The sequence below is a fragment of the Pseudomonas sp. FH1 genome (assembly GCF_000510895.2).
Lineage (GTDB): Bacteria > Pseudomonadota > Gammaproteobacteria > Pseudomonadales > Pseudomonadaceae > Aquipseudomonas > Aquipseudomonas azotoformans_A.
Genome location: NZ_AOHM01000043.1, coordinates 55,803 through 164,268, shown reverse-complemented (window position 1 = coordinate 164,268; position 108,466 = coordinate 55,803). Strand labels below are relative to the sequence as shown.

Genomic DNA, 108,466 nt, shown 5'->3' with positions numbered 1-108,466 from the left:
GCACCTTACCGGAGGGTGAGGTGTTGCACTCAGTTTTTGCGGCCGCCTCCTTATAAACCACATGCAACGTGCTGGCGTCGGGGCGTTTTACAACCAGATCCTTGAGTTTGCGATCTTTGAACTGCATCATCCCCCCAACGGGGGGGAGCCCGAGAGTGCTGAACCGCTCACCTGTTAGCAGAGTAAGTTTGCCACTATCAACATCAAATTCGGTATTACTCAAACTCCAACTCCTCCCAACGAATGAGGAATTGGGCGACATTAGGGAAAATGACAAAACAATGTCTTTTCTCGACTCCAATGCGCCCTGCGGATAAAGTGTCACTAAGTGAATACGGAAGTTGTAATGACCTGTTCGAGAGTCAACATGACCTTGAAAATAGCGATCAACGTTAAAAGCCTGAGAATGCAGTTCCATAGAGCACCCTATTGAATCTCTGGATTATCTGTATCAGCCCACCCACATAATCTAGGCATCTTGAAAGTTTACGGTTTGGCCTTTATCCGGGGATGCGATTCGAAGCCTAATTAAATTCCCAAAATTATCGAGTCCAAGCCAAGTGCCTTGACAGGGTGAATGACCGTTCTGGACTACTCGATGAATGATCCTTATGGCACGCATATTAGTGCGCACCTGACCGAACCTTACCAGCAAACTAGGCGATACTACTGTTGTATTCCAAATATCAGAAACTCGAATCTCCGTAAACGAATCATCCTTCCCAGTAAGCGTTCCCACTCGATTGTGAAAAGGTGCTCCGGAGCTACCAAATATACATGATGTATGAAAAGGATGGGGTGCTTCAGTTTCACCCACTCCTAGTTCAAGACCCAAATTACTGAAAACCCTTAAACCTTGCGGCGGAGTCAAGTAATACACAGCAACATCAAAGCTCTCACTGTGGTGTGCATCATAGTCTGCATTAAGAGTTAACTGACTCGCCAACACTCGATAGGGCACAACGGGCGTGACGTAAATACCCGAATCGCACTCACTTGATACGATAGTTTCACTACCGATATTTAATTGAGCCATTAATCGATGAGGCTCTATGCTCGCTCGCTCATCTGCAGATATATAATAATCAAATAGCTCAACACCTAGAGGTGGAGAAACTGGATCGGCCTGATCTTCCAACTGTGGAACTCCATCACCCGTCCAGCGCCCAGTATCATAATCATTCTTATATCTATAATAGTTAAATCCGCGCGGCATCGCAGACGTTGGCGGCCCATACGTGCGGACATGAAGGTATGCGTAAAGCACCTCACTCAAAAGCACCTGCGTCCAGGTTAAGTCACGCTCTTGTTTTTCCAAGATCAACTCTATAACGACCTTGAGTTGATGCTTGCCATTTCTATAAAGCAAATTAGTTGATGACCCACCGCCTGGAAGAACCAACCGAAAGTGTGCAGCCCTGTATATTTCCGCGCGCGCATCGGATGTTTTACAATTCTCCAGAGACCTATCAACGCTTTTATTCACGGCCATTTCTACGCACCTCCAACCTTATGTTATCGAGATAACATTTAAGAGGAAAAACACGTAAAGTGTTAACTGTCAGATTTGACAGTTAACAAGAGCCATTCGAAATAAACTTTCAATTTTTTAACGCCAATAGGGCTTTAAAAGCCTTCAAGATTCCAGCGTTTCTCTGCTGCCTGATCACTGTCGCGCCCCTCCACCCAACGCGGCCCCGCACTGGTATTTTCTTTCTTCCAAAACGGCGCCCGCGTCTTCAGGTAGTCCATCACAAATGCACACGCATCAAACGCTGCCTGCCGATGGGCGCTCGCTGCCGCCACAAACACAATCGGCGCCCCTGGCTCCAGGGCGCCAATGCGGTGCAGCACTTCCAGCTTGAGTAACGGCCAGCGCTGCTCGGCTTCCACGGCGATCTTGGCCAGGGCTTTTTCGGTCATGCCGGGGTAGTGTTCCAGGAACATGCCTGCCACATCCAGGCCATCGTTGAAGTCGCGTACATACCCGACAAAACTCACCACCGCACCCACACCCACGTTGGCCGCGTGCATGGCATTCACCTCAAAACCCGGATCAAACGCCTGGGCCTGCACTCGAATGGCCATGATCAGCCTCCGGTCACGGGTGGGAAGAATGCGACTTCGTCACCTGCCTGCACCGGCTCATCAAGGCCGCACAACTCTTCGTTGCGCGCACACATCAGGCTGGTCTCGTTGAGTACGGCAAACTCCGGGTCACTGGCCAACGCCAGGCGTACAGCGTCGACAGTGGCGAAATCGCCCTCCATCTCCAGCGAGTCAAACCCCACCGCCTCGGCGTAACGCGCAAAAAACAATACGTTGATGCTCATGCCTGCTCCGCCTTGAAGTGCCCGCTCTTGCCGCCCAGCTTTTCCAGCAGGCGAATGCTTTCGATGGTCATACCGCGATCCACGGCCTTGCACATGTCGTAGATCGTCAGGGCCGCAACGCTGGCGGCGGTGAGGGCTTCCATCTCCACGCCGGTCTGGCCGGAGAGTTTGCAGCGCGCCAGGATATGCACCGAGTCTGCGCCATCGGCGCTCAGTTCGACCTTGACGCCCGTCAACATCAACGGGTGGCACAGGGGGATCAGATCACTGGTTTTTTTCGCCGCTTGAATCCCGGCGATGCGGGCCACGGCAAACACGTCACCCTTGGGATGGGCGCCGTCGACAATCATTTTCAGGGTCTCGGGCAACATGCGCACCCGGGCTTCGGCCACCGCTTCACGGAACGTCACGGACTTGTCGGTGACGTCGACCATGTGGGCGCGACCTTGGGAATCGAGATGAGTCAGCACAGGGATACTCCTGATCAGGAGCACCGATTGTAAACCTTACACACAATAAATGTGGGAGCTGGCTTGCCAGCTCCCACCGTGGCAGTGGTTACAGATGGGATTCGGCGTATTCAGCCAGGATCGAACGTGGAACCCCTTGCAGCGCAATGTGCACGCCGTTCGGGAAGTCTTTGAAGCGTTCCGTCAGGTAGGTCAGCCCGGAGCTGGTCGCGGACAGGTAAGGGGTGTCGATCTGTGCCAGGTTGCCCAGGCACACCACTTTGGAACCGGCGCCGGCACGGGTGATGATGGTTTTCATCTGGTGCGGGGTAAGGTTCTGGCATTCATCGATCAAAATCAGGCTCTGCTGGAAGCTGCGACCTCGGATGTAGTTGAGGGATTTGAACTGCAACGGCACTTTGCTGAGGATGTAGTCGACGCTGCCATGGGTGTTTTCATCATCCATGTGCAAGGCTTCGAGGTTGTCGGTGATCGCCCCCAGCCACGGTTCCATTTTTTCCGCTTCGGTGCCGGGCAGGAAGCCGATTTCCTGGTCCAGGCCCTGCACGCTGCGGGTGGCGATGATGCGGCGATAGCGCTTGGTCACCATGGTCTGCTCGATGGCGGCAGCCAGGGCGAGGATGGTCTTGCCGGAACCGGCGGCACCGGTCAGGTTGACCAGGTGGATGTCCGGGTCGAGCAGCGCGTACAGCGCCAGGCTCTGGTAGATGTCACGCGGTTTCAGGCCCCAGGCTTCCTGGTGCAACAGGGGTTCCTGATGCAGGTCGAGGATCAGCAGCTTGTCGACCTGGATCTCTTTGATCCAGCCCACGAAGCCCTGTTCGTCGACGATGAATTCATTGATATGCACGGCGGGCAGATTTTCGATCAGCTGCACCTGGTGCCAGGTACGGCCATGGTCCTGGCGGGTTTCGACCTTGCTGACGCGATCCCAGAACGAGCCAGTGATCATGTGATAACCACGGGACAGCATCGACACGTCGTCGACCAGTTGGTCGGTGCTGTAGTCCTCGGCCGCGATCCCACACGCTCGGGCCTTGAGGCGCATATTGATGTCTTTGGTCACCAGCACTACGCGCAGGTCCTTGTCGCGGGCGTGCAGGTCGATCAATTGGTTGATGATTTTGTTGTCGTTCAGATTTTCCGGCAGCAGGCTGTTGGGCTCGCTGCGCTTGCTCATCAGAATCGACAGCAAGCCCTTGGGCCCGCCTTTGCCGCGCTGGATCGGTACGCCGACTTCGACGTCCTCCGGCGACGCTTCGCCCAATGTCTTGTCGATCAGGCGGATGGCCTGGCGACATTCGGCGGCAACGCTGTGGTGCCCGCTTTTGAGTTTGTCGAGTTCCTCAAGCACGATCATCGGGATGGCGACGTGGTGTTCTTCGAAGTTGAGCAGTGCGTTTGGATCGTGGATCAATACGTTGGTATCAAGCACATAAAGGATTGGCTGGTCGGAAGAAGGGTTACGTCCATGATCATCCATACTCGGTCACCTTTTGTGGGAGCCAGTCGACGCAATACCTGGGCGGTGCTGCGCCTCGATTCGACCACCGACTGCACCTTAAGTGACGTCAAGCGCAGTGCCCACCTGAGGAGTCTTGGAAGACGCCACCTGTGCTGCAGGGTTCGGCGATCTGACTTCGTAATACCGCAAAACGTGTGACAGAAAAAAGCACTTTGACGCTTTTTTGAAGTTTATTTTTCAGGATGACGAATAGCACTAGCCGAGCACCCCGTACCCCGCTAAAGTCGGAAGTCCGCCTGCTTCGAAATGTCGCAAAAAATCACCCCGGAAACGCCTCATCCCCAACAGGGCCGGGCACTTCATCGAAACGCCTCCCGGCAGTCCTGCCAACCCAGACCACTCTGCGCCGTCGCCTGCAACAGCATGGGTAAAGCCACCCGCGCCTTGTCCTGGGTGTCGTGAAACACAATCACGCCTTTGCGCCACAGCAGCATCAAGGTCAGCACCCGTTGCGCCGATTCATCGGCCTTGAGCTTGCCCGGTTCGTCCTGGGAATCGATGTCCCATAGTGCCACCTGCAAGCCCTGGGCTTGAAAGAAGCCCTGGCTGTCCGCACGACGTTGACCATAGGGCGGACGGAACAGCGGCACGTAGTTTTCCGGCATCAGGTTTTGCGCCAGTGACGCACTGCGGGTGATGGAACTCTGCCAGTCCACCCAATGGCTGTGTGAGCGGTATTGCCAGCCCTGGGTGCCGACGCACTGGCCCTGGTACAACGCCTGCACATCGGCCACCGAACTGCGCTCGACACGGGTTTGCAGGCTGCTGCCGAGGGCGAAGAACGTGGCGTTCATCTTTTGCTTGCGCAGGTAGTCGGTGAGCCAGTCGGTATTGCCGCTGACGGGCGCGGGGCCGCCGTCAAAGGTAAGCAGGAACAGGCGATCGTTGAATTCATCGCCATTGCGCTCATGGTCGCCGAAGCGCGCGACTTCGCTGCTGATCTGCGGGAACAGCGCGGCCTTGCGCAGTAGCTCGTCCAGGTAACGCTCATGGAACACATGGCTGGGGTTGGCCCAGCCTATATAGAAGGAGTCTTCACTTACCTCGAACTTGCCGGCCTGCTCGCGCAGGTCGTCCATGTTCTCTACCAGATAGCAGAACGAGGCGTCGACTTCGCAGCTCTGCTGGGCATACGTGTAGTTCTCCAGCAACCGCTGCCAGAGCTGGCGACGCAGGTCGTCGATGGCGGACAGGTTGATGATCTTCAGGCCCAGGCGCTGCTTGAGCGCGGCTTCATCCTGGTTCTCGCTGGCCAGCAGGCTGTGGGCGAACATGAGGATTTCGGCGCGTGAGGCCACGTCGAACAGCGCCGGGCTGCCGAGTTTTTCAGGCCAGGTGCCACGGTCCAGGCTGGCCACATCCACGGGCGCCGCCTGGGCGTTCAGGCATAGCAGACATGCCGATAAGAAAAGTGCTATTCGCACACGGGGTCTCCCTCTCCAGAGTCGTCAGCCATCATAGCCGATCACATTAGCCAGGATGGCGATGGGCCGGGGTTTGAGGAGAGTGCCCCGCCTCTGGAAAAAGACAGAAAAATCCGACATCCATTACACCCGTACTGGTAAGAGGTCTCTGGATTCCCTCCAAGCTATTGTAGGGCTTGCTTACCGCTTCCTAAGATCGCGTCCACCCACATGGATGGGCCGCGCTAGCCGCGTCGATAGAAGAGGAAGCCCCATGCCCCGTCAAAGCGACCTGCGTTACACCTTCGAACCGCTGCGGGGCGATCCCTTCGAAGTGGTCTCGTTCACCCTTGAAGAGGGCCTTTCCCAGCCCTTCAAATTGGAGCTGGAACTGGTCAGCCATCATCCGGCTATTGATTTCTACCGAGTACTCGACCTGGCGGGGCTGTTCACAATCTGGCGCGATGGCACCCCGGTACGTTACGTCCACGGATTAGTCAGCCTTTTCCAACAGGGCGACACCGGCTTTCGCCGCACCCGCTACACCGCCGTGATCGAACCGACTCTAAAACGCTTCGACCTGCGCTCCAACTGGCGCATCTTCCAGGCCCAGACCGTACCCGACATCATCACCAGCGTGTTAACCGAGCAAAAGCTGACCGACATCCGCAGCGAAATCTGCTTCGAGCACCAACCCCGCGAATACTGCGTGCAGGCCGGCGAAACCGACCTAGACTTCATCGCCCGCCTCGCCGCCGAGGAAGGCCTGCTCTACACCTTCGAACACCACGCCGACGGCCACACCCTGGTCCTCACCGACCGCGTCGGCGGTTTGGGCACCATCGGCACCCACACCGATTGCCCGGTGATCTACCAACCGATGGGCGGCGGCGATGCCATGGAACCGGCGTTGAACCGCTTCCACTACACCGAGCAAGTGCGCACCGCCGTGCAGGTACAGCGCGACTACACCTTCACCCACCCGCGCTACAACCAGCAGCACACCGCCACTGGCGATCAGGACCTGAACAACCAGCACAAGGACTACGAACGCTACGACTACCCCGGCCGTTACAAGCGCGATATCGCCGGCAAGCCCTTTACCAAAACGCGCCTGGCGGCGCTGCGCAACGACGCCAAGTTGGCACACCTGGAAGGCGACGATGAGCGCCTGCAACCGGGGTTGGCGTTCGACCTCAACGATCATCCGCGTGAGGACTTCAATGATCGCTGGCGCACCATCGCCATCAAGCACGAAGGCAAGCAGCACACCAGTTTGCAGGAAGAATCGTTTGGCAGCGGCCTCGGCACCTCTTACACGTTAAAGGCCAGCGCCATCCGCTGGACCTCGGACTGGAAAGCTCCACTGCGCAATAAACCCTGCATCGACGGCCCGCAGATCGCCACGGTGGTCGGGCCACCGGGTGAAGAGATTTATTGCGATGAATGGGGACGAGTGAAAGTGCAGTTCCCGTGGGATCGTTCGGACAAGAATAACGACCAGAGTTCGTGCTGGATCCGTGTCGCCCAAGGCTGGGCAGGCGCGACGTGGGGTGCCATGGCCGTGCCGCGCGTGAATCAGGAACTGATCATCAGCTTCCTGGATGGTGATCCTGACCAACCTATCGCCACGGGCCGCACCTACCGCCAAACCAATCTGCCGCCGTATGAGCTGCCCAAACACAAGACGCGGATGACCATCAAAAGCCGAACCCACAAGGGCCCTGGCTTCAATGAGCTGCGATTTGAGGATGAGCTGGGCCACCAGGAAGTCTTTATCCACGCCGAAAAAGACAAGAACGTCCACATAAAAAACAACAACGGCATTTTCGTTGGCAATGATCGTCAGGAACGGGTCGAGCACGATGAAAAGATAGAGATTGGCCATGACCGCACAGAGCATGTCAGCAACAACGAAACCGTGAGTATTGGAAAGGATCAACGCCATACCGTCGCTCGGGATCGATTTCACCACATCGGAAACAACCACGAAATTTCCACCGACAACAACCGTATTGAATGTGTTGGCAATGAACGCCACGACAAAACGGGGACTAATCATCACATCCAAACCGGCGGCAATGTCGATCACAAAGTGCAAAGTCATTTTCGACTGGCCGCTGGCAAGGCTATTGAACAAAAGACTGCTTACTATGAAGTTAAAGCAGGGCAGCGGATTGTCTTCAAATCCCCTGGAGGGACCCTCATTCTCGACGAGAGTGGAATCACACTTGACGGCATATTGATCACTATCAAAGGTCAGGTTGATATGTCCAGTGGAGCTAAAACCAATGACGGTTGGAGGGGCGAAGGCAGCCCTGCAATGGGCAACTTACAAGAATTTTTTATCCTGCGCGACGCCAATACCGGGAATCCGGTAGCTGATCGGCCTTATGAAATATTACGCGGCAGTGGCCATACCTTACGCGAAAGAACAGACGCCGAAGGCAAAACCAAAGTCGTCAATTCAAGCGATGCAGAACCCTTGGAAATCCAAGTATTAGCCAACGAGAAAAATCTCGTGAAGCTCAGTGCCGGATACTGGGACGACTTTGGCGTGATGGACATCGACTTTTCTTCCAACCCTGCTTCGGAGGAGAACTAAGTCATGAATGAGCCATTAAAACCGCGAACTGCAAGCCGTGCCCCAGACGGTAAAACCCGCAGCGTCACCAAACCCCATAACAGCGGCATGGTATTGCCCGTTACCGACCCGCTCGATTTGTGGTATCTGTGTGAAAAAGCCTCCTACGCCAAAGCCATCCCATATAAGCGCGCGAAAGACGGCTACCCGATGTATCAGCGCACTGTATCGCAGTTAGTACGGTGTGATAACGAAGCGTTTAGGTATCACTTTCCTTACTGCGGCGAAGTCGGGTTTGATATGAGTAAAAGCCCGCCACAACCCATCATGAGTAAACGCGAACCCCATCGCCCAAGTAACTTTCCACTTTCACAATACGAGCAGTTGCGCAATCGCCATTTTGAACAGCTGACAAGCATGCGCATTGAAACCGACCTGCTGAGTAAAACTGATCTTGAAGAAATATTGTCGCCCACGTCATTAACTAGCGACGGCGCACTCGGGATTGACAGACAAAAAAATCCTCGTGGACTCCTTCGTATTCCCGATGTTCTGCGGCTGAGAGCATTCGGCAACCCAAGTAAGTCGCAATATAGTCAAAGTAATTTGACATCGGTGATTGAGATGAAATTTCCAGGGGATAGGCTAGCTCGTGATCAACAAATAGCATACGAGGATATTGCGGGGGATTATCAGAAGCTGAGGCTCCTTGAGACCAAAAATTGCGACTCCAGTGACAAGCAGAAATGGCGCGAGTGGGTTCGCTCCTCGGTAAGCGAGCCAGTGTACAGACCCGTCGAACAAGTCGTTAGCCTGGCGTCCCGCGCCGCTGCAGCCAGACACAAACTGTTGGTGGGCCGAATAGATGCTGAACATGCAGCGGCGCGACTCAAACTGGAAACTCAGTTCGTAGCGCCTGGCACGCCGGTGATGACAGCCACACCGGATCAGCGAGCGATACAGGCACAAAACCAACGAGCAGTTGCGGGCATTGAAATGACGCTGGCGGCGCCCTTTGTCGCTATTGGCGCCGCGATGGTGTCTATGGCGGCCGCACCTGCTACTGCTACTGCTACTGCTACTGCTACTGCTACTGCTACTGCAGAAGCCACTGCTCTGGTCGCCAATGCAGGCGGGCATTCAATCCGTTTCAAGCCTTTTATCACAGCTGCCAAGCGAGTTTTGGCCGGAGGCATTACTGGGGCTGGAACCGCCATGCCCGCCTTTGCCCACGCCAACACAATGCCGTCAGCCCCATCCTTATTCGCCGACGATCAGGATACTCAGGCCCGCTGGGCCGAATGGAACGAACGCCAACAGCACCAACAGACCACCCTCCAGAACTATGTATTTTGGGAGGATGTACCGGAGGCAAACCATGAATGAAGAGCAGTTTTTCCAAGACTTCGATGCCCATCGCTGGGACTTCACCATCGTCGATGAAGAAGATGAAGAGCAGCCGGTCCTACTCGTTGGGTTAGTAGCCACTTTTTATCTGGTAGATGCGTACCTTCCAGCGCGTAGAAAACATATTGCTGAAGCCTTTGAACTCTATTGCAAACACTTTGGTGAAAAATTGACATGGGGTTATACAGGGGGTGAACACATGATTGAGCGACAGTTCAGCCCGCAAGCCATGCGAGATTGTATTTCCTATATACAATCGGACGGCTTTGTAGAGTCAGCTGCACTTATGTGGTCATCCCACAACGGATTTCAGAATATTGGCACTTACATGTTCGATGCTTTCTCTCCTGCTGGGTGGTACGAAAAAGTTCATAGCTCAATGACGACCGTGAGAATCTATCTTCCTGTAGATGAACTTAAAGGCCAGGGTAAAGAAAAGTTCGACAGGTTAATTTTCGAACTGTGCAATATTTTGCGACCCCTGCACGGCGCGGCAGGATTGGGCATTCAACACAGTTATGAATGGGAAAATTATCAGCATATTGAATATCAACTCATTCAAGAATATCGGGGTGCAGACCTTTGCATTCCTACCGGCAGTAAGAAATGGCGCACTGGCTACAGCAACCTCAACTGGTACACCTATCTTGCCCACCATTGGGTAAGCAAACTAGGAACAACCGAGGACTTGCTCGAGCAGCTCAACGACGTACGCATAGGCATCTTGCCTTACGAATGGGGCACGATTTTTCGTGCTGGGGACTGGCCTGCCCTGGGCAAAGCCAATGTTGACCCTCGCCCTGAGTTATATGTGATGGTCAATGAAGTACTAAAGCCGTTGCGGGTGAGCAACATTGGCTCACTGCATTACGGCTCGATAGCCGGCGAAGTGCGCCTCAATGAGCGCACTAGCAACCAATGGCTGCGCCGCTTCGACCTCCCCAAAGGCAGCCCAAAGCATGAGCCTTCGCCGCTGTACCGCCGCATATCAGCAGCGGAGCAACAACGATTAAACGCTAGCAAGCAGATGTTTGATGAGTTTCTGAACAAAGCCCCCGACGGCAACCCCAAAATTTAACGGCTTACGCAAGTCAGGTGAATTTACAGAGTTCGGATCGCAACTCTTGGCGATCAGGAAATCATTAAATGAATGAGTACCTACCCAGCAAAAACGCGTCGACAGCGGGCGAAAGTGACCCGCTCTTCGACTATTCGCAACAGGACACCAACAGCAATACAAGCGACTTCGCGGAGAAGACGGCCAAGCCCAAACCCCCGGTACTGCTCGCAGACCTCGAATTCGACATGCGCGGCCTGGCGTGGAACCCGTTATGCGATGCGGCTACGCCCCTGATCGGCTTGGTGATCCGCCTGCGCCGTCTAGACCAGCACGATGACGTACCGGCGCTGTACCAAAGCGTCAGCAACCAGATCACCACGATCATGGAAGAAGTCAGCCAGTTCGACTACGACGCCGGCATGCTCAAGGCCTACTCCTACAGCCTGTGCCTGCTGCTGGACGAGGTGGTCATGAGCACCACCTGGGGCAGGCTCTCCACTTGGAGTGAACGCTCATTGCTCAGCCAGTTCCATGGGGAAACCCGAGGCGGTGAGCGATTCTTCACCGTCATGAACAACATGATCCCCGAAGCGGCCCGGTACCAGCATGTACTGGAGTTCATGTACCAGTGCCTGATCTCCGGCCTCAAAGGCAAATACGGCGCCCATGCCAAGGGCGATGACGAAATACAGAAGATCATCAACCAACTGCACGGTCTGTTGCGCCCGCTACGCGGCGAGACGCCCAAACGGCTGACCGATCCGCTGAAAAACGTCGCGCCGCGCAACTACCGGATCAAACGCGCCTGGCCATTGTGGACCCCGTGGGCCATGGCCGCCGTCGTGCTGACGGCCGCCTACACGATCTACTCAATCCGCCTGAACGCCATCACCCAGCAAGTGCTGGTGTCGCTGGAGCGGATTCTCAAGCTCTAATCCGTTTCCAGGATGCTCATTCTGCTGGCCCATGCCCCGAGACATGATGGTCATATAGCCAACACTCATAGGTACCTATCGCCATCATAGGTGGAGTCAAAACGCCCCAGCCCCTAGAATCCCTCCCACGATTACAGGAGACGACTTCATGCTGATGGTGATTTCACCCGCCAAGACCCTCGATTTCGAGACCGCACCTGCGACCCAGCGCTTTACCCAGCCGCAGTACCTGGACCATTCCCAGGAGCTGATCGAGCAACTGCGTGAGTTCAGCCCGGCGCAAATCAGCGAATTGATGCACGTATCCGACAAGATCGGCGGCCTCAACGCCGCTCGTTTCGGCAGCTGGACACCTGCGTTCACGCAGGAAAACGCCAAGCAGTCGCTGCTGGCGTTCAAAGGCGACGTGTACACCGGCCTGAATGCCGAGACCTTCAGCGATGCCGACTTCACCTACGCGCAGGACCACCTGCGCATGCTCTCGGGCCTCTACGGCCTGCTGCGCCCGCTGGACCTGATGATGCCGTATCGCCTGGAAATGGGCACCAAACTGCCCAACGCCCGTGGCAAGGACCTGTACGCCTTCTGGGGTACCCGCATCAGCGAATGGCTTAACGAAGCACTGGCTGAACAAGGCGATGACGTCCTGCTGAACCTGGCCTCCAACGAATACTTCTCGGCGGTCAAGCGCACAGCCCTGAACGCGCGGATCATCAACACCGAGTTCAAGAACCTGAAGAACGGTCAGTACAAGATCATCAGCTTCTACGCCAAGAAAGCCCGGGGCATGATGAGCCGCTTTGTGATCGAAGAACGTATCAACGACCCGGCCAAGCTGAAGGAATTCGACGTGCAGGGCTATCGCTTCAATGCGGAGCAGTCGAAGCCGGATAACTTGGTGTTCCTGCGCGATCACGCACCGGAATAAAGCCGAACCCGCCTCTTAAGGCAATGAGATCCAAATGTGGGAGCGGCGGTGCGACGATTCGACTTGCTCGCGAATGCGGCGTGTCAGTCGATAGATTCTTCTCTGATCCACCGCATTCGCGAGCAAGCCCGCTCCCACAGTTTTGATTGCATTTCAACTTCCGAATCGCCATTTTTTTGGCGTCAAAAAACATCCTGACGCATCTCTAACAATTCTTTCACTCGACATCCGTCGTTTTTTTTCGTAGTGGCACCACTTTTTTTAAACACTAGTGGCACAAAACTATCCCCTTCTCCCAACTCCCCACAACTACTGGCCCAAATAGCAAGTGCTATCAATATAATACCAGTGCCATCTTTCCTAATATTTCAAGAAATTTCCGGAAACAGGATGAGCGGCCCGGAACTTCGTCAAAACGCACGGCTCATACCACCGGTAACGAAATTCTCTGTTTCTGTAAGAGATGACTTACATAACGACCCAAGGAAGTAGCGAAGTTGCCCCATCAACTTTGACTCATGGGTCATATCATCAACTGATATGAGTTGAGGGCGGCGATAAGGATGAATTGCTATCCCCTATAGGCCAAGGCAGCGCTTACCTAAATGTGTCAGTGATGACACCCAAGGTGCTGATAAATAAAGGCTTTAAGCCTCTATCTGCACCCTGCGGCACTGGCGTCGGCACCTTCCCCTAGGAAGGCCGGCTGCATTTCAGGGCAAGCCCCAATAACAAGGCCAAGTTGCGCACAACTTGAGTGCAATAGTTAGTCACTCACTAATTAACATGCCTGTACACGGTAAGTCGGCGTCTATTCGCCCAACTTTCGTGGCATCAGTGACGCTTGCAAACATGAACTCCGGCCAATTATTGGCATGATTAACACAGAGGTAAATGCGATGCGCATCAGCATATTTGGTTTGGGTTACGTTGGCGCAGTGTGTGCCGGTTGCCTGTCTGCCCGTGGCCACGAAGTGGTGGGCGTAGACATCTCCAAGGACAAGATTGACCTGATCAATGCGGGCAAATCGCCAATCGTTGAACCCGGTCTGGGCGAGCTGTTGAGCCAGGGTATTCAGAACGGCCGGCTGCGCGGTACTACCAACTTCGCCGAAGCCATCCGCGACACCGACCTGTCGATGATCTGCGTCGGCACGCCAAGCAAGAAAAACGGCGATCTGGAACTGGATTACATCGAAGCGGTATGCCGCGAAATCGGCCTGGTCCTGCGTGACAAAACCACCCGCCACACCGTGGTCGTGCGCAGCACTGTGCTGCCTGGCACTGTGGCTAACGTGGTGATCCCGATCCTCGAAGACTGCTCGGGCAAAAAAGCCGGCGTCGACTTCGGTGTCGCGGTCAACCCGGAATTCCTGCGTGAATCCACCGCCATTGCCGACTACGACCTGCCACCGATGACCGTCATCGGTGAATTCGACAAAGCCTCCGGCGATGTCCTGCAGTCGCTGTACGAAGAGCTCGACGCACCGATCATCCGCAAGGACATCGCCGTTGCCGAGATGATCAAGTACACCTGCAACGTATGGCACGCCACCAAGGTGACCTTCGCCAACGAGATCGGCAACATCGCCAAGGCCGTCGGCGTCGACGGTCGCGAAGTGATGGAAGTGGTTTGCCAGGACAAGACCCTCAACCTGTCCCAGTACTACATGCGCCCAGGCTTCGCCTTCGGTGGTTCGTGCCTGCCAAAAGACGTGCGCGCCCTCACCTACCGCGCCGGCTCCCTGGACGTGGAAGCGCCGCTGCTCAACTCGTTGATGCGCAGCAACGAGTCCCAGGTGCAGAACGCCTTCGACATCGTCTCCAGCCACGACAAGCGCAAAGTCGCTCTGCTGGGCCTGAGCTTCAAGGCCGGTACCGATGACCTGCGCGAAAGCCCATTGGTCGAGCTGGCCGAAATGCTGATCGGCAAGGGCTACGACCTGAGCATCTACGACAGCAACGTCGAGTACGCCCGTGTTCACGGCGCGAACAAAGACTACATCGAAGGCAAGATCCCGCACGTGTCGTCCCTGCTCAACTCGGACTTCGACGACGTGATCAACAACTCCGACGTGATCATCCTGGGCAACCGCGATGAGAAATTCCGTGCCCTGGCGCAGAACGCACCGCACGGCAAGCAAGTGATCGACCTGGTGGGCTTCATGTCCAAGGCCACCAGCACGAGCGGTCGTACCGAAGGCATTTGCTGGTAACAGCAACGGCCAGTTCCAAGCTGCCAGCGTACTAATCCCCAGCGCTGGCAGCCTGGAGCCTTCTTCACCTTCGGATGACGCTTATGTCCAAGTTAAAACACATATTGCTCCAATCCGCCGGCTGGCTGTTCTTCCTCAGCCTGCTGATGGGACTCGCCCTGCTGCTGCCGGCGAGTACGTTCGACTCCGAGTCGAAGAATTTTATTTTCCTGATTGGCGCCGTCGGTATCTGGCGTTACTCGATGGGTGCTACGCATTTCTTTCGCGGCATGCTGTTCCTGTACGTGGTCTACCCGCACCTGCGCCGCAAAGTGCGCAAGCTGGGCAAGGCTGCCGACCCGTCCCACGTGTTCCTGATGGTCACCAGTTTCCGGATCGATGCGCTGACCACCGCGCAGGTCTACAGCTCGGTGATCCGTGAAGCCATCGAATGCGGCTTCCCGACCACCGTGGTCTGCTCGCTGGTGGAAATGTCCGATGAGCTGCTGGTGAAAAGCCTGTGGGAACGCATGAACCCGCCGGAACACGTGAAGCTCGACTTCGTGCGTATCGCCGGTACCGGCAAGCGCGACGGCCTGGCCTTTGGTTTCCGCGCCATCTCCCGCCACCTGCCGGATGACCGCGCAGTCGTTGCGGTGATCGACGGCGACACCGTGCTCGCCGAAGGCGTGGTACGCAAGACCGTGCCGTGGTTCCAATTGTTCGGCAATGTCGGCGGCCTCACCACCAACGAATTCTGTGAAGTACGCGGCGGCTACATCATGAGCGAGTGGCACAAACTGCGCTTCGCCCAACGCCACATCAACATGTGCTCCATGGCCCTGTCCAAGCGCGTACTGACCATGACCGGTCGTATGTCGGTGTTCCGTGCCAGCGTGGTCACCGACCCCGGCTTTATCGCCGACGTGGAAAGCGACTCGCTGCAACACTGGCGCCTGGGCCGCTTCAAGTTCCTCACCGGTGATGACAAGTCCAGCTGGTTCAGCCTGATGCGCCTGGGCTACGACACGTTCTACGTGCCGGACGCGGCGATCCATACCGTGGAACACCCGCCGGAAAAGAGCTTCATCAAGGCCAGCCGCAAGCTGATGTTCCGCTGGTACGGCAACAACCTGCGCCAGAACTCCCGCGCCTTGGGCCTGGGTGTACGCCGCCTGGGTCTGTTCACCAGCGTGGTGTTGTTCGACCAACGCGTGTCGATGTGGACCTCCCTGCTCGGCCTGACCGTGGCAATCATCGCCACCTTCAAGTACGGCGGCGCGTTCATCCTCGCGTACCTGCTGTGGATCGGCATTACCCGCTTGATTCTCACCCTGTTGCTGTCGTGCTCCGGCCACACCATCGGTCCGGCTTACCCGGCGATTCTCTATTACAACCAGATCATGGGCGCACTGGTGAAGATCTACGTGTTCTTCCGCCTTGATCAACAGTCCTGGACCCGCCAGGACACCAAACTGACCCGCGATTTGGCCAGCTTTCAACGTTGGTTCAACACCTGGTCGTCTCGGACCATGACCTTCTCCGCCGGCAGCATTTTCGTCGCCGTGTTGCTGATGATGGTCTGACCCTGCCAAGCCTGAATTAACTTAAGGAATGCCCTGATGAACAGCCAAGTAAACGCCAATGTTGTCCACGAATCCGAAGCCCAGCGCCAACATGCCCGCGTGAAAATCCCGGCCAAGCTGCGCTTCTTCAACACTGACCGCACGCCGACCGAAGCCCGGGTGATCGACCTGTCCGCCGGCGGCCTGGCCTTCACCTCGACCCAGCCGTTGACCGTCGGCGAAGTGCACAAGGGCCGCCTGCAATTCGTGATCGATAACCTGGGCCTGGCGATGGACGTGGAGCTTCAGATCCGCTCCTACGACCGCCAGAGCGGCCGTACCGGCTGCCAGTTCCAGAACCTCGACGCCCAGGATATTTCCACCCTGCGCCACCTGATCACCTCGCACTTGTCCGGTGACATCGTGACCATGGGCGACGTGCTGGCGACCCTGCAACGCGACAACTTCACCAAGGCGCGCAAGGTTAAGGACGGCGGCAGCAACATGACCGCCGCCGGCCGTCTACGCGCCGTGGTGTTCAGCGCAGGCATCTTCATCGTCGGCCTGGCCGCCTTCGGATTCATCTTCAAATCGGTGTACGGCATGTACTTCGTCAGCCACGCCCAGGCCGGCCTGGTCAGCGTACCCGGCATGAACGTGACCATGCCGCGCGATGGTACGGTGCAAAGCCTGCTCAAAGGTGACGGGATCGCCGCCAAAGGCGCGCCGCTCGCCACTTTCAGCACCAGCATGCTCGACGTGCTCAAGGGCCATTTGGATGAAGACCAACTGCAACCGGCCAAAGTCGAAGAGCTGTTCGGCAAGCAAATGACCGGCACCCTGACCTCGCCTTGTGATTGCGTGGTAGCCCAGCAAATGGTCGCCGACGGTCAGTACGCCAACAAAGGCGACGTGATCTTCCAACTGGTGCCACGCGGCAGCCTGGCCAATGTGGAAGCGCGCTTCACTTATCGCCAGTTCGCCGATGTTCGCCCAGGCACGCCGGTGAGCTTCCAAGTGGCCGATGAAGAACAGATCCGCACCGGCACCATCGTCAGCAGCACCAGCCTGAACAGCGCCGACCTGTCCTCCGACATCCGCGTGCAGATCAAGCCTGACGCACCGCTGGACAGCACCTACGCCGGTCGCCCGGTAGAAGTGACCAGCGACCGTGGCCCCTCGCTGAACTGGCTGATCGATAAAGCCATGGCTGCGGGTCTTTAATCATGAGCGCCCTTCGAAACCTGCCGGTGCCCCTGGCGCTGGCCATCGCCCTCGCCGGTTGCGCCGGCCTGCCCGACCAACGCTTGGCTAACGAAGCTTTGAAACGTGGCGACACCGTCACCGCGCAGCAGAATTACCAGCAACTGGCAGACCTGGGCTACAGCGAGGCCCAGGTGGGCCTGGCTGATATCCAGGTAGGCACCCGCGATCCGGCGCAAATCAAACAGGCCGAAGCCACCTACCGCGCAGCGGCAGATACCTCGCCCCGCGCCCAGGCCCGCCTCGGTCGCCTGCTGGTGGCCAAGCCTGGCAGCACCGAAGCCGAACACCATGAAGCCGAAGGCCTGCTGAAAAAAGCCTTTGCCAATGGCGAAGGCAACACCCTGATTCCGCTGGCGATGCTGTACCTGCAATACCCGCACAGCTTCCCGAACGTGAATGCGCAGCAGCAGATCAGCAAATGGCAGGCAGCCGGTTATCCGGAAGCCGGCCTGGCCCAGGTCCTGCTGTATCGCACCCAAGACACCTACGACCAGCATCTGGATGACGTAGAGCGCATCTGCAAGGCCGCGCTCAACACCACCGATATCTGCTACGTCGAGCTGGCTACGGTCTACCAGAAAAAAGCCGAACCTGAGAAGCAGGCCGAGCTGCTCAAACAGATGGAAGCCGGTTACAGCCGTGGCACCGTCACTGCACAACGCGTCGACAGTGTTGCCCGAGTACTCGGCGACGCCACCCTCGGCCAGCCGGACGAAAAAACCGCCCAGGCCCTGCTGGAAAAAATCGCCCCTGGCTACCCGGCTTCGTGGGTCAGCCTGGCGCAACTGCTCTACGACTTCCCGGAACTGGGTGACGTCGACCAGATGATGAAGTACCTGGACAACGGCCGCGCCGCCGACCAACCGCGCGCCGAACTGTTGCTGGGCAAGCTCTACTACGAAGGCAAGTGGGTGCCGGCTGACGCCAAGGCCGCCGAAGCGCACTTCGAAAAAGCCGTAGGCAAGGAAGTGGCCGCCGATTACTACCTCGGCCAGATCTATCGCCGTGGCTACCTGGGCAAGGTCTACCCGCAAAAAGCCCTGGACCATTTGCTGACCGCTGCGCGCAACGGCCAGAACAGCGCCGATTTCGCCATCGCCCAATTGTTTTCCCAAGGCAAGGGCACCAAGCCCGACCCATTGAATGCCTATGTCTTCAGCCAGTTGGCCAAAGCCCAGGACACGCCAGAAGCCAATGACTTGGCCACGCAGCTGGAAACCCCGCTGACGCCTGAGCAACGCGCCCAAGGCCAGCGCCTGGTGCAACAGGAACTGGCCGCCCGCGGCACCCTGGCCCAGAGCACGCTGCAACTGCACGCCCTGGATGAAGAAGACGACGGCGAGGAATCCCTATGAAGCTCAATCCATTCGTCAAGGCCGGTATCGGCCTGACCTTCGCCCTGCTGTGGTCGTGCCCGACCCTGGCTGCGCTGACCGAAGCCAAGAACTTCGGCCTGGAAGTCAAAGCCACCGCGCAGTCCGAAGACGACCGCGACCTGGGCACGCAGAAAGGCGGCGACGTCAACGGCGTCGGCCTCGACCTGCGCCCGTGGATCTACGGCGAAAGCGGCGCGTGGAGCGCCTACGCCATGGGCCAGGCCGTGGTCTCCAGCGACATCATCGAGACCGACCCGCTGCAACAGTCGGCCGATGACGAAAACCAGCAGACCACCAACAACGACCGCAAGACCAAGAAAAATTACTTGGCCATGCGTGAGTTCTGGGTCGGCTACAGCGGCTTCACGCCCTACCCTGGCGAGATCCTCAAGCTGGGTCGCCAACGCCTGCGCAACGACGACGGCCAATGGCGCGACACCAACATCGAAGCGCTGAACTGGACCTTTGACACCACCCTGCTCAAGGCCAATGTCGGCGTTGCCGAACGCTTCAGCGAATACCGCACCGACCTCAAGGAACTGTCGCCCAAGGACAAGGACCGCCAGCACCTGTACGCCGACGCCGCCTACCAGTGGACGCCCGGCCAGTGGATCGGCCTGCGCGGCCATCACACCCATGACAACGGCAAGCTCGACTACCCCGAACCCGGCGTGCCGACCGATTCGTTGGACAAGCGTGAGAACGGCGACCTGAGCTGGCTCGGCATCGAAGCCAACAGCGACGCCTACAACTGGCGCAACACCAACACGGTCAACTACTGGGCCAGCGTCACCGGCATGCGTGGCGACCGCGACACCGTCAATGCCCTGAACGCCGACGGCACCCGCCCGACCAATGCCAAGCGCAGCGATGACGTGAGCGGCTGGGCCACCGACCTCGGCGTGCGTCTGCGCCTTGATCCGCAGTGGCAAGTCGGTGCGGCCTACTCCCGCGCCAGCGCCGAGTACGAGCAGAACGGCCTGCAGAGCAACCGTTCGAACTGGACCGGTACCCAGTCCCGCGTGCACCGCTTCGGCGAAGCCTTCCGCGGCGAGATGAACAACATGCAGTCCATGAGCCTGTTCGGTTCCTGGCAGCTGCGCGAGGACTATGACGCAAGCCTCGTCTACCACAAGTTCTGGCGTGTCGACGGCAACAAGCCGGTCGGCAGCAACGGCATCGATGCGGTGCAGAACAACACTGACGACGTGACCGGCGCGATCCTGTCCAGCACGTCCCTGCCGCTTGAAGACGGCAAGAAAGACCTGGGCCAAGAGATGGACCTGGTCGTCACCAAGTACTTCAAGACCGGCCTGTTGCCGGCTGCGCTGAGCCAGTCGATCGACGAGCCGTCGGCCCTGGTGCGTTTCCGTGCCGGTGTGTTCAAGCCAGGTGACGCCTATGGCAGCCAGGTCGATTCGTACATGCATCGCGCCTTTGTCGACGTGATCTGGAAGTTCTGATGGGAGCCTGCGCAATGAACCCTCAAGCCCTCAAAGGCTCGGCCATGTTGGCGGCAGCGATGCTGCTGGCAAGCGGTGCTGCCATGGCCGATGTCGCGCCGCAGGCGAAAGCGCCGACCATCGCCAAAGAGCTGCAACAGGCCAAGACCTACACCATCTCCAGCCCGCCGACCGCGCCGCTGGAAATGGCCAAGCCGGCCCTGCCGGATCTGTCGGGCTACACCGATGCGGCGATGGAAAAGAAAATCGTCAGAAGCAAGCCGGGCAAAATCAGCATCCGCCGCATGATGCAAGAGGACGCCCTCAAGGACTTCATCGGCGGTGACAACAAGATGGCCGAGTGGGTGGTGCGCCAGCACGGCATTCCCCAGGCGATTTTTGTCGACGACGGCTACATGAACCTCAAGGACCTGCTGGGCAAGGTGCCCAAGCAGTACCTCAGCGAGACCTCGCCGGGTGTGATCGTGGCCAGGCTGCCGATCGTGGTGGGCCGCAAGGGCATCCTGGAAATCGACAAGAAGACTCAGGAACTGCGCCTGTCCCAGGAAGCCGGTTCGTTCCTGATCAACGACGGCCAGCTGTTTGTGCGTGACACCAAAGTCACCGGCTGGAGCGAAAAGGCCAACGGCCCGGCGCTGTTCAAGTCGCCCAAGGAATTCCGCCCGTTCCTGCTGGCCTGGGGTGGCACCGAGACGTATATCTCCAACACCAAGATGGCCAGTTTCGGTTACGCCAACAGTAAGTCGTACGGGGTGAGTATTTCCCAGTACACACCGAACATGGCCAAGGTGCTCAAGCGTCCGGAGCCGACCGGCTGGATCATCAACTCCGAGTTCTCGGACATGTGGTACGGCTTCTACTGCTACGAGACCACGAACTTCGTGATCAAGGGCAATACCTACAAGGACAACATCGTCTACGGCATTGACCCCCACGACCGTTCCCATGGCCTGATCATCGCGGACAACACCGTCTACGGCACCAAGAAGAAGCACGGCATCATCATTTCCCGGGAAGTGAACGACAGCTTCATCTTCAACAACCGCAGCTACGACAACAAGCTCTCGGGCCTGGTACTCGACCGTAACAGCGTCAACAACATCGTGGCCGACAACGAGTTCTACCGTAACCACACCGACGGCATCACCCTCTATGAGAGCGGTGACAACCTGCTGTGGGGCAACAAGGTGATCGCCAACCGTCGCCACGGTATCCGTGTGCGTAACAGCGTGAATATCAAGCTGTACGAAAACACCTCGATGGCCAACGGCTTGACCGGCCTCTACGGCCACATCAAGGACTTGACCGACACTGACCGTGACATCGCCCTCGACCCATTCGACGCCAAGGTCTCGCTGATCGTGGTCGGCGGTGAACTGGCGGGTAACGGCAGCGGACCGCTGTCCATTGACTCACCGTTGAGCGTGGAGCTGTACCGCGTGTCGATGCTGGCGCCGACCAAATCCAGCGGTATCAGCTTCAACGGCGTGCTGGGCGATCGCCAGGAAGAGATTCTCGACCTGCTGGTGCGCCAGCAGAAAGCCGTGCTGATCGACCCTGTCGAACGCCAGACCGAATTGCAGGACTGAGGATGACCCTTATGCACCCACACATGATCAAACTGCTGAGCCTCTCGGGTCTGACCCTCGGCCTGCTCGCGGCCAGCCAGGGCGTGCGCGCCGACGAAATCAAGGCGCCGACCTTCACCGCCGAGCCGTGCTGCAGCCTGTGCCCGGCCGCCCACGATGCGCGCAACTACACCACGCGCTACCAGCAGAACTTCACCACCCTGGTGCAAGCCCAGGGCGACTGGCTGTTCCGGACCCAGGAAGACTTGCGTACCGAATTCGACACATCGCCTGCCGGCTACAAACGCATGCAACAACTGCACGATGCGTTCAAGGCCAAGGGCGTGGAACTGGTGGTGGTCTACCAGCCGACCCGTGGCCTGGTGAACCGCAACAAGCTCAACCCAGAAGAGAAAGCCAAGTTCGATTTCGACAAGGCACTGGGTAACTACAAAACCATGCTCGGGCGTTTCGCCAAGATGGGCTACGTGGTGCCGGACCTGTCGCCGTTGACCAATGAGCAGTTGCCGGACGAGTTGCCGGCCCACGATTTCTACTTCCGTGGCGACCAACACTGGACTCCGTATGGCGCCCAGCGCACCGCGAAAATCGTCGGCGCCAAAGTGCGTGCAATGCCTGAATTTGCCGGCATCCCACAGCGTGAATTCGAGACCAAACGCTCAGGACGCATGGGCAAGACCGGCACCCTGCACAACATGGCCGGGCAACTCTGCGGCACCAGCTACGCGATCCAGTACATGGACCAGTTCACCACCGAGCCCAAGGGCGAAGCGGGCGACGGCGACCTGTTCGGCGATTCGGGTAACCCGCAGATCACCCTGGTGGGCACCAGCCACAGCGGCAAAAACTACAACTTCGCCGGCTTCCTGGAACAGGAAATCGGCGCCGACATCCTCAACGTCGCCTTCCCCGGCGGTGGTCTTGAAGGCTCGATGATCCAGTACCTGGGCAGCGACGAATTCCAGAAGACCCCGCCAAAAATCCTCATCTGGGAATTTTCGCCGCTGTACCGCCTGGACCAGGAGACCATCTACCGCCAGATGATGTCGCTGCTGGACAACGGCTGCGAAGGCAAGCCGGCACAGATGACCGCCAGCACTTCGTTGAAGCCGGGCAAGAACGAATTGATGGTGAACAGTTCGAACAAAGACCTGCGTAATGCCAATCACCAGGTTGATATCCGCTTCGCCGACCCGTCGATGAAAACCCTGCAAGCCACCCTCTGGTACATGAACGGGCGCCACGAGGACATCAAGATCGAGAAACCCGAAACATCCGATACAGACGGGCGTTTCGCCTTCGAACTGCGTACCGATGAAGACTGGGCCTCGCAGAACTTGCTGGCCGTGGAAGTCCAAGGCCCGGAAGCGGGCCAGGCTGCGCAGAAGGTTGAAGCGAAAATTTGCACACGCAACGTATTCCCAGCGGGCGGTCAACAGACCGCTTCAACTGGGCAATGAGGTTACCTATGCAGAAGTTATTGATTCCAACGCTGCTGGGCCTGGCGATGTTCGCCGGTTCAGTCAACGCCGCCGCGCCACTGCGTCCACCCCAGGGCTATTTCGCCCCAGTGGAAGCGTTCAAGACCGGCGACTTCAAGAATGACTGCGACGCCATGCCGGCGCCGTACACCGGCTCGCTGCAATTTCGCAGCAAGTACGAAGGTTCGGACAAAGCCCGCGCCACCTTGAACACCCAGTCCGAAAAAGCCTTTCGCGACAGCACCGCCGACATCACCAAGCTGGAAAAAGACACCAGCAAGCGCGTGATGCAGTTCATGCGTGACGGTCGCCCGGAGCAGCTGGAATGTACGCTCAACTGGCTCACGAGCTGGGCCAAGGCGGATGCGTTGATGTCCAAGGACTTCAACCACACCGGCAAGTCGATGCGCAAATGGGCGTTGGGCAGCATGGCCTCGGCCTATGTGCGCCTGAAGTTCTCCGACTCGCACCCGCTGGCCAACCACCAGCAGGAATCGCAGCTGATCGAAGCCTGGTTCAACAAACTGGCCGATCAGGTGGTCAGCGACTGGGACAACCTGCCGCTGGAAAAAACCAACAACCACTCCTATTGGGCCGCCTGGTCGGTGATGGCAACGTCCGTCGCCGTCAACCGTCGCGACCTGTTTGATTGGGCGGTGAAGGAATACAAGGTCGGCGTGAACCAGGTCGACGACCAAGGCTTCCTGCCCAACGAATTGAAGCGCCAGCAACGCGCGTTGTCGTACCACAACTACGCGCTGCCGCCGCTGTCGATGATCGCCAGTTTTGCCCTGGTCAACGGTGTCGACCTGCGTCAGGAAAACAACGGCGCACTCAAACGCCTGGGCGACCAGGTGCTGGCCGGGGTGAAAGACCCGGAAATCTTCGAACAGAAGAACGGCAAAGAGCAGGACATGAAGGACTTGAAGCAGGACATGAAATTCGCCTGGCTCGAACCCTTCTGCACCCTCTACACCTGTGCGCCGGATGTGCTCGAGCGCAAGCACGGGATGCAGCCGTTCAAGACGTTCCGCCTCGGGGGCGACCTGACCAAGGTCTACGACCCGACGCATGAAAAAGGCAACAAAGGCAGCTGATTGAACGCAATACAACCTCCCCCGAAATCGTGGGGGGGTTTGGGGGGGCTGTAGCCCTTGACTGTTGGTTAAACATGGAGAGATCGGGATGGTTTTCTCGTCCAATGTGTTCCTGTTTCTGTTCTTGCCGATCTTTCTCGGCTTGTACTATTTGAGCGGGCAACGCTATCGCAACCTGCTGCTACTGTTGGCCAGCTACGTGTTCTACGCCTGGTGGCGAGTGGACTTCCTGGCACTGTTCGCCGCCGTGACGCTGTGGAACTACTGGATCGGCCTCAAGGTCGGTGCAGCCGGCGTGCGCACCAAGCCGGCCCAACGCTGGCTGCTGCTCGGCGTGGTGGTTGACCTGTGCATCCTCGGCTACTTCAAGTACGCCAACTTCGGCGTCGACAGCATCAACGTCATGATGAAGTCGGCCGGCCTGGAGCCGTTCATCCTGACCCACGTGCTGCTGCCGATCGGGATCTCGTTCTACATCTTCGAGTCCATCAGCTACATCATCGACGTGTATCGCGGCGACACACCGGCGACCCGCAACCTGATCGACTTTGCGGCATTCGTGGCGATCTTCCCGCACTTGATTGCCGGCCCGGTGTTGCGCTTTCGCGACCTGGCCGACCAGTTCAACAACCGCACCCACACCCTCGACAAGTTCTCCGAGGGCTGCACGCGGTTCATGCAGGGTTTCATCAAGAAGGTGTTCATTGCCGACACCCTGGCAGTGGTGGCCGACCATTGCTTCGCCCTGCAAAACCCGACCACGGGCGATGCCTGGCTCGGCGCGCTGGCCTACACCGCGCAGCTGTACTTCGACTTCTCCGGCTACAGCGACATGGCCATCGGCCTGGGCTTGATGATGGGCTTCCGCTTCATGGAAAACTTCAAGCAGCCGTACATCAGCCAGTCGATCACCGAGTTCTGGCGGCGCTGGCACATCAGCCTGTCCACCTGGCTGCGTGACTACCTGTACATCACTCTGGGCGGCAACCGTAAAGGCACGCTGACCACTTACCGCAACCTGTTCCTGACCATGCTGCTCGGTGGCCTGTGGCACGGTGCGAACATCACCTACATCGTCTGGGGTGCGTGGCACGGCATGTGGCTGGCGATTGAAAAAGCCATCGGCCTCAACACTTCGCCGCGCAGCTTCAACCCGGTGCGTTGGGCCTTCACCTTCCTGCTGGTGGTGATGGGCTGGGTGATCTTCCGCGCCGAGAACCTGCACGTCGCCGGCCGTATGTACGGTGCGATGTTCAGCTTTGGCGAGTGGTCGCTGTCGGAACTCAACCGCGCCAACCTCACCGGCCTGCAAGTGGCAACCCTGGTGGTGGCGTACGTAACCCTGGCGTTCTTTGGCCTGCGCGACTTCTACACCAACCGCCCAGCCGAGAAGACCGAGAAAACCAAGCCAGCCGATCCGAGCCTGATCAAGGCCGTACCGGGCGACAACCCAGGCAGCATCCACGAACCCGGCTTCACCGTGGGCCAGGATGCCGCCGTGCAACCGGCCTACTGGACCGCTGACTGGCCACGCTACGCCATGCGCGCTGCGGTGCTGCTGCTGTTCGTGGCGTCGATTCTCAAACTGTCGGCGCAGAGTTTCTCGCCGTTCCTTTACTTCCAATTCTGAGGGAGCCGACCATGACCCGTTCATTACGCGTCCTCTATATCGGCCTGTTCCTGGTGGTGCTGCTGGCCCTGGGCGCCTGGTCGCTGCGCAGTTTCTTCGGCTTCAGCACCAACGCCGACGCCACCGTGCTCAATGGTCGCTGGACCAAAGCCGTCGAGACCCACTACGACGACGAGTTCCCGATCAAGCGCATCGGCACCAACCTGTGGGCGGCGCTGGACTACAAGCTGTTCAATGAAGGCCGCCCTGGCGTGGTGCTGGGCCGCGATCACTGGTTGTACAGCGACGAGGAATTCAACCCCGCCGTCAACGAAGACCAGAACCTGCAAGGCAACTACGCGCTGGTCGAAGGCGTGCGTCAGAAACTGAAGGCCCAAGGCATTCAACTGGTGATGGCGATTGTGCCAGCCAAGGTGCGCCTGTACCCGGAACACCTGGGTGAAGTGAAACCGGCCAGCATCCACGCCAACCTGTATGACGACTTCCACGCCCGTGTCGCGGCCGACAAGATCATCGCCCCGGACCTGCTCGGCCCGCTGCAACAGGCCAAGCTGGGCGGCAAGCAAGTGTTCTTGCGCACTGACACCCACTGGACCCCGGACGGTGCCGAAATCGCCGCCAAGCAATTGGCCAAGACCATCGCCGACAAGACCCCGCTGAGCGGCGAGCCACAACGTTTCGTCACCGAGGCCGAGCACACCGCGCCGCACAAAGGCGACCTGCGTCTGTTCCTGCCGCTGGACCCGCTGTTTGAAAACCTGATGCCGCCGAAAGAGCCGTTGGAAAAACGCGTGACGCACCTGGCCGAAACCAAAGGTGACGACGCCCTGTTCAGCGACAGCGAAACCCCAGTGGCCCTGGTGGGCACCAGCTACAGCGCCAACCCCAACTGGAACTTCGTCGGCGCCCTCAAGCAAGCCCTGGGTAGCGACGTGGTCAGCTACGCCGAAGACGGCCACGGCCCGATCCTGCCGATGCTCAGCTACCTGAAAAGCGATGACTTCAAGAACAGCCCGCCCCAGGTGCTGATCTGGGAGTTTCCTGAACGTTATCTGCCCGTGAACAACGAAATCGGTGATGCCGACCCAGCGTGGGTTGCGCAGCTTAAACAAGCCGGTTCGCGCCAACAGAACATGGCTATCAACACTAAATCCGAGACGCCCGACCGGGCGCAAAACTGAAAGAGAGGTAACTCACATGACTTTCACTACAACTCCTCGTCGTCTCGCTAAAACCCTGGCTATCGCGGCCGGCCTGAGCTTCGTATCGATGTCCGCCTTCGCCGGTGGCGACGCCGCTCTCTACGGCCCTACCGCGCCAAAAGGCTCGAGCTTCGTGCGGATCTACAACGCCAGCAACCAGGAAGTCAGCGCCACCGTCGGCGCCACCAACCTGAGCGACGTTGCGCCACTGGCCAGCAGCGACTTCAGCTTCATGCCCGGCGGTGACTACAGCGCCAAGGTCGGCAGCCAGACCGTGCCGGTCAAACTCGCCCCGGACCACTACTACACCCTGGTCAACAGCGGCAGCGGCCAGCCACAACTGATCGAAGAGCCACCGTTCAAAAACAAGCAGAAGTCCCTGGTGCGCGTGCAGAACCTCAGCGACAAGGCCCTGACCTTGAAGACGGCTGACGGCAAGACCGATGTGGTCAAGGCAGTCGCTGCCAAAGGCCGTGGCGAGCGTGAAATCAACCCGGTGAAAGTGAGCCTGGCGTTGTATGACGGTGACAAGAAAGTTGGCGATGTGAAGCCCGTGGCCCTGGAGCGTGGTGAGGCAGCGGTGCTGTACGTCACCGGCTCCGGTTCGAGCCTGTCGCCAGTCTGGGTGAAACGCCCCGTGTCGACCCGCTAAACCATTTTCCGGGTTGGTTAAGACCAACCCGGACCGAGACAAAAACAAGAGTGAAACGACAAACCTTCGTAGCTCTGACCCAAATCGATTCAAGGAGAAACACCCATGATCCCAGTAATCCTTTCCGGTGGTAGCGGCTCACGTCTTTGGCCGCTTTCCCGTAAACAGTTCCCTAAACAATTCCTGGCCCTGACCGGCGAGCACACGCTGTTCCAGCAAACCCTGGAACGCCTGGTGTTCGAAGGCATGGACACCCCGATCGTGGTCTGCAACAAGGACCACCGCTTTATCGTCAACGAGCAACTGGCCGCGCGTAAGCTGGAAAGCCAGCGCATCCTGATGGAGCCGTTCGGCCGCAACACTGCGCCGGCCGTGGCCCTCACCGCGATGATGCTGGTCAATGAAGGCCGCGACGAGTTGATGCTGGTGCTGCCCGCCGACCACGTGATCGACGACCAGAAAGCCCTGCAACGCGCCCTGGCCCTGGCCACCGTGGCCGCCGAGCGCGGCGAGATGGTGCTGTTCGGCGTACCGGCCACCCGTCCGGAAACCGGTTATGGCTACATCAAGTCCACCGCTGATTCGCTGCTGCCCGAGGGCGTGAGCCGCGTGCAACAGTTCGTGGAAAAACCTGACGAAAAACGCGCCATCGAGTTCGTCAAAAGCGGCGGTTACTTCTGGAACAGCGGCATGTTCCTGTTCCGCGCCAGCCGTTTCCTCGAAGAACTGAAAAAGCACGACCCGGACATCTACGACACCTGCCTGCTGACCCTGGAGCGCAGCGAGCAAGATGCTGACACCGTGTCCTTCGACGAAGCCACCTTCGCCTGCTGCCCGGACAATTCCATCGACTACGCCGTGATGGAAAAAACCCAGCGCGCCTGCGTGGTGCCGTTGAGTGCCGGTTGGAGCGACGTGGGTTGCTGGGCGTCGCTGTGGGCCGTCAACGACAAAGACGTGCACGGCAACGTGAGCAAAGGCGACGTGGTGATCCAGGACAGCCGCAACTGCATGATCCACGGCAACGGCAAGTTGGTGTCGGTGATCGGCCTGGACAATATCGTGGTGGTGGAAACCAAGGACGCGATGATGATTGCCCACAAGGACAAGGTCCAGGGCGTCAAGCAGATGGTCTCGACCCTCAACGACCAGGGCCGCAGCGAAACCCAGAACCACTGCGAAGTCTATCGTCCGTGGGGCTCCTACGACTCGGTGGACATGGGCGGGCGTTTCCAGGTCAAGCACATCTCGGTCAAACCGGGCGCGTGCCTGTCGCTACAGATGCACCACCACCGCGCCGAACACTGGATCGTGGTCAGCGGCACCGCCGAAGTGACCTGTGACGAGAACGTGTTCCTGCTCACCGAGAACCAGTCCACCTACATCCCGATCGCCTCGGTGCATCGCCTGCGCAACCCGGGCAAGATCCCGTTGGAGATCATCGAAGTGCAATCGGGCAGCTACCTGGGCGAAGACGACATCGAGCGCTTTGAAGATATCTACGGTCGCTCGACGCCGGTTGAACGTGGCGTTTCAGTGAAAACTATCGCGCAGTAAAACAGTCCTAAAAGAAGCCCCCGTCCAGCCGGCTGCGTCCCCTATCCGCAGCCGGTTGGGCGGGGGCTTTTTTAGTTCACAGGCCGTCTAAGCCTATGCGCGACCGCCCCAGTTATTGGGGTCATAGGCGTTGTAATTCCCTGTATTGTTAGTGCTGTCATTCGCGCTGCCATATTTATCCTTGCCATACTCCTCAACCGCCCTGCCCCCCCAGACCATCGCCCCGCCGACAACCTTCGCCGCTGCGCCACCACTGTTCGCAACTTTCGCTCCAACCCCCTGCATTGCCGCGCCAGCCACCGTTATGGCTGCCCCCTTTGTCTCATCACTAACATGCATCGCCGTTGAAAAGTGCGAATTGACGTGGTTGCTGATGCCTCGCATAACCGTTTGGCGAAGGTTCGTCAGCCCCATATTTTGCATACGGGGTAAATGCGTGCCGACTTCTTCCTTCAGCGTTTGAGGAATTGCTCCCGGCGCAGCGGATGCGGGCGCGGGTGCAGGGGGGACAAAAGGAGTGAGTACAGCTGCAAGGGTATTTGATACGGTCATAGAACATCTCACTTCGTAAGACTACGGTTGGTTTCCTTCATGGCTTACCGTGCATTTCCGTGCTCAAACTAAGTGTAAAAATGTTCCAGACCAGTTCCTCGGATAAAGCGCTACGTGCTGTATAGGCCGTTACGCTCTTGCAGCGCCGGCGAATTTGTCGGCACCGACCTCCTGGGCAACCTTACCCCCCACGATCATCGCGGCGCCCAAGACTTTGGACAACGTACCACCGTTGTTGGCCATCTTTTGTCCCGCCTCTTGGGCTGCCATGCCGCCCACTGCAATACCGAACCCTTTGGCGTGCTTGACGTTCATGCCGCTGTTGCGTAGTTCCGTTGAAGGTGCTTGCAGCAGGGTTTGCCCCAAGCTTGTAAGCTTCTGGTTCTGCATACGACCAGACGGGAGTGAGCCCAGCTCTTTATTCACTGGCTTGGACGCTCCAGCAGCGTCCGCCGTGGGCGCTCGCTGGGCTGTAATAAGAGAGGTCACTACCGAAGCAAGGGCAGTGGTGACGGCCGGTACAAGAATGGCTGAAGCAATCATAGTGAGTCTCGCTTGATCAGACTGTGGTTAACATCGTCCTGGATAATCTGGAATTTCCCTATGCTGGTTTTGTGGAACAGATCCGTTGGCAGGTTCCCTCAAAAACGAAAACTGATACTGCGATAGGCGTCGGGCCCACCCCGCAGGTAGGATGTTTTATCCGCATATGAGGTTGTCACCATGTTCTTCGGCGTCCTACTGATCATCACCTGGCTGGTCCTGCTGCTGCGCTACCCAGCCAAAGCCTTGCCGGTGTCGTTGGCCGCCGCCGTCGGCCTGGGGTTCGTGGCAATCTGGGTGGTCTGGCTGGACAACCGCGAAGCCTCCCAACTGGCCCGCCTGGAGCTGCGCATCATCTACGCCGCCGACGAATGCCCCGCCGACCGACCGCTCAAACTGACGCTGAACAACGGCAACGACGTGCCGCTTACCGAACTACGCTGGCGCGTCGCCGCGTATGCGCCGGGCGATACGGTGAACCTCGCGGACAACGTCTATGCTGCCCCACGCTATCGCGGCCCCGGTGAGTTGCAAGCCGGCGCCACCTGGGAAGACTGCCTGCCCACTCCGCCCTTGCGCCCCGGCTACCGCGCGCAAACCCTGGAATTTCGCGCCGAGCACCTGCAAGGCAGTTTCTCGGACTGATTAAGGATCGATCCATGCCCAACGTACTCATCACCGGTTGTTCCAGCGGCATCGGCCGCGCCCTGGCGGACGCATTCAAAGCCGCCGGCTACACGGTATGGGCCAGCGCCCGCCGCCCAGAAGACGTCGCCGCCCTCGCTGCGGCGGGCTTTAATGCCGTCGAACTGGACGTCAACGACAGCGCTGCCCTACGGCGCCTGGCCGAGCAATTGGGCGAATTGGATGTGCTGATCAACAACGCCGGTTATGGCGCCATGGGTCCGTTGCTCGACGGCGGCACCGAAGCGATGCAACGTCAATTCGAAACCAACGTGTTCTCCATCGTCGGCGTGACCCAGGCGTTGTTCCCGGCCCTGCGCCGCAGCCAGGGATTGGTAGTGAATATCGGCAGTGTTTCCGGTGTGTTGGTAACGCCATTTGCGGGCGCCTACTGCGCATCGAAAGCGGCCGTGCACGCCTTGAGCGATGCGCTGCGCATGGAACTGGCACCGTTTGGCGTGCAGGTGATGGAGGTGCAGCCAGGGGCCATTGATACGAGCTTCGCCAAAAACGCCGGGGCCCAGGCTGAATTGCTGATCAACGAACAGTCCCCCTGGTGGCCGCTGCGCGAAGGCATCCGCGCCCGCTCCCAGGCTTCGCAAGACAACCCTACCCCGGCCCACCGGTTTGCCGCGCAAGTGCTCAAGGGCGTACAGCACCCCGTGCCACCGCGTTTGCTGCGCGCCGGAAATGGCAGCCGAGCGTTACCGTTGATGGCCGCGTTACTGCCCAAAGGTTTATTGGAGCGCGTTTTGAAGAAACGCTTTGGATTGGAACGGAGTTTGTAATGATCGACTACAGCGACTTTTTTGAAGAAGTGATCCAGACGCACGTCGAGATCGAGCAATGGTTTGCCGGGGTTGCACCCGAGGGCACCTTGCAAAACCTGCTCGCCCGTTTCTCCCCGGAATTCAGCATGGTCGCCCCGGCCACTGGCGCTCGGGTCAACGCGGCCGGGGTCAATGCCCTGTTTACACGGTTGGGCGGCATGCGCCCGGGGTTGAAGATCACCTTGAGCGAGATGGCCGGTATCGATCGCCATGCACGTGGCGCCACGGTGACCTATCGCGAACATCAGGTGGATGCCAGCGGCACCCAGACAGATCGCCGTGCCACGGTGGTGTTCGAGAAGCAGGCCAGTGGCGCGTTGCTGTGGCGCCATTTGCATGAAACGTTTATCAAGGCTTAACGCCGTTTCAGTTTTGTGTCTGATCGACGATGACGGTGCAAGTAATCCCCGCCGCCAACAACACCCCTTCCGGCACTTCGTCGATATGAATCCGCACCGGCACCCGCTGGGCCAGGCGCACCCAGTTGAAGGTCGGGTTCACATCGGCGATCAGCTCGCGGCTTTCGGGGTTGTCGCGGTCGTAGATGCCACGCGAGATGCTTTCCACATGGCCCTTCAAGGTCTCGCCGCTCATCAATTGCATATCGGCTTTATCGCCGACCTTGACGTGGGGCAGCTTGGTTTCTTCGAAGAAGCCATACACCCAGAACGAGTTCATATCCACCACGGCCATCTTGGCTTCGCCGATGCGGGCGTAGTCGCCGCGATGCACATTGAGGTTGGTGACGTAACCATCGACGGCCGCCACCACTTGGGTGCGTTTCAAATTGAGTTCGGCGGCTTCCAGTTGCGCCTGCGCGTGCTGGTAATCGGCCAGCGCCGAGTCGGCGATGTTGCTGGCGTCGTCGCGGTTTTCCTTGGAGATCACCAGCGCATCGAGGTCGGCGCGGCGATGGGCATTGACCTTGCGCATTTCCCAGGTGGCTTTGCGCGACGCCACCAGTGACTGCGCCTGCTTGACCGCAATGCGGTAGTGCTCGGGGTCGATCTGCATCAGCAGGTCACCCTTTTTCACCAGTTGGTTGTCACGCACCGGTACGTCGACCACCTCACCGGTAACGTCGGCGGCGACGTTGATGACATCGGCACGCACACGGCCGTCACGGGTCCACGGGGTTTGCATGTAGTGCACCCACAACGTGCGGCCAATCCAGATGGCCAAGGCCAATACCAGCAAGGTCGCGAGCAGGCTGAAAAACTTTTTCATCGGGGCATTCTCAACGGTAGACGGTCAGCGCCAGGGCGCCGAACAGGCAAACGAACAGGCTCAGGCGCAGCAACGCCGGGTGCCAGAAAAAACGGTACAGGTCGAAGCCGGCCAGGAAGCGATCAAGCGCCCAGGCCAATACGGCTGCGATCAGGAACATCAGGGTCATGGTCGGCATGTACACGCCGTGGAACGCGATTTCACGGGGCATGCGAGGATCCTTTTAGAGCGGCCAGCGGCGATTGCGGGTCCAGCAGCGAGGTGCGGATAAAGTGCAGGTAGCTTTTCACCCGGCGCAGGGCCGAGGTGTCGAAGTGCGGGGCGAAGGGTTCGTCGGTGGCCTGCACGCGGCTGATCGCATGGTCGACCGCGATCAGGCCACGCTCCAGGTTGCTCGCGCTCGGTTGCAGGAACAGCCGCACCAGCGAGCGGCCCATCACGCGGATCGCCTGGCGCCACGGCTGGGATTCGGCGTACGCCGGATGCACCGGCAGAATCGCCTGTTCCTTGCGCAACTCGATGATCGCGTGGCCGACTTCCAGCACCACGAACATCCAGCGCAGCAGGTCGCGCTGTACTTGCGGCTGGCCGACGGCAAGACCGTAGGCCTGGTGCAGCAAATCGCGAGTGCGGCTTTCGAAACTCGACGCCAAGCCCTTGAGCTTGCCGCTGATTGCATACACCACTTGCTCGCGCAGGTCCTGCTCCAACCGCCGCCACAGCCAGCGGCTGTTGGGCGGCAGGATGATCGCCCCCGCCGCCGCGCACACCAGCATGCCGATGACCATGGCGATGTAGTCGTTGATGAAGGTGTAGGGGTTGTAGACCGTCAGGTTATCCGGCACCGAGCCGGTGCTGAAGAAAATCAGCAGCCCCACGCCGACACCCGCGTATTGCGGGCGCGAAGCGAGGAACGCGCCAAAGATGATCACCGGGGCAAGCATCACGCACAGCAGTGGGAAACCGTCGATCCAGGGGAACACGAAGAACATTTCGACAAAGCCCACCAGGGCCCCGATCAAGGTTCCGCACGCCATCTGGAACGCCATGCGTTTCGGGTTCGGCGTGGCGGCGGACAAGCCCACCGTGGCGGCAGCGATCAGGGTCATGGTCGCGCCGCTAGGCCAGGCGGTGGCCACCCAATAGCTGCCCAAGACGATGAGGATGAATGACGCGCGAATCCCCGAGGCGGCGCAGGCCAGCCAGTTGGTCTTGGGAATGAAGGTTTCGTCCCACTGCTCGCGCTCATGGCTGTGGTCAGCCAGGGACGCGTGGGTTTGCGCGTAGTTGTGCAAATCATCTACGAAGCGATAAAGCAGCTCGTAGGCGGTGTGGAAATCCAGCTGTTCGGCTTCACTGGGATTCTCTTCCTGGAAAGCCGCACGCAGGCTGCGGACCTTGGCGGGCAGGCCGTCCTTGTAGGCGCTCAGTTGGTTGACCAAGCGTGCCGCGTCCGGGCTGGTAAGCGCACGGCCGGAGAAGCCATCGAGCAGTTCGGCAAGATCCTGCAGGCCGGGTTTGATGGCCGCGACCACATGGTCCGCCTCATCCGTGCGCAAGCGCTCCAGCAACTGATGCAAGGCATTGAAGCGTGTGGTGATGCTCATGAACTCGCTGTTGAGGCGACTGAGCCGGCCGTTGCGCCGACGCATGTGCGGGTCTTCAAACACCGTGATGCTGCGCAGCCCTTCCAGGCCCACGGCTTCGGCGATAAAACGCACGTTGCTGGCCTCGAAACCCTCACGCTGGCTGCGCCCACGCAGGCCGTCGGTGACGAACAGCGCAAACACGCCGAAGCGCTGGTACAAGGCGTTGCGCATGGCGGCACTGCTGGTTTGCGGCAGGATCGCGGCACTCACCAGGGTGGAACACAGAATCCCCAGGGAGATTTCCAGCACCCGCCACACCGCCGCCATGAAGGCGCCGTCCGGATGCGCCAGGGCCGGCAGCCCGACCATCGCCGCCGTATAACCGGCCAGCACAAAACCATAGGCGCGAAAGTTGCGATTGCGCGTGGCACCGGCGGTGCAGATGCCCACCCAGATCGCCAAGGCGCCGAGGAACAACTCGGTGTTCTGCGCAAACAAGGCAATCAACAACACCATCACCGCCGACCCCGCCAAGGTGCCAAGGAAGCGATAAAAACTCTTGGCAAACACCTGGCCGCTTTGCGGCTGCATGACGATAAATACGGTGATCATCGCTGTGCGCGGTTGCGGCAGTTCCAGGCGCATGGCCAGCCACAGAGTCAGGAACGCGGCGACCAGTACCTTGAAGATATACACCCAGGTCACGCCATCGCTGCGTGCCCAGTCGAAAAAACCACGGCGCCACTCAAGGGCATGCAGCCAGCGCAGCGGTGCAGGCAAGGGAGTCATCGCATCCTACTCAGTGATCAAATACGGCCAGCGCCGCTGGGGTCTTGCTCGGAAGGGTCTTGGCGTCTTGCGGCACATCGTTGCCAGCGCCGAGGCCGCCGCCCAGGGCCGTCACCAGTTCGGCGTGGGCGCTCAGGCGAGCGGCTTGCACCTGTTGCTCGATCTGTTGCTGATGAAACAGCAAGGTCTGCGCATTCAGCACATTCAGGTAATCGGTGAGGCCACGTTGATAGGCGATCATCGCGATGTCGTAGGTCTTCTGCGCCGAGGCCACCGACTGCGCGGCGAAGGCGGCTTGCTTGTCCATCGATTCGCGGCGGATCAACTGGTCGCTGATGCCCTTGAGCGCATTGACCAGGGTCTGGTTGTACTGGGCGACAGCGATGTCATAACCGGCGCTGGCTTCGCCCAGTTCCGCACGCAGGCGGCCACCGTCGAAGATCGGCAAAGTGATCGCAGGTCCCACGTTGTAGTTGAATTTCTTGCCCGCCAGGAATTCCAGCATGCCGCCACCGGTGGCCATGTAGCCGAGGCTGCCGACCAGGTCGACGTTGGGGTAGAAACCGGCGTGGGCCACATCGATGCCACGGGCCTGGGCCGCAACTTGCCAGCGGCGGGCAACCACGTCCGGGCGTTGGCCAAGCAATTGCGCGGGCAGGCTCGACGGTAATTTCAACGGTGCGGCCAGGGACAGGCTCGGGCGTTGCAACTGCGCGCCTTCCCCCGGGCCTTTGCCCGCCAGGGCCGCCAGTTGGTTACGGCTCAGGGCGATCTCTTCGTCGAGGGCGTCCAGTTGGCGATGGGTTTCCGGCAACGGGGTTTCGGCCTGGCTGACGTCGAAGTGGGTGCCGATCCCGGCATTCAAGCGCTTGTTGGCCAGGTCGAGGATCTGCTGCTGTTGCGCCAGGGTCGCCGCGACGATATCGCGGTTGGCGTAATGCAACGACAACTGGATATAGGCGCGCACCACGTTGTTCTGCAATTCGAGCTGGGCCTGGCGCGCTTCGGCGGCGCTCATGTGCGCCAGGTCGACCGCACGTTCGGTGGCATTGCTTTCGCGGCCCCACAGGTCGAGGGCGTAACTCAGGCCCAGGGACGCATTGTTATCCCAGGTGTTGGCACCGCTCAGCTCGCCGGGACCATAGAACTGATCCTTCGGCCAGTTGTGGCGCTTGAGGGTGGTGTCGCTGTTGATCTGCAGCGACTCGGCTGACTCGGCAACTCCGGCCATGGCCCGCGCCTCACGCACTCGCGCGGCGGCCATGGCCAGGCTCGGGCTGTGTTGCGTGGCCAGGTCGACCCAGCGGCTCAGTTGCGGGTCGCCGTAGGCTTGCCACCATTGCCCGGTGGGCCAGCGGGCGTCCTGGGCGGCGCTCTGGATGGCTTCGTCGGTGGCCAGGTGGTTGGCGTCGAGAGATTGGCCTTGTGGGGCGATTCCTCCGGTTCCGATGCAGCCGCTGATTGCTAACGATAAAGCCCAGACACTGAGAGTCTTCAGCTCTCTGTTGATGCGACGCGGCACGGCAGGCGACTTCCTGAGGTGGTGGTGCGGGGTAGGTGGCGCAATTCTAGGGGGCGGCATGAAGGACGATAAGCTGGTATTCCTGTGAATCTTTGTTACCGTTCAGGCGATAATCCGTTGGTAGGGATCACTGGACGGCGTAACTTTCTGTCACAATTTGTTATCTCCCCTGAGAACACTCCATGGACACTTTGCAAAACATGCGCGCCTTCAGTTGCGTGGCCGAAGCTGGCAGCTTCACCGCCGCCGCCGTGCAACTGGATACCACCACGGCCAATGTGTCGCGCGCGGTCTCCAACCTTGAGGCCCATCTGCAAACCCGCTTGCTCAATCGCACCACCCGCCGCATCGCGCTGACCGAGGCCGGCAAACGTTATCTGCTGCGCTGCGAACAGATCCTGGCCTACGTCGAGGAAGCCGAGGCCGAAGCCAGCGACGCCCACGCGCGCCCCGCCGGGCAGTTGAAAGTGCACACCATGACCGGTATCGGCCAGCACTTCGTCATTGATGCGATTGCGCGCTATCGCCGTACTCACCCGGACGTGACCTTCGACCTGACCCTGGCCAACCGTGTGCCGGACCTGCTCGATGAGGGCTACGACGTCTCCATCGTGCTGGCCAGCGAGTTGCCGGACTCGGGTTTTGTCTCCCAGCGCCTGGGCATTACTTACAGCATCGCGTGTGCCTCGCCGGATTACGTCAAGGCCAAAGGTTGTGCGCAGCGCCCACAGGACTTGCTCAACCACGCCTGCCTGCGCCTGGTGAGCCCAGTGATCCAATTGGATAAATGGACCTTCAACGGCCCCGAAGGCCAGGAAAGCGTGGCGATCAACACCTCGCCGTTCCTGGTGAACTCCGCCGATGCGATGAAAACCGCGATCACCAGCGGCATGGGCGTCGGCCTGTTGCCCGTGTACGCGGCCATCGAAGGCCTGCGCAACGGCACCCTGGTGCGGGTGATGCCCAACTACCGTTCCCAGGAACTGAACCTGTACGCCATCTATCCGTCGCGCCAATACCTGGATGCGAAGATCAAGACCTGGGTGGAATACTTGCGCGGTTCGCTGCCGGAAATTCTGGCGGCGCACCAGGCGGAACTGGTGGCGTATGAGTTGAGTGGCAGCCTCAGCGGCGTGCGGATGGCGAACTGACAATCCGCAACAGGAATGTTAGCGTGCTTGGCATTCTTCCGTAGTCGATGAGCCCGCCTGCAATGAAAAAGACTGTCCTCGCCTTCAGCCGCGTCACCCCGGAAATGATCGAACGCCTGCAACAGGATTTCGAGGTGATCGCGCCCAACCCCAAGCTGGGCGACCTCAACGCTCAATTCAATGAAGCCCTGCCCCACGCCCACGGCCTGATCGGCGTGGGCCGCAAGCTGGGGCGTGAACAGTTGCAGGGCGCGAGCAAGCTGGAAGTGGTGTCCAGCGTGTCGGTGGGCTACGACAACTACGATGTGGCGTACTTCAACGAACGCGGGATCATGCTCACCAACACCCCCGACGTGCTCACCGAAAGCACCGCCGACCTGGCCTTCGCCCTGCTCATGAGCAGCGCCCGCCGAGTGGCCGAGTTGGACGCCTGGACCAAGGCCGGCCAGTGGAAAGCCAGCGTCGGCGCGCCGTTATTCGGTTGCGACGTGCATGGCAAAACGCTGGGCATCGTCGGCATGGGCAACATCGGTGCGGCCGTGGCGCGGCGTGGGCGCCTGGGTTTCAACATGCCGATCCTGTACAGCGGCAACAGCCGCAAGCCAGCCCTGGAGCAGGAACTGGGCGCACAGTTTCGCAGCCTCGATCAGTTGCTGGCCGAGGCGGATTTCGTCTGCCTGGTGGTGCCGTTGAGCGACAAGACCCGTCACCTGATCAGCACCCGCGAGCTGGGCTTGATGAAGTCCAGCGCGATCCTGATCAACATCTCCCGTGGCCCGGTAGTCGACGAGCCGGCGCTGATCGAAGCCCTGCAAAACCAGCGCATCCGTGGCGCCGGGCTGGATGTGTATGAGCAGGAGCCTCTGGCAGAGTCGCCGCTGTTCCAACTGAGCAATGCCGTGACCTTGCCGCACATCGGCTCGGCCACCCACGAAACCCGTGAAGCCATGGCCAACCGCGCCCTGGAAAACCTGCGCAGCGCCCTGCTGGGCCAACGCCCGCAGGACCTGGTGAACCCGCAGGTGTGGAAGGGCTGACTTTAAGGGCCCATGCCCCTAAAGCATGGGCCTCTCAAGTCGATAACCTTCCATAGATCGTCATCCCTGATCCACAGAAGGTTTTTATGTCCACCACCAAAGCCCGCGCAGACTCACTTTCGCTTCTGCTCTTTACCTTGCGCAGCGGCAAGCTGATGGCGATCAACCTGCTGAAAGTCAGCGAAATCATTCCCTGCCCGCCGCTGACCAAGCTGCCGGAGTCCCACCCCCACGTCAAAGGCATCGCCACCCTGCGCGGTAACTCGCTGGCGGTGATCGACCTGAGCCGCGCCCTCGGCGAAATGCCGTTGGCAGACCCCGACGGCGGCTGCCTGATCGTCACCGACGTGAGCCGCTCCAAGCAAGGGTTGCACGTGCAGGCGGTGAGCAAGATCGTGCATTGCCTGACCACCGACATCCGCCCACCGCCCTATGGCTCTGGCGGCAACCGCGCGTTCATCACCGGGGTCACCCAGGTGGAAGGCGGCCTGGTGCAGGTACTGGATATCGAGAAAGTCATCCACGGCATCGCGCCGGCACCAATCGAAGCGGCGCCGACCGACCTGACCATGGAAGAAGCCGAAGTACTCGGCAACGCGCGCATCCTGGTGGTGGACGACAGTCAGGTCGCCCTGCAGCAATCGGTGCACACTCTGCGTAACCTCGGCCTCACCTGCCACACCGCGCGCAGTGCCAAGGAAGCCATCGATGTGTTGCTGGAGCTGCAAGGCACGGTCGAGCAGATCAATGTGGTGGTGTCGGACATCGAAATGTCGGAAATGGACGGCTACGCCCTGACCCGCACCCTGCGCGAAACTCCGGATTTCCAACACCTCTATGTACTGCTGCACACCTCCCTGGACAGCGCGATGAACAGCGAAAAAGCCCGCTTGGCCGGCGCCGACGCAGTACTTACCAAATTCTCATCGCCAGAGCTGACCAAGTGCCTGGTGGTGGCCGCGCAAACGGTGGCGCAAAAAGGCCTGTGAGCGATTATTTCCAACTGCTGCGGCGCGACCTCACTGGCAGCCTGCCCGCCCCGCAATGGCCAGCCGGGGTGCAGCTGGACCACTACCGCGACGACCTGGCGCCAGCGATTCATGCCGTGTTGTGCCTGACCCAGGAACAGGGCGGCGGTCGCGTGCCCAACCTGGAAACCTGGCGACACCCATTCACCACCGATGCCGAGTTCGATCCCACCCTGTGCCTGGTGGTCAGCAACAACGACGGCATTCTCGGCGTGGCCCAATGCTGGACCAGTGCCTTTATCAAAAACCTCTCCATCCACCCTTGCGCCCAAGGCCAAGGGCTGGGGCGTGCCCTGTTGCTGCACAGCTTCCAGGTGTTCAAGCAACGCGGTGAGCCCTATGTGGACCTCAAGGTGCTGGAGAGCAATGGGCGTGCTCGCCAGCTGTATGAAAGCGCGGGGATGACATTTGTCCTACGCGACTTAGTCAGTCAGGACTGACACGCACTGGCGTGTAACTTGCTTCCAGAGAGCGAATCGGTGAACAGAGGTAAAAACCCGTCACCGTTCTTGCGTGCCCTCTGACCTAGCCTGGTGACAGATCCGCCATGAATACTCAATTTTCCTGCGTCGGTTGCGGCAAATGCTGCTCCGACCACCACGTGCCCCTGACCCTCGCAGAAGCCCGGATGTGGGCGGCGGACGGCGGTAACGTCATCGTTCTGGTGGAAGGTTTCCTGGGCAATGGCCTGGGCCTGCCCCAGCAGCAACGCGAACATGCCGAGCGCCGTTCGGTGGTGGTGCCCAGCGGCAATACCGAGGCGTTTGTGGCAATCACCTTTGCCGCCTACAACGCCGGACGCTGCCGGAATCTTGACGACGACAACCGGTGCCGCATCTATGAGCGCCGCCCATTGGTGTGCCGCATCTACCCGATGGAAATCAATCCGCATATCCCGTTGAACCCCGCCGCCAAGGATTGCCCGCCAGAATCCTGGGAACAGGGGCCGGCGCTGATCGTCGGCGGTGAGCTGATGGACCAGGAACTGGCTGAACTGATCCGCCGCTCGCGCCAGGCCGACCGCGACGATGTGCAGACCAAAGAGGCGGTGTGCGCTTTGCTGGGCATTCGCACCACGGCGCTCAAGGGTGATGGCTTTACCGCTTACTTGCCGGACATGGGCGCCTTCGCCCAGGCGATTGAGTTGGCGATGAATCAGCCGTCCGAGGCTAATGAATGGGTGTTCCATGTGTCGGGGCTGGACATCGCCGAGCAGGTGCTGGATGCCGGGGCGCAGATTGCCACCGAGGTGCCGGCCAACTATGCGTTTATCCCGCTACGCGCGGCTTAGACCAGAACTCTCGCGCCAACTGACGCAAATCCTCCGCCAGCGCCGCCACATCGCTTGAGCTGAGCTGGCTCTGCTGCCCGGCGCTGACGGTGGCCTCCCCGGCGTTTCGGATGCCGACAATATTGCGGTTGATGTCTTCGCTCACCGCGCTCTGCTCCTCCACGGCTGTTGCGATCTGCTGGCTCATGGCGGTGATTTGCGTGACGCGCTGGCTGATGCCGTCCAGCGCGGCGGCGGCCCGTTGCGCTTGTTCGACACTGGCCTGGACATGCTCGCTGCTTTGCGCCATGGCCTGCACAGCATCCCGCGCGCCGCCTTGCAGGGTGCTGATCATGCGCTGGATTTCATCGGTCGATTGCTGGGTGCGCTGGGCCAGGCCGCGTACTTCATCGGCCACCACGGCAAACCCGCGCCCCTGCTCTCCCGCGCGCGCAGCCTCGATAGCGGCATTCAACGCCAGCAGGTTGGTCTGCTCGGCAATCGTGCGGATCACTTCCAGCACGCTGCTGATCTCGCCGCTGTGGCTTTCCAACTGGTGAATCACCTCAGTCGCCCGCGCCAGTTCCTGGGACAGGCGCAACACGGCATCACGGCTTTGATCCACCCGCTGATGGCCTTCGCGGGTTTCGCTGCCAGCCTGGTCGGCAGCCTTGGACGCCTGCTGCGCGTGGTTGGCCATTTCGGCCACACTGGCGGCCATCTGGTGGATCGCCGCCGCCACTTGGTCGGTCTGGGTTTGCTGACCCAGGCTACTGGCGTGGCTGCTGTCGAGGTGCCGCACCAATTGCGCGGCATGGCCGGACAGGCGCTGGGACGCATCGCCGATACGGCCCACCACAGCGCCCACCTGGGCTTCGAGCATATGCAAGGCAAACTCGACCTGCCCGCACTCGTCGCGGCGTCCGGTGTAGATCGCCTGGCTTATAGGGTTGTCGGCGATACGGCGCGCCCGCGCTTGCAACTGGGCCAGGGGCCGCAGGATCACTTGCACACCCACAGCCCCGACCGCACAGCCCACCAACAGCGCCAGTAATTGCCAAGGCAACGCGTATTCCACCAAGCCCAGGCCCAGCGCCCAGGTCCCACCACAGGTGACGGCGACCCACGCCAGCAGTTTCATGCCCATGCCGATGGCCGGCCACGTCGGGCGCTTGCCGGCTCGCAAGCGCGCGTACGCCCGCTCTGCCAGGGCAATCCTGCGGGCATCCGGCTTGGTGCGCACCGATTGATACTCCACCGTCGCTCCGTCGCGGGTGACCGGCGTGGCATAGGCGCTGACCCAATAGTGATCGCCGTTCTTGCAGCGGTTTTTCACCATGCCCATCCACGACCGCCCGCCCTTGAGGGTTTGCCACATATGGGCAAATGCCTCGGGTGGCATATCCGGGTGACGCAGCACGTTATGCGGCATGCCCAGCAACTCGTCACGGCTATAGCCGCTGATGTCGATGAAATCCTGGTTGGCGTAGGTCATCGCGCTGGTCAGGTCGGTGGTCGAAAGGATGTTGGCGTCGGGGGCAAAGTCCACATTCCGACCGGTGACCGGCAGATTGATCTTCATGGAGAAGCGCGCTCGTGATTGTTGGAGGAGTCGGCAGGGCGTCGACTCTAAGCGCACCGAGAGGGCAAATACTGATCCAGCTCATGTTCCGCGCAATTAATTAGCCATCATTGTGGGTCCAATCGATAAGGCGCAAGGATCCGTTGGTATTCGCCATTGTGCTTGAGCTGTTCGAGGGCGCGGTTGAGCTCCGCGCGTAAGGCCGTGTCGGTATTGCGCAGCGCAATCGCTACGCCATCACCCAACATCTCGGCGGATACGGCGGCGCCCATGAAGTCGAAATCCTCGCCGACTGCAGTGTCGAGCAACGCGCTGCGCATTTCGACGGTGCCCTGCAAGGTTGCATCGATATCGCCTGCCACCAGGCTGCGGATCAATTCGTCGTTGAGCCAGAAGCTTTTGATGATCACCCCTTTTCCGGCCCATTGAGTCCGAACGAAGGCTTCGCGATTACTGCCCAGCAATACACCGACTCGCTTGCCTTTGAGGGACGTTGTGGTTGGCGTCAGCCCTGAGTCTCGGCGTGCCACCAGCCGTGTCGTGAAGGGATAGAGGATATCGGTGAAACTCACCCAGCGCCGCCGCTTCGGGGTTGGCGCGATCCCCATGATTGCGTCGAATTGGCGGGCTTCAAGGTCTGTGAAGTTCTCCACCAGCACCTGGTCGACCCAGGTACAGCGCACATTCAACTGCTGGCAAAGGGCATTTCCCAACTCGATATTCAGGCCGACCAACTGCCCTTGCGGATTGCGGCTCTGGAAAGGCGGAAATAGAGCGGCGACGGCGAAACGGATTTCACGTCGCGGTTGATCCAGGCCCGCGACGGCATCCACTGCAAGTAACAGGGCAAGCGCTACACACAGGCGTACAAAGGCCACAGGATACGTCCTTTTCCGGAAAGAGCTCCCTCCTGCCCAGCCGGGTAAAAAATCAGGGCTGGACAGAAACTGTGCAAGCTTTCAAGAAAGGATCGCAGGCCTACAAGCAGAAAGTTCGGCGATCAGCGTAGGCAACGTCCGTGAAACATTTCAGCGAATTATTCTTAACGTTTACCCATGGAGCGGCGAGTGCCCGGTGGTGCCATGCCTGGAGTCTTGGTATGACCGTTCTTGGCGCCGTTCTTGTACCAGGGCTGGGCGTTATTCTTGCTCCCCTCCAGCTCACCCGGCTTGAAAGGAAACTTGAACGCCGGGATCTCGGCTTTTTCAACGCCATCGGCGCTGGCCGAATCGACGAGATCGGTCGCTTCAACAGGGGATTGTGTCGGGGATGTCATGAAAGCTCCGGGGCGTGCAGGAAGTGATGCGGGCACACATTAAGGGCCACGTATGTAGGAAGTATACCTGCGCAACGCAAATCTTTGACCTGCGTCGTACGAGTGGTCAGGCCTTTACTGACGCGGCTGTCAGATAGCGGTCACTTTACTGACCGGGTCCGCAGGCTATAAATACTCACCCCATCTCTTTCCCTTCGTCCTGGCGCCTTACCGCATGCACATTCCTAGAAGAAAAACTGCAGTGATCGTGGGAGTCCTCATCCTACTGGCCGTGGCGGCCTGGGCGCTGACCCGGCCCGCCAAGACCAAGCTGGTCGCCTCCACGGCCGTGCCGGTCCGCGTGATGAAAGTGGTGGAACAGGATTTGCCACGCTACGTCACGGGCATCGGCTCGGTGCTGTCGTTGCACAGCGTGGTCATCCGCCCGCAAATCGACGGCATCCTCACGCGATTGCTGGTCAAGGAAGGGCAACTGGTCAAGGCTGGCGATCTATTGGCGACCATCGATGACCGCTCGATCCGCGCCAGCCTTGACCAGGCCAAGGCGCAACTGGGCGAGAGCCAGGCGCAGTTGCAAGTGGCCGTGGTCAACCTCAAGCGCTACAAGGAACTGAGTGTCGATGACGGCATCTCCAAGCAGACCTATGACCAGCAACAGGCGCTGGTCAACCAGTTGAAAGCGACGATACAAGGTAATCAAGCCGCCATCGACGCGGCCCAGGTACAACTGTCGTACACGCAGATTCGCTCACCGGTCACCGGCCGCGTCGGTATCCGCAGCGTGGATGAAGGCAACTTCCTGCGCATGAGCGATGCCCAGGGGCTGTTCTCGGTCACCCAGATCGACCCGATTGCCATCGAATTCTCTCTGCCGCAACAGATGCTACCGACATTGCAGGGCCTGATCGCGGCCGCTTATCCAGCACGCGTGGACGCCTACCTCGGTGCCGATACCGAAAGTGAAAACTCCGACCTGCTGGGCCAGGGCCGCTTGAGTCTGATCGACAACCAGATCAGCGGCACCACCGGCACCATCCGCGCCAAGGCCGAATTCAGCAACAGCACGCAGAAACTCTGGCCGGGCCAACTGGTGACGATCAAGATCCAGACCGCCCTCGACCGCAACGCCCTGGCAGTGCCGCCCAGCGTGGTGCAACGCGGTCTGGATTCACACTTCGTATACCGCGTAAACGGCGACAAGGTCGACATCGTGCCGGTGCAAGTGGTGTATCAGGACAGCGACCGCAACATCCTCAAGGGCATCCAGGTGGGCGATGTGCTGGTCAGCGATGGTCAGTCGCGGCTCAAGGCCGGCGCCAAGGTCGACATTCTCAAAGAGCCACCCCAGGTGATCCAGACCGCTGACGCCAAGGTGCAGCCATGACGACATCTCGGGGATCGATTTCCGCCTGGTGCATCGACCGCCCGGTCGCCACCCTGTTGCTGACCTTCGCCCTGGTGCTGCTCGGGCTGATTGCCTTTCCCAAGCTGCCTATCGCCCCGTTGCCGGAAGCCGAATTCCCGACGATCCAAGTGACCGCGCAACTGCCCGGCGCCAGCCCCGACACCATGGCATCGTCGATTGCGACCCCGCTGGAGGTGCAGTTCAGCGCCATCCCCGGCATGACCCAGATGACGTCCAGCAGTGCTTTGGGCTCCACCCTGCTGACCCTGCAATTCACCCTCGATAAGAGCATCGACACCGCTGCGCAGGAAGTGCAGGCCGCCATCAACACCGCCGCCGGCAAACTGCCGAGTGACATGCCGAGTCTGCCGACCTGGCGCAAGGTCAACCCGGCAGACAGCCCGGTGCTGATCGTCAGTGTCAGCTCCCATGACATGCCCGGCACCGAACTGAGCGATCTGGTGGAAACCCTGTTGGCCCGGCAGATCAGCCAGATCGACGGCGTCGGCCAGATCAACATTACCGGCCAGCAACGCCCGGCGATTCGCGTGCAGGCGTCTCCCGACAAGCTCGCCGCCATCGGCTTGACCCTGGCCGACATCCGCTTGGCGATCCAGCAATCGAGCCTGAACCTGGCAAAAGGTGCGTTGTACGGCAAGAACAGCGTGTCGACCCTGGCAACCAACGACCAGCTGTTCCACCCGGATGAATACGGCGACCTGATCGTTTCCTACAAGAACGGCGCCCCCGTTCAACTGCGCGACGTAGCCAAGGTGGTTGACGGTTCGGAAAACGCCTACGTTCAGGCCTGGGCCGTGGACACGCCCGGCGTCAACCTGGTGATCACCCGCCAGCCCGGCGCCAACATTGTCGAGACCGTGGAGCGCATCCAGGCCGAGCTACCACGCCTGGAGGCCATGCTGCCGGCCTCGGTGCAGGTCAGCGTGTTGATGGACCGCACCACCACCATCCGCGCCTCGCTGCACGAAGTCGAAATGACCCTGCTGATCGCCGTGTTGCTGGTGATCGGCGTGATGGCGATTTTCCTGCGCCAGTGGTCGGCAACCGTAATTGTGTCCAGCGTGCTGGGCGTGTCGTTGATCGCCAGTTTTGCCTTGATGTACGTGATGGGCTTCAGCCTGAACAACCTGACCCTGGTCGCCATCGTGGTGGCCGTGGGGTTTGTGGTGGACGATGCGATTGTGGTGGTGGAGAACATCCATCGCCACCTTGAGACAGGGTTGGACAAGCGCGAGGCGGCAATCAAGGGCTCCAGCGAAATTGGCTTTACGGTGGTGTCCATCAGCGTGTCCCTGGTGGCAGCCTTCATTCCGCTGCTGTTCATGGGCGGCGTGGTCGGCAGGCTGTTCAAGGAGTTTGCCTTGACCGCCACCTCGACCATCCTGATTTCCGTGGTGGTGTCCCTGACACTCGCGCCGACCCTGGCCGCATTGTTCATGAATGCGCCCAGCCATCGTCCCCATGACAAACCCGGCTTTGGTGAAAGGCTGCTGGCAGCCTACGAAAGAACCCTGCGCCGCGCCCTGGCCCACCAACGCACCATGGCCGGCATTTTCATGCTGACCCTGGCGCTGGCCGTGGCCGGCTATGTGTTTATCCCCAAGGGATTCTTCCCGGTACAGGACACCGGTTTCATCCTTGGCACCAGCGAGGCAGCTGCGGACGTGTCTTACCCGGACATGGTCGAAAAGCACAAGGCGCTGGCTGAGATCATGAAGGCTGATCCGGCTGTGCGGGCGTTCTCCCACTCCGTCGGCGTGACCGGTAGCAACCAGACCATCGCCAACGGTCGCTTCTGGATTTCCCTTGTTCCCCGAGGCGACCGGGATGTCTCCGCCAGCCAATTCATCGATCGCATCCGCCCCAAGCTGGCCAAGGTGCCGGGCATCGTGCTGTACCTGCGTGCGGGCCAGGACATCAACCTAAGCTCCGGCCCCAGCCGTAGCCAATACCAGTACGTACTCAAGAGTAACGACGGCGCAACGCTGAACACCTGGACCCAGCGCCTGACCGAGAAATTGCGCTCCATACCAGCATTTCGCGATATCTCCAACGACCTGCAACTGGGCGGCAGCATTACCCACATCACCATCGACCGCCGCGCCGCCGCACGTTTCGGCCTGACCGCCACCGACGTCGACCAGGCGCTGTACGACGCCTTCGGCCAACGCCAGGTCAATGAGTTCCAGACCGAAATCAACCAGTACCAGGTGGTGCTGGAACTGGACACCCAGCAGCGCGGCAAGGCCGAAAGCCTGAATTACTTCTACCTGCGTTCGCCGCTGACCAATGAAATGGTGCCGTTGTCGGCGGTCGCCAGTGTCGATGCGCCCACCGTCGGCCCGTTGTCCATCAGCCACGACGGCATGTTCCCGGCCGCCAACCTGTCGTTCAACCTGGCGCCCGGTGTGGCGTTGGGCGATGCGGTGATCCTGCTCAACCAGGCGAAAAACGAAATCGGCATGCCAGCCTCGATCATCGGCAACTTCCAGGGGGCGGCGCAGGCGTTCCAGAGTTCGCTGGCCAGCCAACCCTGGTTGATCCTTGCGGCGCTGGTGGCGGTCTACATCATCCTCGGGGTGCTGTATGAAAGCTTCGTGCACCCGCTGACGATCATCTCGACGTTGCCTTCGGCCGGCCTGGGCGCACTGATCATGTTGTGGCTGTTGGGCCAGGACTTCTCGATCATGGCGCTGATCGGCCTGGTGCTGTTGATCGGTATCGTCAAGAAGAACGGTATCCTGCTGATCGACTTCGCCCTGGACGCCCAGCGCACACGGGGGCTGTCGCCCCATGATGCGATCTTCGAAGCATGTATCACACGGTTCCGGCCGATCATCATGACCTCATTGGCCGCATTGCTCGGCGCCCTGCCCCTGATGCTCGGCTATGGCGCCGGTGCGGAACTGCGCCAGCCGCTGGGTATCTCGGTGGTCGGCGGCCTGCTGGTGAGCCAGGCGCTGACGCTGTTCACCACGCCGGTCATATACTTGTACCTTGAGAAGTTTTTCCACAAGCCCAAACCAACGCCTGCGTTGGCGGCCACACAATGAGGCTGAGGCCCCGGCCTGGAGCAAAAGGCTCATGCGCGTCCTGATTATTGAAGATGAAGAAAAAACCGCGGATTACCTGCATCGCGGCCTGACAGAGCAAGGCTACACCGTCGACGTGGCGCGCGAAGGCGTCGAAGGCTTGCACCTTGCGCTGGAAAACGACTACGCGGTAATCGTGCTCGACGTGATGCTGCCCGGCCTCGATGGCTTTGGCGTGTTGCGAGCGCTGCGTGCGCGCAAGCAGACACCGGTGATCATGCTGACTGCCCGCGAACGCGTCGAGGACCGCATCCGTGGCCTGCGCGAGGGCGCCGACGACTACCTGGGCAAGCCGTTTTCCTTCCTGGAACTGGTGGCCCGCCTGCAAGCCCTGACCCGCCGAAGCGGTGGGCATGAACCGGTGCAGGTGACCGTCGCGGACCTGTGGATCGACCTGATCAGCCGCAAGGCCAGCCGCAACGGCCTGCGCCTGGACCTGACTGCCAAGGAGTTCTCGCTGCTCAGCGTATTGGCGCGGCGCCAAGGCGAAATCCTGTCCAAGACCGCGATTGCGGAAATGGTCTGGGACATCAATTTCGACAGCGACGCCAACGTGGTGGAAGTGGCGATCAAGCGCCTGCGCGCCAAGCTCGATGGGCCGTTTGACACCAAACTGCTGCACACCATCCGGGGCATGGGGTATGTGCTGGAGAGTCGTAGTGTCGGCTAACTCCATCGCCCTGCGCCTCAGCAGCCTGTTCACGCTGGTAGCGGCGTTGATCTTCCTGTTGATCGGCGGCGCGCTGTATCAGCAGGTGGACCGCAGCCTGGGTTTGTTGCCGGGCGCCGAGTTGGATGCGCGCTATAGCGTGTTGGAGTCTTCGGTCAACCGCTTCGGCACGCCGGACCATTGGGTGAAGATGCAAGCCAAGCTCAAGTTGCTGGGCGAGGAAGACAAACGCATCCGTTTCTGGGTGGTAAGCAGTGATCCGAACTACGAATACGGCAACCCCGATGCGCAGATCCGCGCCTTTGCCGAGGGGCCGACGGGCAAGCGCGACTTGCGCTTGCCGGGGCGCAAATACCCGTTCAAGGTGCTGGTGAGCCAGTTCCCGGCCAAGGATCAGCGCCCGCCGCTGCGTTTCATGATCGCCATCGATACCGAGAATTTCCGGGCCACCCAGCACCACCTGTTGGTCGCGTTGGTCAGCCTGGCGCTGGTGGGTGTGGTGCTGGCGTCATTACTGGGTTTCTGGGTCGCCCGTATCGGCCTCAAGCCGTTGGGCAAGCTCTCGGATGAGGCACAGAAACTCGCACCACCCAAGCTCTCCGGTCGTCTGCAGCTGTCGCCGTTGCCGCCGGAACTGAGCCAGTTCGTCAACTCGTTCAACTCCACCCTGGATCGCGTCGAGCAGGCCTATTCGCGCCTGGAATCGTTCAACGCCGATGTGGCCCACGAACTGCGCTCGCCGCTGACCAACCTGATCGGCCAGACCCAGGTCGCCCTGACCCGCGGGCGTTCGGCCGAGCATTACTTCGAAGTGCTGCAATCCAACCTCGAAGAACTGGAGCGCCTGCGTTCGATCATCAACGACATGCTGTTCCTCGCCAGTGCCGACCAGGGCAGCAAGGCCACCAAGCTGATCGAAAGCTCCCTGGCCGATGAAGTGGCCACCACCCTCGACTACCTGGACTTCATCCTCGAAGACGCCCAGGTCGAGGTGCAGGTACGCGGCGATGCCACGGTGCAGATCGAAAAAGCCCACCTGCGCCGTGCCTTGATCAACCTTTTGAGCAATGCGGTACAACACACCGCGCCCGGACAGGTCATCGTTGTGAACATCGAGGTGCAGGAACACCAGGTGGCCATCGGCGTGACCAACCCCGGTGACGCGATTGCCAGCGAGCATCTGCCGCGCCTGTTCGAACGCTTCTATCGGGTGGACGCGTCGCGCAGCAACAGCGGGGCCAATCACGGCCTGGGACTGGCCATCGTCAAGGCGATTGCCCTGATGCACGGCGGTGATGTGTTCGTGCGCAGCGAGGGCGGTGGGAATACGTTTGGCATCACCCTGCCGGTCTAACCTCTGACTGTTGCGATTTGGGCAACAGTCATTATCTTGTTACACTCTGTATCGTACCGCTCGCCTGCGTTAATTTGACGCATCGATGAGCGCGACGGCAAAGGCAGTCTCCGCTTACCCGAATTCCCCTCGACTTTTTTCCAGGGCTCTACACTGGGAATCTGTCTTAAAGCCGCTGACTTCAGCGGCTTTTTTTTGCCGTAAAAAAGGCCAGGCACACCCACGACATTGGCCGTTTTCGATTGACCAAAGGAGCTCCACCGGTGAAGAACTCGCTGACGTTCACCCCGTTATTCCTCGCGATTGCAGCAACGATTGCCCCGCTTGCCCACGCGGCAGACACCAACCCCGCCGACGGTTTCGTCGAGGGCGCCCACCTCAACATCAACACCCGCAACTACTACATGAACCGCGACCGTCGCGACATTCACACCGATGACAGCAAGGAATGGGGCCAGGGTTTTCTCGGCACCTTCGAGTCCGGTTACACCCAGGGCACGGTCGGTTTCGGCCTGGACGCCCACGCCATGCTCGGCCTCAAACTGGACGGCGGTGGCGGCACCGATGGTTCCAGCATCCTTCCGTACGGCAGTGGCAACGGCAAGGCGCCCGGCTCGTTCTCCACCGCCGGTGGTACCCTGAAAATGCGCGCGTTCGATACCGAACTGAAGGCCGGCGACCTGTTCCTCAACAACCCAGTGATCGCCGGCGGCATGACCCGCATGCTGCCGCAGACCTTCCGCGGTGTGAGCCTGACCAACCACAGCTTCGACGGCTGGATGTTCGAAGGCGGCCAGGCCAGTTTCACCAAGCTCTACAACCAGAGCGGGCATCGCCGCATCGGCACCAGCTACGGCGCTCTGCCAAACAACACCGACAGCCAGCACATGAACTGGGCCGGTGTGTCGTTCAGCGGCATTGAAGGGCTGACCAGCAACCTCTATGCCTCCGAACTCAAGAACGTGTGGAACCAGTACTACTACGACCTGGACTACACCTACGCGCTGAATGACCTGATCAGCCTCAACCCGGGCCTGCACTACTACCACACCCAGGACACCGGTCAGTCCCTGCTCGGGGATATCGACAACAACACCTACAGCCTGCACTTCACCGTCGGCGTGGGAAACCACAGCGTCACAGCCACCTACCAGCGAGTCAACGGAAACACGCCGTTCGACTACATTGCCCAGGGCGACAGCATCTACCTGGATAATTCCCAGCAGTATTCCGATTTCAATGGCCCCAACGAACGCTCGTGGAAGCTGAAGTACGCCTACGACTTCGCCGGCCTCGGCATGCCCGGCTTGACCTCGGCCGTGTCCTACATCAGCGGTAAGACCGACCTGACCAAGGTCGACCCGCAAAGCCGTGGCTACAGCGCCTGGTACAGCGCCGATGGCAAAGATGCCAAGCACTGGGAACGGGATATCGACCTCAAGTACGTGGTACAGGGCGGCAAGGCCAAGGACTTGGCCGTGCGCCTGCAATGGGCGACCAATCGCGGCAGTAACGGCTACTCGGCGGTGGATCGCGACGTGGATGAATACCGGGTGATCGTCGATTACCCGATCAACGTGTTCTGACGGACAGATCTTTCTTTTTAACCAAGTATTTAATTTTCATCGGGTAGAACTAAACTGCCAGCATCCTCACCGCTGAAGTCTGCCCGATGAGTCAATCCAGTTCTCGCACCCTGCCGGCACGCCCGGAGCTGTTTCTGATGCTGGGCAGTGGCCTCACTGTCGTCCTGATTGTGGTGATCGTCGCGGCGCTGCTGATCCGCGAACATGCCAGCACCTTGCAGGCCGCCAAGCGCGCCACCAGCAACATCACCCAACTGATCAATGCCGATGTGCTGCGCAACGTCGAACTCTACGACTTGGCGCTGCAAGGGCTTATCGCTGCCACTACGCGGCAGGACTTGAGCCAGGTTTCGCCGTACATCCGGCATCTGGTGCAGTTTGATCAATCCACAGCGGCCCCCTTCAAAGGTGAAGTGCTGTTACTGGACGCCAACGGTGCGGTGATTGCCGACTCTTCGACGCTGTGGCCGACGCCGCGCAACTTTGCCAATCGCGATTACTTCCAGGCCCATCAACGTACATCCCAGGCCGGGTTGTTCATCAGTCGCCCATTCAAGATCCACTGTGCCTGCGACCAGGTGTGGCGCATTGCATTCAGCCGCCGGGTCTCCGGCCCCAACGGTGAGTTTGCCGGTGTGGCCGTGGCGACCATGCGCTTGGCGTATTTCGATCAACTGTTCAACCGCCTGGCCATCGGCAATGGCAGCTCTGTCAATCTTCTGAATACCCACGGCATCCTCCTGGCCCAGCAGCCCTTGCTGGAACGCGACATGATCGACAAAGACCTGAGCGATCGCCCCAATTTCAAACGCATGCTGCGCGAGGGCGAAGGGAGTTTCCGGGCGATCTCCGCCCTTTCCGGCCAGGAACGCCTGTATACGTTCAGCAACGTCGGTGAGTTGCCGCTGATTGTGGTGGTGGCGCTCTCCGCCGATGACGTATTCGCGCCCTGGCAACGCGCCGCGCTGCTGGTCAGCAGTGCCACCGGCATCCTCTGTGTCGGCTTGCTCTGGCTGACCTGGATGCTGCGCCGGGAACTGCGCCGCCGTTATCGCACCGAGCGCGTGCTGTCAGAACTGGCAGCCACCGACGCGCTCACCGGCCTGGCCAACCGCCGTATCCTGGACGAGCGCCTGCGCCTGGAATGGGACCGCGCGCAACGTTCGACCGAGCCGCTGACGGTGCTGATGATCGATGTGGACCACTTCAAGGCGTTCAACGACCGCCACGGCCATCACGGCGGCGATGAAGCATTACGCACTGTCGCCCAAGTGATCGGTACCAATATCCGCCGCCCGGCCGACCTGGCCGCGCGCTATGGCGGCGAAGAGTTTGCGGTGGTGCTGCCGGTGACCGATGCCAAGGGCGCCTGGGTGATTGCCGAGCATATCCGCAGCGGTATCGAGCACTTGCCGAGGGTGGGAGGAGATGAACAGCCGATTACGGTGAGCATCGGCATGAGCACTTGGGACAAGCGCAGCCGTCAGTCGCTGGAGGCGTTGTTGCTGAGTGCGGATCAGGCGCTCTACGAAGCCAAGCACACCGGGCGTAACCGTATTGTGGATGCGAATAACCAGGCATAAAAAAAGGCCACCCGAAGGCAGCCTTTCAAAACTAAAGAAAGAGAGTTGTTACTTACACCGCCGCAACGGGACGCATGTAAGAGATCGGTGCGGTGCTGGCATCTTCGAAGGTCACGACTTCCCAAGCGTCTGTCTGCTCAATCAACTTGCGCAGCAGCTGGTTGTTAAGGGCGTGGCCCGACTTGAAGCCTTTGAACTCGCCTATCAGGCTATTGCCCAGCAGGTAGAGGTCACCGATTGCATCGAGGATCTTGTGCTTCACGAATTCGTCTTCGTAGCGAAGGCCGTCTTCGTTCAGTACACCATCCGCGTCGACCACAATGGCGTTTTCAACGCTGCCGCCGAGTGCGAGGTTGTGCTTGCGCAGGTACTCGATGTCACTCATGAAACCAAAGGTACGGGCGCGGCTGACTTCTTTTACGAACGAAGTGCTGGAAAAATCCACGCTTGCACTTTGGGTGCGGTCACGGAATACCGGGTGATCGAAATCGATCTCAAAGCTCACTTTAAAGCCTTCGAACGGGACGAAGGTGGCGCGCTTGTCGCCGTCTTCTACTGTCACTTCCCGCAGAATGCGAATGAACTTCTTGGCTGCGTCCTGTTCTTCCAGGCCGGCAGATTGAATCAAGAATACGAAGGGTCCAGCGCTGCCATCCATGATCGGGACTTCGGACGCGGAGAGCTCGACGTAGGCGTTATCGATGCCCAGGCCAGCCATGGCCGAGAGCAAGTGCTCCACCGTGTCCACTTTGACGTCACCGTTGACCAATGTGGTCGACATCGTGGTTTCGCCAACGTTTTCCGCGCGAGCAGGAATCTGCACCACAGGGTCCAGGTCGGCACGAACAAACACGATGCCGGTGTCGACAGGTGCGGGCTTGAGGGTCAGGTATACCTTCTCCCCGGAGTGCAGACCTACACCTGTGGCACGGATAATATTCTTCAGGGTGCGTTGTTTAATCATGGCTTGGACCGCTTGAGCGCAAATTGCGAACTGGTATCAACAAAGGCTGGCGATAATAGCAGACCAGACCTTTGCTGAACACCAATCACCTTCATAGCCCTGATACATTCCATTAATCGGCCTGACGACGCAGGAATGCCGGGATGTCCAGGTAGTCCAGATCATCTTGCGGATTCGGGCTACGGGACGCCGCAGCACCGGCCTGAGCCTGGTTGCGCATCACGGTCGGACGGTCCAGGTCACGGTAGTTCACCGACGGCAGTTCCTGGCGCGAAGGCGCTGGAGCGGCAGCCGCTTGGCTGGCGTGGCTGGCTTGGGCGTTGTGCAGGGTGTTGTCGATCACCTTCACAGGCTTCTCGATTTTTGCACCCAGGCCGGTCGCAACCACGGTCACATGCAGCTCGTCGCGCATGTCCGGATCGATCACGGTGCCGACTTTGACCATCGCGTGTTCGGAAGCGAAGGCTTCGATGATGCTACCCACGTCGGAGTACTCACCCAGGGACAGGTCAGGACCGGCGGTGATGTTCACCAGGATGCCGCGTGCACCTTGCAGGTTCACGTCTTCCAGCAACGGGTTGCGGATGGCCGCTTCAGTGGCTTCACGCGCACGGTTCGGACCGCTGGCGCAGCCAGTGCCCATCATCGCCATGCCCATTTCGCTCATCACGGTACGTACGTCGGCAAAGTCGACGTTGATCATGCCTGGACGCTTGATGATGTCGGAGATACCGCGAACGGCACCGGCCAGCACATCGTCAGCCTTGGCGAAGGCGGACAGCAGGCTGGCGTCCTTGCCCAGGATGGTCAGCAGCTTCTCGTTGGGGATGGTGATCAACGAGTCGACGCTTTCAGACAGCAGACGGATGCCTTCGTCGGCGATCTGCATACGCTTGCGACCTTCGAACGGGAACGGACGGGTCACGACAGCGACCGTCAGAATGCCCATTTCCTTGGCCACTTCGGCGATGATCGGCGCAGCACCGGTACCGGTACCGCCGCCCATGCCGGTGGTGATGAACACCATGTTGGTGCCTTGCAGCACTTCGGCAATACGCTCGCGGTCTTCCAGGGCGGCTTGACGGCCGACTTCCGGATTGGCGCCAGCACCGAGGCCCTTGGTCACGGCTGTGCCCAATTGCAGGATGGTCCGCGCGCCGATGCTTTTCAGCGCCTGGGCATCAGTGTTGGCGCAGATGAATTCAACGCCTTCAATGTTGCTCTTGACCATGTGGTTGACAGCGTTGCCGCCGCCACCGCCGACACCGATTACTTTGATAACCGGGCTTGCGGGGATGTTGTCTACGAGTTCGAACATGTTCCCTCTCCTTTCATTTCTCTAGTTTTTTCGCCTACTGCTTACAACGGTGTCGCGGTAAATCTTAAAAATTGCCTTTGACCCATGCCTGCAACCGCTCGAACAACGGCGCTTTCGCCTCGTCATCGCTGCGGTAGCTGTCACGGTTGCTCGGGCCCGACAGGGAAATGCCGTCGGTCTGCTTTTGCAGCCCGTACAACAGCAAGCCCACACCGGTGGAGTAAATCGGGTTGCGCACCACGTCGCCCAGGCCTTTGACGCCATGGGGCACGCCCAGGCGGACAGGCATGTGGAAGATTTCCTCGGCCAGTTCGACCGCGCCTTCCATCTTCGAGGTGCCACCGGTCAGCACGATGCCGGCCGGGATCAGATCTTCGTAGCCGCTGCGGCGCAGTTCAGCCTGGATCAGGGTGAACAGTTCGTCGTAGCGCGGCTCGACCACTTCGGCCAGGGCCTGGCGCGACAGTTCGCGCGGTGGACGATCGCCCACGCTCGGCACCTTGATGGTTTCGCCGGCACCGGCCAGTTTGGCCAGGGCGCAGGCGTAGCGAATCTTGATTTCTTCGGCGTACTGGGTCGGTGTACGCAGCGCCATGGCGATGTCGTTGGTCACCTGGTCACCGGCAATCGGGATCACGGCAGTGTGACGGATCGCACCCTCGGTGAAGATCGCGATGTCAGTGGTGCCGCCGCCGATGTCGACCAGGCATACGCCCAGTTCTTTTTCGTCGTCAGTCAGTACCGAATAGGCCGAGGCCAACTGCTCAAGAATGATGTCGTCGATTTCCAGGCCGCAGCGGCGCACGCATTTTTCAATGTTCTGTGCGGCGTTGACGGCGCAGGTCACCACGTGGACCTTGGCTTCCAGGCGTACGCCCGACATGCCCAGGGGCTCACGAACGCCTTCCTGGTTGTCGATCACGTAATCCTGCGGCAGCGTGTGCAGCACGCGCTGGTCAGCCGGGATCGCCACGGCCTGGGCGGCGTCGAGCACGCGTTCAAGGTCGGCGGAGCTGACTTCGCGGTCGCGGATCGCCACGATGCCGTGGGAATTCAGGCTGCGGATATGGTTGCCCGCCACGCCAACGAACGCCGAGTGGATCCGGCAACCGGCCATCAGCTGCGCTTCTTCGATGGCGCGCTGGATCGATTGCACGGTGGACTCGATGTTCACCACCACGCCCTTCTTCAGGCCCCGGGACGGATGCGTGCCAATACCGACGATTTCGATAACGCCGTCTTCCCCGACCTCGCCCACCAGCGCCACCACCTTGGAGGTGCCAATGTCGAGACCGACGATCATTTTGCCGCTTTGCACGTTTGCCATGGGTCCTGCCTCTTCTTAATTCTTCGCGACAGCGGGTTGCGCTGCCGTGGGCGCTGCCGGTTCACGCCAGCCGACGGCCAGGCCGTTGGCGTAACGCAGGTCGACGCTCGCAATGTTCGTAATCTGTTCTTTCAAGGTCTTGTCATAGATGGCAATGAAGCGGCGCATCTTTTCCACCAAGCGGTCGCGTCCCAGCAACAACTGGATGCCCGGGCCGGAACTGCCTGCCCCGGTCGTCAAAAACCAGCTACCCCGTTCACGCAGTTCCAGGCGTGCAATGGAGAAGCCCATGGGACGCAGCATCTGGCTCAAGGCCTGGTACTGCTGCATCACTTGTTGCTGCGCCCGCTGCGGCCCGAACAGCTGCGGCAGGTGCTCATAGTTGGCCAGCTCACGCGGGGTGAACGCCTGGCCCTGGTTGTTCAACAGCGCTTCGTCGCCCCAACGGGCCACGGGCAGTTGTTCTTCCAGGCGGATCGTCACCTGGTCCGGCCATACGCGGCGGACTTCGGCGTGCGCGATCCACGGCATCTGCTCCAGCTCCGAGCGCATACCGGCCAGGTCGATGGTAAAGAAGCTCGCCGCCAGGTACGGGCCGATGCGCTGCTGTACCGCTTGCTGGCTGATGTAGCTCAAGTCGCCCTGCACGCTGATCTTGGTGATCGGCCGGTCGGCATACGGCAACAGACGCTGCGCGCCTTCGTAGGTTCCGAAACCCAGCACCACCAGCAACACCGGCCAGAACAGCGCTTTGAGGAAACCAAAGTTGGCTTTCGGCAGGCGCGCCGACATCGGCTCTTTAGCCACCATTCGGCTGGCACCCCGTGGCACCGGCTTGCGGCTCGGTGCTTGGGGGGGCTGATGACGAAGCGATGCGCCTTTCATGTCCTTAGCCTCTTGGCTCAATGCTGTCGGCCAGGATCGCCAGCACCAACTGCTGGAAGTCCAGACCGGCCGCACGGGCTGCCATGGGAACCAGGCTGTGGTCGGTCATGCCCGGTGCGGTGTTGACTTCCAGGAACCAGAAATCCCCTTGGTCATCCTGCATCACGTCTGCCCGTGCCCAACCGGCGATACCCAGCGCCTCACAGGCTTTCGCCGTGAGGTCCATCAATTCCTGTTCTTTGCTTGCGTCAAGGCCGCACGGGATCCGGTACTGGGTATCGGAAGCCAGGTACTTGGCGTCGTAGTCGTAAAAGGTGTGGGGCGTGCCCAATGCGATAGGCGGCAATACCTGGCCACGCAGGGTGGCGATGGTGTACTCGGGACCCTGGATCCACTGTTCCACCAACACTTGCGAATCGTAGGTACTTGCCGCTTTCCATGCGTCGATCAATTCGGCGGCCGAGTTCACTTTAGCCATGCCGATACTGGAGCCTTCATGGGCAGGTTTGACGATCAAAGGCAGGCCCAGTTCCTTGGCTGCAGAAATACAATCGTCTTCGCTGCACAGAACGCTGTGACGCGGGGTGGGAATGCCCAGGCTGTGCCACACCTGCTTGGTGCGCAACTTGTCCATGGCCAATGCCGACGCGAGGATGCCGCTGCCGGTGTAAGGGATGCCAGCGCACTCCAACAGGCCTTGCATGCTGCCGTCTTCACCGCCACGGCCGTGGAGGATGATGAAGGCGCGGTCGATCTTCTCGGCCATAAGGCGAGCGAGGAAATCATCGCCCACGTCGATGCCGAACGCATTCACCCCGGCGCTTTGCAGGGCTTCGAGCACAGCGTTGCCCGACTTGAGCGACACTTCGCGCTCAGCGCTTTTACCGCCGAACAACACCGCGACGCGGCCGAAGTCTGCGGGTGCGATTGTGGAAAACAGGGAGCCGTAGTCGTTGATCATTTCGACTTCCCCTTCGCAGCAGCAAACAGCGGGCTCGCCAGCAACTTAGGCGCAAGACCACCGATATCACCGGCGCCCTGGCACAGCAAAATGTCACCGGCCCGCAGCAGCGGCTTGACGATCGGCGCCAGGTCCACACCACGCTCGATGTAGATCGGGTCCAACTGGCCACGCTGACGGATGCTGTTGCACAGCTTGCGGCTGTCGGCGCCCGGGATCGGTTCTTCACCGGCCGGGTACACCTCCATCAGCAACAGCACGTTGGCATCGGCCAATACATTGACGAAATCGTCGTATAGGTCGCGGGTACGGCTGTAGCGGTGCGGCTGGTAGACCATCACCAGGCGGCGCTCCGGCCAGCCACCGCGCACGGCCTTGATCACGGCAGCGACTTCGGTCGGGTGGTGACCGTAGTCGTCCACCAGCATCACGTCACCGCCGTCTACCGGCAACTGGCCGTAGACCTGGAAGCGACGGCCCACGCCAGCAAAGCGCGACAGGCCTTCGACAATGGCTTCATCGCTGACGCCCTCGTCGGTGGCGATGCAGATAGTCGCCAGGGAATTGAGGACGTTGTGGTTGCCGGGCATGTTCACCGACACATCCAGCGGCTCGCGGTCGGGACGCAGCACGGTGAAGAAGGTTTGCATGCCTTCCTGGCGCACATTGATGGCGCGCACGTCGGCGTCTTCGCTGAAGCCGTAGGTCACGGTAGGACGCTTGACCAGTGGCAGGATTTCGCGCACCACCGGATCGTCCAGGCACACCACGGCCAGACCGTAGAACGGCAGGTTGTGCAGGAACTCGACGAAGGTTTTCTTCAATTTGTTGAAGTCACCGTCGTACGTTGCCATGTGGTCTTCGTCGATATTGGTGACGACGGCGACCAGTGGTTGCAGGTGCAGGAAGCTCGCGTCGCTTTCATCGGCTTCGGCGATCAGGTAACGGCTGGTGCCCAGTTGTGCATTGGTGCCGGCTGCATTCAGGCGGCCACCAATGACGAACGTCGGGTCCAGGCCACCGGCCGCGAACACCGAGGCGATCAGGCTGGTGGTGGTGGTTTTGCCGTGGGTACCGGCGACGGCGATGCCGTGGCGATAACGCATCAACTCAGCCAGCATCTCGGCGCGCGGCACCACGGGAATGCGGCGCTCAAGGGCGGTGGCCACTTCCGGGTTGGAGGTGTTCACGGCGCTGGACACCACCAGCACATCGGCTTCAGCGGCGTTCTCGGCGCGATGGCCGATATAGATCTGTGCACCGAAGGTCTTCAGGCGGTCGGTGACCGGCGACTCTTTCAAGTCGGAGCCGGACACCTGGTAGCCCAGGTTCAGCAACACTTCAGCGATGCCGCACATGCCCACGCCACCGATACCAACGAAGTGGATACGACGGATGCGGCGCATTTCCGGTTGTGGCATGGCTTTCTGATTCTCAACCATGGGCCACCTCCAGGCAGATATCGACCACGGTGCGGGTTGCGTCAGGTTTGGCCAGGCGGCTTGCGGTGCTCGCCATGCTATTGAGTCGTTCCGGTTGCATCAAAACCTCAGTCAGGCGTGCGGCCAAATCGGCGGCGCCAGTCGTTCTTTGCGGCAGCAGGAAGGCAGCGCCCTCCCCGGCCAAATATTCGGCGTTGCGGGTCTGGTGATCGTCGATCGCGTGGGGCAAAGGCACCAGCAAGGACGGCAGACCGGCGGCAGCCAGTTCACTGACAGTCAGCGCACCGGAGCGGCAGACCACCAGGTCGGCCCAGCCATAGGCGTGGGCCATGTCTTTGATGAAGGGCTGTACGTTCGCCTCAACACCCGCTTCGCGATAACGCGTGGCGGTGACTTCACCGTGATCTTTGCCAGCCTGATGGAAGACTTCCGGGCGCAATTCCACAGGGAGTTGCGCCAGGGCTTCCGGCAGCAGTTTGTTCAAAGGCTCGGAGCCCAGGCTGCCGCCCATGACCAGCAGGTGCGGCTTGCGCCCTTGCAGTGCTTCACGGGCGATGCCCATAAACAGTTCGGTACGCACCGGGTTGCCGGTGGTGCGCAGCTTGTCCGAGGCACCAAAGGTTTTCGGAAATGCTTCACACACCCGCGCAGCCAACGGCACCAGCAGACGGTTGGCGGTACCGGCGACGGCGTTCTGCTCGTGCACGATCACCGGCACACCGGCGAGCTTGGCGGCAACACCACCAGGACCGGTCACATACCCACCAAAACCGAGCACACACACCGGCTTCAGTTCACGAATGACTTTGCGCGCCTGCCACACCGCTTTGAGCAACACGAACGGCGCCTTGAGCAGGGACAACTTGCCCTTGCCACGCAGGCCCGTGACGTTGATCAGGTGCAGCGGCAAACCGGCATTCGGCACCAATTCGTTTTCGATGCCACGCGGGGTACCCAACCAGTGCACGGTGTAGCCACGGTTCTGGAATTCGCGCGCACAGGCCAAGGCCGGGAACACATGGCCGCCGGTGCCGCCTGCCATGATCAGCACGTTAGCGCCCATGGGTCGGCTCCTCGGCAAAATCGCTTTCACTGAATTCCATCTCTTCGCTGCCCAAGTGGGTTCGACTCTCCCACTCGATGCGCAGCAACAAGCCCAGGCACGCGCAGCAGATCACCAACGAACTGCCGCCGTAGCTGAGGAACGGCAAGGTCAGGCCCTTGGTCGGCAGCAGGCCGACGTTCACCCCGATGTTGATCAGGAACTGGCCGATCCACAGGAACGACAAGCCGTACGCCACATAAGCAGCGAAATACTGTTTGGCCTTTTCGGCCCACAAGCCGATGTACATGCCGCGTACACACACGAACACGAACAACGCGACGGTGCACAGCGAACCCACCACGCCCAGCTCTTCGGCAAGTACCGAGAACACGAAGTCGGTGTGCGCTTCCGGCAGGTAGAACTGCTTCTGCACACTGTTGCCCAGGCCCACGCCCAGCCACTCGCCGCGACCGAAGGCGATCAACGCCTGGGTCAACTGGTAGCCGGAACCGAACTGGTCGGACCACGGATCGGTAAAGGTGATCAGACGCGCCATCCGGTAGGGTTGCGCCTGTACCAGAATGGTCACGGCCGCCACGGCCAGCACCACCATCAAGGTGAAGCGGAACAGGCCCACGCCGCCAAGGAACAGCATCGCCGCCGCGGCCCCCATCATCACGACGGTGGCGCCGAAGTCGGGCTCCATCAGCAACAGGCCGGCCATCGGCAGCAGAACGATGAAGGGCTTGAAAAAGCCCATCCAGCTTTCGCGCACTTCTTTCTGGCGACGTACCAGGTAACCGGCCAGGTAAATCACCACGAACACCTTGGCGATTTCCGACGGTTGCACGTTGAACGCGCCGAAGCCGATCCAGCGCATCGAACCGTTCACCTCGCGGCCAATGCCGGGCAGGATCACCATGATCAGCAAGCCGAACGCACCGATCAGCATCAGCCAACCCAGGCGTTGCCAGGTGGCGATCGGGATCATCATGGTGACGATGCACGCGCCAAGACCGATCACCAGGTACACCAGGTGACGGATCATCATGTACAGGGTGTTGCCCGACTGCACGGCCGCCACTTCAGACGAAGCCGAGGTGATCATCACCAGGCCCAGGCCCAACAGCGCCAGGCAACCGGCGAGCATCGGGAAGTCAAGGTCGATACCGCGCCCGGTAATGATCGGCGACGGGTACGGCTTGATGATGTTCCGCAAATTGATACTCATGCCAAGGCCTCCACGGCGGCGGCGAACAGCTGGCCGCGCTCTTCGTAGTTCTTGAACATGTCGAAACTGGCGCACGCCGGCGACAGCAACACCGCATCACCCGGCTGGGCCAGCGCTTTGCATTGGGCGATGGCGTTGTCCAGAGAGGTGGCGCGCACTTGTGGCACCGCATCGCCGAGGGCGGCGGCGATCAAATCGGAATCGCGGCCCATCAGCACCACGGCGCGGCAATGCTCGGCGACCGGACCTTTAAGGTCCTTGAAGTCGGCACCCTTGCCGTCGCCACCGGCGATCAGCACCAGCTTGCCTTCGATATCGGCGCCAAGGCCTTCGATAGCCGCCAGGGCCGCACCGACGTTGGTGGCCTTGGAATCGTTGTAATAGCTGACACCGTCGAGATCGCGAACCCACTGGCAGCGATGTTCCAGGCCGCCGAAAGTACGCAGGGCCGACAGCATGGCGTCGAACGGCAGGCCAACGGCATGCCCCAGCGCCAGAGCCGCCAGGGCGTTGGACTGGTTATGGGCGCCACGGATTTTCAGCTCACGCACCGGCATCAGGTTCTGGAATTCGAAGGCCAGGTGTTTCTCGCCGTTCTCTTCGCGAATGCCGAAGGCTTTGAAATCAGGCTTGCTCAGGCCGAAGGTCCAGCATGGCAGGCCCTCGCCCATCAGCGGACGGCTCAAGGCGTCCTGACGGTTGACCACCACTTGCTTGGCGCCCCGGAAGATCCGGTGCTTGGCCAGGTGATAGGCCGGCAGGCCGCTGTAGCGGTCCATGTGGTCTTCGCTGACGTTCAACACGGTGGCCACTTCGGCACCGAGGTCGTGAGTGGTTTCCAGTTGGAAGCTCGACAGTTCCATCACGTACAGCTCGACGTCGTCGCTGAGCAGGTCCAGCGCCGGCGTGCCGAGGTTGCCGCCCACGGCCACGCGCTTGCCGGCCGCAGCCGCCATCTCGCCGACCAGGGTGGTCACGGTGCTTTTTGCGTTGGAACCGCTGATGGCCACGATCGGCGCCTGCGCGTTACGCGCGAACAGATCGATATCGCCCGACAGCTTCACGCCACGGGCGGCGGCGGCTTGCAGGGCCGGGGTCGCGATGGCCAGGCCGGGGCTCACGTAGAGCTCGTCGGCACGGCACAGAAACTCGACATCCAGCTCGCCACAACGCACTTCCACATGCGGGTAGTCACGGCGCAGCGTGACCAGCTCCGGTGGATTTTCCCGCGTATCGGCCACGGCAAACGGCTTGCCCCGGTTCGCCAGGAAGCGAACCAGGGACATGCCGCTCTTGCCGAGGCCGACAACGATGCGGAAGTGGTCTGAAGCGATCAGGGACACTCGTTTCTACCTCAGTTTCAGGGTGGCAAGGCCGATCAGCACCAGAATCACGGTGATGATCCAGAAGCGGACGATCACACGTGGCTCAGGCCAGCCCTTGAGTTCAAAGTGGTGGTGAATCGGCGCCATGCGGAATACGCGGCGCCCGGTCAATTTGAAGGAGGCCACCTGGATGACCACCGACAGGGTCTCCATCACGAACACACCGCCCATGATGAACAGCACGATTTCCTGGCGAACGATCACGGCGATGGTGCCGAGGGCCGCGCCCAGCGCCAGTGCGCCGACGTCACCCATGAAGACTTGTGCGGGATAGGTGTTGAACCACAGGAAGCCCAGGCCGGCACCGATCAGCGCACCGCAGAACACAATTAATTCACCTGCGCCCGGCACATAGGGGATCAGCAGGTATTCAGCGAATTTCACGTTACCCGACAGGTAGCAGAAGATGCCGAGCGCGCCGCCGACCATCACCGTTGGCATGATCGCCAGGCCGTCGAGGCCGTCAGTCAGGTTGACCGCGTTGCTGGAGCCGACGATCACGAAGTAGGTCAGCACCACGAAGCCGATGCCCAGGGGAATGCTGGCGTCCTTGAGCATCGGGATGATCAAAGTGGTTTCCACGGCGCTTGGCGCTGTGGTGTAAAGGAAGATCGCAGCGCCGAGGCCGAACACCGACTGCCAGAAATACTTCCAGCGGCTTGGCAGCCCTTTCGAGTTTTTCTCGATCACTTTGCGGTAGTCATCCACCCAGCCGATGGCGCCAAACAGCAGCGTCACCAACAGAACGGTCCATACATAACGGTTGTGCAGGTCGGCCCACAGCAACGTGCTGATGCCGATGGACGACAGGATCAGCGCGCCGCCCATGGTCGGGGTGCCGGACTTGGACAGGTGCGACTGCGGGCCGTCATTACGAACCGATTGACCAATTTGCAGGTTCTGCAGGGTGCGGATCATCCACGGCCCCAGGAACAGCGACAAACACAACGCGGTCAGCACACCCAGGATCCCGCGCAGGGTCAGGTACTGAAAGACCGCGAAGCCTTTGTGGAACTGTTGCAGATACTCAGCCAGCAGCAGCAGCATTAATGTTTCTCCGTACTTGAGCCACACAAGGCCGCGACGACGTTTTCCATCACCGCGCTGCGCGATCCCTTGATCAAAATGGTTGTGTGTTTATCGTGTTCAGCCGCCGTCAGCGCCTGGATCAGCTCAGCCTGGGTCGCGAAATGGCGAGCGCCGGGGCCAAACACGCTGACAGCGTGAGCCATGTGCGGGCCGACGGCGTAAAGCGCGTCGACTTTGCCAGCGGCATAGGCGCCGACGTCGCGGTGGGACTGTTCGGCCCACTCACCCAGCTCGGCGATATCACCCAGCACCAACACCTTGCGGCCGTCGAAGCTTTTGAGCAGGTCGATGGCGGCGCAGATGGAGGACTGGTTGGCGTTATAGGTGTCGTCGATCACGCGCATGCCGTTGCTGGCCAACTGCGCCACGGTGCGCCCTTTGACCGGCTGCACTGCGCCCAAACCTGTGGCGATACCGAACAGCGACACGCCCAGGGCGTACGCGGCAGCGGCGGCGGCCAAGGCATTGGCGACGTTATGGTTGCCCAGCAGGTTCAGTTGCACGTGTTCATTGCCTTGCGGGGTGTGCAAGGTAAAGGACGGGCAACCCCGCGCATCAACGGTAATGTTGGAGGCGTGGAAATCAGCCGCGGCGTTGAGCACGGCAAACGTCAGGACCTTGCGACCGGCGGCGCGTACACGCCAGGTTTCGAAGGCCTTGTCGTCGAGATTCAACACAGCGGTGCCCGAGGCATCGAGGCCTTCAAGGATTTCACCCTTGGCTTCGACGATTTTCTCCGGGCCACCGAACTCGCCAACGTGGGCGGTACCGGCATTATTGATGATCGCCACGTGGGGCTTGGTCAGCGCCACGGTGTAAGCGATTTCGCCGACGCGCGATGCGCCCAACTCGATCACGGCCGCCGTGTGTTCCGGGGCCAATTCAAGCAGGGTCAACGGAGCGCCGAAATCATTGTTCAGGTTGCCACGGGTCGCGAGAACCGGGCCACGTGTACGCAACACACCGGCGAGCAGTTCCTTGACCGTGGTCTTGCCGCTGGAGCCGGTGATGGCTGCAACAGGCTTGTCAAAGGCCGCACGGTTCAGCGCACCCAGTTGACCCAAGGCCAAGCGAGTATCGGCAACCAGCAGTTGTGGCAGTGTGGAATCCACCACTTCGCGTTGCACCAAGGCGCCGACGGCACCTTTGGCGGCGACGTCATTCAGGTAGTCGTGACCATCAAAACGCGGGCCCGCCAGGGCGACAAACAATTGCCCTGGCTTGATGGCGCGGCTGTCGATACTGACGCCGTCGAAACTGCAATCGCTCGACAACACGCGGGCCGACAAGGCCTCGGTCAGTTCGCTGAATTTCATTGCTTTAAGCATGGGCGACCTCCCAGGCGGTCAAGGCGTGATCGGCCTCGACCAGATCGGAGAAGGCGTGGCGCTCACCGTTGATTTCCTGATAGTCCTCGTGACCTTTACCCGCCAACAGCACCACATCGTCAGCACCAGCGCTGGCGATCAATTGGGCGATGGCTGCACCGCGACCGGCGACAAACGTAGCCTTGGACACGTCTTTGAAGCCGACACGGATGTCGTCGAAAATCTGGCTCGGGTCTTCACTGCGTGGGTTGTCGTCAGTGACGAGCACGCCATCGGCCAGGCGCTCGACAATTTCGGCCATCAACGGGCGTTTGCCGCGATCACGGTCACCGCCGCAACCGAACAGGCACAGCAGCTTGCCTTTGGCGTGCGGGCGCAAAGCCACCAGGACTTTTTCCAGGGCATCCGGCGTGTGGGCGTAGTCGACCACCACCAACGGCTGCTTGCCGCCACCCAGGCGCTGCATGCGACCGACCGGGCCTTCCAGCTTCGGCAGTACACGCAGGATTTCGTCGAGGGCGTAATCCAGACCGAGCAATGCGCCGACGGCCGCCAGGGTGTTGCTCAGGTTGAAGCGACCGAGCAGGCTGCTGCGCAGATGATGTTCGCCCTGCGGCGTCACCAGTGTGGCGCGCACACCTTCGTCATTGAACTGGGCTTCGCGGCAGTACAGGTACGCGCTGGAATCCTCCAGGCTGTAGCTGATCAGGCGCGATTCACGGTCTTCGGCGGCCAGTTGGCGGCCGAATGCGTCATCCAGGTTTACCACGCGGCACTTGAGGTCGTTCCAGGCAAACAGCTTGGCCTTCTCGGCAGCGTAGGCTTCCATGGTGCCGTGGTAGTCGAGGTGATCACGGGACAGGTTGGTCATCACCGCCACATCAAACGCCAACGCAGCAACGCGGCCTTGATGCAAACCGTGGGACGACACTTCCATGGCAACCGCCTTGGCACCGGCCTTTTTCAGGTCGGCCAGAGTCGCTTGCACGGCGATTGGATTCGGCGTGGTGTGCAGGCCGCTTTGCAACGCGCCGTAGAAACCGGTGCCCAGTGTGCCGACGATGCCGCAGTGCTGACCCAGCAGGTCAAGCGCCTGGGCAATCAGTTGAGTCACGCTGGTCTTGCCGTTGGTGCCGGTGACGCCGACCAGATTGACGTGTCGACTCGGATCACCATAAAAACGCCCGGCGATATCCGAAAGTTGCTTGGCCAAACCTTTGACCGGAATCAACGGCACGTCGGTGATCGGCAGCACGGTGGCGCCTTCCACTTCATAAGCCACGGCGGCCGCACCGCGTTGCAACGCATCCGCGATATGCGCGCGGCCATCGAATTTACCGCCAGGCACGGCCAGGAACAGGTCACCGGCACGCACATTACGGCTGTCCAGGCTCAACTCGCGAATCAGTAGATCGCGACCGGCGTGGGCAAAAATCTTGTTCAGGCTAAGAGACATCAGCCGCGCCCTCCATTGGCTTTTACGGCAGCGGCCGGTGGTCCGGCGTTCGCTTGTTGGGTCGGCGGCAGGTTGTCCGGCGTGATGTTCATCAGGCGCAGGGTGCCGGACATCACTTTGCTGAACACCGGCGCCGATACCAGGCCACCGAAGTAACCGGCTTTGCTCGGCTCATCGATCACCACGACGATGGCGTAGCGTGGATCGCTCATCGGGCCGAAACCGGCGAACAGCGAACGGTAGGAGTTTTCGGCGTAGCCCTTGGTGCCCACCGAGGTTTTACGCGCAGTACCCGACTTGCCGGCCACGTGATACGCCGGCACCTGGGCACGGAATACGCCGCGCGGTGCTTCGATCACTTGTTGCAGCATGCCTTGCATGGTCTTGGCGACGTTTTCCGGAATCACCTGAGTAGCTTTAGGTGCTTCGTCGACGTGGATCAGGCTCAGCGGAACCATCCGGCCATTATTCGCCAATACAGAGAAAGCGTGGGCCAGTTGGATCGCCGTCACCGACAGGCCGTAACCGTAGGAAAGCGTGGCGGTCTCGGCCTTTTTCCAGTCGCGATAGTTCGGCAGGTTGCCCACGCGCTCGCCTGGGAAGTCGAGGCCAGTGGGCTGGCCCAGACCGATCTTCTGCGCCAGGTGGTAGATGGTTTCACCGCCGATATCGAAGGCGACCTTACTCATGCCCACGTTACTGGAGTTGATCAGGATACCTGTCAAATCCAGCACCGGACCTTCAGTGCGCGATACGTCACGAATGGTGTATTTGCCCAACTGCAAGGTGCCTGGATACACCTCGACCTTGTCGCTGGGCTTCCAGCGTCCGGTTTCGAGGGCAGCACTCATGGAGATGGCTTTCATGGTCGAACCCGGCTCGAACACGTCGATCATCGCGCGGTTGCGCATCATCGCCGGTTGCAGGTTGCGACGGTTGTTCGGGTTGTAGGTCGGCTGGTTGACCATGGCGAGGATCTCGCCGGTCTTCACGTCCATGATCACCAGGCTGCCGGCCTTGGCGCCGTTTTCGATGATCGCGTTACGCAGCTCGCGGTTGGCCAGGTATTGCAGGCGCAGGTCAATCGACAACGCCAAGGGCTTACCGGCCTTGGCGTTTTTGGTGACTTGGACATCCTTGATCAGTCTGCCACGCCGATCCTTGATGACTTGTCGTTTGCCGGGAACCCCGGCGAGCCATTCATCGTAGGCGAGTTCCACGCCTTCACGGCCATGGTCATCGATGTCGGTGAAGCCGACCATATGCGCAGTGGTTTCACCCGCCGGGTAGAAACGACGGAATTCCTCGATGCCGTAGACACCGGGGACTTTAAGGTCGAGCACTTGCTGGCCTTGTTCAGGGGTCAGCCCGCGAACCAGGTAGATAAACTCTTTATTGGCCTGGGCCTCCAGGCGCTCAGCCAAGGCTTTCGGATCTTGTCCCAACGCAGAGGCAAGGGCCGGCCAACGATCCTTGGCGACCTGCAATTCCTTTGCGTTCGCCCACAGGGTGGTCACCGGGGTACTAACGGCCAAGGGCTCGCCGTTGCGGTCGGTGATCAGGCCACGGTGTGCAGGAATCGGGATATGACGCAAGCTACGGGCGTTACCCTCGCCGATCAGGAAGTCGCGATCGACCACTTGCAGATCGATGATCCGCCAGGCAATCGCACCCACCATCAATGCCAGCAAGCCGAGCATCAGGCGGAAGCGCCAGGGGTAGAGTGCGCCCTCGAGTTTCATCATGGCGCCACCATGCGGACTTCAGCCGCGCCAGGAATGTGCATTTTCAGCTGTTCGGTGGCCAGCACTTCGATACGGCTATGGGCCGTCCAGGTGCTTTGCTCCAGGATCAACCGGCCCCACTCCGCTTGTGCCTTGTCACGCACACTCAGTTCCCCGTACAGGGTATTGAGCAGTTGACGGTTGTAGTGGGCGCTGTAGGACACCGCAATCGCGGAAACCAGCACACCGACAAACAGCAGCATCATAAAGAAGCTGCCGCCCGGGAGGGGCTTGGCAAAAAGCTTGCTCACCGCAGCTTCTCGGCAACGCGCATGACGGCGCTGCGGGAACGTGGGTTGGCCTTGAGTTCGGCTTCGGAAGCGAACTGCGCTTTGCCATGGATTTTGATTTTCGGCACAAAGGCTTCGAAACGCACCGGCAGGTTGCGCGGCAGGTTGTCGGACTCACCCTTGACCAGGCGACGCATGAACAGTTTGACGATACGGTCTTCCAGGGAGTGGAAGCTGATCACGACAAGGCGACCGCCCACTTCCAGCGCCTCGAGGGCAGCCTCAAGGCCGGCCTCCAGGTCACCCAATTCGTTGTTTACGTGAATGCGCAGGCCTTGGAACGCACGGGTCGCCGGGTTCTTGCCTTTTTCCCACGCGGGGTTGGCGACCTTCAGCACTTCGGCCAAGTCGGCGGTGCGTTCGAACGGCTGGATTTCACGGCGCTCGACCACGGCACGGGCCATGCGACCGGCGAAACGCTCTTCACCGTACTCCTTGAACACGCGGGTGATTTCTTCATGGGGCGCAGTCGCAATGAACTCCGCTGCGCTGATGCCCCGAGTCGGGTCCATGCGCATATCGAGCGGGCCATCGTTCATGAAACTGAAGCCGCGCTCCGGGTCGTCGAGCTGTGGCGAAGACACGCCCAGGTCGAGCAAAACCCCGGCCACCTTGCCCGCCATGCCACGTTCGGCGACTTCGGCGCCCAGTTCGGCAAAGCTGCGCTGCACAACGACAAAGCGGCCGTCTTCGGCCGCTAGCGCTTGCCCGGTGGCAATCGCTTGAGGGTCTTTATCAAACCCGAGGAGTTTGCCATCGGACCCGAGCTGGCTGAGTATCAACCGGCTATGCCCGCCCCTGCCGAAGGTGCCATCCAGATAGCAGCCATCCGCGCGTACGGCGAGAGCCTCAACGGCTTCGTCAAGCAGTACGGTGATGTGGTTAAAGCCGCTATCAATAGTCACAGGATCAAATCACGCAGTTCATCAGGCATAGCGCCCGGTTGTTGAATAGCAGCCAGGTCAGCTGCAGAAACAGCATCCCAGGCATCTTCGTCCCACAATTGGAACTTGTTCAGTTGGCCAACCAGCATTGCGCGCTTATCCAGCTTGGCGTACTCGCGCAGACGCGGAGGCACCAGGAAGCGACCGCTGCCATCCAACTCGAGGTCGACGGCGTTACCAATCAGCAAACGCTGCAGGCGACGGTTCTCTTCACGCAATGAAGGCAGGGCGCGCAGTTTGGTTTCAATCAACTCCCACTCATCGAGGGGGTAAACACATAAACAAGGGTCAACGGCATCGATCGTGATGATCAACTGTCCAGAACTTCGCGAAATCAGCTCGTCACGATACCGGCTCGGCATGGCGAGACGGCCTTTTGCATCGAGACTGATAGCGTTAGCTCCGCGAAACACAGATGCGTTTCTCCAAATTTTAGCGTTTTACGTTCAAAAAACCCACTTTGTGCCACTTTCCGCCACTTTCCGCCACTTGCGCACACTATAGGAATGCGCCCACCACACCGTCAAGGCGCGGATTCAAGGAAAAGCCTTACAGAACGGAGATTTAGGAGCGTAAAGGGAGGAGAAACCAGAGTTCAGCGATGTTTTTGGCCCAACAAGCGCAAATAGCTCAAAGAGCTATAGCTCGAAGTTAAAGTAATTTATTAAGAGTAAGATTTTTTTGGTATTACGAAGATGCATCTGCCAATGATTCGGCAGGGAGGGATTCTTGCGTTACTACCGGTTTTCTGCCCGAGATTCGGACAGAAGGAAAAAGGTGGAGAGTCGATCTGTAAGCCGGGTTCTGTCTTGAACAGTCATTCGTCTACGATGGCCATCACTGGACATCTTTAGCAACCTACCCGGTCCCAGCGCGGGCCACGCCTTGGGACCCTATTTGGTCTTGCTCCAAGTGGGGTTTACCTAGCCACGAACTGTTGCCAGTCGTGCGGTGCGCTCTTACCGCACCTTTTCACCCTTACCGGCACCGAAGTGCTTAGGCGGTTATTTTCTGTGGCACTTTCCGTAGGCTCACGCCTCCCAGGCATTACCTGGCACTTCGCCCTATGGAGCCCGGACTTTCCTCCCCCCCCTAATTTTCATAGAGGGCAGCGACTGCCCAATCGACTCTCCGCCGCGCAGGTTAACGGCACGGCGGACTTAGGACAAGTAATAAAAGTTCAGAATTGCCATCACGTTCAGACGCAATACCGGTTTAACACCGGAACTATTCGGCTTTCTGCTTATCCAGCGCCGCTTGATATAAGAGGTTCTTGCGCACGCCGGTAATTTCCGCCGCCAGGGCTGCGGCTCGCTTGAGCGGCATCTCCTTGAGCAGCAAGTCCAGGACGCGCATGGCCTCGCTGCCCACGGCGTCTTCGTCCTCTGGCGCGGCCCAGCCCGCCACCAGCACCACGCACTCGCCGCGCTGTTGGTTGCTGTCGCCCTCGACGAACGCACGCAGCTCTTCCAATGGCAGGCCCTTGAGGGTTTCGAAGGTCTTGGTCAGCTCACGGGCCAGCAGCGCCAGGCGTTCGCCGCCAAATACCAGCTCCATGTCCTGCAGGCATTCAAGGATGCGATGCGGAGCTTCATAGAAGATCAAGGTGCGGGGTTCTTCTTTCAGCGCTTCAAGGCGTGCGCGACGCCCAACAGCCTTGGCCGGCAGAAAACCTTCAAAGATGAAACGGTCGGACGGCAACCCCGCCGCCGACAATGCAGCAATCAGCGCGCACGCACCCGGAACAGGCACTACATTGATACCAGCGGCCCGCGCCTGGCGCACCAAGTGGTAGCCAGGGTCGGAGATCAGCGGCGTGCCCGCGTCGGAGATCAGCGCCACATCGTCGCCGGCCAGCAGGCGCACGATAAAGCGACTGCCTTCCTCGCGCTCGTTGTGCTCATGGCAAGCCGCTAATGGCGTGCTGATACCAAAATGCTGCATCAACCGCTGGGAGTGACGGGTGTCTTCAGCCGCGATCAATTTAACCTCGCGCAACACTTTCAATGCTCGCGCACTGATGTCGTCCAGGTTGCCAATGGGCGTCGCCACGACAAAAAGCGAGCCTGCAGTGGAATTCAAAGGACCTGGAGCAGTCAAAACGCACACCTCGATGGTTGGCAAAAGCGACATTGTAGCGCGTAGGCGCCTGGAAAATATGCCATCACGGCCGATGCCTTTTCAGCCGTTTAACGCCAACTGCAACATTTGCACGACCTAAATCGACGGTTTCACGCCAGTAACATCGCGCCTGGGCCAGTGCTTGGGTACAATTCCACGCTAATTTGATCGGTATCAGGAACACTTACATGATCGCTTGCCTGCGGCTGCTCTCCGCCCTCTGCCTCGCTGCCTTGTTGGCCGCGTGTGCCAGCTCGCCCTCGTCCAGCCTTGGCGACCTTCCACGGACCCCGGACGCCAGTATCGAGCAACTGCTCGAACAGGCCACCACCGCCAAGACGCCAGAAAAGGCCGCATTACTGCGCCTGAGTGCGGCAGACATGGCCTACAAGCAGAACAACCCTGGCCGCTCGTCGCAGATTCTTGCGCAGGTGCCCCTGGATGTCCTCAAGCCCGCCGCGCAAGTGTTTGCCAGCACCTTGGCCGCCGAATTGGCCATGGCGCGCAACCAGCCCAAGGCCGCGTTGACCGCCCTGAACCACCCGAGCCTGCAAAGCCTGAAGGACCTGCCGCCTGAACAGCAGGTCCGCACCGGCAGCGTGCACGCCCGTGCCTATGAAGCGGATGGCCAGACCCTGGCCGCCGCCCGCGAACGTGTGGCCATGGCCCCGCTGCTCACAGGCGATGCCGCCAAAAGCAACCACGAAGCCATCTGGGTATTGATTGCCGCCCTGCCGGCTGAACAGCTGCAAGCCAGCGGCAACCCGACGCTCGACGGCTGGATCACCCTGGCCCAGGCGGTCAAGGGCGCCGGCACGCTGGAGCAGCAACAAGCCGCCATCGATACCTGGCGCGCTCAGAACCCGGGGCATCCGGCGGCTGTGCAACTGCCAACGCCACTGACCAAGCTCAAGGAACTGGCGAGCCAGCCCCTGACCAAGATCGCCCTGCTGCTGCCACAGGATGGCCCGCTGGCCTCCGTCGGCAAGGCACTGCGTGAAGGCTTCATGGCGGCGCACTACCAGGCTGAGCAAGCCGGGCAGAAGCCGCCGGTCATCGAGTTCTATGACAGCTCGCGCCTCAACTCCCTCGACGACTTCTACGCCAAGGCCCAGGCGGCCGGCGTGCAACTGGTGGTCGGCCCGCTGGAAAAACCGCTGGTCAAACAGCTCAGCGCACGTCCGCAGTTACCGATCACCACCCTGGCGCTGAACTACAGCGAGACTGATCGCAGCCCGGCGCAACTGTTCCAGTTCGGTTTGGCCGCAGAAGACGAAGCCCGCGAAGTATCGCGCCGCGCCCGTGCCGATGGCCTGCACCGTGCGGCTGCAATGGTGCCCCGTGGCGAATGGGGCGAGCGAGTCTACAAGGCCTTCCGCCAGGACTGGGAAGCCAATGGCGGCCAGGTCATGGGGGTCGAGTATGTCGATCAGCCAGTCGCCCTTGCCCAGCAAATTGCCGACCTGTTCCAACTACGTAAAAGCGAAGGCCGCGCCAAGAGCCTGCAAAGCACCGTCGGCACCGACGTCGCCGCGCAACCTTCGCGTCGCCAGGACATCGAGTTCATCTTCCTGGCCGTGACGCCGCAACTGGCCCAGCAGATCAAGCCAACCCTGAACTTCCAATATGCCGGCGATGTGCCGGTGTACGCCACGTCCCACGTGTTCAGCGCCAGCGGCGACAAGAACCAGTACCTGGACATGACCAACGTGATGTTCTGCGAAACCCCTTGGCTGCTCAACACCACCGACCCACTGCGCAACCAGGTTGCCGCACAATGGCCGCAAGCCAATGGCAGCCTCGGCCGCCTGTACGCGATGGGCGTCGATGCCTACCGCCTGGCGCCGCGCCTGGGGCAACTCAAGGCGCTGCCGGACACCCGTGTTGAAGGCCTGTCGGGCAACCTGGGCATCAGCGCCAACCAGCGCGTTGATCGCCAGATGCCATGGGCCAAGTTTGTCGGCGGCGAGATCCAGCGCCTGCCGGACACCCCGCGCTGATGCCTGAGCGGTCCAGCGCACAAAGCGGCAAGGACGCCGAACTACAAGCTCTGAAACACTTGCAACAACAGGGTCTGCGCCTACTGGCGCAGAACTGGTTGTGTAAACGCGGCGAGCTTGATCTGGTCATGCTTGACGGCGATACAGTAGTATTCGTCGAAGTCCGCTACAGAAAACACGCACAATGGGGTGGCGCGCTCGCCAGTATTGACGGGCGCAAGCGTCAAAAGCTGATACTCGCCGCGCAGTTTTTCCTGCAAAAAGAGCATCGCTGGGCCGACGCCCCCTGCCGTTTCGATGTGGTTGCCATAGAAAGCACACCGTCTGGTCAGGCTGATCTGAACTGGCTGAAAAATGCCTTCGACAGCTGATTCGCCGGACATCTTCACCACACACTTTTGCTCTTTGCTTTGCGGGCTGCACATTCCTGTGCCAAACAGCCGCGCTACTTAAGGTCACACAGATGGACATGCAATCCCGAATTCGCCAGCTTTTCCAGGCCAGCATCGACACCAAGCAACAGGCGATGGACGTACTTGCACCGCACATCGAGCAAGCCAGTCAGGTCATGGTCAATGCCTTGCTCAACGAGGGCAAAATGCTTTCGTGCGGCAATGGCGGTTCGGCCGGCGATGCCCAGCATTTCTCGTCCGAGCTGCTCAACCGCTTCGAGCGTGAGCGCCCTAGCCTGCCGGCCATTGCCTTGACCACCGACTCGTCGACGATCACCTCGATCGCCAACGACTACAGCTATAACGAGATCTTCTCCAAGCAGATCCGCGCCCTGGGCCAACCCGGCGATGTATTGCTGGCAATTTCCACCAGCGGCAACTCGGCGAATATTATTCAGGCGATCCAGGCCGCACATGATCGCGAAATGATTGTCGTAGCATTGACCGGACGCGATGGCGGCGGCATGGCTTCGCTGCTGTTGCCTGAAGACGTGGAGATTCGCGTCCCGGCCAATGTCACCGCACGTATCCAGGAAGTCCACCTGCTGGCGATCCACTGCCTGTGCGATCTGATCGACAGCCAACTGTTTGGGAGTGAAGAATGACCGTTAACCGCCTGAGCCTTTTGGCCATGACCCTGTGCCTCGCTATCAGCGGCTGCAGCACGGCCATCACTGCAACACGCGACACCCCTATTCAGGATGACAAGGGCACCCGCACCTTCGGCAGCAAGATCGATGACTCGCTGATCGAAACCAAGGTTGAAGTCAACGTCGCCAAGGCCGCCACCGACCTGGGCAACGGCGCCTCGCGCATTGTGGTCACCAGCTTCAACGGCGTCGTGCTGCTCGCCGGCCAGACGCCACGCGCCGACCTCAAGGCCCAGGCCGAACAAGCCGCCGCCGCTGTACAGCGCGTGAAGAAGGTGCACAACGAATTGCAGGTGATGGACCCGATCACCCTGCTGGCCATCAGCAACGACGCGCTGCTGACGACCAAGATCAAGGCGCAGATGCTGACCGATAACGCGATCCCTGGCTCGCGCATCAAGGTCGTGACCGATAACGGCATCGTCTACCTGATGGGCCTGCTCACCCAGGCCGAAGCCACTCGCGCAGCCAACTTGGTGCAGGGTGTGTCCGGTGTTCAGAAAATCGTCAAGGTGTTCGAGTACATCGATTGATGTAATCAAGCAGCCACAAAAAAGGGCGCCGCATGGCGCCCTTTTTTATTAGCGAGTGTTTACTGGTATTGCGAGTACGGATTGCCCTGGAACTGGTTGTTCTGTTGTGGCGCCTGTTGCTGGGCACCTGGCTGGCCATACTGCTGGCCTGGGATCGGGCCGAGGTTGACTTCTACGCGACGGTTCTGGGCACGGCCGTTGACGTCGGCGTTGCTGGCAATCGGGTTATCCGGGCCGGCACCGCGAGCGCTAAGGTTGGCGCCGTTGACGCCTTGGGACGTCAGGTAGTTGGCCACGCTCTGGGCGCGACGCTGGGACAGGTCCATGTTCAACTGACGGCTACCCGTGCTGTCGGTGTAGCCAACGATCTGGATAGTGTTCTGGTTGAACTGCTTGAGCGAGTTGGCCAGGTTGTTCAGCGGCTGGTAGAAGCTGCTGGAGATCGCGTCCGAGTTGGTCGCGAAGGTGATGTTGCCCGGCATGATCAGCTTGATCTGGTCACCCTGGCGCTGAACTTCAACACCAGTGTTAGCCATGCTTTCACGCAGTTTCTTTTCCTGCTGGTCAGCGTAATAGCCATAACCTGCGGCGCCGGCACCTGCAACGACGGCGCCGATCAGTGCGCCCTTGCCACGGTTGTTGTGGTCGATGGCCGCCCCCGCCAAAGCACCTGCCAGGGCACCCAGGCCACCGTACTTGGCGGTTTTGCTCATACCGCCGGATTCATTACTCGCCTGTCCCTGGCTGCTGCCGTCATAAGGGTTAGGTGATGCGCAGCCGGACAACAGAGCTACGACGGTAGCGACAACAAGCAGACGACGCGAAGTGAACATGAAGGGAGCTCCTACTTTTGCATTCTATGGTGCAAAGGACATTGGCAATGGACCTGTGCCGAGTTTGGAACGCGACAAACGGTAAAAATTCCGTGGCTACAGAAACCGTAGCAGACGCACGCTGAACACGACCTGAGTTTTTGCTACAAGGCTTGCCTGTTATAGAACGCGTTCTGCCGGGTAATTATTCCTTCACGCCCTCACAAAAGGGTTCTCACGCATTTCATCGCCCAATCGGGTATCCGGCCCGTGACCGGTCACCACCGTCGCGCCCTCGTCCAGGGTGTACAGGCGCTGCTTGATCGAACGCACGATGGTCGCCTGGTCGCCGCCCCACAAATCCGTACGCCCGATGCCGCGACGAAACAACGTGTCGCCGGCAATCAGCAGCTTGGCATCGGCAAACCAGAAGCTCATCGACCCCGGCGTATGGCCTGGGGTGTGCAACGCCACGCCACAGCCGCAGGCCAACTCTTCATCATGCTCCAGCCAGCGATCCGGCGAAGGCACCGGGGTATAAGGCACGCGAAACATCTGGCATTGCATTTCCAGATTGTCCCAAAGGAATTGATCTTCTTTGTGCAGATGCAAAGTGGCACCGGTCTTCTCTTTCAGCTGGCCGGACGCCAGGAAGTGATCCAGATGGGCATGGGTGTGGATGATGCTTACCACCTTCAGGCCCAAGGCATCGAGCCGCGCCAGGATCAACTCATGATTACCGCCTGGGTCGACCACGATGGCCTTTTTGCTGATCGGATCGCCGATGATGGTGCAGTTGCACTGCAACGGGCCGACGGGAAAAGTTTCGCGGATGAGGGTCGGCTTGGCGGTTTCCATTCAGGGTCCTGTCGTGCAAGTGAAATGTCGATTCCGGGCAGGTATCGCCAGAATAATTGCACCATTAAAACAGACTGGGCCCCTCCTAGCCGATCAACCTCAGCTCTTGAGCCCTAGCCACCGCCTGGGTACGCCGCTCCACACCCAGCTTGCTGTTGATGTGGCTCGCGTGTGTCTTGACCGTGTGCAGGGAGATAAACAACCGGTTGCTGATCTCTTGGTTGGAACACCCCTGAGCAATCAATTGCAGCACCGCCAGCTCCCGCGCGCTCAACGTCTCATGGGTTGAAACGGCCTCCACCACCACGACCGACGGCAACAACGCCAGCAGACTCTGGTTCAGCAGCCCATGGGGATCTTTGGCAAGCTGCTCACGCATCCAGTCTGGATGAGTCTCCAGCAAACGCTGGAAGGGTTGCAACGCGCCACCCATGCCGGCCTCAAGGGCCTGGGCAAACACCGGACGCGCCTTGGCCTCCTGGCCGTCTTCCAGCAGCAGTTGCACCTGTTGGGTCAGGGCCATCAGCGCGATCATCTGACGCCCGCTGTTGTGCGCCTGTTGCGCCAGTTCTTCAAGGCGCTGCAACGCTGCAGCAGGTTGGTGGCGAGTCGCGTCCAACGCAGCCTGTTGCAGCCCGATGTGCTGCGGCAGGTGTGGGTGGAACTCCGGCGCCGCGGCGGCGTGTTCGCCATTGTAGGTTTGCCCCAGGCGCGTCAACCAGGCGTCGGCCAGGTCGGTACGGCCTTGGGCCAGCCACAGCTCGCACTTGATCAGGGTGATCATTGCCAGGTAGTAGATCGGCGGCACGTCCCAGATATGCATCAGGCGTTCGGCCTCGGCCAGTTCGGCGAAGGCTTTGGCGAAGTCGCCACGGCGCCCCTCGAAATTGGCAATCACACAATGGCCGATCAACACACTGATATCGCGACACGCGCGGGCTTCAGCAAGACCGGCACGCAAGCGGGCAAGACCCGCTTCGGGCTGGAGCCGCACCAGCAACAAAAAACCCTCGTAAAGCGATAACCGTGCACGCACCGCGTACAAGCGCTGCGGCGCCAGGCCGTGCAGGCGTTGCAGGCCCTGGCGCACTTCATCCAGGGAACGCAGGATCTCGCCGCGCGCCTGCAACACCCGCGCGCGGTCGTAATGGGCCAGGGCTTCGAACAAGGGGTTGCCGACGCGCTGCGCCAGTTCCAGGGATTCACGATTCAAACCCCGTGCACGCCACAGGTCGGCATCGACAATGGCCAGGTTGGACAGGGTCGACAAGCACATCAACCGCTGGCCGTAACGCCGTTGCGGCAAGCTTTCCAGCGCTTCGCTGCAATAGCGCTGGGTCAGTTCGCGATCGCCACGGCCACGGGCGATGATCCCGCTCAATGCCAGCCACTGGGCCAACATCGACTTTTGCGCAGTGGCCGACGGCGCCGGCAGGAAGCGACTGAGGTAACTGGACAGTTCCTCCGCCGCATCCAGTTGGCAGGCCAGGCCCAAGGCCCAGCTGTAGAGCACGATCAAGCGCGGCGTGCTGATCAATAGGCTGTCAGGCAAGTCCATTTTCCAGCGCAGCAACATGCCCACGTTCTGCTCGGCCAACAGTTGTTCTTCGGAAAGGTTTTGTACCAGATTCGCAGCCACATCCAGGTGACCGGCGCGCAACGCCTGCTCCACCGCCTCGTCGATCAAACCTTGGGCATTGAACCAGCGACACGCGCGCAGGTGCAGGCTGGCCGCCGGCAGCACGTTGCTGCTGGCGCGCCGCGTGCGCAGCAAATCCGAAAAAAGATGGTGATAACGGTACCAATGGCCCTGGTCGTCCAGCGGCACCAGGAACACTTGGTGCGCCTGGAGGTAACGCAGGATTTCGGCGCTGTCGTGGGCCTCACGCACCGCGTCGCAGAGTTCGCTGCAAAAACGGTCCTGAGGGGCGGTGTCGTACAAAAACGCCTGCACTTCGGTCGGCAGGCAGTCGATGACTTCTTCCAGCAGGTAATCGCGGATCAGCCCTTCGCCGCCGTGCAGACTCTGCGGCAAGGCGCCGTCGCTGCCAGCCTCGGAGGCGGCCAGTAGCCAGAAACGCAGGCCGGCGACCCAGCCTTCGCTGCGGCGGATCAGGTTGTCGAGAGCTTCGCCGCGCAAGGAACTGCTGTGACGATCCAGCACGGCCAGTGATTCCTCGTGCGTCAGGCGCAGATCCTGTTCGTGCAGTTCCAGTAGGTGACGCGACAACCGCAGCCGCGCCAGATGCCAGTCCGGCCGCTGACGGCTAGTGACCAATACCACCAGGCCATCAGGCAAATGATTGAGGAAAAACTGCAGGCAACGGTCGAGCACCGGCCCCTGGGCCAGATGGTAATCATCCAGCACCAGTAATAACGGCGCCAGGGTGGACAGCTGCACCGCCAGCTCGTCGAGCAGGCCATCGAGCCATTCTTCAAAGGCAAAGGGTTGATGACGCTGACGCATTTTCAGCAGGCCCAGGGATTGGGCGCCGAGTTGCGGGAAGAATTGCTGCAAGCCGTCGAGCAGGCGTTCGAGGAAACGCCCAGGGTCGTTGTCTCGTGGACTGAGGCCCAGCCACAGGCTTTGCCAATGGGCCGGCAAGCCCTGGCAGAACTCCACCGCCAATGAACTCTTGCCGAAACCAGCCGGTGCACTGACCAGTAACAGTCGCCCTTCCAGCCCGGCGCTCAGGCGTTCGCACAGGCGCGGGCGCAGCACGTAGCCGTCAGGCAGGGGGGGCCTGTAGAAGCGACCTTCCAGGGTCGGGATTACCGCACTGGCAGGCCCTTGGATTCGGGACAGATCAGTCATCGCCGGGCTCTTGTAGAAGGCTGTTGTCGGCATTGCAGATGTCCGCAGACTAGCGGTAAAAGCCGCCGGTTTGTAGATCTTTGCTACAAATGACTGAAAAAGAACTGCGACAAAAAAATACGCGTACAAAAAAGCCCCGAACCGGTCGGGGCTTCTTTGCGAGGATGCGGCCTCGGTTAACGCACGTTAGCGAACTCCATCCTGGCGCAGGGCCGCCGGGGTGAAGTCACTGGTGGTGGCGGTGAAGCCAAAGTCATACGCCTGCTTCTCTTCGTTCTTCATGCCCAGCGCCAGGTAACGGCCGGACTGCAGGTCGTAGAGGGTTTCCAGGGCGTACCACGGCACTTGCTTGTCGTAGTAGTTCTCGGCATGGGCTTCCGCCACGCGCCACAGTTGGCCACGACCGTCGTAGTGGTCGATCACGGCGGCTTGCCAGGTGTCTTCGTCGATGAAGAAGTCACGCTTGGCGTAGATGTGGCGCTGGCCTTCTTTCAAAGTGGCGACCACGTGCCAGACGCGACGCAACTCGTAGCGGGTCAGGTCCTGGTTGATGTGGCCGGCCTTGATGATGTCGGCGTACTTGAGCTTCGGATCATCGATCTTGTAGCTGTTGGAGGCGATGTAGATTTCTTTCTTGCCGTCCAGCTTCCAGTCGTAGCGATCCGGCGCACCGTTGTACATGTCGAGGTTGTCGGAGGTACGCAGGCCGTCGGCTGCGGTGCCTGGCCCGTCATAGGACACTTGCGGCGCCCGGCGCACACGGCGCTGGCCGGCGTTGTAGACCCAGGCCGACCGCGGTTCCTTCACCTGGTCCAGGGTTTCGTGCACCAACAGTACACCACCGGCCAGACGGGCCGGCGCGGTCACTTGCTGCTTGAAGTAGAACAGCACGTTGCCCGGATTTTTCGGGTCGTAGTCCTTCATCTTGTCGCGGAACACAAACTGGTCACGGAAATACACCAGGCTGTAGGAACCGTTGGTTTGCGGCGTAGCCTGGGTTACCAAACGGGTTACGCTGCCGCCGCGATAGCGAGTGATGTGGTTCCAGATCACCTCGACACCGCTTTTCGGGATCGGGAACGGCACGGCGGTTTCGAAGTTTTCCAGGCCGTTGCCGCCAGACACCAGGTTGGTGTTGGTGGCGTTCTTCTTGATGGAGGCAAACACATCCGCTGGCACCGTGGCGCCGCGATGAGTCGGGTAGACCGGCATCTTGAAGGTTTCCGGGTAGCGCTTGAACATCGCGTACTGCCCCGGCGCCAGCTTGTCTTTGTACTGCTCGACGTTCGCCGCCGTGATGGTGAATTGCGGTTGTTCACTGGCGTAGGGGTTGGCCAGGAATCCACGGGCGTCGACAGCGCCGGCGTTGGTGGGCAGCGGTGACCATTTAGGAATGGTGCCCGCCGCGTTACCGGCCATTTCAGCGCCCATCGGCGTCAGGGTCGTGCCCAGCTTGGCGGCTTCATCCGCCGACACTGCCGCCATGACGTTGCTCGCCAGGATCGACAGCCCAAGCACACCCACGTGCAACAGACTTTTGGTTATTTTCATGTTCTGGTCTTCCTGAAAATACATGCATCTAAAAAGAGTGTGCTTAGAAGTTGGCGCCGAAGCTCAACGCGACGAAGTCGCGGTCATCCACCGTACTGAACTTGCCACCAAAGAAGTTGGTGTAGGCCAGGCTGGCGGTGTAGGTGTTCTGATACTCGGCATCCAGGCCCAGGCTGACCGCCTTGCGACCTTCTTCGAAGTTACCGCCAGGGCCTGGCGAATAGCCTTTTACGTCGTGAGACCACGCAACGTTAGGCTTGAGGTTCACACCCGCGAAGACGTCCGGGTATTCCCAGATTGCACGACCACGGTAGCCCCAAGAGGTGGCTGTGGTGAAACCATCGTTGTCGCAGTACTTGGACATATTGCTCGCATCGGTACCGGGCCCTGCGCCGCCGATAGTCGATGGGTTGAGAATCTGTGAGCAGGTATTACGCGCGCCTGTCGCAGGCAATGCACCAGGACCAAAGACTGGGTCTCGACCATAACGGACATCCGATTTACTTTCGAGGCCACCGACATGGGTGACTCCCAACTCACCCACCAAGGTTAAGCGACTGGCGCCCATCACTTGATCGAAGAAGTGCGTCAAGGTGGTCTGGAACTGAGTGATTTCTTTACGACGGTAGCCGTTCAAGTCCTGGCCAGGACTGCCTTTGAGCAAAGAGGCATTGCTCAAGCCAAACGCAGCAGGCAGGTCCCGGACGCCGGCATACAGGATGTCCGTGGTGTTCAGTTGCACAGGCGCGTTAGGACGATAGCTGATCTCGCCACTCCAGGCGGTGCCAGTAGGCAGCGTGGTCGAAAAGCTCAGACCGTACAGGCGGATATCTTCCGGGTATTCAACGAAATACTTGGAGTTACCCGCAATAAATACCGGGGCCAGAGCGCCAAAGGTCGGCGCCCTTGCATAGGCGGATGCCGGAGCCGCCGTCGCGCTGAAAATCGGTGCACGGCTGTGGTAGTTCATGAAGTAGGCGCCGAATTCAGTGTCCAGCGGCTCGAAGTTGTAGTGCATGGCCACGCCGAATTGGCCGCCGTCGCGCGCCTCGCGATCTTTGGTGCGACGAACCAGTGTGCCCTCTTCGTTGGTATCAATCCCCAGAGCGTTGAACGCTGCCAATGCCCCCGGGCCACCTGGTTGTCCAGCGATGGTCGAGCGCTTGGCAAGCAGGCGCAGATTGTCATCACAGCCTTTGGAGACCACATCTGGCTGCGAGAAGAACGTCCCGCAGTTATCCGTCACCGTCTGCTGCCAATCCAATTGGTAAAACGCTTCTGCCGATAGATTATCGGTCAGCGTTTGTGACACGTAGAACATGTTGACTGGAATCAGGCCTTCCTTGATTTCAGCCCCTGGGCGTCGGAACGCCGAAACGTCAATCGGGTTGACCGAGTTGATGCCGCCACCAATGAAGGTGCTTTCACCCCAGCTCACAACTTGCTTGCCAAACCGCACAGACCCTGGCTCATCGGCGATTGAGTAGTTGTGATAAATGAATGCGTCGAGTATCTGCCCGCCAGACGAGCGAGCGCCCTGCTGGCGGCCTTTGTCGCTGATATCCTTGAACTCGCGGCTTTCGTCCTTGAGTTCAAAGTCATACCAATACTTGCCTCGCACAAACACACCGGTATCGCCGTACTTCAGTTCCAGATCATGGATGCCCTTGAAGATCTTCGAGAAGGTCTCCCCACGCTTGAAGTTCAAGTGGCCGTCATCGGAAGTCTGGGACAAACCCCTGCCACCGTTGTTGACACCGATCAGATCGCGGTTGGCCTTCGCTGTCGACCAACTGGCCCCCACGGAAAGCGACGAGTCAAAACTCCCTTCGATTTCACCAATGTTGAAACTGACGCCGAATGCGGGCCCGGCGAGCGTAGAAGCGAGACTGACGGCCAGGGGCAGTCTTGCCCGGCGCCAGAACTGGTTTACTGAGGTCATCGACGCTACTCCATGTGCATTATTGTTATGGCAGTGAGTTCTTTCTGTGATGCATGTAACGGCCGGAATACAACGATTCCAATGCCGCTCGGCAGCCGAGCCCCCATGGCCCGTAGCGGAACATCCTTGAAAAACTCTGGAAGGGACTATAGCCAGCAGGGGGTAGTGCTTGATCCCTCTAAAGTGTGATTTGCATCACCAACCCGTCTGCCACGACCCTTTCGCCACGTCGACGAAGGCCGACGCGGCAAGGATGGCTGAAAATCGGCAAATCACAAGTAAAGGCGCCAGATAGAGCATTGCCGTGCCCGAACGGGCACGGCGAGGGGCGTCAGAGGGTGGACAGGAAGGTGCTGTTATTGGCCTGCCATTCGATGATGTCGATGCGGATACGTTTTTTGTCGAGCTTGCCGACACTGGTCTTGGGAATTTCCGTAACAACGGCGATCTGGCTCGGAATCGCCCACTTGCTCAAGTGGCCCAGTTCCACGAACGGCTTGAGGTGTTCCTTGAGCTCACGGGCCCCTATCACATGGCCATCACGCACCACCAGCAAGGCAAACGGGCGCTCGCCCCATTGCGGATCGGCGATGCCCACCACCGCTACTTCGCGTACCGCCGGGTGACGGCTGACCAGGTCTTCGAGGGCCAGGGAGGAGATCCACTCGCCGCCGGTCTTGATCACATCCTTGATGCGGTCGCGGATGTCGATCACGCCGAAGGCATCCAGCGTGGCCACGTCGCCCGTGTGCATCCAGCCGCCTTCCCACAGCTCGGCGCCTTTTTGCGGCTCGTTGAAATAGCCTTCGCTGAGCCATGGCGCGCGCAGCACCAGCTCACCTTGGGACTCGCCGTCAGCGGGCAAGAAGTTTCCATCACCGTCGATGATCGCCGCCTCCACCAACGGCCCGGGCACGCCAGCCTTGATGCGGTAAGTGGTGCGCTCATCCTCGCTGCCAGCCATCAGTTCTTCGTTGAGGTGGGCGCAGGACACCAATGGCCCGGTCTCGGACATGCCGTAGGCGGCGGTCAACTGAATGCCACGGGCCTTGGACGCTTCGTACAGCGAACGGTTAAGCGCACTGCCGCCGATGACGATTTTCCAGCCACCGAAATCCACGTCCTGGGCCGCCTTGGCGTTGAGCACCATTTGCAGGATGGTCGGTACGCAGTGGGAGAAGGTGACCTTTTCCTTGCGCCACAGCTCCACCAGGTATTCCGGGTCGTAGCGGCCAGGGTAGACCTGCTTCAGGCCGAGCATGGTCGCCACATACGGCAAACCCCAGGCATGCACGTGGAACATCGGCGTGATCGGCATGTACACGTCGTTGGTGCCCAGCAGCCGCACGCTGTCGACGCTGCCCATGATGGTCGCCACGCCCATGGTGTGCAGCACCAACTGGCGGTGGGTGAAATACACGCCCTTGGGGTTGCCGGTGGTGCCGGTGGTGTAGAAGGTGGTGGCGACGGAGTGCTCGTCGAAGTCCTGGAAGTCGTACTTCGGGCTGGCGGCGGCCAGCAGGGTTTCGTACTCGCCCACCAGGTTGGGCAGTTCGGCGGTCTTGGACTCGCCGTCGGTAAGCAGCAGAGTCTTGTCGACCGTAGTCAACTGCCCAGCAATCGCCTGGTAAAGCCCCACGAACTCACTGTTGACCAGCACGAAGCGGTCCTCGGCGTGGTTCATGGTGTAGAGGATCTGTTCCGGCGACAGGCGCACGTTGATGGTGTGGATCACCGCGCCAATCATCGGAATGGCGAACATGCACTCCAGGTAACGGTGGCTGTCCCAGTCCATCACCGCCACGGTATCACCGGCCTTCACGCCCGCTTCAGTCAGCACATTGGCCAGGCGCGCAACACGCTCGATCAGGGTGGGGTAGGTGTAGCGCAGTTTGTCGCGGTAGACGATTTCCCGGGTCTTTTCATATCGGGTGCCGGACATCAACAGGCGTTTGATCAACAGCGGGTATTGGTACGCACCTTCGGCGGGCGGAATGACGCGGGTCTGCAACATACGAATCCCTTTTATGACTGCACGGTCTTGGCTGAAAGAACTGCACTGTAGAGCGCTTATGTTTCAGCCAAATCAGCCAAAGGAATGATTTGCAGAACCCAATAAATGCTAGCTTTGAGCCATCATCCGATTCACTTCATGCTGGTGAAGGCCAGCTTGACCCCAATCGCAATCAACACCGCGCCCATGGTGCGGTCGAACCAGTGCCCCATCCGCGCAAACCCGGCGCGCACGCGCTGCTGGCTGAACAGCATGGCCACCAGGCAGAACCACAGCGCCGTCGCCACCGCCAGGTACACGCCGTAACCGGCCTGGATCGCCAGCGGGGTGTGGGGGTTGATCACCACGGTGAACAACGACAGGAAAAACAGCGTGGCCTTGGGGTTCAAGCCATTGGTCACGAAACCGGCGGTAAACGCGCCACGCGGGGTGCGCTCGCCGGCTTCGCGGTGCAAATCGCCTTCGGCGGCAGGTTTGGCCGGCTGCGCGCGCAGGGCCTTGAAGCCGATGTACAGCAGGTAGGCGGCGGCCGCCCATTTCAGGGCGTTGAACAGCACGATGGACTGGGACACGATCAAGCCGATACCGAGCAACGAATAACCCACGTGCAGGAAAATCGCCGAACCGACGCCCAGCGCAGTCCAGGTCCCGGCGCGACGGCCGTGGGTCACGCTTTCACGCACCACCACCGCGAAATCCGGGCCGGGGCTGGCCACCGCCAACAAGTGAATCAGGGCTACGGTCAAGAACTCGGCGGCGTACATGCTCACTCCAATTAAGTAACTGATTATTTCATCTGATAGGCTCGAGAGATTACGCCTTCGAACCCTGTCGCAAAAGGTACAGTTGATGACGAACAATCGCCGCGCCGTCTTCCTTGATCACCCGTCCCTGGACCTGGGGGACCTCGACCTCTGCGAGCTGCGAGGCAGCTTCAGCGAGTTGCAGTTGTTTACCGGCACCACGCCGCAGAACGTGATTGAACGCGTGCAAGGTGCCCACGTGGTCATCAGCAACAAGATCGCGCTCAGTACCGAAACCCTGGCGGCTTGCCCCGAACTCAAGCTGATCCTGGTGTCGGCCACCGGCACCAATAACGTCGACCTCGACGCCGCCCGCGCCCACGGCATCACCGTGAGCAACTGCCAGGGCTACGGCACGCCGTCGGTGGCGCAGCACACGATCATGCTGTTGCTCAACCTGGCGACGCGCTTGAAGGATTATCAACGAGACGTCAGCGCCGGCAAGTGGCAAGAGGCCAAGCAGTTCTGCCTGCTGGACCACCCGATTGTAGAGCTGGAAGGCAAGACCCTCGGCCTGCTCGGTCATGGCGAATTGGGCGGCGCCGTCGCGCGACTGGCTGAAGCGTTCGGCATGCGTGTTGTGCTCGGCGCTATTCCAGGCCGGCCAGCGCGTGCCGACCGCGTGCCATTGGATGAACTGCTGGCGCAGGTGGACGCACTCACCCTTCACTGCCCACTCAACGAACACACCCGCGACTTTATCGGCGCCCGTGAACTGGCGCTGCTCAAGCCTGGCGCGTTTGTGGTCAATACGGCGCGTGGTGGCTTGATCAACGAGCAGGCCCTGGCGGACGCCTTGCACAGCGGCCATCTGGGCGGCGCGGCCACCGATGTGCTGAGCGTGGAGCCGCCGGCGAATGGCAACCCACTGTTGGCCGGTGACATCCCTCGACTGATCGTCACCCCGCACAACGCCTGGGGCAGTCGCGAAGCGCGCCAGCGCATCGTCGGCCAACTGGCGGAAAACGCCCGGGGCTTTTTCAACGGGGCCCCGCTGCGCGTCGTCAGTTGATAAACTGCGCCCCTTTTCAAGGAGCAGACCATGGATCCGCGCAGTGAAGTACTGCTTCGTCAGGCCGAACTTTTTCAAGGCAACCTGCTGCTGGTGGGGTTGCCTGCCGACGACCTGCTGGGTCGCCTGCCCAACGCCCACGGCTGGTGCTGGCATGCCGGCGATCAGGCGGCACTCGACGCTCGTTTCCCCGAGCGCAGCCAGTTTGGCGTGAACGTGCCGGAGCGGGCGTTTGATGTGGCGGTGATCTTCCTGCCCAAGTCCAAGGACCTCACCGACTACCTGCTCAACGCCGTGGCCTCGCGTTTGCCCGGCGCCGAGGTGTTTTTGGTCGGCGAGAAGAAAGCCGGGATCGAAAGCGCCGCCAAGCAGCTGATCCCCTTCGGCAAACCGCGCAAGCTCGACAGCGCACGGCATTGCCAACTGTGGCAGATCACCGTGGCCAACGCCCCGCAGGCGGTCGAGCTGGAGAGCCTCGCGCAGGTCTTCGACGTGCCGCTGGCCGAGGGCCCGCTCAAAGTGGTGAGCCTGCCAGGCGTGTTCAGCCACGGGCGTCTGGATCGTGGTACCGAGCTGTTGCTGGAACATCTGGACAAACTGCCAAGCGGCCATCTGCTGGACTTCGGTTGTGGCGCCGGCGTGCTGGGGGCTGCGGTCAAACGTCGCTACCCGCACAACACGGTGACAATGCTCGACGTGGATGCCTTCGCCGCCGCCAGCAGTCGCTTGACCCTGGCTGCCAATGGTCTGGAAGCCGACGTGCTGACCGGTGACGGCATCGACGCGGCACCCATGGGTTTGAACGCGATTTTGAGCAATCCACCGTTCCATGTCGGTGTGCACACCGATTATTTCGCCACTGAGAATCTGCTGCGAAAAGCGGCGAAACACCTGGCAAAAGGTGGCGAACTTCGCCTGGTCGCCAACAGCTTCCTGAAGTACCAACCGTTGATCGAAGAGCACCTGGGCGTGTGCGCGATCAAGGCCGAGGGCAATGGTTTTCGCATCTATCGCGCCAAGCGCGGCTGACGGGCGTTTGAAAAAGAAGGCTTGCCGAATGGATTTTGCCTAGGCAGAATCCGCTCCGTCCTAGGGGAGTAGTCTCCCACGAGCGCCACGCTCGTCCGGCATACGTCAACATACTTGGTCAGCAGACCATGGCGTATGCGACCCAGGAGTCCGCACAGACGGACCGGGGTTTGACAAGACCTATGACACGCACACCTTACCCGGGGCGGGAAGGCTGTACGTGTCATAGCCGTGTCGACCCGCCCCTGGAAACCTACCTGATGCTGGATTCACTACTCGTTCCTACCGCAATCGTTGCCTTGGCCGAAATCGGCGACAAGACGCAACTGCTCGCGCTCATCCTGGCCGCACGCTTTCGCAAACCCTGGCCGATCATCGCCGGCATCGTCGCCGCGACCCTGGCCAACCATGCGGCCGCCGGTGCCGTGGGCGCCTGGTTCGGCAGTTTCTTCTCGGATGCGGTGTTGCACTGGATCCTCGCGGCGAGCTTCTGCGCCACAGCCTTGTGGACCCTGGTGCCCGACAAACTCGACGATGACGAAGCCAGTACCACGCGCAAATTCGGTCCGTTCCTGACCACGCTGATCGCGTTCTTCCTCGCGGAAATCGGTGACAAGACGCAAATCGCTACGGTGATGCTGGCGGCGCAGTACCCGGAGTTGTGGCTGGTGATTATCGGGACGACCCTGGGCATGCTGATTGCCAACGTGCCGGTGGTCTTGGCGGGGAATTTTGCGGCGGAGAAACTGCCGTTGACGCTGATTCGTCGACTGGCGGCGTCGGCGTTCTTCATCCTGGCGATTGTGGCGGTTTACAAGGCCATGCAGAGCAGCGGTTGGATCTAAACCGATGAGGGTTCCCATGCCCGGCATGGGAACCCTCAACCCTTCAGGACTTTTTGGCCTGCTGGTACAGCGGCATCACCTTCGGAATCGCCGCCTGCAACGAGGCTATTCGGCTGTCAGAAGCCGGGTGGGTACTCATGAACTCCGGCGGCGCACCTTCCGAGGCTTTAGCCATTTTGTTCCACAAGGTGATGGCAGCGTTAGGGTTGTAGCCGGCACGGGCCGACAGTTCCAGGCCGATCAGGTCCGCTTCGTTTTCATTGCTGCGGCTGTTGGGCAAGGTCATGCCGTAGTTGGCCACGGTATCGGCCAATGCCAGGCTGTCCTGGCCGAGGCCGAACAAGGCACCGGCGCCCTGCTTGGCCATCTCGATGCCGTAGGCCTTGGACATGGCTTCACGGCCGTGTTCACGCAAGGCGTGGGCGATTTCATGGCCCATCACGGCAGCCAGTTCGTCATCGGTGAGCTTGAGGTTGTCGATCAAGGCGCTGTACACGAAGATCTTGCCGCCAGGCCCGCAGTTGGCGTTCATCTCGTCGCTCTTGATCAGGTTCACTTCCCACTTCCATTGCGCGGCATCCGCACGGAAGGTCGGCGCCTGGGCGATCAAGCGGTTGGCGATGGCCTGCACGCGCTTGGCGTTGGCACTGGTCTTGTCCACCTGGCCTTTGCTATTGGCTTCGCCCAACGTCTGCTGGTACGACTGGGCATACATCTGGTCGACTTCCTGGCTCGACAGCATGCTGAACATGTACTGCTTGCGCTCAACCCCAACGGCGCCGCCGCTGGTGGTGTTGACCGACTGACACCCGACCAGCAGCATCGCTGCAACCAGGCCGCTAACTGCCAATGACTTCTTCATGAACCTCTCCCTGAAAACACGCCCTTAAAACATGGCGCGTATCGTAGGCGCTCGTTTGTATCGACGCCAGATACACCAGACGTGTAACCGCTGATTTTCAGATACATCCCACCGCACCCACAACGGCGGCGGGCATTCCATTTGCGACACTCCAAACATTTTTGTAGGACAAGCCCTAATGCCCTGCGCGCCCGTGGCCGATACAAAAAGGCGGATTCTCTCCCCTGCGCCCGGAGCCTTCATGAAATTCAAGTCGATCCAATTTTCCGTCGCGGCACTGGCCGGGGCGATTGTCCTGAGCGTGGTCGCGGTGCTGGTGCTGTACGCCTTGTTTGCCGGAGCGCGGACCCAAGAGATGGTGCAGGATCGCACCCAGGTGCAGTTTGAACAGATCATCGAGCAACGCCTGACCGCCCTGGCCCAGACCCAGGCCACCCTGATCCAGCGCGAACTCGAAGCACCGCTGGTGACCGCCAAGAGCCTGGCCACCGCCAACGCCCTGCTCGGCATGAAAGACGCCAAGGGCGAGCCGGCCCTGCAAGTCGGCCGAGAGCAATTGATCAACCTGCTGCATGAAACCGTGGTGCGCAACCCGAAGATCCTCGGCGCCTACATTGGCTGGGAGCCCAATGCGATCGATCACAACGACGCAGCCTATGTGAACCGCCCCATTGTCGGCATGGCCGCCGACGGCCGCTTCCTGCCGTGGTGGTATCGCAACGCCGATGGCAGCCTGGGCCTGGACAAGCTTGCCGACGTCAACGACCAAAACATCCTCTCCACCGGCGTACGCGCCAGTGAGTACTACCTGTGCTCCAAGGAAAACAAAAAGGCCTGCGCCATTGACCCCGCCCCTTATAAGGTGGGCAATGCGATGGTGATGCTGGCTTCGTTCATCGAGCCGATCATGATCGACGGGACGTTCCAAGGCATCGTCGGTGCCGACTTGTCGGTGAACTTCATCCAGGACATGCTCACCAGCGCCGATCAAAAGCTCTACAACGGCGCGGGTGAACTGGCGCTGATCTCCAGCAACGGCCGCCTGGTGGCCTATACCAAAGACGCCAGTAAACTCGGCGAAAAAGCCAGCGACCTGCTCGACAGCAACGAACTGGCGAACCTAGGCCAACTGAAAGTCGGCGAAGTGCGCTACGACATCGACAAGGAACACGGGCACATCGAGCTGTTCCTGCCGTTCAATATCGGCCAGGCCGACGCGCGCTGGACGCTGATGCTGCAACTACCGCTCAGCGCCGTGATGGCTGATTCGCAGAAGCTGCAAAGCGACCTGGAAGCCCAGCGCAAGACCGACATTTTCGGCATGACCATCGCCGGTCTGTTGATCGCCGGTATCGGCCTGTTGGTGATCTGGCTGGTCGGCCACGGCATTGCCCGTCCGCTCAAGCAAATGGTCGCCATGCTCAATGACATCGCCCAAGGCGAAGGTGACCTGACACGTCGCCTGACCAGTGACCGTGCCGATGAACTCGGTGCGATTGCCACCGGCTTCAACACCTTTTTGATCAAGCTGCAGGGCATGATCACCCAGGTGGTGAGTTCGGTGCAGAAGGTCAGCGATTCCTCGGAACACACCGCCGACATCGCGATCCGTACCAATCAGGGCGTGCATAAGCAGATGGTGGAAATCGATCAAGTCGCCACCGCTGTGCATGAAATGACCGCCACTGCGCAAGACGTTGCACGCAACGCCACCCAGGCCGCCCAAGCTGCCAGCCATGCCGACCAGGCCGCGAGCCAAGGCATGCGCATCGTGCGCGATACCTCCACCTCCATCGGCGCGCTGGCCGAGGAAATCGGCAAAGCGGTGAGCGTGGTGCAAACCCTGGCCAAGGACAGCGAGAACATCAACGCCATCCTCACCGCGATTCGCGGGATTGCCGAACAGACCAACCTGCTGGCGCTCAACGCCGCCATCGAAGCAGCACGGGCCGGTGAGCAAGGTCGTGGATTTGCGGTGGTCGCCGACGAAGTGCGCAACCTGGCGCAGAAGACCCAAAAAGCCACCGAAGAAATCCAGACCATGATCCAGCAGTTGCAACAAGGCACGCGGGACGTGGTGCGGGTGATGGAGGACAGCCAGAACCGCACCGATGAAAGCGTGCAACACGCAGCCAAGGCGGCCGAAGCGCTGGAGACGATCACCCAGGCCGTCTCGGTGATCAACGACATGAACACCCAGATCGCCAGTGCCGCCGAGGAACAGAGCGCGGTGGCCGAGGACATTAACCGTAACGTGATCAATATCGGCCAGGTGGCCAATGAAGTGGCGGGCGGCGCGGATGAGTCCAGCGCGGCCAGTGCGGACTTGACCAAGCTGGCGGAGCAGCAGCGCCGGCTGATCAATCAGTTCAAGGTCTAAGCCGGGGTCAGGCACTCCGGCCCATTGAGCTTGGGATCGTTGACCATGTTGGCCAGCACCCGTTCGCGCAACGCGACGGGTTCACTGGCCAGCAGGCCTTGCAATACATGCAACGGCGTCTCGGGATCGAGCCAGGCTGCCTGCCCGGCGTCATCCAGAATCAGCGGGCGACGCTGGGCCTGCGCGGCCTGGGTCACCACCGCCGTACTCAGCCACACCTGTTCCTGCACCGGATACGCTTCCCAGATCGCGGCAAAAAACAACGTGGAGCCCTCCCCCGGCGTCAGCCAGTACGGACGTTTGCGCTGGGTGCCGCGCCATTCGTAGAACCCATTGGCGGGCAGCAGGCAACGGCGCTGGCGGAATGCTTCGCGGAACATCGGTTGTTCGGCCAGGGTTTCGGCGCGGGCATGGGCGGGCGTGCGGGAAAGATCGGTCAACCACGGCGGCGTGAGGCCCCAGCGGGCGCGGGCCAGGGTGCGCTGACCGTCGGTGACGCGCTGGATCAGCACCGAATCATTCGGGGAAATATTCCACTGGGCCTGCTGGTCGGCCGGGAAGCCCGGCAAGGCAGCAAAGGCGGGGTTCCAGCGAAACAGGGCATAACGTCCACACATGGGGCAACACGACTCTTGGGTAAACCGACCGACAGCCTAACAGACCAGCACATCGGGGAAGCTGTCGGGTTCATCACCGGGCAGCGGTTGTGCGCCGATATAGGCAGTAATCAGCTCGCGGGCGTCCATGGCGCGGTCGTTGTCCACCTCCAGGCCCAGCAGGCCGAAAATAGGCAATTCGCCGGTGCCGCCGAGCAAATGACGGCCCACCAGATGCGCCTCGATGCCTTCGCTGGCGAGCATCTGTTGCAGCAACTCGCCTTCCATCAGGTTTTCCGGTTCGTAGATTCGCTGCATGGGTGTATCCGTTATTCGTTTTCGCTTCGGGTTTCGAGCATCCACTCTTCCCCATGTACCTGCAGATCGAAAATGATCGGCCGGCAACAGACCTGGCAGTCTTCTATATAGGTCTGGTCACCACCGGACAAATCCACAGTTGTCTCGACCACTTCACCGCAATAAGGACAATCGTACGTCGCGTTTTCCAGCATCGCAGCCTCCAAGGTGACTTGTGCGTATAATCGCCGGTCTATTGACAGGGCTATTTTCGGCTGAGGCCATTCCTCAGTCCGCCCCCTGGTATTCCCTTTACTTACCCTAGCCGTTTCTAACAAGAGAGCATGATGGGCGAATTCGATACCATCCGACCTTACAACGACAGCGAAGTCCCGGCAGTGCTGGCACGTCTGTTCAGTGACAAGGCCTTTCTGGACATCCTGACCCACTTCCGCTTCCCGCGCTTTGCCGGCGCCCTGGGCTGGCTGCTCAAGCCGATGATCGCCCGCAAACTGCGCCGCGAGTTCGCTGGCGTCACCACCGTGGCCACGCTGCAGGACAAAGTCGAGTACTACGTCGACCACACCATTGATCGGGCGACCGACGGCGTGACCTACACGGGCGTCGAGCAGCTCAAGTCCGGCACGGCTTACCTGTTCCTGGCCAACCATCGCGATATCGTGATGGACCCGGCCTTCGTCAACTATGCCGTGTACCATGCCGGCCTGCCGACACCGCGTATCGCCATCGGCGACAACCTGTTGCAAAAGCCGTTTGTCAGCGACCTGATGCGCCTGAACAAGAGCTTCATCGTGCACCGCTCGATCACCGGGCGCAAAGAGAAGATGGCGGCGTATCAGCTGCTGTCGGCGTACATCAACCATTCAATCCGCAACGACGGTGCGTCGATCTGGATCGCCCAGGCCGAAGGGCGCGCCAAGGATGGGGATGATCGCACCGAGTCGGCGATCCTCAAGATGTTCCACGTCAGCCGCAAGGATGAGCCGTTTGCCGAGGTGATCCAGTCGCTGAACCTGACGCCGGTGTCCATCAGCTACGAATACGACCCGTGCGATTCAGCCAAGGCCCGCGAACTGTACATCCGCGCCACCACCGGCACCTACAGCAAGGCGCCGGGCGAGGATGACGTGAGCATTGCCCTGGGCATCACCGGCTACAAAGGTCGGGTGCACGTGAACTTTGCACCGCCGATCACTGAGCGCTTCGAAGACACCAAGCTGCTGGCCGCAGAGATGGACCGGCAGATTCTCGGCGGTTATCGCCTGTTCCCGGTGCATTACCTGGCCTACGCCCAGTGGAGCGATGCCGACCCGCAATTGCAGGTGCCGACCGCCGCCGAAGTGTTCCCGGCGGACGAACTGGCCAAGGCCAAGGCGGAGTGGGAGCGACGCTTGAGCGAATGCCCGGCCGAGCACCGACCCTTCCTGGTGGTGCAATATGCAACGCCGGTGCGCAATCAGTATCGGGTCAAGGCCGGGATTGCCCTGTAAGGCTTAGAGACGGGTGCTGAGCCAGGAGATGGCCAGCGCCAGCCCAAGGCAGGCAAACCCGGTGCGGTAAGCCAGACGATGCGCCCGTTCGGTGCGCACATCCAGAAACAACATCGGTTGGTCGATCGCACGGTCTTCACCTTGCGCGGTCAGGTCGGCCAGTGCGCGCTGTTCGCGCAGGCGAGTAAGGAACAGCAGCGCAGCGCCCGGACAGGCCACTGCTAACGCAACAACATTGGTCAATAATGCGGGCAGCGCCATCGCAAACCTCGGTAAAACAGTGTTTTGGTATCGGTTCAGATACAAACCTGAACGATAGTGGCCTCCGGCGCCGTAAATGCTCCCTCCCCCATTGACGGGTAATGTATCCAGTAATTTACGCCGTCACCTGAACGTCACCTTAACAAGCCACTCTGTTGCCCTTCGACGCTTAGGAGCTTGTCATGCTGCACGCGCAAAACCAGGATCGGCTGTACCTGATCGCCCAAAGTGATGAGCAAGAAGCACTGGTCGGCGGCCTCGCCTTCAACGTCCAGGACCGCCACTGGCTGGTGTATTGCGCCCTCGGCGGACACCAGCATGCGGACCTGCCGGAGACCGATCTACTCACAGGGGTGAGCCTGCTGGATTTCTGTATCGACAGCGCCGCATGAAACTGGAGACGAAAAAAAGCCGGGCTCATCACTGAGCCCGGCTTTTTGCTGGATCGCTTATTGCGAGCTGAGCAACGAACCGATGCTTGGATCCTTGAACAGTCGGGTCAGGGCATCACTGAGGACGTCGCTGACCAGCTTGGTGTTGGTTTCCTGGTTCGGCGACATGCCGAAGCGCTGGTTCAGCGACGCACCGTAGCGACCGCTGTAGCGGCGGGTGCCGGCGCTGACGTCGGACTTGAAGGTCGCGCTGATGGACGCTTCGGTCACGTACAGGCCGTCTTTAGGCGACTGATACTTCAGTTCAGCCAGGGTGATGGTCAGCTGCGGCGCACCCGGTGCGTTGGGGCTAGGGGTGAAACCCAGCAGTCGCACAGCGGCTTCAGCCTGGGCCTGCAGCTTGGGCAGCACGTCCTGGGCATTCACCGAGACCAGGGCGGTTTCCGGGTACAGGCCACCGCGCGAGCCGAGGGTCGGCGACGGACGACCATCCACCACCCGCACCGACACCGGCTGGCCGTGGCCCACTGGGGCCAGCTGCGTGGTGATTTTCGGCTCAGGGGTCAGTTGTTGCGGGCTGTTGGCGCAGCCAACCAGCGTCAAACTGGTCACAGTGATCAAACCGAACAACAGGCGTTGCAACATGCGCTTCTCTCCAGAAATCAGGATCCGACAGGCCGGCAGTATAGCGGGGCGCCACTGCGGGGAACTAGCATCAGTTACAACCTGAGACCGGTTGGCTGGGCGGCGGTTCGATGTCACCGATATGTCACACCCGTTACATGGGCTCGTCATCCCGGCCAGGCATGCTGGGTCCCAATCTCAGGAGGTTGATCCCCATGCATTTTCTCTGGTCATTGTTTACGCGCAAGCCCGCCCTTCGTCAGTTCGCCCTGCTCGATGTGCAAGGTCGTTGCCAGGCCTTCAAAGAGTGCAGCCAGCCGCCTGTTGGCGACGGTTGGGTAGAAATCGATGAAATCCGCCTGAGCTGGATGCACCACCCGCTGCCGGCCCGTGCCCGCGTCAGCCCACGTCCTGCGCGGTCGCCCCGGCATCAGCCGTTGGCCGCCTGACCGAACGCCTAATAAAAGTCATAAAACACGCCCATTTCCCTGGCGTTCTTCGCTACAATCTCCCCCCGATTATAAGGACGTCTCCTGATCGGGCCTCGCAGCATCGTTAATGCCTCGGCACTAACCCCCCAATCGCCCACAGAGAGCCGCCCACACAGATCGAGTGAAGCTGGCGCGCTTGCTGTTTTCTTTGCAAACCACCCGCCTTTACCGAATCTGCCAGAGCTGCCATTGCGCTCGGCCACTTGAGTTGTTTGCCCGTTTTGCCGCGTGTCGGCTAGGGGCCAGGTGCCAGGCTGGGGCAGCCCTTTTTTGAGGTTCACGTCTTCAAAAGAGCGTGAAAAAACGGGTTTTCACAACTTCACAAGAGTGTGGCGAGCAAATGAATAGTTTGGCGTTTGTACAAGCACCATCAGCGTCTGGAACAGCCCAACCACACAGGACCGAGCACGCCTTAAAAACCGGAGCTTGAGCCTGTCCGCTACGGATTGGTTGCATGAATCGCACGCTTTGACCATAAGTCGAATTGCCACAGGCGCCCATGAATGCGTTCATAGGCAGATTAGCTCGGCAGGAAGCGTGCGCTGAACATGCAAAGAATTGCGAATCGGACATGGCGATCCTGGCCATGGGTAACCTGGGGCAACACGTGAACCGCCCCGTCACTCCTGGCAGCCATGCCGTCAATTTGGTGCTGCAGATTTTGGAGACGCGTTAAATGGCGCATAACGAAGCAGTCGACGTAGTACTGGTAGGGGCCGGCATCATGAGTGCCACCCTGGCCGTACTGCTCAAAGAGCTCGACCCCGGCCTCAAGCTGGAAGTCGTTGAGCTGATGGATTCGGGTGCCGCGGAAAGTTCCAACCCGTGGAACAACGCCGGGACCGGCCACGCCGGGCTGTGTGAGCTGAACTACACGCCGCAGGCCGCCGATGGCTCCATCGACATCAAGAAAGCCGTGCACATCAACACCCAGTTCGAGGTGTCGAAGCAGTTCTGGGCGTACCTGACCAAAAAGGGCACCTTTGGCTCGTCCAAGTCCTTTATCAGCCCGGTGCCGCACCTGAGCTTCGTGCAGGGCGAAAAAGGCGTGGACTTCCTCAAGAAGCGCTTTGAATCCCTCAGCCAGCACCACGCGTTTTCGGACATGCACTACACCGAAGACCGTAGCGAAATGGCCGAGTGGATGCCGCTGATGATGCCGGGCCGCCCGCTCGACGAAAAAATCGCGGCCACCCGCGTGATGAACGGCACCGACGTCAACTTCGGCGCGCTGACCAACCAACTGCTCAGCCACTTGACCAGCTCGCCCGACGCCCAGGTCAAGTACTGCAAGCGCGTCACCGGCCTCAAGCGCAACGGCGCGGGCTGGACCGTGAGCATCAAGGACGTCAACAGCGGCAACAGCCGTGAAGTGGACGCCAAGTTCGTGTTCCTCGGCGCCGGCGGCGCGGCCCTGCCGCTGCTGCAGGCCTCGGGCATCGAAGAAAGCAAAGGTTTTGGCGGCTTCCCGGTCAGCGGCCAGTGGCTGCGTTGCGACAACCCGGACGTGGTCAAGCACCACCAGGCCAAGGTCTACAGCCAGGCTGCCGTGGGCTCGCCACCGATGTCCGTGCCGCACCTGGACACCCGCGTGGTGGATGGCAAGAAGTCCCTGCTGTTCGGGCCATACGCCGGTTTCACCACCAAGTTCCTCAAGCACGGCTCGTTCCTCGACCTGCCGATGTCGATTCGCGCCGGCAACATCGGCCCGATGCTCGCCGTGGCCCGCGACAACATGGACCTGACCAAGTACCTAGTCAGCGAGGTACGCCAGTCCATGGAACAGCGCCTGGAATCCCTGCGTCGTTTCTACCCGGAGGCAAAAGCCGAAGACTGGCGCCTGGAAGTGGCCGGCCAACGGGTGCAGATCATCAAGAAAGACCCGAAAAAAGGCGGCGTGCTGCAATTCGGCACTGAGCTGGTCGCGGCCAAAGATGGCTCGCTGGCTGCACTGCTGGGCGCGTCCCCGGGTGCCTCGGTGACCGTTTCGATCATGCTGGAATTGATCGAGAAGTGCTTTCCAGGCAAAGCGGCGGGTGAATGGGCCGCCAAGCTGCAGGAAATTTTCCCGGCACGGGAAAAGGTCCTGGAGACGGACGCCGAGCTGTATCGCAAGATCAACGCGCAGAACAACATCAGCCTGGAGCTGGTTGAACCTGCCGCCGAGACCGAAAGCTACGCTTGAGGCACCATGAAAAACGCCCCGCTCTCAACCTGAGAACGGGGCGTTTTTTTATGTCTTGGATAATCAGCCGCGAGCGTTTTCGATCAGTTCGATGTACTCGTCCGCGTTGCGCTGGTCCTTGATCAGGTCGACGAAGGTCTCGCCATGCTCATCCTTGCCGTCGAGGTCCAGGCCCGCTTCCTTGAAAAAGCCCAGGAACCGCTCGAAATCGTCGATACGCAGGCCACGGTAGGCCTTGATCAGTTTGTGCAGGGACGGGGAAGCCGCGTCGACCGGCTCGAAGTCCAGGAACAACTTGATCTGATCGTCGCCGATCTCGTCACCAATCACCTGTTTCTTATCTTTACGCATTACCGACTCCAGCCTGCAGACATTTACACGGGGTTTGAAGTCTACCTGCGGGGCGCGGGCTTGTGTAGGCGGGGCTACCTGGCCTTTACAGCACCCGTGTGCAGATCCGCCCAGATATGCCCGTTGGCATAACTGAGAAACTGCACATACACGGCGTCATTGCGTAGCAGGTCGACAATCACGCGGTATTGAGCAACCGGGTAGGACAGTGTCAGGGTTTTGCTCTTGTCATCGTAGGCCGGTTTTTTCAGGCTTTTGCTTTCGGCGTCGAAATTGAGCACCACTTGGGCGATAGACGCGCCTTTGTTCAGGGACTTGCCCTTGAGGCGGATCATCAGCGGCGAGGTCACCGGGATCGGCTGCTGGCTGGACTGGCGCTGGTTGCCGACTACCACCGCATACTCGGTGACTTGCAGCAGTTGTTGCTGATCGGGCGTTTCGGCACGCAGGGCCAGATCGTCCGACGGCAGGAATTGGCTGTGCATCGGTGCCGGCGCGGCGGCCAGAGGCAAACTGAGGGTCAGCGCCAGGGCGGCGCAGGTGCGTATCAACAGGCTCATGAAAGGCTCCAGGCGCAGGGCCAGGCACTCTAGCATGCCGCCCCTGCACCTCAAGCACGTTTACATGCCTTTGACGGCGTAGATACCGTTGGCGTTGCGCCAGTAGCCCTTGTAATCCATGCCGTAACCGAAGATATAGCGGTCGATGCACGGCAGGCCGACGTAATCGGCCTTCAGGTCTGGGCGGGCTTTGCGGTTGTGGTCTTTGTCAATCAGCACGGCGGTGTGCACGTTGCGCGCGCCGGCGTGTTTGCAGAAGTCGATGATCGCGCCCAGGGTATGGCCCTCATCGAGAATGTCGTCGATGATCAGCACGTCGCGGTCGATAAACGAAACTTCCGGCTTGGCTTTCCAGAACAGGTCGCCGCCGCTGGTTTCGTTGCGATAACGGGTGGCGTGCAGGTAGGAGGCTTCCAGCGGGAATTGCAGGTGAGTCAGCAATTTGCCGGCGAAGATCAGGCCACCGTTCATCACGCAGAAGACCACCGGGTTGGTGTCGGCCATTTCGCGGGTGATGTGCGCGCCGACCTTGGCGATCGCCTCTTCGACTTGCGCTTCGGTGTACAGGCAGTCAGCCTCGCGCATGATTTGACGGATATGCTCGAGATCAGCGGACATGGCGCTCTCCAAGGGGGTGCTGTGGCAAGAAAAGCGGGCGAAGGTACGCTTCTCGTGCGCTCCGAGCAAGCCTTAATGGACTAACGTACTAGATGTCTATAGGACAACACCCTCGGATAGATTAATCTAGGCCGGTTTTTTTGCCCGCCGCCGGAGCCTTTCCCATGCCCACTCGCGAGATCCGCCACCCGCTGATCCGACACAAGCTCGGCCTTATGCGCCGCGCCGACATTAGCACGAAGAACTTCCGTGAGCTTGCTCAGGAAGTCGGAGCGTTGCTCACTTACGAAGCCACCAAGGATTTGCCCCTGGAAACCTACGAGATCCCCGGTTGGGCCGGTCCCGTCCAGGTGGAGAAAATCGCTGGTAAGAAAATCACCGTGGTCCCGATCCTGCGCGCCGGTATCGGCATGCTCGAAGGCGTTCTCAGCCTGATCCCGGGCGCCAAGGTCAGCGCCGTGGGCGTAGCCCGCAATGAAGAGACGCTGGAGGCCCACACCTACCTGGAAAAACTCGTTCCGGAAATCAACGAGCGCCTGGCGATGATCATCGACCCGATGCTGGCCACCGGCAGTTCCATGGTTGCCACCATCGACCTGCTGAAAAAAGCCGGTTGCCGGGACATCCGCGCCATGGTTCTCGTCGCTGCGCCCGAAGGCATTGCGGCCGTCGAGAAGGCCCACCCGGACGTGCAGATCTACACCGCATCCATCGACGAGCGCCTGAACGAACACGGCTACATCATCCCAGGCCTGGGCGATGCCGGTGACAAGATCTTCGGCACCAAGCAGAAGGACGCGTGAGCATGCAGGATGAATTCAACGACCCGCTTTGGCGCCAGATCCTGTCTGGCGCACAAATGCTCTTCGTGGCATTTGGCGCGCTGGTGTTGATGCCGCTGATCACAGGTCTTGATCCAAACGTCGCACTGTTCACCGCGGGCCTGGGCACGTTGCTGTTCCAGGTGGTGACAGGGCGGCAGGTGCCGGTATTCCTGGCGTCGAGCTTTGCGTTTATCACACCGATCATTCTCGCCAAGGGCCAATTCGGCCTCGCGGCGACCATGGGCGGCGTGATGGCGGCCGGTTTCGTTTATACCTTCCTGGGTCTGGCGGTGAAGGTCAAAGGCACCGGTTTCATTGACCGGCTGCTGCCGCCCGTGGTGATCGGGCCGGTGATTATTTCCATCGGCCTGGCCATGGCGCCCATCGCCGCCAATATGGCGATGGGTAAAGCCGGCGATGGTGCCGAGCTGATTCACTACCAGACGGCAATGATGATCTCGATGCCAGCGCTGCTGACCACGTTGATCGTGGCGGTGTTCGGCAAAGGTATTTTCCGCCTGGTGCCGATCATCTCCGGCGTGCTGGTGGGTTTTGCCATGTCGTTCTACTTTGGCGTGGTCGACACGGCGAAGATCGCCGCCGCACCATGGTTCGCCCTGCCCCACTTCACCGCGCCGGAATTCAACTGGCAGGCGATCCTGTTCATCGTCCCGGTGGCCCTGGCCCCGGCAATCGAGCATATCGGTGGTGTGATTGCGGTCGGCAGCGTGACCGGTCGCGACTACCTGAAGAAGCCCGGCCTGCATCGCACCCTGCTGGGCGACGGTATTGCCACCACGGCCGCCGGCCTGTTTGGTGGCCCGCCTAACACGACCTACGCGGAAGTGACTGGCGCGGTGATGCTGACCAAGAACTACAACCCGAAAATCATGACCTGGGCGGCGGTGTTTGCCATCAGCCTGGCGTTCATCGGCAAGTTCGGCGCACTGCTGCAGAGCATCCCCGTGCCGGTGATGGGCGGGATACTGTGCCTGCTGTTCGGTTCGATCGCGGCGGTGGGCATGAACACGCTGATCCGCCACAAGATCGACCTGGGTGAAGCGCGCAACCTGGTGATCGTGTCGGTGACATTGGTATTCGGGATTGGCGGTGTGCTGGTCGGCACCGGCACCGGCCCGGATGATTTCGGCCTCAAGGGCATCGCCCTGTGTGCGGTGGTAGCGATTGGCTTGAACCTGCTGCTGCCGGGCAATGATGGTTGGAAGAACAAGAAGCCGGATGAGCCGTTGATCTGACGGTTGAACCAATAAAAATGGGAGCCCACAGGCTCCCATTTTTGTTTCAAGCGTCGGTGTTACAGCTCACCAAGGCCATCGATCAACGCCTGGTTCTGCTCCGGCGTACCAATGCTGATCCGCAGGAACTGCGCAATCCGCGCCTGCTTGAAGTGCCGCACGATCACACCTTGCTCGCGCAATTTGGCCGCCAGGCCGGCAGCGTCGTGCTTGGGGTGACGAGCAAAGATAAAGTTCGCTGCCGACGGCAACACTTCAAAGCCCTTCGCCTCCAACTGCCCGACCACCTTGTCGCGGCTGTCGATCACCAACTGACACGTCTTGTCGAAATACTCACGGTCCTCGAACGCCGCCGCCGCACCGACAATCGCCAGGCGATCCAGCGGATAGGAGTTGAAGCTGTTCTTGACGCGCTCCAGCGCCTCGATCAGGTCCGGATGGCCCACGGCCAGGCCCACGCGCAAACCGGCCAGTGAGCGCGATTTGGACAGGGTCTGGGTCACCAGCAGGTTCGGGTAACGGTCCACCAGGCTGATCGCGGTTTCGCCGCCGAAGTCGATATAGGCTTCATCAACCACCACCACCGAATCCGGGCTGGCCTTGAGGATCTGCTCGACCGCATCCAGCGCCAGCACGGTGCCGGTCGGCGCGTTCGGATTGGGGAAAATGATCCCACCGTTGGGCTTGGCGTAGTCCGCCACACGAATCTGGAACTGCTCGTTCAGCGGCACCGGGTCGGATTGAATGCCATAAAGGCCGCAATACACCGGGTAGAAGCTGTAGCTGATGTCCGGGAACAGCAGCGGCAGGTCGTGTTGGAACAGGCCGTGGAAGATATGGGCCAGGACTTCGTCGGAACCGTTGCCGAGGAACACCTTGCTAGCATCGATCCCGTAATACTTGGCGACTGCCTGCTTGAGCAGGTCGCTGTTGGGGTCCGGGTACAGGCGCAGGTTGTCGTTCAACTCCGCCTGCATCGCCGCCAACGCCTTGGGCGATGGGCCGTAGGGGTTTTCATTGGTGTTGAGCTTGACCAGTTTGGTCAGCTTGGGTTGCTCGCCGGGCACGTAAGGCACGAGGTCCTTGACGAAAGGGCTCCAGAATTTGCTCATGTCTCAGTTCCCCTTCTCTTCAAGGATGCGGTATTCGGCGCTACGGGCGTGGGCGCTCAGGGATTCACCACGGGCCAGCACCGAGGCGGTCTTGCCCAGCTCGGAGGCACCCTGTGGCGAACAGAAGATGATCGATGAACGCTTCTGGAAGTCATACACCCCCAGCGGCGACGAGAAACGCGCAGTGCCGGACGTCGGCAGCACGTGGTTCGGGCCCGCGCAGTAGTCGCCCAGGGCTTCGCTGGTGTGGCGGCCCATGAAGATCGCACCGGCATGGCGGATCGACGGCAGCCAGGCTTGTGGATCGGCGACGGACAGCTCCAAGTGCTCCGGCGCGATGCGGTTGGCCACTTCGATGGCCTGCTCCATGTCACGCACCAGGATCAACGCGCCACGGCCATTGATCGACTTCTCGATGATCTCGGCGCGGTCCATGGTCGGCAGCAACTTGTTGATGCTGGCGGCGACCTGGTCGAGGAACGCGGCGTCCGGGCTGACCAGGATCGCCTGGGCGTCTTCGTCGTGCTCGGCCTGGGAGAACAGGTCCATGGCGATCCAGTCCGGATCGGTTTGGCCGTCGCACACCACGAGGATTTCCGACGGGCCGGCGATCATGTCGATACCGACCTGGCCAAACACGTGACGCTTGGCGGTGGCGACGTAGATATTGCCAGGGCCGACCACCTTGTCGACCTTCGGCACGCTTTCGGTGCCATAAGCCAAGGCGGCGACGGCCTGGGCGCCACCGATGGTGAACACGCGGTCGACACCGGCGATGCAGGCGGCGGCCAGCACCAATTCGTTGATTTCACCACGCGGAGTCGGCACCACCATGACCACTTCGGTCACGCCTGCCACTTTGGCCGGGATGGCGTTCATCAATACCGACGACGGGTAGGAAGCTTTACCGCCTGGCACGTACAAGCCGGCACGGTCCAGCGGCGTGACCTTCTGGCCCAGCACGGTGCCGTCGGCCTCGGTGTAGCTCCAGGAGTCTTGTTTCTGCTTTTCGTGGTAGCTGCGCACCCGTGCCGCCGCGACTTCCAGGGCTTCGCGCTGAGGTGCAGTGATGCGCGTCAGGGCCAGCTCCAGGCGTTCGCGGGGCAGGATCAGGTCGGACATCGACGCGACGTCCAGGCCATCGAACTGGCGGGTGAAGTCCACCAGCGCCGCATCACCGCGCTCGCGTACGGCCTTGATGATGTCGAGCACTCGCCCGTTGACCGACTCGTCGGACACGCTTTCCCAGCTCAGCAGATGATCCAGATGATGGGCGAAATCCGGGTCGGCAGCGTTGAGTCGGGCAATTGCAGTGGACGTGGTCATAGCGAGGGCCTCAATAGAATTGGCAAAAACTCAGGCGCCCTAAACTAGCAGTCGTTTCCGCTTGGGCACCTGAGAATTCTGGCTATGAGGCGGATAGACGGGCGCAGCCTTCCGGCTACGCGGGTAAGTCAACCGCGGTGTCGCGACTCCACTGCCTTGCGCAGGGTGTCGATCAACGCCTGGATACGGGCGTGCTGCATCTTCATCGAGGCTTTGTTGACGATCAGGCGGGAGCTGATGTCGGCAATGAAGTCTTGCGGCTCGAGGCCGTTGGCACGCAGGGTGTTGCCGGTGTCGACCACGTCGATGATCTTGTCAGCCAGGCCGATCAGCGGCGCCAGCTCCATCGAACCGTAGAGTTTGATGATGTCGACCTGACGACCCTGTTCGGCGTAGTAACGCTTGGCAACGTTGACGAACTTGGTCGCGACGCGCAGGCGGCCTTTAGGCTCGACGTCGCCAACACGGCCGGCGGTCATCAGCTTGCACAGGGCGATACGCAGGTCCAACGGCTCGTACAGGCCCTGGCCGCCGTATTCCATCAGCACGTCCTTACCGGCGACACCGAGGTCGGCCGCGCCATGTTCAACGTAGGTCGGCACGTCGGTAGCCCGCACGATCAACAGGCGAACGTCGTCCTGGGTCGTGGGGATGATCAGCTTGCGGCTCTTGTCCGGATTCTCGGTCGGCACGATGCCCGCTTCAGCCAGAAGCGGCAAAGTGTCGTCAAGGATGCGGCCCTTGGACAGTGCGATGGTCAACATGGGAAACGTCAGTCCTTCATCAGGCTATTGCTGCCCGGTCGCAAACGGCGCCGGACACAGATCGAGGCCATGACAGCCTCGATTTGGAACAAATTCAGCTAACAGCAAGCACAGCCCTGTGGCGAGGGAGCTTGTCGAAACGTCGAACCGTCCCGCTGGGTCGCGAAGCGGCCCCAAAAATCTTGGGAGCGCTTCGCACTCCAGCGGGAGCAAGCTCCCTCGCCACAGGTCACTCCGGGGACTAGCCCGGTACGCGGCGGATTTTTGCGCCGAGCATCTGCAGTTTTTCCTCGATGCACTCGTAGCCACGGTCTATGTGGTAGATGCGGTCGATCAAGGTGTCGCCTTCGGCGATCAGCGCCGAGATCACCAAGCTGGCCGAAGCCCGCAGGTCGGTGGCCATCACTGGCGCGCCCTTGAGTTTCTCGGTGCCGGTGACGATGGCGGTGTTGCCTTCGACCTGGATCTTCGCGCCCATGCGGTGCAGTTCATACACGTGCATGAAGCGGTTTTCGAAGATGGTCTCGATCACGGCACCGGTGCCTTCAGCAATGGCGTTCAACGAGATGAACTGCGCCTGCATGTCGGTCGGGAACGCCGGGTACGGAGCGGTTCGCACGTTGACGGCTTTAGGACGCTTGCCGTGCATGTTCAGCTCGAT

98 protein-coding genes, 1 other RNA gene and 1 riboswitch (1 of these 100 running past the window's edge) are annotated in these 108,466 nt (G+C 60.3%); of the genes, 45 read left to right on the top strand and 54 right to left on the bottom strand.

Annotated features, from left to right (window positions below):
* The 7 genes from H096_RS33930 to H096_RS15185 all read right to left on the bottom strand — a co-directional run.
* Positions 1-418, bottom strand: a 418-nt coding sequence (locus H096_RS33930; RefSeq protein ID WP_156717487.1) for a hypothetical protein, incomplete at its 3' end; no start/stop codon positions are given.
* Positions 419-469: 51 nt separating this feature from the next.
* A complete protein-coding gene (locus H096_RS33925; RefSeq protein WP_156717486.1) occupies positions 470-1,492 on the bottom strand; it encodes a hypothetical protein in 1,023 nt (340 codons plus the stop codon).
* Between the two features lie 134 nt (positions 1,493-1,626).
* Positions 1,627-2,088, bottom strand: coding sequence for a molybdopterin synthase catalytic subunit MoaE (gene moaE / locus H096_RS15205; protein WP_033899589.1), 462 nt, complete (start codon positions 2,086-2,088; stop codon positions 1,627-1,629).
* 2 nt (positions 2,089-2,090) lie between these two features.
* A complete protein-coding gene (gene moaD, locus H096_RS15200) occupies positions 2,091-2,333 on the bottom strand; it encodes a molybdopterin converting factor subunit 1 (protein WP_033899587.1) in 243 nt (80 codons plus the stop codon).
* Positions 2,330-2,803, bottom strand: coding sequence for a cyclic pyranopterin monophosphate synthase MoaC (gene moaC / locus H096_RS15195; protein ID WP_033899585.1), 474 nt, complete (start codon positions 2,801-2,803; stop codon positions 2,330-2,332). The genes moaD and moaC overlap by 4 nt, the downstream gene beginning before the upstream one ends.
* Positions 2,804-2,891: 88 nt before the next feature.
* A complete protein-coding gene (locus tag H096_RS15190) occupies positions 2,892-4,286 on the bottom strand; it encodes a PhoH family protein (RefSeq protein ID WP_016978207.1) in 1,395 nt (464 codons plus the stop codon).
* Between the two features lie 341 nt (positions 4,287-4,627).
* The gene (locus H096_RS15185) at positions 4,628-5,752 is read right to left on the bottom strand and encodes a polysaccharide deacetylase family protein (RefSeq protein WP_033899583.1); all 1,125 of its coding nucleotides are present in this window, start codon (positions 5,750-5,752) and stop codon (positions 4,628-4,630) included.
* 82 nt (positions 5,753-5,834) lie between these two features.
* Here H096_RS15185 and tssI point away from each other — a divergent pair, with 82 nt between their 5' ends.
* The 17 genes from tssI to H096_RS15100 all read left to right on the top strand — a co-directional run bounded on the left by tssI (position 5,835) and on the right by H096_RS15100 (position 29,718).
* The gene (tssI, locus tag H096_RS15180; protein ID WP_241495507.1) at positions 5,835-8,336 is read left to right on the top strand and encodes a type VI secretion system tip protein TssI/VgrG; all 2,502 of its coding nucleotides are present in this window, start codon (positions 5,835-5,837) and stop codon (positions 8,334-8,336) included.
* Between the two features lie 3 nt (positions 8,337-8,339).
* Positions 8,340-9,701, top strand: a complete 1,362-nt coding sequence (locus H096_RS15175) for a VRR-NUC domain-containing protein (RefSeq protein ID WP_051422051.1) — start codon at positions 8,340-8,342, stop codon at positions 9,699-9,701.
* Entirely contained in the window at positions 9,694-10,800 is a 1,107-nt protein-coding gene (locus tag H096_RS15170; RefSeq protein WP_051422049.1) for a type VI immunity family protein, read from the top strand. Before H096_RS15175 ends, H096_RS15170 begins: the two co-directional genes overlap by 8 nt.
* Positions 10,801-10,868: 68 nt before the next feature.
* Positions 10,869-11,717 (top strand): type IVB secretion system protein IcmH/DotU, encoded by an 849-nt coding sequence (icmH, locus tag H096_RS15165; protein WP_033899581.1) that lies wholly within the window; start codon positions 10,869-10,871, stop codon positions 11,715-11,717.
* Positions 11,718-11,865: 148 nt separating this feature from the next.
* Positions 11,866-12,645: a peroxide stress protein YaaA gene (gene yaaA, locus H096_RS15160; RefSeq protein ID WP_033899579.1), complete on the top strand. Its 780-nt coding sequence runs from the start codon at positions 11,866-11,868 to the stop codon at positions 12,643-12,645.
* An 899-nt stretch (positions 12,646-13,544) separates the two neighbouring features.
* Positions 13,545-14,861, top strand: a complete 1,317-nt coding sequence (locus H096_RS15155) for a nucleotide sugar dehydrogenase (protein WP_033899577.1) — start codon at positions 13,545-13,547, stop codon at positions 14,859-14,861.
* A gap of 83 nt (positions 14,862-14,944) precedes the next feature.
* Positions 14,945-16,426 (top strand): mannuronan synthase, encoded by a 1,482-nt coding sequence (gene alg8 / locus H096_RS15150; protein ID WP_161630253.1) that lies wholly within the window; start codon positions 14,945-14,947, stop codon positions 16,424-16,426.
* 36 nt (positions 16,427-16,462) lie between these two features.
* Positions 16,463-17,629 (top strand): alginate biosynthesis protein Alg44, encoded by a 1,167-nt coding sequence (locus H096_RS15145; protein WP_033899573.1) that lies wholly within the window; start codon positions 16,463-16,465, stop codon positions 17,627-17,629.
* Positions 17,630-17,631: 2 nt separating this feature from the next.
* The gene (algK, locus tag H096_RS15140) at positions 17,632-19,026 is read left to right on the top strand and encodes an alginate biosynthesis TPR repeat lipoprotein AlgK (RefSeq protein WP_033899571.1); all 1,395 of its coding nucleotides are present in this window, start codon (positions 17,632-17,634) and stop codon (positions 19,024-19,026) included.
* Positions 19,023-20,510 carry an alginate export family protein gene (locus H096_RS15135; protein WP_033899569.1) on the top strand — a complete coding sequence of 496 codons (1,488 nt, stop codon included), beginning with the start codon at positions 19,023-19,025 and terminating at the stop codon, positions 20,508-20,510. The genes algK and H096_RS15135 overlap by 4 nt, the downstream gene beginning before the upstream one ends.
* Complete coding sequence (gene algG / locus H096_RS15130) at positions 20,510-22,099, top strand: mannuronan 5-epimerase AlgG (RefSeq protein ID WP_033899567.1); 1,590 nt, start codon at positions 20,510-20,512, stop codon at positions 22,097-22,099. Before H096_RS15135 ends, algG begins: the two co-directional genes overlap by 1 nt.
* Before the next feature lie 11 nt (positions 22,100-22,110).
* On the top strand, positions 22,111-23,559 hold the full coding sequence (locus H096_RS15125; protein WP_033899598.1) for an alginate O-acetyltransferase: 1,449 nt from the start codon (positions 22,111-22,113) through the stop codon (positions 23,557-23,559).
* 8 nt (positions 23,560-23,567) lie between these two features.
* Positions 23,568-24,677 (top strand): mannuronate-specific alginate lyase, encoded by a 1,110-nt coding sequence (locus H096_RS15120; RefSeq protein ID WP_156717485.1) that lies wholly within the window; start codon positions 23,568-23,570, stop codon positions 24,675-24,677.
* An 88-nt stretch (positions 24,678-24,765) separates the two neighbouring features.
* Positions 24,766-26,307, top strand: coding sequence for an MBOAT family protein (locus tag H096_RS15115; protein WP_033899563.1), 1,542 nt, complete (start codon positions 24,766-24,768; stop codon positions 26,305-26,307).
* A gap of 11 nt (positions 26,308-26,318) precedes the next feature.
* Positions 26,319-27,488, top strand: coding sequence for an alginate O-acetyltransferase (locus tag H096_RS15110; protein ID WP_033899562.1), 1,170 nt, complete (start codon positions 26,319-26,321; stop codon positions 27,486-27,488).
* Between the two features lie 16 nt (positions 27,489-27,504).
* Positions 27,505-28,161, top strand: a complete 657-nt coding sequence (locus H096_RS15105; RefSeq protein ID WP_033899560.1) for an alginate O-acetyltransferase AlgF — start codon at positions 27,505-27,507, stop codon at positions 28,159-28,161.
* A gap of 105 nt (positions 28,162-28,266) precedes the next feature.
* Entirely contained in the window at positions 28,267-29,718 is a 1,452-nt protein-coding gene (locus H096_RS15100; protein ID WP_033899557.1) for a mannose-1-phosphate guanylyltransferase/mannose-6-phosphate isomerase, read from the top strand.
* A 93-nt stretch (positions 29,719-29,811) separates the two neighbouring features.
* On the opposite strand, the gene H096_RS15095 is transcribed toward H096_RS15100, so the two are convergent.
* Together H096_RS15095 and H096_RS33920 are read right to left on the bottom strand one after the other, a co-directional pair.
* Positions 29,812-30,270, bottom strand: a complete 459-nt coding sequence (locus H096_RS15095; protein WP_156487794.1) for a hypothetical protein — start codon at positions 30,268-30,270, stop codon at positions 29,812-29,814.
* Positions 30,271-30,399: 129 nt separating this feature from the next.
* Positions 30,400-30,813, bottom strand: a complete 414-nt coding sequence (locus tag H096_RS33920; protein WP_156717484.1) for a hypothetical protein — start codon at positions 30,811-30,813, stop codon at positions 30,400-30,402.
* Positions 30,814-30,993: 180 nt separating this feature from the next.
* Here H096_RS33920 and H096_RS15085 point away from each other — a divergent pair, with 180 nt between their 5' ends.
* Genes H096_RS15085 through H096_RS15075 form a run of 3 tightly spaced genes read left to right on the top strand, consistent with a single transcriptional unit; the run spans position 30,994 to position 32,686 of the window.
* Positions 30,994-31,458: a hypothetical protein gene (locus H096_RS15085; RefSeq protein ID WP_033899547.1), complete on the top strand. Its 465-nt coding sequence runs from the start codon at positions 30,994-30,996 to the stop codon at positions 31,456-31,458.
* A gap of 14 nt (positions 31,459-31,472) precedes the next feature.
* The gene (locus H096_RS15080) at positions 31,473-32,285 is read left to right on the top strand and encodes an SDR family oxidoreductase (RefSeq protein WP_033899544.1); all 813 of its coding nucleotides are present in this window, start codon (positions 31,473-31,475) and stop codon (positions 32,283-32,285) included.
* Positions 32,285-32,686 carry a hypothetical protein gene (locus H096_RS15075; RefSeq protein ID WP_033899541.1) on the top strand — a complete coding sequence of 134 codons (402 nt, stop codon included), beginning with the start codon at positions 32,285-32,287 and terminating at the stop codon, positions 32,684-32,686. Before H096_RS15080 ends, H096_RS15075 begins: the two co-directional genes overlap by 1 nt.
* A gap of 7 nt (positions 32,687-32,693) precedes the next feature.
* On the opposite strand, the gene H096_RS15070 is transcribed toward H096_RS15075, so the two are convergent.
* The 4 genes from H096_RS15070 to H096_RS15055 are packed head-to-tail and all read right to left on the bottom strand — an operon-like array spanning position 32,694 to position 37,454.
* On the bottom strand, positions 32,694-33,554 hold the full coding sequence (locus H096_RS15070; protein WP_033899540.1) for an HlyD family secretion protein: 861 nt from the start codon (positions 33,552-33,554) through the stop codon (positions 32,694-32,696).
* 10 nt (positions 33,555-33,564) lie between these two features.
* Positions 33,565-33,765, bottom strand: a complete 201-nt coding sequence (locus H096_RS15065; RefSeq protein WP_012722318.1) for a DUF1656 domain-containing protein — start codon at positions 33,763-33,765, stop codon at positions 33,565-33,567.
* Positions 33,755-35,932 (bottom strand): FUSC family protein, encoded by a 2,178-nt coding sequence (locus H096_RS15060; protein WP_033899538.1) that lies wholly within the window; start codon positions 35,930-35,932, stop codon positions 33,755-33,757. The genes H096_RS15065 and H096_RS15060 overlap by 11 nt, the downstream gene beginning before the upstream one ends.
* A 10-nt stretch (positions 35,933-35,942) precedes the next feature.
* Positions 35,943-37,454, bottom strand: a complete 1,512-nt coding sequence (locus tag H096_RS15055) for an efflux transporter outer membrane subunit (RefSeq protein ID WP_033899536.1) — start codon at positions 37,452-37,454, stop codon at positions 35,943-35,945.
* A gap of 182 nt (positions 37,455-37,636) precedes the next feature.
* On the opposite strand from H096_RS15055, the gene H096_RS15050 reads away from it, so the two are divergent.
* From H096_RS15050 to H096_RS15030, 5 genes are all read left to right on the top strand, one after another.
* Positions 37,637-38,605 carry a LysR family transcriptional regulator gene (locus tag H096_RS15050; protein ID WP_016974978.1) on the top strand — a complete coding sequence of 323 codons (969 nt, stop codon included), beginning with the start codon at positions 37,637-37,639 and terminating at the stop codon, positions 38,603-38,605.
* Between the two features lie 62 nt (positions 38,606-38,667).
* A complete protein-coding gene (locus tag H096_RS15045; RefSeq protein ID WP_033899525.1) occupies positions 38,668-39,642 on the top strand; it encodes a D-glycerate dehydrogenase in 975 nt (324 codons plus the stop codon).
* An 86-nt stretch (positions 39,643-39,728) separates the two neighbouring features.
* Positions 39,729-40,631, top strand: a complete 903-nt coding sequence (locus H096_RS15040) for a chemotaxis protein (RefSeq protein ID WP_016974976.1) — start codon at positions 39,729-39,731, stop codon at positions 40,629-40,631.
* Complete coding sequence (locus H096_RS15035) at positions 40,628-41,110, top strand: GNAT family N-acetyltransferase (protein ID WP_033899522.1); 483 nt, start codon at positions 40,628-40,630, stop codon at positions 41,108-41,110. The genes H096_RS15040 and H096_RS15035 overlap by 4 nt, the downstream gene beginning before the upstream one ends.
* Before the next feature lie 107 nt (positions 41,111-41,217).
* Positions 41,218-41,961: a YkgJ family cysteine cluster protein gene (locus tag H096_RS15030; RefSeq protein ID WP_033899510.1), complete on the top strand. Its 744-nt coding sequence runs from the start codon at positions 41,218-41,220 to the stop codon at positions 41,959-41,961.
* On the opposite strand, the gene H096_RS15025 is transcribed toward H096_RS15030, so the two are convergent.
* The 3 genes from H096_RS15025 to H096_RS15015 form a co-directional block, all read right to left on the bottom strand.
* Positions 41,939-43,522 (bottom strand): PAS domain-containing methyl-accepting chemotaxis protein, encoded by a 1,584-nt coding sequence (locus H096_RS15025; RefSeq protein ID WP_033899507.1) that lies wholly within the window; start codon positions 43,520-43,522, stop codon positions 41,939-41,941. The two genes, H096_RS15030 and H096_RS15025, sit on opposite strands and share 23 nt — an antisense overlap.
* 107 nt (positions 43,523-43,629) lie before the next feature.
* Positions 43,630-44,400 (bottom strand): transporter substrate-binding domain-containing protein, encoded by a 771-nt coding sequence (locus H096_RS15020; protein WP_033899504.1) that lies wholly within the window; start codon positions 44,398-44,400, stop codon positions 43,630-43,632.
* 164 nt (positions 44,401-44,564) lie between these two features.
* Positions 44,565-44,798, bottom strand: a complete 234-nt coding sequence (locus H096_RS15015; protein ID WP_033899501.1) for a hypothetical protein — start codon at positions 44,796-44,798, stop codon at positions 44,565-44,567.
* 214 nt (positions 44,799-45,012) lie between these two features.
* On the opposite strand from H096_RS15015, the gene H096_RS15010 reads away from it, so the two are divergent.
* From H096_RS15010 to H096_RS14985, 6 genes are all read left to right on the top strand, one after another.
* Positions 45,013-46,182 carry an efflux RND transporter periplasmic adaptor subunit gene (locus H096_RS15010; protein ID WP_033899499.1) on the top strand — a complete coding sequence of 390 codons (1,170 nt, stop codon included), beginning with the start codon at positions 45,013-45,015 and terminating at the stop codon, positions 46,180-46,182.
* Positions 46,179-49,277: a multidrug efflux RND transporter permease subunit gene (locus tag H096_RS15005; protein ID WP_033899497.1), complete on the top strand. Its 3,099-nt coding sequence runs from the start codon at positions 46,179-46,181 to the stop codon at positions 49,275-49,277. Before H096_RS15010 ends, H096_RS15005 begins: the two co-directional genes overlap by 4 nt.
* 31 nt (positions 49,278-49,308) lie before the next feature.
* Positions 49,309-49,986, top strand: coding sequence for a heavy metal response regulator transcription factor (locus H096_RS15000; RefSeq protein ID WP_033899495.1), 678 nt, complete (start codon positions 49,309-49,311; stop codon positions 49,984-49,986).
* On the top strand, positions 49,976-51,340 hold the full coding sequence (locus tag H096_RS14995; RefSeq protein ID WP_033899492.1) for a heavy metal sensor histidine kinase: 1,365 nt from the start codon (positions 49,976-49,978) through the stop codon (positions 51,338-51,340). The genes H096_RS15000 and H096_RS14995 overlap by 11 nt, the downstream gene beginning before the upstream one ends.
* Positions 51,341-51,603: 263 nt before the next feature.
* The gene (locus H096_RS14990; protein ID WP_033899488.1) at positions 51,604-52,926 is read left to right on the top strand and encodes an OprD family porin; all 1,323 of its coding nucleotides are present in this window, start codon (positions 51,604-51,606) and stop codon (positions 52,924-52,926) included.
* Positions 52,927-53,012: 86 nt separating this feature from the next.
* Positions 53,013-54,509 carry a sensor domain-containing diguanylate cyclase gene (locus tag H096_RS14985; RefSeq protein ID WP_033899485.1) on the top strand — a complete coding sequence of 499 codons (1,497 nt, stop codon included), beginning with the start codon at positions 53,013-53,015 and terminating at the stop codon, positions 54,507-54,509.
* A 52-nt stretch (positions 54,510-54,561) separates the two neighbouring features.
* On the opposite strand, the gene lpxC is transcribed toward H096_RS14985, so the two are convergent.
* From lpxC to rsmI, 18 genes are all read right to left on the bottom strand, one after another.
* Complete coding sequence (lpxC, locus tag H096_RS14980) at positions 54,562-55,473, bottom strand: UDP-3-O-acyl-N-acetylglucosamine deacetylase (protein WP_003171886.1); 912 nt, start codon at positions 55,471-55,473, stop codon at positions 54,562-54,564.
* A 112-nt stretch (positions 55,474-55,585) separates the two neighbouring features.
* Complete coding sequence (ftsZ, locus tag H096_RS14975) at positions 55,586-56,791, bottom strand: cell division protein FtsZ (RefSeq protein ID WP_016974964.1); 1,206 nt, start codon at positions 56,789-56,791, stop codon at positions 55,586-55,588.
* A 64-nt stretch (positions 56,792-56,855) separates the two neighbouring features.
* Entirely contained in the window at positions 56,856-58,118 is a 1,263-nt protein-coding gene (ftsA, locus tag H096_RS14970) for a cell division protein FtsA (protein ID WP_010213031.1), read from the bottom strand.
* A gap of 15 nt (positions 58,119-58,133) precedes the next feature.
* Positions 58,134-59,003, bottom strand: coding sequence for a cell division protein FtsQ/DivIB (locus tag H096_RS14965; RefSeq protein WP_033899483.1), 870 nt, complete (start codon positions 59,001-59,003; stop codon positions 58,134-58,136).
* A gap of 4 nt (positions 59,004-59,007) precedes the next feature.
* A complete protein-coding gene (locus tag H096_RS14960) occupies positions 59,008-59,964 on the bottom strand; it encodes a D-alanine--D-alanine ligase (RefSeq protein WP_033899481.1) in 957 nt (318 codons plus the stop codon).
* Complete coding sequence (gene murC, locus H096_RS14955; protein ID WP_033899480.1) at positions 59,961-61,406, bottom strand: UDP-N-acetylmuramate--L-alanine ligase; 1,446 nt, start codon at positions 61,404-61,406, stop codon at positions 59,961-59,963. The genes H096_RS14960 and murC overlap by 4 nt, the downstream gene beginning before the upstream one ends.
* A complete protein-coding gene (gene murG, locus H096_RS14950) occupies positions 61,399-62,469 on the bottom strand; it encodes an undecaprenyldiphospho-muramoylpentapeptide beta-N-acetylglucosaminyltransferase (RefSeq protein ID WP_033899478.1) in 1,071 nt (356 codons plus the stop codon). The genes murC and murG overlap by 8 nt, the downstream gene beginning before the upstream one ends.
* Positions 62,459-63,670, bottom strand: coding sequence for a putative lipid II flippase FtsW (gene ftsW, locus H096_RS14945; RefSeq protein ID WP_167351279.1), 1,212 nt, complete (start codon positions 63,668-63,670; stop codon positions 62,459-62,461). Before ftsW ends, murG begins: the two co-directional genes overlap by 11 nt.
* An 8-nt stretch (positions 63,671-63,678) precedes the next feature.
* Positions 63,679-65,025 carry a UDP-N-acetylmuramoyl-L-alanine--D-glutamate ligase gene (gene murD / locus H096_RS14940; RefSeq protein WP_033899473.1) on the bottom strand — a complete coding sequence of 449 codons (1,347 nt, stop codon included), beginning with the start codon at positions 65,023-65,025 and terminating at the stop codon, positions 63,679-63,681.
* Between the two features lie 6 nt (positions 65,026-65,031).
* Positions 65,032-66,114 carry a phospho-N-acetylmuramoyl-pentapeptide-transferase gene (gene mraY, locus H096_RS14935; protein WP_033899470.1) on the bottom strand — a complete coding sequence of 361 codons (1,083 nt, stop codon included), beginning with the start codon at positions 66,112-66,114 and terminating at the stop codon, positions 65,032-65,034.
* On the bottom strand, positions 66,114-67,484 hold the full coding sequence (gene murF / locus H096_RS14930; RefSeq protein ID WP_033899467.1) for a UDP-N-acetylmuramoyl-tripeptide--D-alanyl-D-alanine ligase: 1,371 nt from the start codon (positions 67,482-67,484) through the stop codon (positions 66,114-66,116). Before murF ends, mraY begins: the two co-directional genes overlap by 1 nt.
* The gene (locus H096_RS14925; protein ID WP_033899455.1) at positions 67,477-68,940 is read right to left on the bottom strand and encodes a UDP-N-acetylmuramoyl-L-alanyl-D-glutamate--2,6-diaminopimelate ligase; all 1,464 of its coding nucleotides are present in this window, start codon (positions 68,938-68,940) and stop codon (positions 67,477-67,479) included. Before H096_RS14925 ends, murF begins: the two co-directional genes overlap by 8 nt.
* Positions 68,940-70,682 carry a penicillin-binding protein 2 gene (locus tag H096_RS14920; protein ID WP_017738701.1) on the bottom strand — a complete coding sequence of 581 codons (1,743 nt, stop codon included), beginning with the start codon at positions 70,680-70,682 and terminating at the stop codon, positions 68,940-68,942. Before H096_RS14920 ends, H096_RS14925 begins: the two co-directional genes overlap by 1 nt.
* Complete coding sequence (ftsL, locus tag H096_RS14915) at positions 70,682-70,975, bottom strand: cell division protein FtsL (protein ID WP_016974953.1); 294 nt, start codon at positions 70,973-70,975, stop codon at positions 70,682-70,684. The genes H096_RS14920 and ftsL overlap by 1 nt, the downstream gene beginning before the upstream one ends.
* Entirely contained in the window at positions 70,972-71,913 is a 942-nt protein-coding gene (rsmH, locus tag H096_RS14910; protein WP_085984516.1) for a 16S rRNA (cytosine(1402)-N(4))-methyltransferase RsmH, read from the bottom strand. Before rsmH ends, ftsL begins: the two co-directional genes overlap by 4 nt.
* Positions 71,914-71,915: 2 nt before the next feature.
* Positions 71,916-72,371 (bottom strand): division/cell wall cluster transcriptional repressor MraZ, encoded by a 456-nt coding sequence (gene mraZ / locus H096_RS14905; protein WP_003171868.1) that lies wholly within the window; start codon positions 72,369-72,371, stop codon positions 71,916-71,918.
* A gap of 364 nt (positions 72,372-72,735) precedes the next feature.
* Positions 72,736-73,089, bottom strand: an RNA gene (rnpB, locus tag H096_RS15210) — RNase P RNA component class A.
* 96 nt (positions 73,090-73,185) lie between these two features.
* A complete protein-coding gene (rsmI, locus tag H096_RS14900; protein ID WP_162240117.1) occupies positions 73,186-74,091 on the bottom strand; it encodes a 16S rRNA (cytidine(1402)-2'-O)-methyltransferase in 906 nt (301 codons plus the stop codon).
* Between the two features lie 176 nt (positions 74,092-74,267).
* Between rsmI and H096_RS14895 the strand changes: the two genes are divergently transcribed.
* The 4 genes from H096_RS14895 to H096_RS14880 all read left to right on the top strand — a co-directional run bounded on the left by H096_RS14895 (position 74,268) and on the right by H096_RS14880 (position 77,714).
* Positions 74,268-76,079 (top strand): penicillin-binding protein activator, encoded by a 1,812-nt coding sequence (locus tag H096_RS14895; protein WP_033899452.1) that lies wholly within the window; start codon positions 74,268-74,270, stop codon positions 76,077-76,079.
* Positions 76,079-76,450: a YraN family protein gene (locus H096_RS33235; RefSeq protein WP_061435353.1), complete on the top strand. Its 372-nt coding sequence runs from the start codon at positions 76,079-76,081 to the stop codon at positions 76,448-76,450. Before H096_RS14895 ends, H096_RS33235 begins: the two co-directional genes overlap by 1 nt.
* A gap of 92 nt (positions 76,451-76,542) precedes the next feature.
* Positions 76,543-77,136, top strand: a complete 594-nt coding sequence (locus H096_RS14885) for a phosphoheptose isomerase (protein ID WP_007904374.1) — start codon at positions 76,543-76,545, stop codon at positions 77,134-77,136.
* Complete coding sequence (locus tag H096_RS14880; protein WP_033899448.1) at positions 77,133-77,714, top strand: BON domain-containing protein; 582 nt, start codon at positions 77,133-77,135, stop codon at positions 77,712-77,714. The genes H096_RS14885 and H096_RS14880 overlap by 4 nt, the downstream gene beginning before the upstream one ends.
* A 59-nt stretch (positions 77,715-77,773) precedes the next feature.
* On the opposite strand, the gene H096_RS14875 is transcribed toward H096_RS14880, so the two are convergent.
* The 7 genes from H096_RS14875 to H096_RS14845 form a co-directional block, all read right to left on the bottom strand.
* Positions 77,774-78,547: an OmpA family lipoprotein gene (locus H096_RS14875; protein WP_012722283.1), complete on the bottom strand. Its 774-nt coding sequence runs from the start codon at positions 78,545-78,547 to the stop codon at positions 77,774-77,776.
* A 192-nt stretch (positions 78,548-78,739) separates the two neighbouring features.
* On the bottom strand, positions 78,740-79,384 hold the full coding sequence (locus H096_RS14870) for an MBL fold metallo-hydrolase (RefSeq protein ID WP_033899442.1): 645 nt from the start codon (positions 79,382-79,384) through the stop codon (positions 78,740-78,742).
* 85 nt (positions 79,385-79,469) lie between these two features.
* Positions 79,470-82,199, bottom strand: coding sequence for a LuxR C-terminal-related transcriptional regulator (locus H096_RS14865; protein ID WP_033899441.1), 2,730 nt, complete (start codon positions 82,197-82,199; stop codon positions 79,470-79,472).
* A gap of 186 nt (positions 82,200-82,385) precedes the next feature.
* On the bottom strand, positions 82,386-83,750 hold the full coding sequence (locus tag H096_RS14860) for a DUF1329 domain-containing protein (protein WP_033899439.1): 1,365 nt from the start codon (positions 83,748-83,750) through the stop codon (positions 82,386-82,388).
* A gap of 43 nt (positions 83,751-83,793) precedes the next feature.
* Positions 83,794-85,692 carry a DUF1302 domain-containing protein gene (locus H096_RS14855; RefSeq protein WP_033899437.1) on the bottom strand — a complete coding sequence of 633 codons (1,899 nt, stop codon included), beginning with the start codon at positions 85,690-85,692 and terminating at the stop codon, positions 83,794-83,796.
* A gap of 331 nt (positions 85,693-86,023) precedes the next feature.
* Positions 86,024-87,706 (bottom strand): fatty acid--CoA ligase, encoded by a 1,683-nt coding sequence (locus H096_RS14850; RefSeq protein ID WP_033899435.1) that lies wholly within the window; start codon positions 87,704-87,706, stop codon positions 86,024-86,026.
* Between the two features lie 131 nt (positions 87,707-87,837).
* Positions 87,838-88,470 carry a LysE family transporter gene (locus H096_RS14845; RefSeq protein WP_033899434.1) on the bottom strand — a complete coding sequence of 211 codons (633 nt, stop codon included), beginning with the start codon at positions 88,468-88,470 and terminating at the stop codon, positions 87,838-87,840.
* Positions 88,471-88,555: 85 nt separating this feature from the next.
* On the opposite strand from H096_RS14845, the gene H096_RS14840 reads away from it, so the two are divergent.
* From H096_RS14840 to H096_RS14830, 3 genes are all read left to right on the top strand, one after another.
* Complete coding sequence (locus H096_RS14840; protein ID WP_033899423.1) at positions 88,556-89,521, top strand: 2-hydroxyacid dehydrogenase; 966 nt, start codon at positions 88,556-88,558, stop codon at positions 89,519-89,521.
* Between the two features lie 30 nt (positions 89,522-89,551).
* Complete coding sequence (locus tag H096_RS14835; RefSeq protein WP_033899421.1) at positions 89,552-90,550, top strand: class I SAM-dependent methyltransferase; 999 nt, start codon at positions 89,552-89,554, stop codon at positions 90,548-90,550.
* 51 nt (positions 90,551-90,601) lie between these two features.
* A riboswitch (yybP-ykoY riboswitch) is annotated at positions 90,602-90,721 on the top strand.
* A gap of 89 nt (positions 90,722-90,810) precedes the next feature.
* The gene (locus H096_RS14830) at positions 90,811-91,395 is read left to right on the top strand and encodes a TMEM165/GDT1 family protein (protein ID WP_016978300.1); all 585 of its coding nucleotides are present in this window, start codon (positions 90,811-90,813) and stop codon (positions 91,393-91,395) included.
* A gap of 43 nt (positions 91,396-91,438) precedes the next feature.
* On the opposite strand, the gene H096_RS14825 is transcribed toward H096_RS14830, so the two are convergent.
* Positions 91,439-92,257, bottom strand: a complete 819-nt coding sequence (locus H096_RS14825) for a M48 family metallopeptidase (protein WP_033899419.1) — start codon at positions 92,255-92,257, stop codon at positions 91,439-91,441.
* A gap of 241 nt (positions 92,258-92,498) precedes the next feature.
* On the opposite strand from H096_RS14825, the gene H096_RS14820 reads away from it, so the two are divergent.
* A complete protein-coding gene (locus H096_RS14820) occupies positions 92,499-94,637 on the top strand; it encodes a methyl-accepting chemotaxis protein (protein WP_033899417.1) in 2,139 nt (712 codons plus the stop codon).
* Here H096_RS14820 and H096_RS14815 read toward each other — a convergent pair.
* Genes H096_RS14815 through H096_RS14805 form a run of 3 tightly spaced genes read right to left on the bottom strand, consistent with a single transcriptional unit; the run spans position 94,634 to position 95,745 of the window.
* Entirely contained in the window at positions 94,634-95,254 is a 621-nt protein-coding gene (locus H096_RS14815) for an SOS response-associated peptidase (RefSeq protein WP_033899414.1), read from the bottom strand. The genes H096_RS14820 and H096_RS14815 overlap by 4 nt on opposite strands.
* A 36-nt stretch (positions 95,255-95,290) precedes the next feature.
* Positions 95,291-95,551: a DUF2007 domain-containing protein gene (locus H096_RS14810; RefSeq protein ID WP_033899411.1), complete on the bottom strand. Its 261-nt coding sequence runs from the start codon at positions 95,549-95,551 to the stop codon at positions 95,291-95,293.
* 11 nt (positions 95,552-95,562) lie between these two features.
* Entirely contained in the window at positions 95,563-95,745 is a 183-nt protein-coding gene (locus H096_RS14805) for a CPXCG motif-containing cysteine-rich protein (RefSeq protein WP_010213079.1), read from the bottom strand.
* A gap of 132 nt (positions 95,746-95,877) precedes the next feature.
* Here H096_RS14805 and H096_RS14800 point away from each other — a divergent pair, with 132 nt between their 5' ends.
* Positions 95,878-97,041, top strand: a complete 1,164-nt coding sequence (locus H096_RS14800; RefSeq protein ID WP_191983006.1) for a 1-acyl-sn-glycerol-3-phosphate acyltransferase — start codon at positions 95,878-95,880, stop codon at positions 97,039-97,041.
* Between the two features lie 3 nt (positions 97,042-97,044).
* Here the strand turns inward: H096_RS14800 and H096_RS14795 are convergent, their stop codons facing one another.
* Positions 97,045-97,302: a hypothetical protein gene (locus H096_RS14795; protein WP_033899407.1), complete on the bottom strand. Its 258-nt coding sequence runs from the start codon at positions 97,300-97,302 to the stop codon at positions 97,045-97,047.
* Between the two features lie 182 nt (positions 97,303-97,484).
* Between H096_RS14795 and H096_RS14790 the strand changes: the two genes are divergently transcribed.
* Complete coding sequence (locus tag H096_RS14790; RefSeq protein ID WP_033899405.1) at positions 97,485-97,694, top strand: hypothetical protein; 210 nt, start codon at positions 97,485-97,487, stop codon at positions 97,692-97,694.
* 57 nt (positions 97,695-97,751) lie between these two features.
* On the opposite strand, the gene H096_RS14785 is transcribed toward H096_RS14790, so the two are convergent.
* A complete protein-coding gene (locus tag H096_RS14785) occupies positions 97,752-98,339 on the bottom strand; it encodes a YajG family lipoprotein (protein WP_033899402.1) in 588 nt (195 codons plus the stop codon).
* 194 nt (positions 98,340-98,533) lie between these two features.
* Here H096_RS14785 and H096_RS14780 point away from each other — a divergent pair, with 194 nt between their 5' ends.
* The gene (locus H096_RS14780) at positions 98,534-98,767 is read left to right on the top strand and encodes a hypothetical protein (RefSeq protein ID WP_033899399.1); all 234 of its coding nucleotides are present in this window, start codon (positions 98,534-98,536) and stop codon (positions 98,765-98,767) included.
* 718 nt (positions 98,768-99,485) lie between these two features.
* On the top strand, positions 99,486-100,994 hold the full coding sequence (gene mqo, locus H096_RS14775) for a malate dehydrogenase (quinone) (RefSeq protein ID WP_033899397.1): 1,509 nt from the start codon (positions 99,486-99,488) through the stop codon (positions 100,992-100,994).
* Positions 100,995-101,057: 63 nt separating this feature from the next.
* On the opposite strand, the gene H096_RS14770 is transcribed toward mqo, so the two are convergent.
* The 3 genes from H096_RS14770 to H096_RS14760 form a co-directional block, all read right to left on the bottom strand.
* A complete protein-coding gene (locus H096_RS14770) occupies positions 101,058-101,345 on the bottom strand; it encodes a PA4642 family protein (RefSeq protein WP_033899396.1) in 288 nt (95 codons plus the stop codon).
* A 74-nt stretch (positions 101,346-101,419) separates the two neighbouring features.
* A complete protein-coding gene (locus H096_RS14765) occupies positions 101,420-101,905 on the bottom strand; it encodes a hypothetical protein (protein WP_033899591.1) in 486 nt (161 codons plus the stop codon).
* 60 nt (positions 101,906-101,965) lie between these two features.
* A complete protein-coding gene (locus H096_RS14760) occupies positions 101,966-102,523 on the bottom strand; it encodes a hypoxanthine-guanine phosphoribosyltransferase (RefSeq protein ID WP_033899394.1) in 558 nt (185 codons plus the stop codon).
* A gap of 164 nt (positions 102,524-102,687) precedes the next feature.
* On the opposite strand from H096_RS14760, the gene upp reads away from it, so the two are divergent.
* A complete protein-coding gene (upp, locus tag H096_RS14755) occupies positions 102,688-103,326 on the top strand; it encodes a uracil phosphoribosyltransferase (protein ID WP_010213094.1) in 639 nt (212 codons plus the stop codon).
* Between the two features lie 2 nt (positions 103,327-103,328).
* Positions 103,329-104,603, top strand: a complete 1,275-nt coding sequence (locus tag H096_RS14750) for a uracil-xanthine permease family protein (protein WP_016976596.1) — start codon at positions 103,329-103,331, stop codon at positions 104,601-104,603.
* Positions 104,604-104,662: 59 nt separating this feature from the next.
* Here the strand turns inward: H096_RS14750 and hisC are convergent, their stop codons facing one another.
* From hisC to murA, 4 genes are all read right to left on the bottom strand, one after another.
* Positions 104,663-105,715 (bottom strand): histidinol-phosphate transaminase, encoded by a 1,053-nt coding sequence (gene hisC / locus H096_RS14745; protein ID WP_033899391.1) that lies wholly within the window; start codon positions 105,713-105,715, stop codon positions 104,663-104,665.
* 3 nt (positions 105,716-105,718) lie between these two features.
* Complete coding sequence (hisD, locus tag H096_RS14740; protein WP_033899389.1) at positions 105,719-107,041, bottom strand: histidinol dehydrogenase; 1,323 nt, start codon at positions 107,039-107,041, stop codon at positions 105,719-105,721.
* A gap of 128 nt (positions 107,042-107,169) precedes the next feature.
* A complete protein-coding gene (gene hisG / locus H096_RS14735) occupies positions 107,170-107,805 on the bottom strand; it encodes an ATP phosphoribosyltransferase (RefSeq protein ID WP_003188599.1) in 636 nt (211 codons plus the stop codon).
* A 241-nt stretch (positions 107,806-108,046) separates the two neighbouring features.
* A protein-coding gene (murA, locus tag H096_RS14730; protein WP_010213103.1) for a UDP-N-acetylglucosamine 1-carboxyvinyltransferase crosses the window boundary here: on the bottom strand, positions 108,047-108,466 show its final stretch. The gene runs 846 nt beyond the window's last position; the window shows 420 of its 1,266 coding nt (coding positions 847-1,266); the start codon falls outside the window, past its right edge — the gene reads right to left on this strand; it ends in the stop codon at positions 108,047-108,049.

Excerpts from the sequence above, each read along its gene's own strand:
- H096_RS14985 (WP_033899485.1), top strand. The coding sequence starts at position 53,013 with ATGAGTCAATCCAGTTCTCGCACCCTGCCGGCACGCCCGGAGCTGTTT.
- yaaA (WP_033899579.1), top strand. The coding sequence starts at position 11,866 with ATGCTGATGGTGATTTCACCCGCCAAGACCCTCGATTTCGAGACCGCA.
- icmH (WP_033899581.1), top strand. The coding sequence starts at position 10,869 with ATGAATGAGTACCTACCCAGCAAAAACGCGTCGACAGCGGGCGAAAGT.
- H096_RS15040 (WP_016974976.1), top strand. The coding sequence starts at position 39,729 with ATGTCCACCACCAAAGCCCGCGCAGACTCACTTTCGCTTCTGCTCTTT.
- H096_RS14770 (WP_033899396.1), bottom strand. The coding sequence starts at position 101,345 with ATGCGTAAAGATAAGAAACAGGTGATTGGTGACGAGATCGGCGACGAT.
- H096_RS15060 (WP_033899538.1), bottom strand. The coding sequence starts at position 35,932 with ATGACTCCCTTGCCTGCACCGCTGCGCTGGCTGCATGCCCTTGAGTGG.
- H096_RS15155 (WP_033899577.1), top strand. The coding sequence starts at position 13,545 with ATGCGCATCAGCATATTTGGTTTGGGTTACGTTGGCGCAGTGTGTGCC.
- H096_RS14965 (WP_033899483.1), bottom strand. The coding sequence starts at position 59,003 with ATGAAAGGCGCATCGCTTCGTCATCAGCCCCCCCAAGCACCGAGCCGC.
- H096_RS15135 (WP_033899569.1), top strand. The coding sequence starts at position 19,023 with ATGAAGCTCAATCCATTCGTCAAGGCCGGTATCGGCCTGACCTTCGCC.
- H096_RS14825 (WP_033899419.1), bottom strand. The coding sequence starts at position 92,257 with ATGAAGAAGTCATTGGCAGTTAGCGGCCTGGTTGCAGCGATGCTGCTG.
- H096_RS14785 (WP_033899402.1), bottom strand. The coding sequence starts at position 98,339 with ATGTTGCAACGCCTGTTGTTCGGTTTGATCACTGTGACCAGTTTGACG.
- H096_RS15175 (WP_051422051.1), top strand. The coding sequence starts at position 8,340 with ATGAATGAGCCATTAAAACCGCGAACTGCAAGCCGTGCCCCAGACGGT.
- H096_RS14815 (WP_033899414.1), bottom strand. The coding sequence starts at position 95,254 with ATGTGTGGACGTTATGCCCTGTTTCGCTGGAACCCCGCCTTTGCTGCC.
- H096_RS15115 (WP_033899563.1), top strand. The coding sequence starts at position 24,766 with ATGGTTTTCTCGTCCAATGTGTTCCTGTTTCTGTTCTTGCCGATCTTT.
- murF (WP_033899467.1), bottom strand. The coding sequence starts at position 67,484 with ATGCTTAAAGCAATGAAATTCAGCGAACTGACCGAGGCCTTGTCGGCC.
- H096_RS14830 (WP_016978300.1), top strand. The coding sequence starts at position 90,811 with ATGCTGGATTCACTACTCGTTCCTACCGCAATCGTTGCCTTGGCCGAA.
- H096_RS14880 (WP_033899448.1), top strand. The coding sequence starts at position 77,133 with ATGACCGTTAACCGCCTGAGCCTTTTGGCCATGACCCTGTGCCTCGCT.
- algG (WP_033899567.1), top strand. The coding sequence starts at position 20,510 with ATGGGAGCCTGCGCAATGAACCCTCAAGCCCTCAAAGGCTCGGCCATG.
- lpxC (WP_003171886.1), bottom strand. The coding sequence starts at position 55,473 with ATGATTAAACAACGCACCCTGAAGAATATTATCCGTGCCACAGGTGTA.
- ftsA (WP_010213031.1), bottom strand. The coding sequence starts at position 58,118 with ATGGCAAACGTGCAAAGCGGCAAAATGATCGTCGGTCTCGACATTGGC.
- H096_RS15145 (WP_033899573.1), top strand. The coding sequence starts at position 16,463 with ATGAACAGCCAAGTAAACGCCAATGTTGTCCACGAATCCGAAGCCCAG.
- hisG (WP_003188599.1), bottom strand. The coding sequence starts at position 107,805 with ATGTTGACCATCGCACTGTCCAAGGGCCGCATCCTTGACGACACTTTG.
- H096_RS14795 (WP_033899407.1), bottom strand. The coding sequence starts at position 97,302 with ATGGCGCTGCCCGCATTATTGACCAATGTTGTTGCGTTAGCAGTGGCC.
- H096_RS14820 (WP_033899417.1), top strand. The coding sequence starts at position 92,499 with ATGAAATTCAAGTCGATCCAATTTTCCGTCGCGGCACTGGCCGGGGCG.
- H096_RS15025 (WP_033899507.1), bottom strand. The coding sequence starts at position 43,522 with ATGAAGATCAATCTGCCGGTCACCGGTCGGAATGTGGACTTTGCCCCC.
- H096_RS15075 (WP_033899541.1), top strand. The coding sequence starts at position 32,285 with ATGATCGACTACAGCGACTTTTTTGAAGAAGTGATCCAGACGCACGTC.
- moaD (WP_033899587.1), bottom strand. The coding sequence starts at position 2,333 with ATGAGCATCAACGTATTGTTTTTTGCGCGTTACGCCGAGGCGGTGGGG.
- H096_RS15080 (WP_033899544.1), top strand. The coding sequence starts at position 31,473 with ATGCCCAACGTACTCATCACCGGTTGTTCCAGCGGCATCGGCCGCGCC.
- H096_RS15085 (WP_033899547.1), top strand. The coding sequence starts at position 30,994 with ATGTTCTTCGGCGTCCTACTGATCATCACCTGGCTGGTCCTGCTGCTG.
- rsmI (WP_162240117.1), bottom strand. The coding sequence starts at position 74,091 with ATGTCGCTTTTGCCAACCATCGAGGTGTGCGTTTTGACTGCTCCAGGT.
- hisD (WP_033899389.1), bottom strand. The coding sequence starts at position 107,041 with ATGACCACGTCCACTGCAATTGCCCGACTCAACGCTGCCGACCCGGAT.
- H096_RS15010 (WP_033899499.1), top strand. The coding sequence starts at position 45,013 with ATGCACATTCCTAGAAGAAAAACTGCAGTGATCGTGGGAGTCCTCATC.
- mqo (WP_033899397.1), top strand. The coding sequence starts at position 99,486 with ATGGCGCATAACGAAGCAGTCGACGTAGTACTGGTAGGGGCCGGCATC.
- H096_RS15095 (WP_156487794.1), bottom strand. The coding sequence starts at position 30,270 with ATGACCGTATCAAATACCCTTGCAGCTGTACTCACTCCTTTTGTCCCC.
- H096_RS14855 (WP_033899437.1), bottom strand. The coding sequence starts at position 85,692 with ATGACCTCAGTAAACCAGTTCTGGCGCCGGGCAAGACTGCCCCTGGCC.
- H096_RS14895 (WP_033899452.1), top strand. The coding sequence starts at position 74,268 with ATGATCGCTTGCCTGCGGCTGCTCTCCGCCCTCTGCCTCGCTGCCTTG.
- H096_RS14765 (WP_033899591.1), bottom strand. The coding sequence starts at position 101,905 with ATGAGCCTGTTGATACGCACCTGCGCCGCCCTGGCGCTGACCCTCAGT.
- H096_RS15065 (WP_012722318.1), bottom strand. The coding sequence starts at position 33,765 with ATGCCCCGTGAAATCGCGTTCCACGGCGTGTACATGCCGACCATGACC.
- hisC (WP_033899391.1), bottom strand. The coding sequence starts at position 105,715 with ATGAGCAAATTCTGGAGCCCTTTCGTCAAGGACCTCGTGCCTTACGTG.
- H096_RS33920 (WP_156717484.1), bottom strand. The coding sequence starts at position 30,813 with ATGATTGCTTCAGCCATTCTTGTACCGGCCGTCACCACTGCCCTTGCT.
- H096_RS33925 (WP_156717486.1), bottom strand. The coding sequence starts at position 1,492 with ATGGCCGTGAATAAAAGCGTTGATAGGTCTCTGGAGAATTGTAAAACA.
- ftsZ (WP_016974964.1), bottom strand. The coding sequence starts at position 56,791 with ATGTTCGAACTCGTAGACAACATCCCCGCAAGCCCGGTTATCAAAGTA.
- H096_RS14790 (WP_033899405.1), top strand. The coding sequence starts at position 97,485 with ATGCTGCACGCGCAAAACCAGGATCGGCTGTACCTGATCGCCCAAAGT.
- H096_RS14885 (WP_007904374.1), top strand. The coding sequence starts at position 76,543 with ATGGACATGCAATCCCGAATTCGCCAGCTTTTCCAGGCCAGCATCGAC.
- H096_RS14810 (WP_033899411.1), bottom strand. The coding sequence starts at position 95,551 with ATGCAGCGAATCTACGAACCGGAAAACCTGATGGAAGGCGAGTTGCTG.
- H096_RS14835 (WP_033899421.1), top strand. The coding sequence starts at position 89,552 with ATGGATCCGCGCAGTGAAGTACTGCTTCGTCAGGCCGAACTTTTTCAA.
- H096_RS14750 (WP_016976596.1), top strand. The coding sequence starts at position 103,329 with ATGCAGGATGAATTCAACGACCCGCTTTGGCGCCAGATCCTGTCTGGC.
- H096_RS15070 (WP_033899540.1), bottom strand. The coding sequence starts at position 33,554 with ATGAAAAAGTTTTTCAGCCTGCTCGCGACCTTGCTGGTATTGGCCTTG.
- H096_RS14865 (WP_033899441.1), bottom strand. The coding sequence starts at position 82,199 with ATGACTGATCTGTCCCGAATCCAAGGGCCTGCCAGTGCGGTAATCCCG.
- H096_RS14760 (WP_033899394.1), bottom strand. The coding sequence starts at position 102,523 with ATGTCCGCTGATCTCGAGCATATCCGTCAAATCATGCGCGAGGCTGAC.
- H096_RS14960 (WP_033899481.1), bottom strand. The coding sequence starts at position 59,964 with ATGATCAACGACTACGGCTCCCTGTTTTCCACAATCGCACCCGCAGAC.
- moaE (WP_033899589.1), bottom strand. The coding sequence starts at position 2,088 with ATGGCCATTCGAGTGCAGGCCCAGGCGTTTGATCCGGGTTTTGAGGTG.
- H096_RS14860 (WP_033899439.1), bottom strand. The coding sequence starts at position 83,750 with ATGAAAATAACCAAAAGTCTGTTGCACGTGGGTGTGCTTGGGCTGTCG.
- H096_RS15190 (WP_016978207.1), bottom strand. The coding sequence starts at position 4,286 with ATGGATGATCATGGACGTAACCCTTCTTCCGACCAGCCAATCCTTTAT.
- H096_RS33235 (WP_061435353.1), top strand. The coding sequence starts at position 76,079 with ATGCCTGAGCGGTCCAGCGCACAAAGCGGCAAGGACGCCGAACTACAA.
- H096_RS14850 (WP_033899435.1), bottom strand. The coding sequence starts at position 87,706 with ATGTTGCAGACCCGCGTCATTCCGCCCGCCGAAGGTGCGTACCAATAC.
- alg8 (WP_161630253.1), top strand. The coding sequence starts at position 14,945 with ATGTCCAAGTTAAAACACATATTGCTCCAATCCGCCGGCTGGCTGTTC.
- H096_RS15100 (WP_033899557.1), top strand. The coding sequence starts at position 28,267 with ATGATCCCAGTAATCCTTTCCGGTGGTAGCGGCTCACGTCTTTGGCCG.
- H096_RS15105 (WP_033899560.1), top strand. The coding sequence starts at position 27,505 with ATGACTTTCACTACAACTCCTCGTCGTCTCGCTAAAACCCTGGCTATC.
- mraY (WP_033899470.1), bottom strand. The coding sequence starts at position 66,114 with ATGCTGCTGCTGCTGGCTGAGTATCTGCAACAGTTCCACAAAGGCTTC.
- H096_RS14840 (WP_033899423.1), top strand. The coding sequence starts at position 88,556 with ATGACGAACAATCGCCGCGCCGTCTTCCTTGATCACCCGTCCCTGGAC.
- algK (WP_033899571.1), top strand. The coding sequence starts at position 17,632 with ATGAGCGCCCTTCGAAACCTGCCGGTGCCCCTGGCGCTGGCCATCGCC.
- H096_RS14920 (WP_017738701.1), bottom strand. The coding sequence starts at position 70,682 with ATGAAACTCGAGGGCGCACTCTACCCCTGGCGCTTCCGCCTGATGCTC.
- murC (WP_033899480.1), bottom strand. The coding sequence starts at position 61,406 with ATGGTTGAGAATCAGAAAGCCATGCCACAACCGGAAATGCGCCGCATC.
- upp (WP_010213094.1), top strand. The coding sequence starts at position 102,688 with ATGCCCACTCGCGAGATCCGCCACCCGCTGATCCGACACAAGCTCGGC.
- H096_RS15170 (WP_051422049.1), top strand. The coding sequence starts at position 9,694 with ATGAATGAAGAGCAGTTTTTCCAAGACTTCGATGCCCATCGCTGGGAC.
- H096_RS14875 (WP_012722283.1), bottom strand. The coding sequence starts at position 78,547 with ATGTTCACTTCGCGTCGTCTGCTTGTTGTCGCTACCGTCGTAGCTCTG.
- H096_RS15120 (WP_156717485.1), top strand. The coding sequence starts at position 23,568 with ATGCAGAAGTTATTGATTCCAACGCTGCTGGGCCTGGCGATGTTCGCC.
- H096_RS15030 (WP_033899510.1), top strand. The coding sequence starts at position 41,218 with ATGAATACTCAATTTTCCTGCGTCGGTTGCGGCAAATGCTGCTCCGAC.
- H096_RS15045 (WP_033899525.1), top strand. The coding sequence starts at position 38,668 with ATGAAAAAGACTGTCCTCGCCTTCAGCCGCGTCACCCCGGAAATGATC.
- H096_RS14805 (WP_010213079.1), bottom strand. The coding sequence starts at position 95,745 with ATGCTGGAAAACGCGACGTACGATTGTCCTTATTGCGGTGAAGTGGTC.
- H096_RS14800 (WP_191983006.1), top strand. The coding sequence starts at position 95,878 with ATGGGCGAATTCGATACCATCCGACCTTACAACGACAGCGAAGTCCCG.
- H096_RS14780 (WP_033899399.1), top strand. The coding sequence starts at position 98,534 with ATGCATTTTCTCTGGTCATTGTTTACGCGCAAGCCCGCCCTTCGTCAG.
- H096_RS15050 (WP_016974978.1), top strand. The coding sequence starts at position 37,637 with ATGGACACTTTGCAAAACATGCGCGCCTTCAGTTGCGTGGCCGAAGCT.
- H096_RS14870 (WP_033899442.1), bottom strand. The coding sequence starts at position 79,384 with ATGGAAACCGCCAAGCCGACCCTCATCCGCGAAACTTTTCCCGTCGGC.
- H096_RS15000 (WP_033899495.1), top strand. The coding sequence starts at position 49,309 with ATGCGCGTCCTGATTATTGAAGATGAAGAAAAAACCGCGGATTACCTG.
- H096_RS15005 (WP_033899497.1), top strand. The coding sequence starts at position 46,179 with ATGACGACATCTCGGGGATCGATTTCCGCCTGGTGCATCGACCGCCCG.
- H096_RS15110 (WP_033899562.1), top strand. The coding sequence starts at position 26,319 with ATGACCCGTTCATTACGCGTCCTCTATATCGGCCTGTTCCTGGTGGTG.
- H096_RS15015 (WP_033899501.1), bottom strand. The coding sequence starts at position 44,798 with ATGACATCCCCGACACAATCCCCTGTTGAAGCGACCGATCTCGTCGAT.
- H096_RS15125 (WP_033899598.1), top strand. The coding sequence starts at position 22,111 with ATGCACCCACACATGATCAAACTGCTGAGCCTCTCGGGTCTGACCCTC.
- murG (WP_033899478.1), bottom strand. The coding sequence starts at position 62,469 with ATGGGCGCTAACGTGCTGATCATGGCAGGCGGCACCGGCGGCCATGTG.
- H096_RS14925 (WP_033899455.1), bottom strand. The coding sequence starts at position 68,940 with ATGTCTCTTAGCCTGAACAAGATTTTTGCCCACGCCGGTCGCGATCTA.
- H096_RS14845 (WP_033899434.1), bottom strand. The coding sequence starts at position 88,470 with ATGTACGCCGCCGAGTTCTTGACCGTAGCCCTGATTCACTTGTTGGCG.